The 113,476-nt window shown below is 65.8% G+C and carries 104 protein-coding genes, 1 tRNA gene and 1 pseudogene (2 of these 106 only partly in view); 60 read left to right on the top strand and 46 right to left on the bottom strand.

Features of this window, described 5'->3' with window-relative positions; translation table 11 throughout:
- The 3 genes in view from WIX41_RS04225 to WIX41_RS04215 are tightly spaced (at most 5 nt apart) and all read left to right on the top strand, a layout consistent with a single transcriptional unit that may run on beyond the window.
- A protein-coding gene (locus WIX41_RS04225) for a pentapeptide repeat-containing protein (protein ID WP_339445909.1) crosses the window boundary here: on the top strand, window positions 1–774 show its 3' portion. 123 nt of this gene lie to the left of the window's left edge; the window shows 774 of its 897 coding nt (coding positions 124–897); its start codon lies off the left edge, out of view; its stop codon occupies window positions 772–774.
- A gap of 5 nt (window positions 775–779) precedes the next feature.
- Window positions 780–1,397, top strand: coding sequence for a nucleotidyltransferase domain-containing protein (locus tag WIX41_RS04220; protein ID WP_409187320.1), 618 nt, complete (start codon window positions 780–782; stop codon window positions 1,395–1,397).
- The gene (locus tag WIX41_RS04215) at window positions 1,394–1,702 is read left to right on the top strand and encodes a hypothetical protein (RefSeq protein WP_339445908.1); all 309 of its coding nucleotides are present in this window, start codon (window positions 1,394–1,396) and stop codon (window positions 1,700–1,702) included. The genes WIX41_RS04220 and WIX41_RS04215 overlap by 4 nt, the downstream gene beginning before the upstream one ends.
- Before the next feature lie 43 nt (window positions 1,703–1,745).
- Here WIX41_RS04215 and WIX41_RS04210 read toward each other — a convergent pair whose 3' ends face one another.
- Both WIX41_RS04210 and WIX41_RS04205 read right to left on the bottom strand, forming a co-directional pair.
- Window positions 1,746–2,651 carry a hypothetical protein gene (locus tag WIX41_RS04210; RefSeq protein ID WP_339445907.1) on the bottom strand — a complete coding sequence of 302 codons (906 nt, stop codon included), beginning with the start codon at window positions 2,649–2,651 and terminating at the stop codon, window positions 1,746–1,748.
- Between the two features lie 976 nt (window positions 2,652–3,627).
- The gene (locus WIX41_RS04205) at window positions 3,628–4,959 is read right to left on the bottom strand and encodes an alpha/beta hydrolase family protein (RefSeq protein WP_339445906.1); all 1,332 of its coding nucleotides are present in this window, start codon (window positions 4,957–4,959) and stop codon (window positions 3,628–3,630) included.
- An 80-nt stretch (window positions 4,960–5,039) separates the two neighbouring features.
- On the opposite strand from WIX41_RS04205, the gene WIX41_RS04200 reads away from it, so the two are divergent.
- The 5 genes from WIX41_RS04200 to WIX41_RS04180 all read left to right on the top strand — a co-directional run bounded on the left by WIX41_RS04200 (window position 5,040) and on the right by WIX41_RS04180 (window position 9,630).
- Complete coding sequence (locus tag WIX41_RS04200; protein WP_339445905.1) at window positions 5,040–5,531, top strand: MarR family winged helix-turn-helix transcriptional regulator; 492 nt, start codon at window positions 5,040–5,042, stop codon at window positions 5,529–5,531.
- Between the two features lie 156 nt (window positions 5,532–5,687).
- The gene (locus WIX41_RS04195; RefSeq protein WP_339445904.1) at window positions 5,688–6,584 is read left to right on the top strand and encodes a hydroxypyruvate isomerase family protein; all 897 of its coding nucleotides are present in this window, start codon (window positions 5,688–5,690) and stop codon (window positions 6,582–6,584) included.
- 30 nt (window positions 6,585–6,614) lie between these two features.
- On the top strand, window positions 6,615–8,300 hold the full coding sequence (locus tag WIX41_RS04190; RefSeq protein WP_339445903.1) for a GMC family oxidoreductase: 1,686 nt from the start codon (window positions 6,615–6,617) through the stop codon (window positions 8,298–8,300).
- Window positions 8,300–8,875, top strand: a complete 576-nt coding sequence (locus WIX41_RS04185; protein ID WP_339445902.1) for a gluconate 2-dehydrogenase subunit 3 family protein — start codon at window positions 8,300–8,302, stop codon at window positions 8,873–8,875. The genes WIX41_RS04190 and WIX41_RS04185 overlap by 1 nt, the downstream gene beginning before the upstream one ends.
- Before the next feature lie 11 nt (window positions 8,876–8,886).
- The gene (locus tag WIX41_RS04180; RefSeq protein WP_339445901.1) at window positions 8,887–9,630 is read left to right on the top strand and encodes a 3-keto-disaccharide hydrolase; all 744 of its coding nucleotides are present in this window, start codon (window positions 8,887–8,889) and stop codon (window positions 9,628–9,630) included.
- Between the two features lie 56 nt (window positions 9,631–9,686).
- On the opposite strand, the gene WIX41_RS04175 is transcribed toward WIX41_RS04180, so the two are convergent.
- Genes WIX41_RS04175 through WIX41_RS04155 form a run of 5 tightly spaced genes read right to left on the bottom strand, consistent with a single transcriptional unit; the run spans window position 9,687 to window position 14,322 of the window.
- Window positions 9,687–9,983, bottom strand: a complete 297-nt coding sequence (locus WIX41_RS04175) for a c-type cytochrome (protein ID WP_339445900.1) — start codon at window positions 9,981–9,983, stop codon at window positions 9,687–9,689.
- A gap of 19 nt (window positions 9,984–10,002) precedes the next feature.
- Complete coding sequence (locus WIX41_RS04170) at window positions 10,003–10,869, bottom strand: sugar phosphate isomerase/epimerase family protein (protein WP_339445899.1); 867 nt, start codon at window positions 10,867–10,869, stop codon at window positions 10,003–10,005.
- A gap of 19 nt (window positions 10,870–10,888) precedes the next feature.
- Window positions 10,889–12,013, bottom strand: coding sequence for a Gfo/Idh/MocA family protein (locus tag WIX41_RS04165; RefSeq protein ID WP_339445898.1), 1,125 nt, complete (start codon window positions 12,011–12,013; stop codon window positions 10,889–10,891).
- A 12-nt stretch (window positions 12,014–12,025) separates the two neighbouring features.
- Window positions 12,026–13,243: a nucleoside permease gene (locus WIX41_RS04160; RefSeq protein ID WP_339445897.1), complete on the bottom strand. Its 1,218-nt coding sequence runs from the start codon at window positions 13,241–13,243 to the stop codon at window positions 12,026–12,028.
- Window positions 13,244–13,269: 26 nt separating this feature from the next.
- Window positions 13,270–14,322 (bottom strand): sugar phosphate isomerase/epimerase family protein, encoded by a 1,053-nt coding sequence (locus WIX41_RS04155; RefSeq protein ID WP_339449411.1) that lies wholly within the window; start codon window positions 14,320–14,322, stop codon window positions 13,270–13,272.
- 95 nt (window positions 14,323–14,417) lie between these two features.
- On the opposite strand from WIX41_RS04155, the gene WIX41_RS04150 reads away from it, so the two are divergent.
- Both WIX41_RS04150 and WIX41_RS04145 read left to right on the top strand, forming a co-directional pair.
- Window positions 14,418–15,434: a LacI family DNA-binding transcriptional regulator gene (locus WIX41_RS04150; protein ID WP_339445896.1), complete on the top strand. Its 1,017-nt coding sequence runs from the start codon at window positions 14,418–14,420 to the stop codon at window positions 15,432–15,434.
- A 62-nt stretch (window positions 15,435–15,496) separates the two neighbouring features.
- A complete protein-coding gene (locus WIX41_RS04145; RefSeq protein WP_339445895.1) occupies window positions 15,497–15,895 on the top strand; it encodes a hypothetical protein in 399 nt (132 codons plus the stop codon).
- A gap of 120 nt (window positions 15,896–16,015) precedes the next feature.
- On the opposite strand, the gene WIX41_RS04140 is transcribed toward WIX41_RS04145, so the two are convergent.
- Together WIX41_RS04140 and WIX41_RS04135 are read right to left on the bottom strand one after the other, a co-directional pair.
- A complete protein-coding gene (locus tag WIX41_RS04140; RefSeq protein WP_409187319.1) occupies window positions 16,016–17,131 on the bottom strand; it encodes an MBL fold metallo-hydrolase in 1,116 nt (371 codons plus the stop codon).
- A 52-nt stretch (window positions 17,132–17,183) separates the two neighbouring features.
- Window positions 17,184–17,753, bottom strand: coding sequence for a TetR/AcrR family transcriptional regulator (locus WIX41_RS04135; protein ID WP_339445893.1), 570 nt, complete (start codon window positions 17,751–17,753; stop codon window positions 17,184–17,186).
- A 166-nt stretch (window positions 17,754–17,919) separates the two neighbouring features.
- Between WIX41_RS04135 and WIX41_RS04130 the strand changes: the two genes are divergently transcribed.
- The 9 genes from WIX41_RS04130 (at window position 17,920) to WIX41_RS04090 (ending at window position 28,331) form a co-directional block, all read left to right on the top strand.
- Entirely contained in the window at window positions 17,920–18,390 is a 471-nt protein-coding gene (locus WIX41_RS04130) for a DUF1801 domain-containing protein (protein WP_409187318.1), read from the top strand.
- 13 nt (window positions 18,391–18,403) lie between these two features.
- The gene (locus WIX41_RS04125; protein WP_339445892.1) at window positions 18,404–18,541 is read left to right on the top strand and encodes a hypothetical protein; all 138 of its coding nucleotides are present in this window, start codon (window positions 18,404–18,406) and stop codon (window positions 18,539–18,541) included.
- 140 nt (window positions 18,542–18,681) lie between these two features.
- A complete protein-coding gene (locus WIX41_RS04120; RefSeq protein ID WP_339445891.1) occupies window positions 18,682–19,797 on the top strand; it encodes a metallophosphoesterase in 1,116 nt (371 codons plus the stop codon).
- Between the two features lie 153 nt (window positions 19,798–19,950).
- Complete coding sequence (locus WIX41_RS04115) at window positions 19,951–20,442, top strand: RNA polymerase sigma factor (RefSeq protein ID WP_339445890.1); 492 nt, start codon at window positions 19,951–19,953, stop codon at window positions 20,440–20,442.
- Window positions 20,439–21,494, top strand: a complete 1,056-nt coding sequence (locus tag WIX41_RS04110) for a FecR family protein (RefSeq protein ID WP_339445889.1) — start codon at window positions 20,439–20,441, stop codon at window positions 21,492–21,494. The genes WIX41_RS04115 and WIX41_RS04110 overlap by 4 nt, the downstream gene beginning before the upstream one ends.
- Before the next feature lie 71 nt (window positions 21,495–21,565).
- Complete coding sequence (locus WIX41_RS04105) at window positions 21,566–24,622, top strand: TonB-dependent receptor (RefSeq protein WP_339445888.1); 3,057 nt, start codon at window positions 21,566–21,568, stop codon at window positions 24,620–24,622.
- Window positions 24,623–24,703: 81 nt separating this feature from the next.
- Window positions 24,704–26,071: a hypothetical protein gene (locus WIX41_RS04100; protein WP_339445887.1), complete on the top strand. Its 1,368-nt coding sequence runs from the start codon at window positions 24,704–24,706 to the stop codon at window positions 26,069–26,071.
- Window positions 26,072–26,251: 180 nt separating this feature from the next.
- Entirely contained in the window at window positions 26,252–26,917 is a 666-nt protein-coding gene (locus tag WIX41_RS04095) for a class I SAM-dependent methyltransferase (RefSeq protein ID WP_339445886.1), read from the top strand.
- A 163-nt stretch (window positions 26,918–27,080) separates the two neighbouring features.
- Complete coding sequence (locus WIX41_RS04090) at window positions 27,081–28,331, top strand: MFS transporter (RefSeq protein ID WP_339445885.1); 1,251 nt, start codon at window positions 27,081–27,083, stop codon at window positions 28,329–28,331.
- Window positions 28,332–28,341: 10 nt separating this feature from the next.
- Here the strand turns inward: WIX41_RS04090 and WIX41_RS04085 are convergent, their stop codons facing one another.
- From WIX41_RS04085 to WIX41_RS04025, 13 genes are all read right to left on the bottom strand, one after another.
- Window positions 28,342–29,061, bottom strand: a complete 720-nt coding sequence (locus WIX41_RS04085; RefSeq protein WP_339445884.1) for a GntR family transcriptional regulator — start codon at window positions 29,059–29,061, stop codon at window positions 28,342–28,344.
- A gap of 124 nt (window positions 29,062–29,185) precedes the next feature.
- Window positions 29,186–30,541 (bottom strand): SLC13 family permease, encoded by a 1,356-nt coding sequence (locus WIX41_RS04080; RefSeq protein WP_339445883.1) that lies wholly within the window; start codon window positions 30,539–30,541, stop codon window positions 29,186–29,188.
- Between the two features lie 88 nt (window positions 30,542–30,629).
- On the bottom strand, window positions 30,630–31,550 hold the full coding sequence (gene mdcH, locus WIX41_RS04075; RefSeq protein WP_339445882.1) for a malonate decarboxylase subunit epsilon: 921 nt from the start codon (window positions 31,548–31,550) through the stop codon (window positions 30,630–30,632).
- Window positions 31,547–32,392: a triphosphoribosyl-dephospho-CoA synthase MdcB gene (mdcB, locus tag WIX41_RS04070; RefSeq protein WP_339445881.1), complete on the bottom strand. Its 846-nt coding sequence runs from the start codon at window positions 32,390–32,392 to the stop codon at window positions 31,547–31,549. Before mdcB ends, mdcH begins: the two co-directional genes overlap by 4 nt.
- On the bottom strand, window positions 32,389–33,060 hold the full coding sequence (gene mdcG, locus WIX41_RS04065) for a malonate decarboxylase holo-[acyl-carrier-protein] synthase (protein WP_339445880.1): 672 nt from the start codon (window positions 33,058–33,060) through the stop codon (window positions 32,389–32,391). Before mdcG ends, mdcB begins: the two co-directional genes overlap by 4 nt.
- Window positions 33,053–33,763 carry a biotin-independent malonate decarboxylase subunit gamma gene (mdcE, locus tag WIX41_RS04060; protein ID WP_339445879.1) on the bottom strand — a complete coding sequence of 237 codons (711 nt, stop codon included), beginning with the start codon at window positions 33,761–33,763 and terminating at the stop codon, window positions 33,053–33,055. Before mdcE ends, mdcG begins: the two co-directional genes overlap by 8 nt.
- Entirely contained in the window at window positions 33,760–34,668 is a 909-nt protein-coding gene (locus WIX41_RS04055) for a biotin-independent malonate decarboxylase subunit beta (RefSeq protein ID WP_339445878.1), read from the bottom strand. Before WIX41_RS04055 ends, mdcE begins: the two co-directional genes overlap by 4 nt.
- Complete coding sequence (gene mdcC / locus WIX41_RS04050; RefSeq protein ID WP_339445877.1) at window positions 34,665–34,985, bottom strand: malonate decarboxylase acyl carrier protein; 321 nt, start codon at window positions 34,983–34,985, stop codon at window positions 34,665–34,667. Before mdcC ends, WIX41_RS04055 begins: the two co-directional genes overlap by 4 nt.
- A gap of 11 nt (window positions 34,986–34,996) precedes the next feature.
- Complete coding sequence (gene mdcA, locus WIX41_RS04045) at window positions 34,997–36,640, bottom strand: malonate decarboxylase subunit alpha (RefSeq protein ID WP_339445876.1); 1,644 nt, start codon at window positions 36,638–36,640, stop codon at window positions 34,997–34,999.
- A gap of 153 nt (window positions 36,641–36,793) precedes the next feature.
- Window positions 36,794–38,965, bottom strand: a complete 2,172-nt coding sequence (locus tag WIX41_RS04040; RefSeq protein ID WP_339445875.1) for a TonB-dependent siderophore receptor — start codon at window positions 38,963–38,965, stop codon at window positions 36,794–36,796.
- A 323-nt stretch (window positions 38,966–39,288) separates the two neighbouring features.
- Window positions 39,289–40,974 (bottom strand): malate dehydrogenase (quinone), encoded by a 1,686-nt coding sequence (gene mqo, locus WIX41_RS04035; RefSeq protein WP_339445874.1) that lies wholly within the window; start codon window positions 40,972–40,974, stop codon window positions 39,289–39,291.
- 152 nt (window positions 40,975–41,126) lie between these two features.
- A complete protein-coding gene (locus WIX41_RS04030) occupies window positions 41,127–41,714 on the bottom strand; it encodes a hypothetical protein (protein WP_339445873.1) in 588 nt (195 codons plus the stop codon).
- A 126-nt stretch (window positions 41,715–41,840) separates the two neighbouring features.
- A complete protein-coding gene (locus WIX41_RS04025; RefSeq protein ID WP_339445872.1) occupies window positions 41,841–42,746 on the bottom strand; it encodes a LysR family transcriptional regulator ArgP in 906 nt (301 codons plus the stop codon).
- 131 nt (window positions 42,747–42,877) lie between these two features.
- Between WIX41_RS04025 and WIX41_RS04020 the strand changes: the two genes are divergently transcribed.
- A complete protein-coding gene (locus WIX41_RS04020; protein WP_339445871.1) occupies window positions 42,878–43,513 on the top strand; it encodes a LysE/ArgO family amino acid transporter in 636 nt (211 codons plus the stop codon).
- Window positions 43,514–43,678: 165 nt separating this feature from the next.
- On the top strand, window positions 43,679–45,670 hold the full coding sequence (locus tag WIX41_RS04015) for an alpha/beta hydrolase family protein (RefSeq protein WP_339445870.1): 1,992 nt from the start codon (window positions 43,679–43,681) through the stop codon (window positions 45,668–45,670).
- An 80-nt stretch (window positions 45,671–45,750) separates the two neighbouring features.
- Here WIX41_RS04015 and WIX41_RS04010 read toward each other — a convergent pair whose 3' ends face one another.
- Both WIX41_RS04010 and WIX41_RS04005 read right to left on the bottom strand, forming a co-directional pair.
- The gene (locus WIX41_RS04010) at window positions 45,751–48,429 is read right to left on the bottom strand and encodes an autotransporter outer membrane beta-barrel domain-containing protein (RefSeq protein WP_339445869.1); all 2,679 of its coding nucleotides are present in this window, start codon (window positions 48,427–48,429) and stop codon (window positions 45,751–45,753) included.
- 138 nt (window positions 48,430–48,567) lie between these two features.
- Entirely contained in the window at window positions 48,568–50,325 is a 1,758-nt protein-coding gene (locus WIX41_RS04005) for a peptide MFS transporter (protein ID WP_339445868.1), read from the bottom strand.
- 418 nt (window positions 50,326–50,743) lie between these two features.
- On the opposite strand from WIX41_RS04005, the gene WIX41_RS04000 reads away from it, so the two are divergent.
- From WIX41_RS04000 to WIX41_RS03990, 3 genes are all read left to right on the top strand, one after another.
- Window positions 50,744–52,714, top strand: coding sequence for an OPT family oligopeptide transporter (locus tag WIX41_RS04000; protein ID WP_339445867.1), 1,971 nt, complete (start codon window positions 50,744–50,746; stop codon window positions 52,712–52,714).
- Between the two features lie 183 nt (window positions 52,715–52,897).
- Entirely contained in the window at window positions 52,898–54,961 is a 2,064-nt protein-coding gene (locus tag WIX41_RS03995) for a S9 family peptidase (RefSeq protein ID WP_339445866.1), read from the top strand.
- A 197-nt stretch (window positions 54,962–55,158) separates the two neighbouring features.
- Window positions 55,159–56,394, top strand: a complete 1,236-nt coding sequence (locus WIX41_RS03990; protein ID WP_339445865.1) for a DUF819 domain-containing protein — start codon at window positions 55,159–55,161, stop codon at window positions 56,392–56,394.
- 531 nt (window positions 56,395–56,925) lie between these two features.
- Here the strand turns inward: WIX41_RS03990 and WIX41_RS03985 are convergent.
- Genes WIX41_RS03985 through WIX41_RS03965 form a run of 5 tightly spaced genes read right to left on the bottom strand, consistent with a single transcriptional unit; the run spans window position 56,926 to window position 59,943 of the window.
- The gene (locus tag WIX41_RS03985; protein WP_339445864.1) at window positions 56,926–57,408 is read right to left on the bottom strand and encodes a hypothetical protein; all 483 of its coding nucleotides are present in this window, start codon (window positions 57,406–57,408) and stop codon (window positions 56,926–56,928) included.
- Window positions 57,409–57,454: 46 nt separating this feature from the next.
- The gene (minE, locus tag WIX41_RS03980) at window positions 57,455–57,715 is read right to left on the bottom strand and encodes a cell division topological specificity factor MinE (RefSeq protein ID WP_068850125.1); all 261 of its coding nucleotides are present in this window, start codon (window positions 57,713–57,715) and stop codon (window positions 57,455–57,457) included.
- 2 nt (window positions 57,716–57,717) lie between these two features.
- Window positions 57,718–58,527, bottom strand: coding sequence for a septum site-determining protein MinD (minD, locus tag WIX41_RS03975; protein WP_339445863.1), 810 nt, complete (start codon window positions 58,525–58,527; stop codon window positions 57,718–57,720).
- Between the two features lie 35 nt (window positions 58,528–58,562).
- Window positions 58,563–59,333 carry a septum site-determining protein MinC gene (minC, locus tag WIX41_RS03970; protein WP_339445862.1) on the bottom strand — a complete coding sequence of 257 codons (771 nt, stop codon included), beginning with the start codon at window positions 59,331–59,333 and terminating at the stop codon, window positions 58,563–58,565.
- A 13-nt stretch (window positions 59,334–59,346) separates the two neighbouring features.
- On the bottom strand, window positions 59,347–59,943 hold the full coding sequence (locus WIX41_RS03965; protein ID WP_339445861.1) for a GNAT family N-acetyltransferase: 597 nt from the start codon (window positions 59,941–59,943) through the stop codon (window positions 59,347–59,349).
- A gap of 137 nt (window positions 59,944–60,080) precedes the next feature.
- On the opposite strand from WIX41_RS03965, the gene WIX41_RS03960 reads away from it, so the two are divergent.
- From WIX41_RS03960 to WIX41_RS03935, 6 genes are all read left to right on the top strand, one after another.
- Complete coding sequence (locus WIX41_RS03960; RefSeq protein WP_339445860.1) at window positions 60,081–61,274, top strand: sensor histidine kinase; 1,194 nt, start codon at window positions 60,081–60,083, stop codon at window positions 61,272–61,274.
- Window positions 61,274–61,915 carry a response regulator transcription factor gene (locus WIX41_RS03955; protein WP_339445859.1) on the top strand — a complete coding sequence of 214 codons (642 nt, stop codon included), beginning with the start codon at window positions 61,274–61,276 and terminating at the stop codon, window positions 61,913–61,915. The genes WIX41_RS03960 and WIX41_RS03955 overlap by 1 nt, the downstream gene beginning before the upstream one ends.
- A gap of 13 nt (window positions 61,916–61,928) precedes the next feature.
- Entirely contained in the window at window positions 61,929–62,123 is a 195-nt protein-coding gene (locus WIX41_RS03950) for a hypothetical protein (RefSeq protein ID WP_339445858.1), read from the top strand.
- 56 nt (window positions 62,124–62,179) lie between these two features.
- The gene (locus WIX41_RS03945; RefSeq protein WP_339445857.1) at window positions 62,180–63,259 is read left to right on the top strand and encodes an SRPBCC family protein; all 1,080 of its coding nucleotides are present in this window, start codon (window positions 62,180–62,182) and stop codon (window positions 63,257–63,259) included.
- Window positions 63,260–63,358: 99 nt separating this feature from the next.
- A complete protein-coding gene (locus WIX41_RS03940) occupies window positions 63,359–63,730 on the top strand; it encodes a DUF423 domain-containing protein (RefSeq protein WP_339445856.1) in 372 nt (123 codons plus the stop codon).
- A gap of 1 nt (window position 63,731) precedes the next feature.
- Window positions 63,732–64,406, top strand: a complete 675-nt coding sequence (locus WIX41_RS03935) for a DNA-3-methyladenine glycosylase family protein (protein ID WP_339445855.1) — start codon at window positions 63,732–63,734, stop codon at window positions 64,404–64,406.
- Between the two features lie 93 nt (window positions 64,407–64,499).
- Here WIX41_RS03935 and WIX41_RS03930 read toward each other — a convergent pair whose 3' ends face one another.
- Entirely contained in the window at window positions 64,500–65,303 is an 804-nt protein-coding gene (locus WIX41_RS03930) for a M15 family metallopeptidase (RefSeq protein WP_339445854.1), read from the bottom strand.
- A gap of 223 nt (window positions 65,304–65,526) precedes the next feature.
- Here WIX41_RS03930 and purT point away from each other — a divergent pair, with 223 nt between their 5' ends.
- On the top strand, window positions 65,527–66,714 hold the full coding sequence (gene purT, locus WIX41_RS03925) for a formate-dependent phosphoribosylglycinamide formyltransferase (RefSeq protein ID WP_339445853.1): 1,188 nt from the start codon (window positions 65,527–65,529) through the stop codon (window positions 66,712–66,714).
- A 116-nt stretch (window positions 66,715–66,830) separates the two neighbouring features.
- On the opposite strand, the gene WIX41_RS03920 is transcribed toward purT, so the two are convergent.
- Complete coding sequence (locus tag WIX41_RS03920) at window positions 66,831–68,036, bottom strand: endonuclease/exonuclease/phosphatase family protein (protein WP_339445852.1); 1,206 nt, start codon at window positions 68,034–68,036, stop codon at window positions 66,831–66,833.
- Between the two features lie 37 nt (window positions 68,037–68,073).
- Entirely contained in the window at window positions 68,074–68,829 is a 756-nt protein-coding gene (locus WIX41_RS03915; protein ID WP_339445851.1) for an arginyltransferase, read from the bottom strand.
- Between the two features lie 155 nt (window positions 68,830–68,984).
- Between WIX41_RS03915 and WIX41_RS03910 the strand changes: the two genes are divergently transcribed.
- Window positions 68,985–69,542, top strand: a complete 558-nt coding sequence (locus WIX41_RS03910; RefSeq protein ID WP_339445850.1) for an EF-hand domain-containing protein — start codon at window positions 68,985–68,987, stop codon at window positions 69,540–69,542.
- 376 nt (window positions 69,543–69,918) lie between these two features.
- Here the strand turns inward: WIX41_RS03910 and WIX41_RS03905 are convergent, their stop codons facing one another.
- The 4 genes from WIX41_RS03905 to WIX41_RS03890 form a co-directional block, all read right to left on the bottom strand.
- The gene (locus tag WIX41_RS03905; protein WP_339445849.1) at window positions 69,919–71,133 is read right to left on the bottom strand and encodes an RNA polymerase sigma factor; all 1,215 of its coding nucleotides are present in this window, start codon (window positions 71,131–71,133) and stop codon (window positions 69,919–69,921) included.
- A gap of 297 nt (window positions 71,134–71,430) precedes the next feature.
- Window positions 71,431–71,940 (bottom strand): putative signal transducing protein, encoded by a 510-nt coding sequence (locus WIX41_RS03900; RefSeq protein ID WP_339445848.1) that lies wholly within the window; start codon window positions 71,938–71,940, stop codon window positions 71,431–71,433.
- A gap of 6 nt (window positions 71,941–71,946) precedes the next feature.
- Window positions 71,947–72,855: an acyl-CoA thioesterase II gene (gene tesB, locus WIX41_RS03895; protein ID WP_339445847.1), complete on the bottom strand. Its 909-nt coding sequence runs from the start codon at window positions 72,853–72,855 to the stop codon at window positions 71,947–71,949.
- 323 nt (window positions 72,856–73,178) lie between these two features.
- Entirely contained in the window at window positions 73,179–73,958 is a 780-nt protein-coding gene (locus WIX41_RS03890; RefSeq protein WP_339445846.1) for an enoyl-CoA hydratase/isomerase family protein, read from the bottom strand.
- 34 nt (window positions 73,959–73,992) lie between these two features.
- Here WIX41_RS03890 and WIX41_RS03885 point away from each other — a divergent pair, with 34 nt between their 5' ends.
- On the top strand, window positions 73,993–74,424 hold the full coding sequence (locus WIX41_RS03885; protein WP_339445845.1) for a copper chaperone PCu(A)C: 432 nt from the start codon (window positions 73,993–73,995) through the stop codon (window positions 74,422–74,424).
- 166 nt (window positions 74,425–74,590) lie between these two features.
- On the opposite strand, the gene WIX41_RS03880 is transcribed toward WIX41_RS03885, so the two are convergent.
- Together WIX41_RS03880 and uvrA are read right to left on the bottom strand one after the other, a co-directional pair.
- Window positions 74,591–74,998 carry an acyl-CoA thioesterase gene (locus tag WIX41_RS03880; protein ID WP_339445844.1) on the bottom strand — a complete coding sequence of 136 codons (408 nt, stop codon included), beginning with the start codon at window positions 74,996–74,998 and terminating at the stop codon, window positions 74,591–74,593.
- A complete protein-coding gene (gene uvrA / locus WIX41_RS03875) occupies window positions 74,998–78,003 on the bottom strand; it encodes an excinuclease ABC subunit UvrA (RefSeq protein WP_409187317.1) in 3,006 nt (1,001 codons plus the stop codon). The genes WIX41_RS03880 and uvrA overlap by 1 nt, the downstream gene beginning before the upstream one ends.
- 266 nt (window positions 78,004–78,269) lie before the next feature.
- Between uvrA and rplU the strand changes: the two genes are divergently transcribed.
- From rplU to cgtA, 3 genes are all read left to right on the top strand, one after another.
- The gene (rplU, locus tag WIX41_RS03870) at window positions 78,270–78,587 is read left to right on the top strand and encodes a 50S ribosomal protein L21 (protein ID WP_339445843.1); all 318 of its coding nucleotides are present in this window, start codon (window positions 78,270–78,272) and stop codon (window positions 78,585–78,587) included.
- A gap of 15 nt (window positions 78,588–78,602) precedes the next feature.
- Entirely contained in the window at window positions 78,603–78,863 is a 261-nt protein-coding gene (gene rpmA, locus WIX41_RS03865; RefSeq protein WP_019184517.1) for a 50S ribosomal protein L27, read from the top strand.
- A 140-nt stretch (window positions 78,864–79,003) separates the two neighbouring features.
- Window positions 79,004–80,053 carry an Obg family GTPase CgtA gene (gene cgtA, locus WIX41_RS03860; RefSeq protein ID WP_339445842.1) on the top strand — a complete coding sequence of 350 codons (1,050 nt, stop codon included), beginning with the start codon at window positions 79,004–79,006 and terminating at the stop codon, window positions 80,051–80,053.
- Between the two features lie 385 nt (window positions 80,054–80,438).
- Here the strand turns inward: cgtA and rpsT are convergent, their stop codons facing one another.
- Entirely contained in the window at window positions 80,439–80,708 is a 270-nt protein-coding gene (gene rpsT, locus WIX41_RS03855; RefSeq protein WP_339445841.1) for a 30S ribosomal protein S20, read from the bottom strand.
- A gap of 116 nt (window positions 80,709–80,824) precedes the next feature.
- Between rpsT and murJ the strand changes: the two genes are divergently transcribed.
- From murJ to WIX41_RS03820, 7 genes are all read left to right on the top strand, one after another.
- Window positions 80,825–82,429 (top strand): murein biosynthesis integral membrane protein MurJ, encoded by a 1,605-nt coding sequence (murJ, locus tag WIX41_RS03850; protein ID WP_409187446.1) that lies wholly within the window; start codon window positions 80,825–80,827, stop codon window positions 82,427–82,429.
- Window positions 82,430–82,605: 176 nt separating this feature from the next.
- Complete coding sequence (locus WIX41_RS03845; protein WP_339445839.1) at window positions 82,606–83,553, top strand: bifunctional riboflavin kinase/FAD synthetase; 948 nt, start codon at window positions 82,606–82,608, stop codon at window positions 83,551–83,553.
- The gene (gene ileS / locus WIX41_RS03840) at window positions 83,550–86,381 is read left to right on the top strand and encodes an isoleucine--tRNA ligase (RefSeq protein WP_339445838.1); all 2,832 of its coding nucleotides are present in this window, start codon (window positions 83,550–83,552) and stop codon (window positions 86,379–86,381) included. Before WIX41_RS03845 ends, ileS begins: the two co-directional genes overlap by 4 nt.
- Complete coding sequence (lspA, locus tag WIX41_RS03835) at window positions 86,381–86,887, top strand: signal peptidase II (protein WP_339445837.1); 507 nt, start codon at window positions 86,381–86,383, stop codon at window positions 86,885–86,887. The genes ileS and lspA overlap by 1 nt, the downstream gene beginning before the upstream one ends.
- A gap of 53 nt (window positions 86,888–86,940) precedes the next feature.
- Window positions 86,941–87,891: a 4-hydroxy-3-methylbut-2-enyl diphosphate reductase gene (gene ispH, locus WIX41_RS03830; RefSeq protein ID WP_339445836.1), complete on the top strand. Its 951-nt coding sequence runs from the start codon at window positions 86,941–86,943 to the stop codon at window positions 87,889–87,891.
- Between the two features lie 465 nt (window positions 87,892–88,356).
- On the top strand, window positions 88,357–90,240 hold the full coding sequence (locus tag WIX41_RS03825) for a M61 family metallopeptidase (protein ID WP_339445835.1): 1,884 nt from the start codon (window positions 88,357–88,359) through the stop codon (window positions 90,238–90,240).
- A complete protein-coding gene (locus WIX41_RS03820) occupies window positions 90,237–90,923 on the top strand; it encodes a lysoplasmalogenase (protein ID WP_339445834.1) in 687 nt (228 codons plus the stop codon). The genes WIX41_RS03825 and WIX41_RS03820 overlap by 4 nt, the downstream gene beginning before the upstream one ends.
- A 106-nt stretch (window positions 90,924–91,029) precedes the next feature.
- On the opposite strand, the gene treA is transcribed toward WIX41_RS03820, so the two are convergent.
- Window positions 91,030–92,652: an alpha,alpha-trehalase TreA gene (gene treA / locus WIX41_RS03815; protein WP_339445833.1), complete on the bottom strand. Its 1,623-nt coding sequence runs from the start codon at window positions 92,650–92,652 to the stop codon at window positions 91,030–91,032.
- 145 nt (window positions 92,653–92,797) lie between these two features.
- On the opposite strand from treA, the gene WIX41_RS03810 reads away from it, so the two are divergent.
- The 4 genes from WIX41_RS03810 to WIX41_RS03795 all read left to right on the top strand — a co-directional run bounded on the left by WIX41_RS03810 (window position 92,798) and on the right by WIX41_RS03795 (window position 96,491).
- A tRNA-Thr gene (locus WIX41_RS03810) sits at window positions 92,798–92,873 on the top strand.
- Between the two features lie 361 nt (window positions 92,874–93,234).
- Window positions 93,235–94,101, top strand: a complete 867-nt coding sequence (locus WIX41_RS03805; protein ID WP_339445832.1) for an RHS repeat-associated core domain-containing protein — start codon at window positions 93,235–93,237, stop codon at window positions 94,099–94,101.
- Window positions 94,098–94,682: a hypothetical protein gene (locus WIX41_RS03800; RefSeq protein ID WP_339445831.1), complete on the top strand. Its 585-nt coding sequence runs from the start codon at window positions 94,098–94,100 to the stop codon at window positions 94,680–94,682. The genes WIX41_RS03805 and WIX41_RS03800 overlap by 4 nt, the downstream gene beginning before the upstream one ends.
- Window positions 94,683–95,321: 639 nt before the next feature.
- Entirely contained in the window at window positions 95,322–96,491 is a 1,170-nt protein-coding gene (locus tag WIX41_RS03795) for a serine hydrolase domain-containing protein (protein WP_409187445.1), read from the top strand.
- Between the two features lie 109 nt (window positions 96,492–96,600).
- Here the strand turns inward: WIX41_RS03795 and WIX41_RS03790 are convergent.
- From WIX41_RS03790 to WIX41_RS03780, 3 genes and pseudogenes are all read right to left on the bottom strand, one after another.
- A pseudogene (locus WIX41_RS03790) lies at window positions 96,601–96,708 on the bottom strand (IS5-like element IS1646 family transposase); the annotation flags it as partial.
- A gap of 54 nt (window positions 96,709–96,762) precedes the next feature.
- Window positions 96,763–97,713, bottom strand: coding sequence for a hypothetical protein (locus WIX41_RS03785; protein ID WP_339445829.1), 951 nt, complete (start codon window positions 97,711–97,713; stop codon window positions 96,763–96,765).
- A 242-nt stretch (window positions 97,714–97,955) separates the two neighbouring features.
- A complete protein-coding gene (locus WIX41_RS03780; RefSeq protein WP_339445828.1) occupies window positions 97,956–98,264 on the bottom strand; it encodes a hypothetical protein in 309 nt (102 codons plus the stop codon).
- A gap of 191 nt (window positions 98,265–98,455) precedes the next feature.
- Between WIX41_RS03780 and WIX41_RS03775 the strand changes: the two genes are divergently transcribed.
- Window positions 98,456–99,460, top strand: a complete 1,005-nt coding sequence (locus WIX41_RS03775) for a 2-hydroxyacid dehydrogenase (RefSeq protein WP_339445827.1) — start codon at window positions 98,456–98,458, stop codon at window positions 99,458–99,460.
- 12 nt (window positions 99,461–99,472) lie between these two features.
- Here WIX41_RS03775 and WIX41_RS03770 read toward each other — a convergent pair whose 3' ends face one another.
- Window positions 99,473–99,805, bottom strand: coding sequence for a SymE family type I addiction module toxin (locus WIX41_RS03770; protein WP_339445826.1), 333 nt, complete (start codon window positions 99,803–99,805; stop codon window positions 99,473–99,475).
- 836 nt (window positions 99,806–100,641) lie between these two features.
- On the opposite strand from WIX41_RS03770, the gene cyoA reads away from it, so the two are divergent.
- From cyoA to radA, 5 genes are all read left to right on the top strand, one after another.
- The gene (gene cyoA / locus WIX41_RS03765) at window positions 100,642–101,685 is read left to right on the top strand and encodes a ubiquinol oxidase subunit II (RefSeq protein WP_339445825.1); all 1,044 of its coding nucleotides are present in this window, start codon (window positions 100,642–100,644) and stop codon (window positions 101,683–101,685) included.
- 8 nt (window positions 101,686–101,693) lie between these two features.
- Window positions 101,694–103,691 (top strand): cytochrome o ubiquinol oxidase subunit I, encoded by a 1,998-nt coding sequence (gene cyoB, locus WIX41_RS03760; RefSeq protein WP_339449405.1) that lies wholly within the window; start codon window positions 101,694–101,696, stop codon window positions 103,689–103,691.
- Window positions 103,688–104,329 (top strand): cytochrome o ubiquinol oxidase subunit III, encoded by a 642-nt coding sequence (cyoC, locus tag WIX41_RS03755; RefSeq protein ID WP_339445824.1) that lies wholly within the window; start codon window positions 103,688–103,690, stop codon window positions 104,327–104,329. The genes cyoB and cyoC overlap by 4 nt, the downstream gene beginning before the upstream one ends.
- Entirely contained in the window at window positions 104,329–104,679 is a 351-nt protein-coding gene (gene cyoD / locus WIX41_RS03750; RefSeq protein WP_339445823.1) for a cytochrome o ubiquinol oxidase subunit IV, read from the top strand. Before cyoC ends, cyoD begins: the two co-directional genes overlap by 1 nt.
- 217 nt (window positions 104,680–104,896) lie before the next feature.
- Window positions 104,897–106,273, top strand: coding sequence for a DNA repair protein RadA (radA, locus tag WIX41_RS03745; protein WP_214900925.1), 1,377 nt, complete (start codon window positions 104,897–104,899; stop codon window positions 106,271–106,273).
- Between the two features lie 66 nt (window positions 106,274–106,339).
- Here radA and WIX41_RS03740 read toward each other — a convergent pair whose 3' ends face one another.
- The gene (locus tag WIX41_RS03740) at window positions 106,340–107,131 is read right to left on the bottom strand and encodes a cytochrome C assembly family protein (RefSeq protein WP_339445822.1); all 792 of its coding nucleotides are present in this window, start codon (window positions 107,129–107,131) and stop codon (window positions 106,340–106,342) included.
- A gap of 156 nt (window positions 107,132–107,287) precedes the next feature.
- Between WIX41_RS03740 and ffh the strand changes: the two genes are divergently transcribed.
- The 7 genes from ffh (at window position 107,288) to rplS (ending at window position 113,111) form a co-directional block, all read left to right on the top strand.
- A complete protein-coding gene (ffh, locus tag WIX41_RS03735) occupies window positions 107,288–108,667 on the top strand; it encodes a signal recognition particle protein (RefSeq protein ID WP_339445821.1) in 1,380 nt (459 codons plus the stop codon).
- A gap of 73 nt (window positions 108,668–108,740) precedes the next feature.
- A complete protein-coding gene (locus WIX41_RS03730) occupies window positions 108,741–109,817 on the top strand; it encodes an NAD(P)H-dependent flavin oxidoreductase (protein WP_339445820.1) in 1,077 nt (358 codons plus the stop codon).
- Window positions 109,814–110,602 carry an aminotransferase class IV family protein gene (locus WIX41_RS03725; RefSeq protein ID WP_339445819.1) on the top strand — a complete coding sequence of 263 codons (789 nt, stop codon included), beginning with the start codon at window positions 109,814–109,816 and terminating at the stop codon, window positions 110,600–110,602. The genes WIX41_RS03730 and WIX41_RS03725 overlap by 4 nt, the downstream gene beginning before the upstream one ends.
- Window positions 110,603–110,919: 317 nt before the next feature.
- On the top strand, window positions 110,920–111,180 hold the full coding sequence (gene rpsP / locus WIX41_RS03720; RefSeq protein ID WP_313343667.1) for a 30S ribosomal protein S16: 261 nt from the start codon (window positions 110,920–110,922) through the stop codon (window positions 111,178–111,180).
- Between the two features lie 42 nt (window positions 111,181–111,222).
- Window positions 111,223–111,735, top strand: a complete 513-nt coding sequence (gene rimM, locus WIX41_RS03715) for a ribosome maturation factor RimM (protein WP_339445818.1) — start codon at window positions 111,223–111,225, stop codon at window positions 111,733–111,735.
- A gap of 3 nt (window positions 111,736–111,738) precedes the next feature.
- Window positions 111,739–112,482: a tRNA (guanosine(37)-N1)-methyltransferase TrmD gene (trmD, locus tag WIX41_RS03710; protein WP_339445817.1), complete on the top strand. Its 744-nt coding sequence runs from the start codon at window positions 111,739–111,741 to the stop codon at window positions 112,480–112,482.
- A gap of 221 nt (window positions 112,483–112,703) precedes the next feature.
- Window positions 112,704–113,111: a 50S ribosomal protein L19 gene (gene rplS, locus WIX41_RS03705; protein ID WP_339445816.1), complete on the top strand. Its 408-nt coding sequence runs from the start codon at window positions 112,704–112,706 to the stop codon at window positions 113,109–113,111.
- Between the two features lie 356 nt (window positions 113,112–113,467).
- Here the strand turns inward: rplS and WIX41_RS03700 are convergent, their stop codons facing one another.
- Window positions 113,468–113,476, bottom strand: partial view of an MATE family efflux transporter gene (locus WIX41_RS03700; RefSeq protein ID WP_339445815.1) — the end only. Its footprint extends 1,485 nt past the window's final position; the window shows 9 of its 1,494 coding nt (coding positions 1,486–1,494); its start codon lies beyond the right edge, outside the window — the gene reads right to left on this strand; its stop codon occupies window positions 113,468–113,470.

Here is a 113,476-nt window from a genome sequence, read left to right as displayed (position 1 = left end):
TATATCGCCTTGGATGTTGCGGACTCAAAAGAGCTTGCTCTCAAAATTTATGTCCGTTTGACAGCGAAGATGATAAGGTTCAAAAATGTGTCGTTTCAGCATTGTGTCTTCGATAGCTGTTATTTGAACAAATGTGTTTTTGACTCGTGCGACTTTACCGGGTCGAGGTTCGTTGCATGCAATCTGCATCAGTCCTCGTTCTCTGGTTGCAACTTCGAGTATGTCACTTTCGAGCGTTGTCACATTGATGATGACATTTTGGAGAGTGAGGCGCCGAGCCGAGAGAATCTGAAGATGCGTTTCGCTCGCTCGCTTCGCATGAACTTTCAGCAAGTGGGCGATGCAAGGGCTGTGAACCGAGCAATTCGTTTGGAGCTTGAAGCTACGTCGGTATATTTAAAGAAATCTTGGTCATCGAGTGAGACTTATTTCTCTAAAAAGTATCCGGGATGGAAAAGGCTTCCGCAGTTCCTGAAATGGATCGAGTTTAAAATTCTGGATGCCGTGTGGGGGAATGGCGAGAGCACTTTCAAACTCTTGCGTGCGATCGTGGTGACGCATGTGGTGATAGCAATCTACAGTACCGTCGCCTTTGCCGATCCATGGGACATCCGCAGCTATCTCTCTAATCTAGCCTCAGCTCCAGGTGTTTTCTTTGGAATTGAAAATCCTTACGCCTACCCCGTGTGGATTTCCGGGCTGGTCTCTGCATGTAGGTTGCTAAGCTTTGCGTTTCTCACTGCGATACTCGTCAAACGGTTCGGTCGGCGGTGATTTGAATGCATATCTACGCTTTCGGATCTGTTTGTCGAGGGGAACTTGATCGGGGATCTGACGTCGATTTGCTTGCTTGTGTCGATTCAAGTAGTGATGCGCTTAATCCTGATAAGTTCTCTGTCTACACGAAAGATCGGATGAGAGAGGTGTGGATTCGGGGGAATCCATTTGCTTGGCATCTTCATCTCGAATCAAAACTAATATATTCATCAGACGGCGTGGATTTTATTTCTGCCTTGGGTAAACCCGCTCGTTACTCAAGCTTTGACGTGGACTCCAAAAGGTTTAAGGAGCTATTCCATGTATCAATGAGATCCTTGTCGTTGGCAGGAAATAGTCAGGTTTTTCACCTTTCATGCATTTTTTTGGCGCTTAGAAATATTGCCACGTGCTACTCGGTGGCGGTGGGAAGTCCCGTGTTTTCTAGATACTCCCCGCTCAGAGTGACTCCCTCGCTTGAGATTGATCCGGACGTGTTCTCGGTCCTCATGAGGTCCCGATTGCTTTCGACCCGGGGTTATGGAGAAGTGGTCTCGGAGAAAGAGATTGGGCTTTGCATTGAGTCATTGGCCGATGTGGATGATTGGATGGAGAGGTTAACAATGGGCGGTCTAAAGTGAGTGAGTTTAACAACAGGATTGACGCTCAGCGAAAAATTCTTGAGATCGTCAACTCGCACAGGTGGGCTGAAGAGTTGTTTGGTCTGTCGAGTGGCGCGCTTAAACGCTGGGCTGATATAAATGGCGTTTCTAGCGGAGCTCCGCTGTGCATCGCCCTTAACGAGGCTGCAGGTAAGCTGTTCTTCCTTGCAAATAAAAGCCAAGAGCAGGTCACTGATGAGTACCAGCTCCTTGCGGCTGAGGTTGAGGAGCTGACGGCAGCGATCGTGCTACTGCGTAATTCGTTGAAAACGACTCGCGTGTAATCTTCCGAGAGTCAATTGGTGTTTGCAGCCTATCGAGCTTTGACTAAATTCGCACCGGGATGTGATCTTTTCCTTTGAGGTTGGGGTTCGCATCACCGGCGCCAATCTGCAGGCCAGACGTTCTCCTTGCCAGTAAACCCTTGTCGGTTAGTTCTTTGAGAACGCAAGGATGTCCGATGGTTGGAATAGAATTGCCATCAACGAGTGCTACCAGATGCGAGAATAGGCTTTCGCCCAGTTCCTTCCCTCCCTCCCGCGCTGCATCATGACAGGCCTGAGTTGAAGCTTCCTGATTGGGAGTTCCAATCGTTACAACTTTGCCAGGCCCTATCTCTTCCATCCTTACGTCAGGGAAATAGCCAGGAGCGGGAAATGAGGGAATAAGGCAGTAGAGGTGGAAAGTGCCGGCCGTGGGGCATCGGATTCCAATGACAACCTGAGCGATTAGGTGTTCAATTTCATCTTCATTGAATTTGTAGCGCCGCCCAGACTGAACTGCGAGGTTGAAAGCGTGTTGTGCAACATTGGCAATGAAGCTCGCGGTTAGAAGACTTGTTGCGGAATGGAAATCTGGATATTCGTGCGGATGGAAATGAGTGCCAAAAGCCCTTCTTGAGTCGAAACTGCACTCCATGCTGAGTGTCGGATTTCCCGCGTCATCTTGGTAAGCAATGAGTCGACTAAGATGGTCCGAAATTTGATTTAGGATGTGATGGGCAGTGGTCAGGTTACCAGCGAATGCGACAGCTATAGCTTGCTCATAGATGACATTGTCGAACGCGGCAATGCTATGAACACGAAAATTTGGTGCGTTGACGCGCACAGCAACTTCGTAGATCTTCCTGTACTCGCAAAGAACTGGCCGTTCTCGCGAAATCATGCTGTCTGCTGCGAACCAGAGGCCAGGACGTTCGTTGGGTAAGCTGTGAGCCGCAATTACAAGAGTCATGTCCGGTCCATTCGATGGAAGATCATCAGAATACTTGAGGGATATTGCGGCGGATACCACTGCTTGCGGGGGCCATGCACTCTTGTCTTCGCCACAGAGCAAGCCGTAGTTCTGAAAGCCTGCCCTCTATCCTAGCCGCGCCGTAGGTGCGCATTCGACTCCATCAAGCGTACCCGTAGTGAGTATGCTAGCTCGCTTTTCGCCAGGCAAAAGGGGCGCCCCTCCGGTTCGGCGCGTCTCTCCGGAGGCAGCTGGCGCGGGACTGACCCGACCAAGCTTGACTTCGGGCGGCGCCAACTCGGTATTCCTCGGAATACCCGCGTATTTAGCAGTTTACCTTCGATGGCTTGCCAGTGCCCCGCTGTGTAATGACCCACCGGTTTCTGCTCAGGTCATATAGGGCCGCGTCCGGAGTCATCATCTTCGGCGCCTGATGAGGGGCGCTGGTGATTGTAGAAGGAAATCCAGTCGCCGGTCACGCGCAGGGCGTGGATTTGGCTCTCAAAGCGATGATCGATGCACGCACTACTCCTTGAGCGTCCGGATCACCGGTTCAACCATCCCATTCTGCTGTAGGCAATGCGGGGTGATGAACTCCTGTTTCAGACCGTAGCTGAGCACTAGGCGCGTGGAGTCACGGCTGGTGAGAACCATGCCATCGTCAGAGTGCAGTAGGAGCGGTTCCAGTACCCCGCCCAATGTTCCGAATCGGGTAATCAATGCCTGCTCCAAGGCGGCTGACGCGGTACTCGCCTTGCCGCCCATCCAGGCGACACCCAGTCCAGCCTCCCACTAACGGCATACAATCTAGTTTGGTCACGGCCGATCCCAGTTTGTAGTCTCGACAACCACAATCTAGCGGGTCGGCCGTGAGCCTCTCCCCTCAGTTGGGTGAAGACCCTTTTTTATTGTCAACGTTTTTCATCGGGGGCCGATTTCTCGTCTTGCCGATCAATCCCGGGGGGACGTCGAACCCTCACCGCGAGGCAGCACCAGGACCATTCCGACTCCAACCGGTTCCCTGTTTGATGAAGTTCACCATCATCTCCAGGTACCCCTTTGGCTGCCGTGTCGATACCCGCTCACCTTCCTTGTCAATTTCGAACTCGTACATGCCATGGTCGGCCTGCGGGAATACGGCCGTGGTGATGGGATGGCCCGCGCGTTTCAGCTCCTCCAGCCGACGCAGCGTCTCGAAGGGGGGCGCGTCGCGATCCTGTCCGCCGAGGATCCATAGTTGCGGCACGTCGAGGTTGGACAGCACGGGAATCGGATCGTAGTGCGCCGGCACGCCTTCCAGCAGCGACGGAAAGTCCCGGCGAGCCACCGCCTCGGGAGTGGAAAGCAGGTGCGAGGTGAAGTTTCCGCGGACGAACCGGAACCACGGCTCTTTCCCGTACTTCGCCTTCAGTGCATCGAGCCGGTCGAACCCTTCGGTGAAATTACTATCGATGATGGCAGCCGTCGCTTCGGCCACTTCGCCGGCCTTGCGCTGCACGTCTGCACCGAAGCCGGCGCGCGTCATGTCGAACGCGATCGCCTCGCGATCTTCCTCGATCGGCGACACGGCCAAGCCGAAGCTGACGATCACGAAGTCAACTGGCTCGATCTTCGCGGCCAAAGGCGCCACCCAGCCACCTTGGCTGCCGCCCTGGTATCCGATGCGTCCGGCGCGCTTGCCGGCGAGACGGCGGGCTTCGTGCATGGCGCCGATCGCGTCGGTCGCGAGAATGAGGTAGTTCTGCGTGTAACGGCCCTCCGAACGTCCGGTGCCCCGCTTGTCGTACGCGAAGACGCCGATGCCTTGGCCTGCCAGTTCGCGCTGCAGTGAATAGGTGTCCACCGCCGACGATCGTTCGGCACCGTGGATCAGCACGACGATCGGAACACGTGCTTCACCCGGCGGCAGCGTCAACCGCCCATTCAACAGGACTCCGCTCCCCTGGAAGCGCGTATCCATCTGCACGAGCGACTGTCGGTGCCCCTCCACGTCGTCAAAGCGGATCTCGCCGCGGTCGCAATCCATCACCGCCAATCGATGACCATCGGGGCGGTCGGTCCAGCCCAGGGTGCTGGTCCAGAGGTCACCACCCTGCGGCATGAGTGCTCCTGTTCGGCCATCGGGGCGTCGCCAGCGAAGTGCGCCCGGGGCGCCCGGGCCGATGTCGAGCATGCTCCCATCGGCCATACGGTAGCTGCCTGTGTGACAGGCCGGCGCGTGGGAACGCGGCGCGTCGGGACTGCCCGGGCTCGCCACCGCATGAAACGCGGACAGGGCAATAATCGTGGCAAGTAAACGGCTGCGCATGACCGCTCCAATTAGGTTATCATTTACGTAAATCCTGACGTAACAAGTCGGGTGCGTCAACCCTCAAGGGGACACATGAGATGAGCGATTTCATCCAGCAACAAGGCCCGGCCTTCCTCGCGCATCTGTTGCGGCGACTTGCCGACGAACTGGTACAAGGCGCGGCTGACTGGTATCCATCGGTGGGTGTGACCGCGCCGCCACGCACCATATCGACGCTCTTGGCGCTCGATGAACACGGTCCGCTTGGGGTGACAGAACTGGCAGGACTGTTGCGGCAATCCCACCCGCTTGTGATCGCCTGGATCAAGGAGCTGACGCGATTGTCGCTGGTGAAATCGAAGGACGACCCGGCGGACCGGCGACGAACCCTGGTGAGCCTGACGACGAAGGGACGACATGAGCTTGTGCGCGTGCGTAAGGCCCTGGTGACCATGGAGCGGGCCTCCACCGAACTGCTGCAGTTGGCCGGCACCGATTCCCTCCTGGTGCTGTGGGCGCTGGAACGCAATTGCCGGGAACTTCCGTTCCTGCAACGACTGCAGCAGAAGGCTTTGCACAACGAGGAGTAGAGGCGCTGCTGGAATGTGCGTGTCGGCGATTGTGCCTTGCAGCATGCATTTTCGTGCGCTGCGACTTGCATTGGATCGATTTACTACTCTATGGTGCAATCGATTGCATTGCGGTGAATCGTTGCGTTTGATACCGGTTGGGAGGCCGGAAGGTGGATGTCCATCCATTCGATCGGACCGGTCCCGACCCAGGGGCTCACGCGGAGAGAGGCGCTGCGCATTGCGGTCGCCGCGAGCCTTGGCATGGGCGCTGCGGGCGTACTGCCCGCGCTCGCCGCGACTGCGCCGCTCAAGGGCAACCTGAAGCATTCCGTAGCCCGCTGGACGTTCCCGCAGCAGTCGGTCGCCCAGCTCTGCCAGACCGTGAAGGGCATTGGTTTCGCCGCCATCGATCTGGTCGGTCCGGAGGACTGGCCCACGCTGAAGGCCCATGGTGTGTACAGCTCGATGTGCAACGGCGCGGAACTGGGCCTGACCAAAGGCTTTGCCGGCCGCCAGTTCCACGACCCGCTGGTGGAGCGCTACACCCGGCACATCGATCTGGTGGCCGACGCAGGCTATCGCAACCTCATCTGTTTTTCCGGCAACCGCAACGGCATGGACCCGCAGGAAGGCATGGCCCATGCCGAAGCAGGACTCAAGCGCATCCTCGGCCATGCCGAGAAGCGCGGCGTGGTGCTGGTGATGGAACTGCTGAACTCCAGGGTCGATCATCCCGACTACCTGTGCGACCACTCGGCCTGGGGCGTGGAGCTGTGCCAGCGGCTCGGCTCGGATCATTTCGGCCTGCTGTACGACATCTACCACATGCAGATCATGGAGGGCGACATCATCGCCACCATCGGCAGGCATCACGCGCATTTCAAGCATTACCACACTGCGGGCGTGCCTGGCCGGCACGAGATCGGAGACCAGCAGGAACTCCAGTATCCCGCCATCTGTCGCGCTATCCGCGACACCGGTTTCGATGGTTATCTGGCGCAGGAATTCATTCCAACCGCACCGGACCCCATCGGCTCGCTCCGCGAGGCAATCCGCCTCTGCGACGTCTGAAACGATATCCACCCAGGTGAAGTAGAACCCATGGCAGACAATCATTATGACGCGATCGTTGTTGGCTCCGGAATCAGTGGCGGTTGGGCCGCGAAGGAACTGACCGAGAAAGGCCTCAAGGTCCTGATGCTGGAACGCGGGCGCAACATCGAGCACGTCAAGGACTACGTCAACGCGATGAAGGAGTCGTGGGATTTCCCGCACCGCAACCGGCCCACCCAGGCGATGAAGGCCGACTTTCCGGTATTGATGCGGGACTACGGCCTGGCCGAGAACCTTGAGGGCATGTGGGCCGACGAAAAGGAATCGCCCTACACCGAGACCAAGCGATTCGACTGGTTCCGCGGCTACCACGTGGGCGGTCGCTCGCTGATGTGGGGCCGACAGAGCTATCGCCTGTCGGACCTGGATTTCCAGGCCAACCTCAAGGACGGCATCGCCACCGATTGGCCGATCCGTTACGCCGACATCGCGCCCTGGTACGACCACGTGGAGAAGTTCGCCGGCATCGCCGGCACGCGCGAGGGGCTGGACGTGTTGCCGGATGGCGAGTTCTTGCCGCCGATCCCGTTGAACATCGTCGAAAAGGACGTGGCCGCGCGGATCAAGAAGGCCTTCGGTGGCACACGGCACATGATCCATTCGCGCACCGCCAACATCACCCAGCCCAAGCCCGAGCAGGGCCGCGTCAACTGCCAGTACCGCAACAAGTGCATCCTGGGCTGTCCGTTCGGCGCGTACTTCTCGACCCAGTCGGCGACGCTGCCTGCTGCCATGAAGACCGGCAACCTCACCTTGCGGCCATTCTCGATCGTGAAGGAAGTGCTCTACGACAAGGACCGCAAGCGTGCGCGCGGCGTGGAGGTGATCGATGCCGAAACCGGGCAGACGTACACGTACACGGCCAAGGTCATCTTCCTCAACGCATCCTCCTTCAACTCGACCTGGCTGCTGATGAACTCAGCCACCGACGTGTGGGAAGGCGGGTTGGGTTCTTCGTCCGGCGAGTTGGGACACAACGTGATGGACCATCATTTCGGCGCCGGTGCCTCCGGCCGGGTCGAAGGCTACGACGACAAGTACTACTTCGGCCGGCGTCCCTGCGGCTTCTACATTCCGCGTTTCCGCAACGTCGCCGAGGAAAGGCGCGGCTACCTGCGCGGGTTCGGCTACCAGGGCGGCGCCAGCCGTAACGGGTGGTCGCGCGAGATCGCCGAGCTCAACATCGGCGCGGACCTGAAAGAGGCGCTGACCGTGCCGGGTGACTGGCGCATCGGCATGACCGGGTTCGGCGAGATGCTGCCCCACCACGATAATACGATCAGCCTGGACCCGGACCGCAAGGACAAATGGGGGCTGCCGGTGCTGGCGATGGACGTGTCCATGCGCGCGAACGAGAAGGCCATGCGCAAGGACATGGCCGCCGATGCCGCCGAGATGCTGGAGGCCGCCGGTGTCAAGGACGTGGAAATGCATGACAACGACTACGCGCCAGGCAAGGGCATCCACGAAATGGGAACCGCGCGCATGGGGCATGACCGGAAGAATTCCGTGCTGAACCAGCACAACCAGGTCTGGGATGCGCCCAACGTCTACGTGACCGACGGCGCCTGCATGACCTCCAGCGCCTGCGTGAATCCCTCGCTGACCTACATGGCGCTGACCGCACGCGCGGCCGACCATGCGGTGCGCGAGCTGAAAGCGGGGAACCTGTGATGGAACGCCGCGACCTCCTGAAAATGATCGTCGCCGCCACGGGCGCGGCCATGGTTGGCCTGCCCGCGCTCGTCAATGGCCAGGTGCCGGCTGCGGGGGCGAAGAGCATCTTCTCCGCCGCCGATGTCGGCACGCTGGACGAGATCGCCGACACCATCCTGCCGCGGACCACCACGCCGGGGGCGAAGGACGCCGGCGCCGGTGCGTTCATGGCGCGATTCGTCACCGACTGCTACACCGCCCAGCAGCAGGCGGCGTTCCGCACCGGCCTGGCCGACATCGACAAACGCGCCGGCGGCCGCTTTGTGTCGCTCACGCCCCAGGCCCGCACCGAACTGCTGCGCGTGCTGGATGCGGAAGCCAGGAAGCACGCCGTCGAAGTAAGCGAAACCGGCACCGCCGAAGCGGCGAAAGCGATGCCGCACTACTTCACGATGATCAAGCAGTTGGCCATCTTCGGTTTCTTCACCTCGAAGGTCGGCGCTACCGAAGTGCTGCAGTACGTCGCCGTGCCGGGTCGCTACGACGGCGACCTGGCCTATGTCCCCGGTACGCCCGCGTGGGGGACCAGCTGATGAGGAACACGATGATCAGACCCTTGCTGACGGCGGCCTGCGTGTTGGCCACGGCGCCCGCATTCGCACAAGCCAGCGACAACCCCGCGCGCGACCCGACGAAAACCGAGGTATGGAAGCCGGTGCCCGCGAGTGTTGCCACGCCCCCGGGCGGCGCGCCCTCTGATGCGATCGTGCTGTTCGATGGCAAGGATCTCTCCGCCTGGGAGTCGGAGCAGGGCGGGCGCGTGCCCTGGAGCATCGCCGACGGCGCGCTGACCGTGGTTCCGGGCAGCAAGGGCATCCGCACCAGACAGCGCTTCTGCGACATCCAGCTGCATGTCGAGTGGCGCATGCCCACCGCGACCAAGGGGTTCGACGGCCAGAACCGGGGCAACAGCGGCATCTTCCTGCAGGAACTGTATGAGCTGCAGGTGCTCGACAGTTACAACAACCCGACCTATGCCAACGGCCAGGCGGGCTCGCTCTACAAGCAGGCCATCCCGCTGGTGAACGCCTCGCGGGCGCCGGGCGAGTGGCAGGCGTACGACGTCATCTGGAAGGCCCCGCGCTTCTCGCAGGGGGGCGGGCTGCTGTCACCTGCCCGCATCACCGTGCTGCACAACGGCGTGCTGGTGCAGGACGACACCGTACTGTCGGGCAAAACCGAGTACATCGGTGCGCCTTCGTACGCGCCACACGGGTGCGCGCCGATCTCCCTGCAGGAGCACGATTCCAGCGTCAGCTACCGCAACATCTGGGTGCGCGAACTGTAGCGCCACGCCCTGCGTGGCTTCGTGGTGCCGACCCGCCTGGGGCCGGCACCGGCATCCTAGTTCGCCAGGTAGCTGGCAAGGTTGTCGATATCCTGTTCGGACAGCTGGGCAAAGGGCGGCATCAACCCGCCGCCCTTCCTGATCTTCTCCTTGATCTGCGCCGGCTGCAGCCGCTTGGCGACATCGGTGAGTGCAGGGAACGTTGGCGGAACGCCCGCCCGGCTCGCGCCGTGGCAGGCCGTGCAGTGGGTTGCGTAAAGCTGTGCGCCAGCCGCAGGGTCGTCCTTGGACCATGCCGCCGGTGCAAGCGTCGTTGCCAACAGCACAACGGCCAGTGTCTGGATGTTCTTCAAGTGGGGTCTCCTTTGCGGGCTAGCGCGGTGCGCTGGCGGGCAGGCTGACAGTCAGGTGTTCACGCAGGTAGTCCGCCCCGGTCTGGATGACCTTGGCCGGATCACGCGGCTGGTCGTGCTCGACGATGTACCACTGCACGCCGGCCGCCGCTGCGGCAGGCAGGATCGCGTTCCAGTCCAGCACGCCCTGGCCCACGGCAGCGAAGCCGCCCTCGTCTTCGGCCTGGCCTTTGGGTGCATTGTCCTTGGCGTGCACCGCGAACACGTGGCCGCGGAACTTACCCAGCATCACCACCGGGTCATGGCCCGCACGCGCCACCCAGGCCAGGTCCAGCTCGCTCCGCAGATCGGGCCCGGCCGCGGCGAACAGCAGTTCCAGGCCCGTTCTGCCATTGAAGTCGACCAGCTCGAAATCGTGGTTGTGGTAGGCCAGCTGCATGCCCTTGGTCCCCGCCCGCGTCGCCATCCGGCCCAGTTCCTGGCCCAATGCGGTCCAGCCTGCGGCATCGGTCGGCCGATCCTTCTTGTCCAGGTAAGGCACCACCAGCGTCGTGTTGCCGATCGACCGGTTGAAGGCCACTACGCCGTCCAGATCGTTGCGCAGATCGGCCAGTTGCACATGGGACGAAATCACCTTGATCGAATATCTGTCCAGCAGCTGCTTGAGTTCCGCGGCGCTGACGTCCTGCGTGCCGACCGTTTCCACCGCACCCACGCCCGCGTCGTGGACGATCTTCAACTGCTGGTCGAGCGAGCCGGCGTTGCGCAGTGTGTACATCTGCACCGCGATGGGCTTCTGCGGGCGGGCGGTTTCGCCTGCGAAGACGGGCAGGGCAACGAGGAGCATCAGTGCGAGGGTCGCGGTCCTGCATGTGGCGGTGTTCATCAAGATATCCTCCCGGGATTCAACCGATGGCGGTCCAGGCGCGCGTCCTGGCCGATGCGATGACACGATCGACGATCAGCGCCGAGCGCACGCCGTCTTCGAAGGTGGGCAGGCCCTGCGGCCGCTCGCCTTCGATGGCGCGATAGGTGTCGGCGACGAACGCCTCGAAGCAATGGCCGTAGCCCTGCGCGTGCCCGGCCGGCAACACCGACAAGCGGCGTTGTTCGGCACTGCCGGCGCCCGGCCCACGCACGAAGGTTTCCTCGCGCTGGTCGGGCAGGCCGATCCACAGCCGCTCGGCGTCTTCCTGGTTGAACGCCACGCTGGCCCTGGCGCCATCGATCTCGAACCAGAGCCGATTGTGGCGGCCCGCAGATACCTGGCTGACCGTCAATGAGGCCAACGTGCCCGCGGCGGTCCTGAACATCGCCGCGGCCACGTCCTCACTCGAAACCGCCTGCATCGCACCGCCCGCCGCCGGCGTGGTGAAGCTCTGCCCGCTGAGCGCGCCGCGCTCGGCGATCACGGTGGCGAACGCCGCGCTGACATCGACGAAGCGCTCGCCGCTGACCCATTCCACCAGGTCGCACCAGTGCGAGCCGATGTCGGCGAACACCCGCGACGCGCCGCCCAGCGCCGGGTCCACGCGCCAGTTGTTGCTGGCAGGGTCCAGCAGCCAGTCCTGCAGGTAGCTGCCGTGGATCAGGTGCAGCGGCCCCAGTTCGCCGTGCGCGATGCGTGCGCGCGCCTCGCGGACCACCGGGTGGTAGCGGTAGACGAAGGGAACCGTGGCGACCCGCCCGGTCGAGGCGGCCACTGCAGCCAAGGCCTGGGCGTCCTCCAGCGACGTGGCCAGCGGCTTCTCGCAGATCACGTGCTTGCCCGCTTCCAGCGCCGCCTGCGCCATCGGGCGGTGCAGATGGTTGGGCGTGCAGACGTGCACGATCTGCACCTGCGGATCGGCGACGACGTCCTCGATGTCGCGATAGCCGCGCGGGACATTCCACGACGCCGCCACCTCGCGTGCACGTTGCGGGGAAGAGGCGGCTACGCCGCGGACTTCGGCTCCGGCCAGCAGTGCCGCGCGGCGATGCACGGCACCGATCATGCCCGTACCGACGATGGCGATTCCAAGCTTGCGCATCGGGTGGGATCCTCAGGGCGTGGAAGGGGCGGCCGCGACCGCCGGCCGGTCGCGGAACAGCAACAGGAAGGCGATCAGCACGACCAGCGCGACGCCTGCCGGGAACAGCCAGATCCGCTGCCAGTCCGGCCCCGCCGCCGTGGTGTAGTGCTCCACCACCGCGCCGGACAGGAACGTGCCGATCAACATGCCCACGCCGTAGGTGGCCAGGGTGATGAAGCCCTGCGCGCTGCTGCGCGCGGCGGGGCCGGCATGCGCATCGGTGTAGATCTGGCCGGTGACGAAGAAGAAGTCGTAGCAGATGCCGTGCAGCACGATGCCGATCACCAGCAGGGAGAAGCCGCTGCCCGCATCGCCAAAGGCGAACATGACGTAGCGCACCACCCACGCGGCCATGCCCACCGCCAGCATCGTCTTGACCCCCAGCCGCACGAACAGGAACGGCATGGCCAGCATCAGCAGCACTTCGGACACCTGGCCCAGCGATTGCAGGCCGGCCGCACCGCGCACGCCCAGATCGTTGAGGTAGGGGTTGGTGAAGTTGTAGTAGAACGCCAGCGGGATGCAGATGGCGATGGAAGCCAGGAAGAACACCAGGTAGGAGCGCGACTTCAGCAGCCGCAGCGAGTCCAGTCCCAGCACCTTCTCCAGCCCGGCGTCGCGCTGTTGCGCCAGCGGCGGCGTGTGCGGCAGGGTGAAGGCATACAGGCCCAGGGCCAGCGACGCCAGCGATGCCGTCTGGAACGTCAGTTCGAGCCGATGCGCCTGTTCCCAGCCGAGCCAGCCGATCAGCACGCCGGCCACGATCCAGCCGACGCTGCCGGCAACGCGCACCGGTGGGAACTGTTTTTCAGGCGAGTGCATGTGCCGCATCGCCACGCTGTTGGCCAGCGCCAGGGTCGGCATGAACAGCAGCATGTAGCCCATGACGCAGGCGAAGAACGTGTTGAAGTCCGTCGCCGTGGACGCCAGCCACATGAGCACCGCGCCGGCCAGGTGCAGCACCCCGAGGATGCGCTGCGCCGCGAAGTAGCGGTCCGCGATCAGCCCGACCAGGAACGGCGCCACGATGGCGCCGATGGACTGGCTGAGGAAGGCGGTGGCCACCTGGCTCGCACTGGCCTGGAGCGGGCCCTGCACCAGGTACGTGCCCAGGGTCACGAACCAGGCGCCCCAGATGAAAAACTGCAGAAACATCATCGCGCCCAAGCGCGACATGGTGTGCGTCATGGCTTGCCCTCCCGGGCGGTAGTGGCTCAGATCCCCAGCATGCGGCGCAGTGATCCAGGATCAGCGCCGCCTTCCGCAAAGTCGTCGAAGGCACGGTCGGTCACGCGGATGATGTGGTCGCGGACGAAAGCGGCACCTTCCCGCGCGCCGTCTTCCGGGTGCTTCAGGCAGCACTCCCACTCCACGACCGCCCAGCCCGGAAAATCGTATTGGGCGAATTTTGAAAAGATCGCCTTGAAATCGATCTGGCCGTCCCCGAGCGAACGGAACCGTCCGGGACGATCGATCCAGTCCTGGTATCCGCCATAGACACCACTGCGCGCACTGGCGCGATACTCCGCATCCTTGACGTGGAAGATGCCGATGCGCTCATGGTACCGGTCGATGAAGCCCAGGTAGTCCATCTGCTGCAGCAGCAGGTGGCTGGGGTCGTACAGCATTTTGGCGCGCGGATGATGGTCCACCACCTCCAGGAAGCGCTCGAAGGTGGCGCCATCGTGCAGGTCTTCGCCCGGGTGGATCTCGAAGCACAGGTCCACGCCGCAGGCGTCGAAGGCATCGAGAATGGGGCGCCAGCGCCGGCCCAGTTCGGCGAAGGCTTCGTCCACCAGGCCCGGCGGGCGCTGTGGCCAGGGATAGAAGTAGGGCCAGGCCAGCGCGCCGGAGAACGTGGCGTGCGCGGTCAGTCCCAGCCGCTGGCTGGCCTTGGCGGCGTGCAACAGCTGTTCCACCGCCCAGGCCTGGCGGGCGGCCGGATCGTTGCGCTTGTCCGCTGGCGCGAAGCCGTCGAACAGGCTGTCGTAAGCAGGATGGACCGCAACCAGCTGGCCCTGCAGGTGGGTGGACAGCTCGGTGATCTGTACGCCATGGCCGGCAAGCATGCCGGTGATGTCGTCGCAGTACGCCTGGCTGCGCGCCGCCTCGGCCAGATCGAACAGGTGGGGCGCGCTGGTCGGCACTTGTACGCCAGAATACCCCAGGCCCGCAGCCCAGCTGGCCAGCGTGTCCAGCCGATCAAACGGAGGTGTGTCGCTGATGAACTGCGCCAGGAAAAGCGCCGGACCCTTGAGCGTCTTCAACGTGATTCGCCCCGATGCAATCGATTGCATTTATCCTAGCAGGGCCTCCGGCAAGACCTGTTGTGCACTGCACAGCGACACGAAGAACTGAAACCATGGCCACCATCTACGACATCGCAAAGCACGTGGGCGTCTCCGCAGGCACGGTGTCGCGTGCGCTTTCCCGGCCGGACAAAGTCCTGCCGGCCACGCGCACGCGCATCGAGCAGGCCGCCGCGGCGCTGGGCTATGTCCCCAACACGGTGGCCAGGACGCTCAAGACCCAGCGCAGCGGCAAGCTCCTGGTCACCGTGCCGGACATCGCCAATCCGTTCTTCGCCCAGATCCTGCAGGGCGCGGAGGAAGCGGCGCAGGCGGTGGGCTATGCCGTGCTGCTGGGCGATACCCAGCATCGCCCCGAGCGCGAAGAGCGCTACGCACAGATGCTCCGCCGCAACGAGGCCGACGGCCTGATCGTGCTGGGGCATCGCCTCCCGCCGACGGCGCGCGCGATCGTCCAGCAGCTGGGCAACGCTGCGCCGGTGGTCAATGGATGCGAATTCGACCCCGCGCTGGGTATCCCCAGCGTCCACATCGACAACGCGGCTGCCGCGCGCGCCGTGATGGAACACCTGTATGGACTGGGCCACGAGCGGATCGCCGTGGTGGGCGGGCCGCCTGACAATCCCCTGCACGAGCAACGGCTGGAAGGGGCCCGGGCCGTCGGCAAGGCGCGCGGTCGCCTGAGCCACCTGAGCGTCGTGCCGGGCGACTTCTCCGTGGAATCCGGTCATGCGGCCGCGATGGCGCTGTTGGCCCGCGCGCCCGTGCCGACCGCGATCTTCTGCTTCAGCGACCAGATGGCGCTGGGCGCCCTGGCGGCCTGCCGGGACAGGGGCATCCGCGTACCGGAGGACCTCTCCATCGTCGGCTTCGACGACCTGGCATCATCCCAGTACCTCACGCCGCCACTGACGACCATCAGGCAACCCATGCGCGAGATCGGTGAGCGCTCGGTCAACCTGCTGCTCGCCATCATCGAACGGGTCGATGTGCCGCTTCAGCAGACGCTGGAGTTCAGCTTGATGGTGCGGGGCTCGACCAGTGTGCCGACGGATGGGTACCGGCGGTAAGATGAGGCGAATGAAGCAGCCTTGGAGGCGCATTGCATGACATGCACGGAGACGCGGTCGCAATGAGAGAACCCAACCCCATACTGCGACACGTTGCGGCAATCGTGATCGTGCTGGCACTGGTGCTGGCAACCGGATACCTCTTCCATATCGGACCTTCGGTCAGAAGCCAGTCTGCGTTTACCTCCAGCGACATCCTCTGGTCCACGTGCGGAATGTGGTTTGCGCTCGTCGGCGGCCTGGTTTCCGGACGATATGGGTTCGCCATTGCCGCGGGGGCGCTCTACCTCGGGTTGACCTGCCTTGCTGCGCATTTCCTTCAGGCGCATATGCAGGTGGGTCTGCTGGAGCTGCTGCTGGAGAATGCGTTCGGCACTGCGGTGTCGGTCGTGGCCGGCATGGTTGGTGCCTGTGCCGGCGTCTTCATTCGGCGCCTGAACTCGCGTAGGCTTCCGGCGTAGGGGCCCATCAGGCGTGCCATCGCAGGCCGGCGGGTCGGCTGCACGCCAGCACGGATGCGCCTACGCGCACACCAGCACATGGTTGTAGTCGTTGGACATGCATTGCGCGTGGCCGCGATGTCAGCGCGTGCTGCCCGCCGCCACGCCGCTGCTTTCAGTCGCCGGCGCCGTCAGCGCACGCCACCACGGCGTACCCGCATGCGGCGCAGTCAGGTCCAGGCGTTCGCCCATCACCGGCGTGGACAGCGCGATGCCGCGTTCGGCCGCCAGCGCGCTGACCCGTTCGAACGGTTCTTCCCAGCGGTGCATGGCCAGGTCGAAGGTGCCGTTGTGGATCGGTACCAGCCAGTTGCCGCGCAGGTCCTGGTGCGCCTGCACGGTCTGCTCCGGCTGCATGTGCACGAACGGCCACTTGGCGTCGTAGGCACCGGTTTCAACGAAGGCGATATCGAACGGCCCGTAGCGTTCGCCGATGCGCTTGAAGCCGTTGAAGTAGCCGGTGTCGCCGCTGAAGAACACGCGCAGTTCGTCATCCAGGATCACCCACGACGCCCACAGCGTGCGGTTGCCATCGCGCAGGCCGCGGCCGGAGAAATGCTGGGCCGGGGTGGCCGCAAAGCGCACGCCGTCGATTTCAGTTTCGTCCCACCAGTCCAGCTGGCGCACGCGCGCCTGCGGCACGCCCCAGTCGATCAGCCGGTCGCCCACCCCCAGCGGGGCCAGGAACACCTCCGCGCGCGTGGCCAGGTATTTGATGGTGGCGCGGTCGAGGTGGTCGTAATGGTCATGCGAGAGCAGCACGCCACGGATCGGCGGCAGATCCTGCAGCGCGATCGGCGGGGCATGGAAGCGCTTGGGGCCCATCCACTGCACCGGCGAGGCGCGCTCGGAGAACACCGGGTCGGTCAGCCACCAGCCGCCGCGCAGTTTCATCAGCAGCGTCGAGTGGCCGAGCCGGTAGACGCTGCGGTCCGGGGCATCGGCAAGCACCTGGGCGGTGAGCGCGCGCACCGGCGGTGGCTCGGGCGGAGTGGTGCCGGCCGGGCGGTTGAACATGAAGTCCCAGAATAGTTTGAGCATGGTGGCCAGCGAGTCCTTGGGCTTGGGCGCGACGTTGGTGAACTGGTCGTCGGCGCGCTGCGGCGAGGTGTCGTAAGAGGCAATGGGCACGGTAAGGGTCATCCCGATGAGTACGGTTAGGAGGAAGACAGCAGCGAGAACGGGGAGGATGCGCATGTGTCTCCTGGTTGGTGAGTGTGTAGGCACTCATTTATTCGGATGAAAAACATCAACGTTGGATGCCCTTCCAGTACAGGTCGAATCCTGCCTGGGCCAGAGCCTCGCGTTGTTCGGGCTGGGCGGCCATCGCCTCCAGCGTCGTTTCCAGCAGGGTGATCAGCACCCGTCCCAGATAGAACGCAAGGCGGTCCGGATCGACATGGCGCGCCAGGCTGGCTTCCAGCGTGTGCAGCGTGGTGCCGAACAGGCCGGCACAGTGGCTGCGGGTGCAGTCGGTGATGCGCTCGGAGACCTTCAGCTGGCGTAGTGCCATGCGGTCGACCGGGTGCGCGGCACCCCACACCAGCAGGGCATTCCAGACATGCAGCAGCTGCTCGCGGACCTCGGCCCCGGCCGGGAAGCTGCCGCCCACCGCCAGCGCGAGCCGTTCCTCCAGCCGCACGAACAACGCGTTGAGCAGCACGTCCTTGGTCTCGAAGTAGGTGAACACCGTGCCTTCGGCGACCTTGGCCGCCTTGGCGATCTGCGCGGTCGACGCACCGACGCCCTGTGCTGCCACGGCCCGGGCGGCAGCATCGAGGATCGCGGTACGTTTTGCGTCGCTGAGTGGGCGGGCCATCGGAACCATTTAGATGAGTGATTGCTCATTTATATGCCCGCCATCGTTCCGGCGCAAGCGGCGGGAAGCGCACGGCGGGGTGTCGTTCAGCCAGCGGGCAGCGGCCGCCATTTGAAAACGCAGCCCAGCCGATCTATAAGGCGGGCAGGTCCCTCGGAGAATCATCTTGGCCACCGCCAACGCACCGCGCAGTGCCAGAACCACGGCAGGGAAACCATCGGCCGGCGACGCCGGGACGCCTCGTCTGCTGGCGGGCGGCAACCCGCAGATTCCCAAAGGCGAGGGCGATGCGCCGGTGCAGGCATGGATCGCGGCCATCCCGGACTGGAAGCAGGGGGCCGCAAGGCAGTTGGACGCGTTGATCGTCGCGGCGGTGCCGGGCGTGCGCAAGGCGGTCAAATGGAACTCGCCGTTGTACGCCGCTCGCGAGGATGGCTGGTTCCTGAGCATGCATTGCTATGCCCGCTACATCAAAGTGGCGTTCTTCCGCGGGCGCTCGCTCAGCCCGATCCCGCCGGAAGCCTCGAAGAGCCAGGACACCCGCTACCTGCACGTGTTCAAAGACGTGCCGTTGGACGAAAAGCAGTTCACCCGCTGGGTGAAACAGGCCAGCCGCCTTCCCGGTGAACGGATGTAGAGAGGACGCCACCATGTCCCGTGCCCCTGGCGCCAGCAAACCCATTGCCACCGCCGCCGACGGCGATGCCGCGCGGCAGATCGACGCGAAGGTCGCCGTGCTGGACATCAGCCGCGACGCCGATCCCGATAATGCCGCCAGGGCCCGATAACGGCTGCACGTTGTCCAGTACGGCCCCGCAACCCACCTTTCCACCGCCCTGCGGTGGCACCTGACCGCAACTTCGGCAAAGATGGTGCGCTGCACGATCGCCTCCCGTGGCCGTGTATCCCTCTGTAACTGGAATTGCCTGTGCTGAGTGTTGTTGGAGTGGTGCTTGCGTTGTATGTGGTCTGGCGGCTGATCTGGCCGCTGCGGATGCCGGTGTCGGTCCGTGGACCGTTGGGCCTGCTGGTGCTGGCGTTGGCGCTGCACCACCGGATCGTGGCGCGGTTTGCCGGCACGATGGCCTCGCCGGAGATTCCCAAGGCTGCACTCGTCGTGCTGGCCAGCGGCTTTACCGCGCTGCTGCTGGTGGCCGTGTTCCTGTTGCTGCTGGATGGGTTGCTGCTTGGCGCGCGCCTGCTGCGCGTTGCCGACGCACTGCGCAGCGGTTGGTTGCGGCCGGCGGCTGGTGGCCTGGCGCTGGTACTGGGCGTGTGGGGCGTACAGCAGGGCATCGCGGTGCCGCAGACCCGCCAGATCGAGGTGGCCATCGCCGGCCTTCCCGAGGCATTCGACGGCTACCGCGTGCTGCAGCTCACCGACATCCACGCCAGCCGCCTGCTCACCGGCGACTGGGTGGCCAAGGTGGTGGCCGAGAGCAATGCGCTGAAGCCGGACTTGGTGGTGATCACCGGTGACCTGGTCGATGGCAGTGTCAGCGCCCGTGCCAACGATGTGCGCACCCTTGGCCAGTTGCAGGCGCCGGACGGCGTCATCGCCATCACCGGCAACCACGAGTACTACGGCCAGTACGCACAGTGGATGCAGGCGTTCCGCGCGCTGGACATGCAGGTGCTGGAGAACAGCCATACCCAGGTAACGCGTAATGGGGCCGTGCTGACCATCGCGGGTGTTACCGACCCGGTAGCGGCGCGCTACGGCCTGGCGATGCCGGACCTGTCCGCCGCGCTGGCCGGTGCCGACCCGACCGCACCGGTGATCCTGCTCGACCACCGCCCACGCGAGGCGCAGGCCAATGCCGCCAGGGGCGTGAAGCTGCAGTTGTCCGGGCATACCCATGGCGGCCATATCGTCGGCATGGACCAGCTGGTCAAGCGCGCCAACGGCGGCTATGTGTCCGGGCGCTATGAAGTGGACGGCATGACGCTGTATGTCAGCAACGGCGCCGGATTGTGGCCGGGGTTTGCGGCCCGTATCGGCGTGCCGTCCGAAATCACCTTGATTACCTTGCACGCGCGGTGATGCGCCCGCAGTAACCGCCCCTCCGCTCCTCGCCAGGTGGCGGGTCCCGCCCGGCGGCGTCACCGCCCGGTAATACACAACGTTTACCTTGCGCCGCACTTCAGGGGTTGGGGCGGCACAGTGGCCGAGCAGGCAAGAGGGCGGCTGGCGCGGATGTTCGTGGAACACGCGCCGGTGCTTCGGGGCTTCTTCGTGCGCCGGGGGGCGCGACAGGACGCCGAAGACCTGGTGCAGGAGACGTATCTGCGTCTGCTGCGTGCGCATGCGGGGCCGGGCGAGTCCATCGCCAACCCCGAGGCGTATCTGTTCACCGTAGCGCTGAACCTGGCGCGTGAGCAGGCCAGCCGCAGGCGCTGGTCGACCCTGCCCATCGAGGACATCGAACAGCTGGGCCAGGGCCTGGCCAGCGGGGAATGCGTGGAAGATGCCGCCGAACGCGAACAACGCAGCCAGCGCCTGCAGGCGCTGCTGGCCACGCTGCCCGAACACACCCGCGCCGTGCTGGTGATGCAGTACCGCGATGGATTGAGCTACAAGCAGATCGCCGAGCGCCTGGGGGTGTCTTCGCACATGGTCAAGAAACACGTCGTGCGCGGCCTATCGGTGTGCCGCCGTGCGATGGCCGACCGCGAGGGGGCGCGATGAGCACGCCGTCGCTGCACCCGTCGGCGTTGACCCAGGCTGCGGCTCACTGGCACGCGCTGCAGCGCCAGGGCGATATGCCTCCCGCGCAGCAGCGCGCCTTCATGGACTGGCTGCTGGTCTCGCCCGAGCACCTGCGCGAATACCTGGCAATCAGCCAGACCGCAGGCGCGCTCGGTGAAGCGCTGCGCGCGATGCCGATCGACCTGGATGCGCTGCTGGCAGCACCGGCGCCGCGCGGCGTGGGCGACAACGTGGTGCGGCTGCCTGCGCGTCCAGCGCCTGCGCCCGTACCCGCACGACGGCGCCGCCTGCCGGGCATGGCAGTCGCCGCCGCGCTGCTGCTGGCCGTGGGGATCGGCACGCCGCTGGCGTGGCCGGACACCACGCACTACGTGGCAGGTCACGGTGCGCCCCGCCAGATAACGCTTTCCGACCACAGCGTGCTCCACCTCAATGCCGAGAGCGAAGTCTCGGTGCGGATGAGCCTGTTCGGGCGCCGCGTCGAACTGGAGCGCGGCCAGGCCAGCTTCGTGGTCGCGCCGGACCGGCGGCCGTTCGCGGTGCATGCCGGCGGCCTGCAGGTGACCGATATCGGCACCACCTTCGATGTCTCGCTGTTGCGCGAACAGGCAAGGATCGCGGTCAGCGAGGGCCGCGTGCAGGTGCATGGCGATGGCGGGCGCGGGCGCCTGCTGGCCGACCTGTCGGCCGGCAAGGTCGCGCAGGTCGACTACCGCGACCAGCGCGTACAGCTGCGCGATGAGGACGCAGCCAGCATGACCGCTTGGTGGCAGGGCCGGGTGGTATTCCGCGATGAGCCGCTGCGCGAGGTGGCCGACCGCTTCAACCGCACCAACGCGCTGCGCCTGCGCGTGAGCGACGAAGCCGGCGCGCTGCGGCTTACCGGCAACCTGCGTGCCGATGACCTCGGTTCGCTGCGTGCGTTCCTGGACCAGCAGCCGGCGCTGGCCACGCAGCAGCGTGCGGATGGCATCCACGTGCGCATGCGCGACGTGGCCGAGGACGCTGTCAAAAAAAATTCATCGAACTAGCGGTGCCCGATCCACGCGCTGGGTCCTCGTAGTAGGGGAACGCCACCGCCATTCCCTCACTGGATCCCACGATGCGCCGCACTCTGTTTCTTTCGATCGCCCTTGCCCTGCAGGTCACCGCGACGGCCACCGCTGCAGAACCGAGCCGCCTTGCCGCCGACGCCATTGCGTCGCAGCCGCTGGACATGGCGCTCAACGCACTGTCACGCCAGACCGGCCTGCAGTTCGTCTACAACGCGCAGATAGCGGGCAACCCGCGCACGCCGGCGGTGCCGGCCGGCCTCACGGCCGAGGCGGCACTCGACCGGCTGCTGGCCGGCACCGGGCTGCGCTACCGCTACCTCAATGCGGACACGGTGACCATTGAAACTGCGTCGGCGGGCAACGAGCCCACCTCCGGCGTGGTCGCCCCGATGGCCGTGGCAGATGCCGGGGCAGCGCCGCTGCAGGCCTCGGCCGGCGGCGTCGCATCCAGCACGCAGAACCTGGAAACGATCCAGGTGACCGGCAGCTACAGTCGCAGCCTGGAACAGGCGGTAGACCTCAAACGCGCCAACATCGGCTTCTCCGATTCGATCGTGGCCACCGACGTGGCCGACTTTCCCGAGCAGAACCTGGCCGAAGCCCTGCAGCGTGTTCCCGGTGTGACCATCGAGCGCAACAAGGGCCTGGGCACCAAGGTCAACGTGCGCGGGCTGCCGTCGGAATACACGCATGTGTCCATCAACGACCTGGCCACCGCCTCCGGCAGTGGCGGGCGTGATGTGGAATTTGACATGTTCGCTTCGGAGATCATCCAGCAGGTGACGGTGCAGAAGTCACCGACCGCCGCCGATGAGGAGGGCGGCATCGCCGGTTCGGTCAAGATCACCACCGCGCGCCCGTTCGACTACAAAGAGCGCAAGCTGGTGTTGTCGGCAGAAGGCGCGCACAACAGTATCTCCGAAGAAGTGGACCCGCGCTTTGCTTTCCTCGCCGCTGACACCTGGGGCGACTGGGGTGGCCTGGTGTCGTATTCGCAATCCAGGCGCACCAACCGTACCGACTCCACCTCGGGCATCAACTTCCGCCCGATGTCGCGGTTTCTGAGCGCCTCCGGCACGCGCGGGACCCAGGCCCAGGACGTGCTGGCCCGGGACGCCGGGGTGACCATCACCGACCGCAACGACACCGATGAAACCAACCTGGTGGTGTTCCAGGACAAGGTCGGTGACCGTGTGTACCTCAACGAGCAGGACAAGTGGGGCGCCACCGCCTCGCTGCAGTACAAGCCCAGCAGCACCTTCAGCCTGACCTTCGATGCGATGCTGGGTGGTTACGATTCGACCGAAGACGAGTACGATGCAGCCGCCTACTCGGCGTCCAGCCGCAGCACGCTCGATACCATCCACGAGTATGACGCGACGACGCTGTCCGAGTACGGCATGGTGGTGCTGCGCGATGTCTCCTACACCGCCACCCAGCACGAGATGCTGAGCAAGGAGCGGATCAACAGGACCGACTACAGCCAGTACAGCGTGGCGTTGGATTGGAAGGGCCAGGATTGGTACGTGGATGCGATGGCGGGCTACTCGGGCGCGGAGAAAACCTCGGACTTCTCCAACCTCAAGCACGTCGCCTACGCGCCGTCGCGTACGCGCTGGACCGGGCGCAGCGGTGAAACCATCCCCAGCACGCCGGGTGGCTTTGACATGTACAACGCTTCGGACAAGTACCTGTTCGAGGCCTACGAGACCACGCTGGAGAAGGTGGACGACGACAAGTACGCCGCGCAGGTGAACGTGACCCGCATGTTGGACCTGGCCTTCCTGCCGGCCCTGCGCGACGTGAAGTTCGGCGCGCGCTACACCGACCGCTCCAAGCAGCGCCAGTACGGCGAACTCAAGATCACCGGGCCGACCGCCGGCAGCAGTGCCTGGGTGAACACGCGCACCCTGGCCGACAGCCCGCTGCAGTCGATCGGCGACATCGTTCCCGGTGGCGACTACACCATCAAAGACCTGGACTGGCAGCAGGTGTCCAACGACTACGCCCGTCGCGCCTTCCGCTATGATGGCTTCTACACCCCGTTCGACGCCGGCCAGTTCTACCAGGTCGATGAGAAGGTGATGAGCCTGTATGCGATGACCGACTTCGCCTTCGATATAGGGCAGGTTCCGGTCAACATCAATGCCGGTGCGCGCTATGTCGATACCAGTGTTACCTCGTTCGGCTACCACCCGATCCAGCGCCCTGATGGCAGCACCGGCTACACCGACACTCCCGTGTCCAAGGACGGCAGCTACGATGACCTGCTACCCAGCTTCAACCTGACTGCCGAACTGGCGCAGGGGCTGCTGCTGCGCGCGGCCGCCGCCAAGACCATGATGCGCCCGGCGCTGACCGACATCGCCTACAAGCGCACCGCCAGCTGGAGTTCGTACCGCTTCACCGACGGCAACCCGGAACTCAAGCCCACCTACGCCAAGCAATGGGAAGTGGGGCTGGAGAAGTACCTGGACAACGGTGCGTTGTTCGCCGCGTCGTACTTCCGCAAGAACATCGACGGGGTGGTGATCAACTCGTTCACCGGTGTGGTCGAAGACGTGGCCGTGTACAACGCCAATGGCACGCTCAACGGCATCTTCGATTTCGATGTGTACCAGCCGGTGAATGCCAAGGGTTCCTACCAGGTGGACGGTGTGGAACTGGTGGCGCAGCTGCCGCTGGGCATGTTTCACCCGGTGCTGGAAGGGTTCGGCGTGAACGCCAACTACACCGTGCTGGACAGCTCGCTGGCCGGTGAATCCGACCTGGGCATCCGCACCCCGATGCCCGGCCTGGCCGAGAAGACCTGGAACCTCACCGCCTACTACGAGAACGACCGCTTCGATGCCCGGGTGTCCTACAACCACAAGGACGAGTACGTGGAATCGATCGGCTATGACATGTACCCGATCTGGCGCGATGCCTACGGCCAGATGGATGTGTCGATCGGCTACCGGATCACCGACAACATCAAGGTCAGCCTGAAGGGCATCAACCTCACCAACGAGATCACCAGCGGCTACACCATGGATCCGTCGTTCCCGACCATGTACGAAGCCTCGGGCCGCCGCATCAGCCTGGGCCTGCGCGCCGACTTCTGATCCCGCTGGCGGGCATGCCCGCCGGACCCTCCCGTGCCTGTCGCCGCTGGCGGCAGGCACGCGGACCTGCAAGGACTCCACATGTACAACCTTCTTCTGTTGGCGCTGCTTGCAGCGCCGGCTTCGTCATCCGCTGCCGATCCGGAGCGCGGTCGCGACTGGCAGCCCGGCGACCACCATGTGCACAGCGAGTGGAGCGTGGACTGGGACCGCAGCACCACGCCGCCAACCCCCATCCGCGGTGGTGACTCGTCGTATACCCGCAGCCACAACGCCGAACGGGCGCGGCATTTCGGGCTGCGCTGGATGGTGCACACCGACCACGGCGGGCCCGGTCATTCGGCGGTGACCCGCGACCATGCGTACCCGGCGCTGCTGCAGGCCCGGCAGGAGGTGCCCGAGGTCATCCAGTTCAATGGCATGGAGTTCGACGTGCCGGCGGGCGAGCATGCCTCGTTGATCATCGCGCCTGGCCCAGGGGAGGACGAGCAGCTGGTGACGATCGAACGCGATTACAGCCGCGGCGAGCCTCTGCAGGCGGGCAGCCGCGATACCCACCAGCACATGCTGGATGCGTTGGCGCACATGCGTGCGCTGCGCCCGCTGCCGTTGATGCTGATCAACCATCCGTCGCGTACTGCTACCGGGCCGGGGCAGTGGGGCGAGGTGGAACCGGCCGAGCTGCAGGCCTGGCATGCCGCTGCGCCGCAGGTGCTGGTGGGCATGGAAGGTGCCCCCGGGCACCAGGCGACGCGCAGCGAACGTGGCCTGTACCGCAACGTGGCGGCACCGACGTTCGGCGGCTTCGACCAGATGACCACGCAGGTCGGCGGCGTGTGGGACCAGATGCTGGCCGACGGCACGCGCTTCTGGATCACCGCCAGTTCCGATTCGCACGTGAACCAGCGCGATGGCGGCAGCGACTTCGATCCCGGCGAATACAGCAAGACGTACGTGTGGGCGCGTCCGGAGGCCGATGACATTCTCGGCGGCGTGCGCGCCGGCCGCATGTTCGTGGTCACCGGCGACCTGATCGATGCGCTGGAGCTGACCGTGCAGGCGGCCAATGGCACCGGCCGGGTAGGGCGCATGGGCGATGGCGTGGCGTTGGCGGCGGGTACACCGATGCAGGTTCAGCTGCGCGTGCGCAGGCCCGAAGGTGCCAATGCGATGGGCCAACACCCGGCGTTGCGGCAGCTGCAGTTGATCGTCGGCAGCGGAAGCGGGCAAGCACCGCAGATGCAGACCCGTCGCTTCACCGCAACGGAGTGGAAACGGGAGGGCGCCTGGTACCAGGTGACCTGGACGTTGCCGGCGCCGGCCGGCGGTGGTTTCGTTCGCGCCCGTGGCAGCAATGGTGATGAGCCGACGCCGCTGGCGGACATCAAGGACGAGGATCCCTGGCAGGACCTGTGGTTCCATTCCAACCCGGTATTCATCGGCCAGTGATGGTCCACCGGCATCGCCGATCGGCACGGGTGAAGGGCGGGTAGCGCCCGTCCTGTAGGATGGGCCCGTCCTACGCCGTTTCGCGCGTCCTGCGCGGCCACTCCCGGTCGCCCGCTTCGCTCCCCTTTCGAGCCGTCCGCCGCGTTGGTGGGCCGGTTCTCCGTGTTTCATGGAGCGCATATGCCGGGCTACACCACCCGCGTTCTCACCATTGCCGTGAATGGCCATGACTTCCGCATTCGTGCCCTGAGCGACCTGCAGCAGTTCGCCGACCCGACCGGGCGTGCCGAACGTGCGGGTATCCATTCCTCGCTGTGGAGCCTGTTCGGGCAGGTCTGGCCGGCCGGCCGGGTGCTGGCCGAGGCCATGAGCCGCTACGACGTGGCCGGCAAGCGCATCCTGGAGCTGGGCTGCGGACTGGGCCTGTCCAGCCTGGTGCTGGCCCATCGTGGCGCCGACGTGGTGGCCAGCGACCATCACCCGCTGGCCGAATCCTTCCTGGCCTACAACGCCGGGCTCAACGATCTGCCGGCAGTGCATTACCGCGACCTGCCCTGGGAAATGCCGGATACGTCCCTGGGACGTTTCGATCTGATCATCGGCAGCGACGTGTTGTACGAGCGTGGTCACGGCATGCAGATCGCTGCGATGATGGAACGTCACGCCAAACCCACGGCCGAGCTGCTGCTTACCGATCCCGGTCGCGGCAATCTGGGCGGGTTCTCGCGCGCCATGGCACTGCAGGGTTATGACGCGAGCGAAGAAGGCGGCTTCGGCGACGATGAAAGCACGTCGCCGGGGCGCGGACGCCTGTTGCGCTATGCGCGCCAGGCCGTGCAGGCGTAGAGCCACGCCCTGCGTGGCTGCGTGGTGCATGGATCCAGCCACGCAGGGCGTGGCTCTACGCGGCGACGACACCGCGTGCAGGTCGTCTGTCGTAGGCTTGGGAGCCATGACGAACCGAGCCCAGGCCGCGTGCACGCCCCAAGCAGATCCGACGGCGCGTGCCATGGCGGCCAGGCCAACCCGCTCGATGATCGTCGCCGGCCTGTCCACGGTGGTGGAATGGTATGACTTCACCCTGTACCTGTACCTGGCCACGGTGCTGTCGCGGGTGTTTTTCGGCGGTGGCGACAACGCACTGCTGGCCACCCTGGCCGGGTTTGCGGTGAGCTACCTGATGCGCCCACTGGGCGCGCTGTGCTTCGGTCACCTCGGCGACCGCTTCGGCCGGCGCTACATGCTGCTGGCGTCGATGGCACTGATGACCGTGGCGATGCTGGTCACCGCGCTCCTGCCCACCTTCGACAGCATCGGTACCAGCGCCGGCGTGCTGTTGCTGCTGTTGCGCTGTGTCATGGCGTTCTCGGTGGGCGGCGAATACACGGGTGTTGTGGCCTACCTGCTGGAAAGTGCACCGGTGCGTCGACGTGGGCTGGTGACCTCGCTGGCCTCTGCGGCAAGTGAGGTCGGCGCGTTGCTGGCGGTCGCGTTGTCGGCGCTGACCGTGGCGCTGCTGAGCAGTGCGCAGCTGGATGGTTGGGGCTGGCGCATTCCGTTCTTCATCGGCGCGGCCCTGGCCGGCGCCATCCTGCTGGCCCGTTCGACCATGCATGAATCGCCCGAGTTCGAGCGGCAGCTGGCCGCCGGCACGGTGCCGACCTCGCCGATCCGCGACACGTGGCGCTTCCATCGAGGCGCGGTGGCGCGCACCTTCGCCATCTCCGCGCTGGGTTCGATCACCTATTACGTGGGCATCACCTACGTGCCGGCATTCCTGGGCTCCAGCAGCGACGTAGGCGAATCAAAGGCGCTGTGGCTGTCCACCGTGGCTGCAGTGGCGGTGATCGGCGTGACGCCGCTGGCCGGTGCGTTGTCGGACAAGATCGGGCGCAGGCCGGTGCTGATCGGGCTGGCGCTGCTGTCGGCGCTGCTGCCGTTGAGCATGTTCGGGCTGATGGCAACGGGCAGCGCGGTACAGATCGCGCTGGCCGCCGTGGTACTGGCCTGTCTGGCCGGCGGCGTCAGCGCCGTGGCGGCGCCGGCCACCGCCGAACAGTTTCCCGGCGAAGGCCGGCTCAGCGGCCTGGCGCTGGGCGTGACCATGGCCACCGCCTTCTTCGGCGGCGCCACGCCGCTGCTGGCCGAACTGCTGGTGCGCCACACCGGTTGGGCGGCAGCCCCAGGCGCCATGATCGCCGCAGTAGCGCTGCTGGTATTGCCGGTGCTGTGGGGCCTGCGCGAAACCCGCCCAACGTAACGCGGCGCGGTTACGTACCGCCTTCCGTCGGCAACGGCGCTGGCACGTTCAACAGCCCACCGGCCGCCACATAGGCTGCCAATGCCTGGCCTTGGCTCAGCAGATGCCGCTCCATCGTGCGCTCTGCAGCCTCCGCATCGCGCCGGCGGAAGCACTCCATCAACTCGCGATGCTCGGCCAGCGACTGCGCCGTTCGCCCCGGCGTCAGCAACTGCCGGCCGCGGTGCATCTTCAGGATGCGGTGCAGATCATGGGTGATCCGGATCAGCCACGGATTACCGGCATAGTGCTGCACGGTTTCATGGATCAGGTAATTGTTGCGGTAGTAGTCGGCAATGTTGCCGTCCGCCGCCGCCGCCTCCATCGCCGCATGCAGGTCTTCCAGCTGCTGCACACCGGCATCGTCGATATGCTTTACCGCCTCATGCGCGCAACGGCCCTCCAGCATCGCCATCACCGGGAACAGCTGGTTGAGGTCTTCCAGGGTCAACCGGGTGACGCGTGCGCCACGCCCGGCATCGATCTGCACCAGGCCCTCGGCCGCCAGCAGCTTCAGCGCCTCGCGCAGCGGCGTACGGCTGATCCCCAGCTCCTCGCACAACGCCGGCTCGTCGATCCACTCACCGGGGGGCAAGCGGTAGTCATAGATGCGCTCGCGCACATGTTCGGCGACCTCTTCATAAAGAGGCGCGCGCTTCTTGGATGAACGCGGGGCAGGAGCAATGGCCATGTGGAAAGTGTAATGCTTCCCTACGCTGAACCTACACTACGCGATTCTGCTTTCTCACGTGGTATGGCGGGTGGAAAGCCCCCTGGGTCAGGGGGCGACAGCGCGCATGCGATGGCGTGTACCCTTACATCCAGCCGGGGACAACAAACAGCAGCCACGCCAGCAGTGGCCCGAACACCACCACCAGCCCGCTGTAGACCAGGAACCGGCGGAACAGCGATTCGCGCTCTTCCTTGGCCGCCGAGGCCACCACCAGCGCGCCGTTGGTCGAGAACGGACTGACATCCACAATCGTGGACGACACCGCCAGCGCGCAGATCACCCCGGCCGCGCCCAGGTGGCCCTGCAGCAGGAACGGTACCGCCAGCGGAATGGTCGCGCCCAGCACCGCGGCCGACGACGCAAACGCCGAAACGATGCCGCCCACATAGCAGACCAGCAGCGCACCCAGCAGCGGAATGCCGATGTTGGACACCCCATTGCCGATGAAGTCCACCGAACCGGCCTTCTCCAGCACGCCCACGTACGTGACCACGCCACAGATCAACAGCACCGTGGACCAGCTGATGCCATCCACCGCGCCCTTCTGGCTGGTCGGCGAGAGCAGCGCCAGCACCACGGCCACCGTGATCGAGACCAGGCCCACGTTGAGGTTGTAGATCAGCGCGGCCACGCCCAGCCCGATCAGCCCGACCAGGGTGAACAGCCGCTCGCGGGTGATCCCCACCGCCTCCAGTGCATCGGGATCGTTGGACAGCGTGCCGCCGCCGGCCGACACCAGCGCGCCGTGGCCTTCGATCGCGAACTGCCGCGACGACGCCTGCGGCCCACCGGCCAGCGCCAGTTCGCCGCCGCCCACCGCCACCGCACCGCGCCGCATCAATGCCACGCCGCCGAAGGCGAAGAAACAGATGATGGCCATCATGGAGTTGAAGCCGAGGCTGGTCAGGAACACCGCCATCTCGGTCACCTCCAGCCCGGCCTTCTGCACCACGCCATTGGTGATGCTGCCATACACGCTGATCGGCGAAAATCCGCCGGCCTGCGCGCCATGGATCACCAACAACCCCATCAGCAGCGGATTGATCCTGTACTGCTTGGCAAAGCGCAGCGCGACCGGCCCGATGATGGCCACGGCGGCAGGGCCCAACGCACCGAATGCCGTGAGCACCGCGGTCACCACGAACATCACCCACGGAATGGCCACGATCCGCCCGCGTACCGCGCGGACCGCCCAGTGCACCACCAGGTCGATGGTGCCGTTCTTCTGCGCGATGGCGAACAGGTAGGTGATGCCGACCAGGGTCAGGAACAGGTCGCCGGGGAACCCGCCGAGCACTTCCTTGCCTTCCATGCCGACGAAGATGCCGCCGATGATGAAGGCCAGCGCAAACGCGACCGCACCCATGTTGATCGGCAGGGCAGTGGCGATGATGAACATGATCACCAGACCGATGATCGTTGCAATTTGTGGACTCATGCGCCCTCCCAGACACGTGATTGGCATACCGCACGGATGGAAACCCGCCATCCCCGGGATGTGGCGTGTTGCAGGTGGAGCCGACCGCTCATTGCAGGCGGCCGAGTGCGTGTTGCACCCAGTCCGCCGCACCGTCCAGGTGCTGGAATTCTTCAACCGCGCGCACTTCGCAGCACGGGTAGGCGCTGGCCACCATGCGCGCCAGCGCGGTGCCCGGGCCCAGTTGCAGGAACACGCGCGCGCCGCGCTCGAACAGCTGGCGCATCAGCTGCGCCCATTCGATGGCCTGCGCCAGCTGTGCCGACAGGGTATGGACCATGGCGGCGCGGTCGCGCACCAGGCGCGCGTCGATGCCGGCCAGCACTGGCAGTTGCGGTCGTTGCCACTCCACCGCTTCCAGCGCAGCGGCGAACGGGTGAACCGCCGCCTGCAGCAATGGGGTGTGCGAGGGCACATGCACCGGCAAAGGGCGGATCTCGGCGCCTGCCGCGCGTGCCTGCCCGGCCAGCGCATGCAGGCCGGGCAGGGCACCGCCCAGAATGAAATGGTCATGGCCGTTGGCGATGGCGATGTGGGCCTCGTGTGCTGCGCACAACGCCTGCACCCGCGCGCGATCCAGTCCAAGCACGGCCTGCATGCCGGCCCCTGCAGGGCTGGCTGCATCCATGCATTGCGCGCGCTGCACCGACAGGGCCAGGCACGACGGCGTATCGAAACTGCCGGCAATGGCATGTGCCGCCAGCTCGCCGATGCTGTAGCCGGCCACCATGCCAGGCGTCGGCAGTTCAGTGCGCAGCGCGTGCCAGTGCGCCAGGCTGGCGGCGCACAGCAGCGGCTGCGCATGGGTGTTGTCGAAGCGCTCCTCCGCGCGTGCCGCAGCGAACACGTCCTGGCCCAGCACTTCGGTGGCGGCCGCGAGGACATCACCGGCGGCCGCGTTGTCGCGCACCCGGTCGAACATCGCCGGGTGCTGCGCGCCCTGGCCGGGGCAGAGCAGGGCAAGGCTCATGCGACCTCCTGCTGGAGCAGGAAGACGCTGCAGGCCAGCAGGTCGGCACTGCCGCCCGGGCTGAGCCGGCGCGCGACGAATGCACTGCCCAGCTGCTGCAGACGCAGGCGCCAGTCGGCGGCGAATGCGCCGCCGCCGGCAATGAAGGCTGCCGCCTGGTTGCGGGCCCAGTGCAGGCCCTCAGCGCCGCCCCGGTGCAGCAGATTGATGTCATCCAGTTCCGCCACCAGCGTCATCAGCGTGTGCGACAGGGCGGCTTCGCGCGGAAGGCCGGCCGACAGCGCAGTGCGCAGGGTCGGCAGCGCCAGCGTGCGCAGCACCGGGTAGCCGGCGGCCGCCTGTTCGCGCACACCGGCAATGCCATGCCGGGCACGTGCACGCTGGCCCGGGCTGTTTGTATCCAGTGGTGCCGACTGCAGGTCCGCCGACCAGTCCCGCACGGCCAGGCAGACCTGCTCGCCAGACACCGGCTGTCCTTTGCTCCGGCATCGCGCGGCGGCGGCCACCAGCAGGCCAAGACTGAAGATCGCCCCCCGGTGTGTATTGACCCCGCCGGTAGCGCGCAACATCGCCGCTTCGGCTTCAATGCCCAGCGTGCGCAACGTGGCGAAGGGCGCATCGTCGGCACCGGCCAGCGCGATATCGCGGAAGTAATGGCGCAACGCGAACAGGCTGCGCAGGAACGTGCCGGCATCCATGTCGTCATGGCTGCCCGGATCGAATGGCGTCACCAGCCCCGGCTTGGGCGCCACTGCCAGTTCCGCATGCAGGCAGCCTACCGCCAGCCGCCCCAACCGCGCCGAATCGACGCAAGGCAGGAAGGTCTGGAGGACCGCGTTCAAAGGGCGACCCCGTAGTGCCACGCCCTGCGTGGCAACCCGGCAACCCCAAACAGCGAAGCACGCAACGCCAACCCGGCTCCGTCCACCCGCTTCACCAACACCTGCCGCGACCCGCCGCCATACTCCCGCCAGTTCACCGCCCCACCATCGGGCAGGCACAGCTCACCATCCACGCGCCGCCCAAAGCGCAGCTCCCATCCGTGCAACCGGGCCACCAGCACATCGGCGTGCTGTGCGGTCTCCACCGCCCACAGCAGGTCGATATCCGACCGCGCGTGTACATAATCCAAGCCGGTCACTGCCTGCCAGGCGAACGCACCAAACACCCGCGCCGGCGCCAGCCGATCCAGCGCCTCCAGCGGAGCCTGCCAGTCCGCGGGTACGCCCGCGTGCAACCGCACTTCAGCCAGTTCGAGCGGCGCCTGCTGGCGCACGATGTCGCCCAGCGGTACACGCACGCCCAGCCGCTGCTTGCCCTCGGCGGGGGGGAGGGGAACACCGAGACGCATGCGGGGATCGGAATCATCGGCAGCGCGGCGCGCCACAACGGCTGGCCAGCCACGCGCGAACCACTGCGCCAGGCGTTCGTCGTGCGCGGCCACGTCGGCCCGCCAGTCGGCGTGCGCCGACAGCCAGACCAGCGTGTGGCGGGCGGGCCGTTCAGGCATTGCCGGCGGCCACCTGTGCGGCCACGCGCGCGGCCAGCGTTCGGCCGCCGCGTTCGGCACCGCGCTGCGCGCGGCGGTCGCCCTCGGCCGGCGTGCGCAGTGCGTCCATCAACGCCTGCGCCAGGTCGCCGTGCCACACCGACTGCACCGCGCCCATGGCGACGTAATTCTCCACGCCCGGCGCGAACACCGGCGAGCTCTGGCTGAGCGCCTGCAGTTTCTCCAGCGGCTGCTTGGTCACGCGCGCCATCGCGCGCAGGTCCATCACCCGCACCTGCGCATCGGGCAAGGCATGGATGTGGTCGGCCATCAGACCGAACGACAGGAAGCCACCGCTGACCGATTCGCCATACACCAGTGTGACCAGGGGCGCGCCACGGCGACGGGCCAGATCAAGGGTCTGCGCCAGGTGGGCGAAGTAACCGTTGATGCCCAGCAGTTCATCGCGACGCGCCAGCCGTTGGCCGGCGGTATCGACCAGCATCACGATTGGACGCAGCGGGTGCGTCGCGGTGCTGGCCAACACGGTCCCGGCCAGCACCAGCGCATGGTCCACGCCCACCTCGATCTTGTCGGTGGTGCCGATCACGGTCACCTGGCCATCGTCGGTCGTGGCTGTGCCGGTCAGCACCGAATCCTTGACGGTGATGGCATGCCCGCGCGGGAACAGCGCGTCGAGCAGGGGGGCAAGCGGCGCGGTCATGGCAGGCTCCGGTCAGACGTGGCGGCCAGGAAGTCGTCGGTATCGAGCAGCGGCAGCCGCTGCGGATCGTCGATGCCGAGCCGCGCCCAGATGTCCAACCCATCGCGGCAATCGCCCCATGCCTGTGCGCGCGCTTTGAGCGCTGCATGCCGAGCCTGCAGTGAAGCCAGTGCGATATCGGTGTCGGTGCTGGCGGCATCCGGCTGCAGGGCATCGAACGCGGCCTGTGCGAACGCCTCGATCGCATCGGGTACCAGCACCTGGGCCTGGTCGATCAGGTAGCGGTGCTTGCCACCGGTGACCCGCCAGACCAGCGCGCGGTCGCGCGCGTCGAACTCTTCCACGCCGCGCACCGTTTCGATCACCTCCGGGCCGGACAGTGACAGCCGGCCTTCCTCGGACATGATCACGGTGGTGCAGCAGCGCGCCACGATGCCCATGCCACCGAACGCGCCGTTGCCGCTGCCGATCAGGGCCAGCACCGGCACCCCTGCCGCGCGTGTGGCCAGCGCCGCGCGCATGATCTCGGAAATGGCGATCAGCCCGGCATTGGCTTCGTGCAGGCGCACGCCACCGGTATCGAGCAGCAGCAGCACGCCCTCGGGCCGGGTCTGCACGGCGCGCTGCAACAGTCCGGTGAGTTTGGCGCCGTGCACTTCACCCACGCCGCCGCCCATGAACTGGCCCTGCTGCGCAGCCACCAGCACGCGCCTGCCGCGCAGCTGGCCTTCGCCGACCACGATGCCATCGTCGAACGCGGCCGGCTGGTCCAGTTGGGCCAGGTGCGGGCTGATGGCGCGCTGCGCTGGCCCGAGCAGTTCCTTGAATGAGCCTGCATCGAGCAGGCCGGCGATGCGTTCGCGGGCGTCGGCTTCGTAGTAACTGTGGCGGTGGGCAACGCTCATGCGCTGTCTCCCGCACGCAGGGTTTCCACCGCCTGGTCCAGGCGCAGGCTGACCACGGCCGGAGTGGCACCGGCGTCGTTGATCGACACCTGCACATCGCGCAGCGGATGGCGGCGGGCGAAGTCGCTGATCACCGCTTCCCAGATCGTGCCGAAGCCGCGCGCGGCGGTGATGATGCGCACCGCCATCGCGCCGTCCAGCGCGGCCGGCTCCAGCAGGACTTCCAGGTTGCCCGAGGCCAGCACGCCGACCAGCACCGCATCGGTGGGGAAGCGCACGGGCTGGGTGCCGGTGAATCGATAGTCGAGGGTTTCCATGGCAGGTTCCCTTACCAGTTGCGGAAGCGCTTGGGTGGGTCGTACAGGCCACCGGACCAGCGGACGAGGTCTTTCACCGAACGCGCGGCGAGCAGGTCGCGGCTGGCATCGCGGAGGTGGATGCCCAGGTCGTCCGGGCGCTGGATCACGCCTCGGTCGCGCAGGTTCTCGACCATGGCGCGGTCGCGGCCCAGGCCCACGGCGGTGTAGCCGGCCACGCCGCGGATCGCCTGTTCGCGTTCCTCCGGGGTGCGGCACAGCAGCAGGTTGGCGATGCCCTCTTCGGTGAGCACGTGGCTGACGTCGTCGCCGTAGATCATCACAGGCGGCAGCGGCATGGCCGCGCGTTCGGCCAGTTCCCACGCATCCAGGCGATCGACGAAGGCCGGCGCCATGTGTTCGCGGAAGGTTTCCACCATCTGCACCACCAGCTTGCGCCCGCGTGGCATTTCGCCCGGGCGCGCCGCTTGCCGGCCTGCCTTGAGCCAGGCGTCGCTGGCATGGCGGCGGCCGCGTGCATCCGAGCCCATGTTGGGCGCGCCACCGAAGCCGGCGATGCGGTCGCGGGTGGCGGTGGAGCTGTTGCCCTGCAGGTCGATCTGGAGGGTGGAGCCGATGAACATGTCGCAGGCATACAGCCCGGCGGTCTGCGAGAAGGCGCGGTTGGAGCGCATCGAGCCGTTGGCACCGGTGAAGAACACATCGCCGCGCGCGGCGATGTACTTCTCCATGCCCAGCTCCGAGCCGAACGAGTGCACCGATTTGACGAAGCCCGATTCGATCGCGGGGATCAGCGCCGGGTGCGGATTGAGCGCCCAGTGCTGGCAGATTTTTCCCTTCAGCCCGAGCGATTCGGCATAGGTGGGCAGCAGCAGCTCAATGGCGGCGGTATCGAAGCCGATGCCGTGGTTGAGCCGGTTGACCCCGTATTCGGCGTAAATGCCTTTGATGGCCATCATCGCCATCAGCACCTGGATTTCGGAGATCTGCGCCGGGTCGCGGGTGAACAGGGGTTCGATGTGGTTCGGGCGCGGCGCCTGCACCACGAAGTTGACCCAGTCGGCGGGGATGTCGACGCGGGGCAGGGTGTCGACGATCTCGTTGACCTGGGCGATGACGATGCCACCGCCGAACGCGGTAGCCTCGACGATCACCGGGGTGTCTTCGGTGTTCGGGCCGGTGTAGAGGTTGCCATGGCGGTCGGCGGCCTGCGCGGCAACCAGCGCCACGCGCGGGGTGAGGTCGATGAAGTAGCGGCCGAACAGCTCCAGGTAGGTGTGGATGGCGCCGATCTGGATGCGCCCGTCGGCGACCAGGTTGGCCAGCCGCACCGACTGCGGGCCGGAGAAGGAGAAATCCAGTTTCGAGGCGATACCACGTTCGAACACATCCAGATGCGAGGGCAGCGACAGCACCGACTGGACCATGTGCAGGTCGTGGACCCGCGCCGGGTCGAGATCGGCCAGGCACTGGGCGAGGAAATCGGCCTGCTTCTGGTTGTTGCCTTCCAGGCAGACCTTGTCGCCAGGCTCCAGCAGCGCGTGCAGCAGATCGATCACGTCGGCAGCAGCCACCTCATGGCCGCGCGCCCAGGCAGCGGCGCGGTCCAGGCGGGCCTGGCGGCCAAGGGCTTTGGTATCCCAGCTGGGGGTCATGACGAGGCATCCCGGGGGTGTTGATGTAATTACGGCATAATTACAGCACCCTGTGCAACCCGCAATGCAGCAAAAGGGCAGGCTGCAAAAAAGGGCCCGCCAACGGCGGGCCCTTCGCGCCGGATATTGCCCGGCAAACCGCGGATCAACGAATCAATACCTCCAGCGCAGGCTCGCGGAAATGAAGCGCGGCTCGCCGTAGTTGTTGTAGTCCAGGTTGGCCCAATAGGTCTTGTCCAGCGCGTTGCGCACGCTCAGCGTGGCGGTCCAGCTGTCGCTGATGCGGTAGTTGGCGTGCAGGTTGACCAGCATGTAGGCCGGCTGGCGCACGGTGCGGGTGCCGCCCAGCGGGTAGGGAATGTTGTAACCCTCCACTTCGCTCTGCCAGGAGAACCCGCCGCCCACGGTCAGGCGGTCCAGCACACCGGGCAGGCGCACGCTGGTGTTGAGCTGCAGGAAATCCTCGGGGAGGTTGGCGTAGATCATGTCGGTGGCCGCGCGGGTCACCTTGACGTGGGTGTAGCCGGCATTGACGGTCCAGCCCGGGCGGATCTCGCCGTTGATGTCCATTTCCCAGCCGCGCGACTTGGTGCCGTTGACGCCGACGTAGGCCGAGCTGCCGTCGCTGAGCGAGCCATCGGGCAGGCTCATGTCGCGTACGGCGTAGTTGTCCTGCCTGGCTTCGAAGAGGGCGGCGTTGGCGGTCAGCTTGCCGTCGAACCACTGCGATTTGATGCCGGCTTCCAGGTTGGAACCTTCCACCGGGGCGAGCAGGTTCTCGTTGCGGTCCTTGTAGTTCTGCGGGTTGAAGATCTCGGTGTAGCTGGCGTACACCGAGAAATCCGGCACGATGTCGTAGACCAGCCCCACATAAGGGGTGACCTCGTCGGTCACTTTGTACTGGCCGCTGGTGCCGGTATAGGTGCCGGTGGCGTCATAGGCGCGGGTCAGGGTTTCCCAGCGGCTCAGACGCGCGCCGGCGATCAGCGACAGCGGGTCGGCCAGGCGCAGGCGGGTGGAGGCGTACACGCCGCTCTGCCGGGTGCTGGCGATGCGGCGGGCGCCGGTGCGGCTGGCGGTCAGTTCGGGAATGTCGCCGTTCCAGTTGCGGATGTCGGGGATGTCGTAGCGCCAGTTGGCCACCGGGGTAAGCGTCCAGGTGGTGGCTTCCAGGTCGGACCAGCTGCCGCCGACAACCACGTCGTGTTCGCGGCCGAAGGCGGGGAAGGTGCCGGACAGGAACAGGTCGGCGCCCTTGCGGGTGTCTTCGGCGTCGCCGGCACCGGCCAGCAGGTACGTGCCGGCGCCGGTGACCGGATCGGGGTAGCCGCTGCCGTAGACGCGCACGTTCTGGACATTGCCGCGGGTGTAGGCGGTGTTGAGTTTGAGCAGCCAGTTTTCGCCGAAGCGCTGTTCGAGGTTGGCGAAGGCGGTGCTGGTTTCGCGCTGCCAGTAGCTCCACTTGGGGGCCATGTTGGTTTCGCGCGGGAGGTGGGCGAAGGTGCCGTCGCTGTTGAAGAACGGCACGGTGCCCCAGGTGGAGCCGACCGGGTTGTTGTCCTGGCGCTGGTAGCCGACGGTGACGGTGGTGGAATCGGTCAGGTCGCCTTCGAGCACGGCCATGCCGGCCATCTTGTCTTCTTTGTAGCGGTCGTAATACAGCTCGCGATCGGTGTAGGCGGCGACGACGCGGCTGCGGAAGCGGCCGTCGCGGGTCAGCGGTGCGTTGACGTCGGCTTCCATGCGGCGGAAGTCCCAGCTGCCTGCGCTGATCGCGAACGAGGCATCGAACTCCTTGCCGGGGCGCTTGCGCAGCAGGTTGACGGTGGCCGAGGGAATGCCGGCGCCGCTGAGCAGGCCGTTGGCGCCGCGGATCACTTCGATGCGATCGTAGAAGGCGGTGTCGTATTCCTGGTTGGTGGAGCCGCTGTAGGTGGGCAGGCTGTCGACCTGGAAATCGGTGATGGTGAAGCCGCGCGCGTAGTACAGCGGGCGCTGGGTGTCGTAGAAGGACACGTTGACGCCGGTGATGTTGCGCATGACGTCGTTGATGGAGAACAGCGATTCGTCCTGCAGCCGGTCCAGGCCGATGACGCTGGTGGACTGCGGGGTTTCCTGCAGGGTGATCGGCAGGCGGGTGGTGCTGGATGGCGCGCGCTGGGTCCCGACGACGTTCACCTGGTCCAGGGTCTTGGCGTCGGCGTTGCCGCCGGCATCGAGGGTGTCAGCCAGGGCCAGGGGCGAGGCCAGCGACAGTACCGAGAGCAGGGCCAGGCCCAGCGGGGCGCGGCGGACGGAAGCGGGGGGCAGGGAACGGAAGGACATTTGCGGTCTCAGCGGCAGGTGGGGGTGCATAACGGAACGCAAATGTAAATCGTTCGCATTCTAATTACAAATATTTAACGTCAACCTCCGGTCATGGCGTTTCCTGTGCTACGAGCTGGGGGTGCGGGGCGGTAGGGGGTAGCGGGACACGCGTGAACCCATCCATGGGGCTTATCGCAGCATCCATGCTGCTCAAAGTCCCACTACCCCCTACCGCCCCGCGCCCCCTGATAAATTCCGTTGGCGGTCTGGAAAGCAAAAACCGGCCTTTCGGCCGGTTTTTGGTAGAGCGGGGCTCTGCCCCGCTGCTTTTCGCCGCAGGCCTACAACGCCTGTAATTCCTCATCCTTGTTGCGCTTCTCTACCGGCGCAGCCGGCGGCGGGGTCAGCATCACCGCCGGGCTGGTTTCCACCGGCACATCCAGGTACGGCAGGCGCAGGGTGTCGCTGGTCTGGCGGCGGATCTCGTTGGTCAGGGCCGGGCTGTCGTTGAGCTTGCGCCCGTAGGACGGCACGATCTGCGCCAGGCGGGCTTCCCAACCAGCGGCCATCTGCTCGGGGAAGGCCTTCTTCAGCAGGTCCAGCATGATCGGCGGGGAGGTCGAAGCACCCGGCGAGGCGCCGAGCAGGGCAGCCAGGGTGTGGTCCTTGTCGGTCACGATCTCGGTGCCGAACTGCAGCACGGCGCCCTTTTCCGGGTCGTGCTTGATGATCTGCACGCGCTGGCCGGCGGTGACCAGCTCCCAGTCTTCGCGCTTGGCGTTGGGGAAGTACTTGACCAGTTCGGCCTGGCGGTCGTCGTCGTTGAGGCGGGCCTGGCCCATCAGGTACTTCACCAGGTCCAGGTTCTCCACGCCCACGTCGAGCATGCCGGCCACGTTGTTGTGGTTGACCGAGGAGTACAGGTCGAACCACGAGCCATGCTTGAGGAACTTGGTGCTGTACAGGGCGAACGGCCCGAACAGGACCACCGGCTTGCCATCGAGCTTGCGTGAATCCAGATGCGGCACCGACATCGGCGGCGAGCCGGTTTCGGCCATGCCATAGGCCTTCACGCCGTGGCGGCTGGCGATGGTCGGTGACTTGAACGCCAGGAACTGGCCGCCGACCGGGAAGCCGGCGTAGTTCTTCGCTTCGGGAATGCTGGACAGCTGCAGCAGCTTGAGCGCGGCGCCACCGGCGCCGATGAAGACGAAGCGGGATTTGATCGTGGACTCGGTACCGGCGTTGAGGTCCTTGACCGTGACATTCCAGGTCCTGTCGTCGTTCTGGCGCAGCGCACGCACTTCGTGTTCCAGGTGCAGGCTGAAGTTGGGGTTGCGCTGCAGGCCGGCGGTGAGCTGGCGGGTGATGACGCCGAAGTTGACGTCGGTGCCCAGCGGCATCCAGGTGGCGGCCACCTTCTGGCTGGGGTCGCGGCCTTCCATCAGCAACGGGGCCCAGGCCTTGATCTGCGCGGGGTCCTCGGAGTACTGCATGCCGTAGAACAACGGGTTCTTCACCAATGCCTGCTGGCGCTTGTGCAGGTAGGCGATGTTGTCATCGCCCCACACGAAGCTCATGTGCGGGGTGGGGTTGATGAAATCGGACGGCTGGCTCAGCCGGCCTTCCTTGACCTGGTGCGACCAGAACTGGCGCGAGATCTCGAACTGCTCGGCGATGCTGACCGCGCGCTTGGTCTCGATGCTGCCGTCGGGCAGTTCGGGGGTGTAGTTCAGTTCGGCGAAGGCCGAATGCCCGGTGCCGGCGTTGTTCCAGCCATCGGAACTTTCCAGGGCCACGCCGTCCAGGCGTTCGAACACCTGGATGTTCCAGTCTGGCTGCAGTTCCTGCAGGAAGGTGGCCAGGGTGATGCTCATGATGCCGCCGCCGACCAGCACGACGTCGACCGGCTTGTCGTTGCCCGCAGCCGGAACCGAACGCTGGTGGAGGGGCCAGTACAGGAATACGGCCGCTGCGATCAGCAACAGCACGAGCAGGCCGAGGACGACCTTCGCTAACTTTTTCATGGAGATCTCATATGGGGAGATGAGGGCAGGATGACGACGCTTCGTGGAAGAAGCGTGAAGAAACAAGCTCTTGGCGCATCCAGGGCTCGATTTTATCCCGAAACGGTACGGATTTGATGCAACGCAGCATCGCATTGATCGTCCGGGGCCGATCAATCCGACCTCAACGTGAAATATTCCGCGAGGAAATAGCCGCACTGATACACCAGCGCCACGATTGCCAGCCCCAGGTGCACCCGCCTCGAACTGCTGGCAATGCCCACTCCGGCAATCACCAGCATGATTCCGGTATGCACCGGATACGCTTCGCCCAGCATCTGCCAGCGGCTGTGGCCCTTGATCGCGGTGTCGCCCAGGTCCAGCAGGGTCACCAGCGCCAGCATCCCGAAGAAGGCGGCACGCCGATCGAGCAGGTACTTCTCATAGCTTCCGTAATCGCGCAGGTCATCCGGCAGCAGCAGTACGCACAGCATGTACCAGCTGGCGCAATAGGCGATCACGAACAGGTACAGCCCGAACGTCCACTGCCGCACCCCGGCCAGCCGGAACTCCCACCACCAGAACGTCACCACCGACACCAGCGTCCACAACAGCCAGCACAGGTGGATGCCCGACCACCCGCCACGCCGGGCCGGGTGCTCGATGATCGACGCCAACCCCTTCACCAGCGTGGTGATGCTCAAGCCCAGGATGATGCTCAGCACCACCCGGATATGCAGATAGACCGGATCCGATTCCATCGCCGTTCCCCGCAGTGGATGCCTGATCCTGACGACCGAGCCGTCATCATGGCGTGGAGCCTGGCAATACCTGCTTTTCGTTGGCAGCCGACCAACCGCCGCCGCGTTGGCAGTTGGCCTTTGACGTTACCGCCGCTTGCGCACCAACGTAGCCGATGCCGCCAGCACCGCCCTGGTCAGCAGCGCCATCGTCTGCACATCGCCTTTCCAGTGCTGCCAGTACAGCGGCACGTCTTCCCAGGCACGCGGCTTCATCAGTACCAGCCGCCCGGCGTCCAGGTGGCGCTTGACCAGCGGCAGTGGATTCATCGTCCAGCCCAGCCCGCCGACGTTGGCCTGCACGAACGCCCGCGTTGACGGAATCCACCAGGTCGGTGCGGTCATCGGCAGGTCATCGCCTGCAAGCCGCCGCGCGAACCGCGCCTGCATGTCGTCCTTGCGGTTGAACACCAGTACCGGCGCCTGCGCCAGCGACTGTGCGTTCACCCCCTTGGAGAAATAGCGGTCGTGGAAAGCCTGGGTGCACGTGGCCGCATAGCGGATGCTGCCCAGCGCGTGGATCTGGCAGCCCTGCACGGGTTCGTCCAGCGTGGTCACCGCACCCAGCACCGCGCCCTGGCGCAGCAGCGCCACCGTGTGGTCCTGGTCTTCCGAGCGCAGGTCCAGCGTCGTCCCGGTCTGCCGCGCGAAACTCAGGGCCGCTTCCGGGAACCAGGTTTCCAGGCTGTCGTGGTTGACCGCCACCGGGATGCTCGCGTGCGGCAGGTCCTCATCGGCAATGCCCATCCGGTGCAGCGCGTCGTGCTCCAGCAGGGCCGTCTGTTCGGCCAGCTGCACCAGCACCTGGCCTTCCGGCGTGGCCACGGCGGGGGATGAGCGCTTGACCAGCAGGCGCCCGACGCGGTCCTCCAGCGCCTTGACCCGTTGCGACACCGCCGAAGCGGTCACGTTGAGCGATTGCGCGGCGCGGTCGAAACTGCCTTCGCGGATCACCGCCGCCAGGGCGCGGAGCTGGGCATGGTCGATACGCATCGTCTTAAGTTCCGCTAATGATGGTTAAGTAAGTTTAGCTCTACTTTTCCATGTTGCGGCGCGACAATACGCGCCATCCGGTGCTGTACGCCTTGGCGAGGCACCGCCCCCCGCAAGACAGGTGGTATCCCATGTTCTCCTTCATTTCCGGCGGCCCCGGTCTGGCCGCGTGGCTCAGTGGTGCCGCAGCCGGCATCGGCCTGTTCGCCGTGGTCGGGGCGCAGAGCGCCTTCATCCTGCGCCAGGGCATCCTGCGCAAGCACATCGTGCCGGTCGTGGCGACCTGCGCGGCGATCGACGCTGTTTTCATCTTCGCCAGCGTGGCCGGCCTGCGCACCCTGACCCAGGCGCTCCCGTGGCTGACCACCGTGGTGCTGTGGGGCGGCGTGGCCTTCCTCAGCTGGTATGCCTGGCAGTCGGCGCGGCGCGCGCTGGCCGGCGGCGGCGGCATGCAGGTGGACGATGGCGACAATACCTCGCGCCGCGCCGTGCTGACCGCAGCGGTCGGCTTTTCGCTGATCAACCCGCACTTCTGGCTGGACATGATGGTGATCGGCTCCATTGCCGAGAACTTCGGCAATGCGCGCATGGCCTTCGCCGCCGGCGTGGTCACCGCCAGCTGCCTGTGGCTGACCGCCCAGGGCCTCGGTGCCCGCCTGCTGGCCCCGTTGTTCACCAAACCCCGTACCTGGCGGATCCTCGACGGCACCATCGCCGTGATCCTGTCCCTCCTGGCCCTGAGCCTGGCGTTCCGCGGCATGCATTGATCTCTCTCTCTCTCTCCGTCAATGCACGTCTAAATGGCACCGTTCGCGGTGCCATTTTCTTTTTTCGTGGCGAATGCGACCCCTCCTGTCGCAAATGACATGAATCGGGTCAATCTGTCTAGAATCGGCGTTCACGGACAAGGTGTCCGGACTAGGGGGAAGGGGATGCGTTACTCGAAATGGGCGGCCCTGGCCGTCGTGGCAGCGCTGTGCGCGCCGGTGGGGCAGGTGGCAGCTGCCGGCCTGGATCTGGAGCACTACCTCAAGCGCGATACGTTCAACGACATCAAACTGTCGCCGGGCGGGCAGTACTACGCCGCCACGGTGCCGATGGAAGACCGCACCGCGTTGGCCATCCTCGATCGCAGGGAGGGCAAGGTGGTCGGATCGTTCGTGCCGCCGCGCAACAACCATGCCAGCAGTTTCTACTGGGTTACCGATGACCGCGTCCTGATCGGCCTGTCCGAGAAATTCGGTTCGCTCGACAAGCCGCAGCTCACCGGCGAGCTGTACGCCATGAGCGCCAAGAGCGGCCGCGGCGAGCTGCTGGTCGGCTACCGCGTGGAAGGCAACGGCCCCGGCACCCGGATCCAGCCGAAGAAAGTCGAGGCGGTGGCCGCCTTCCTGATCGATTCAATGCCGCAGGAAGAGCGCAATGTGCTGGTGTCGGTGTGGCCGTTCTCCAATGACCCGTTTACCCGGGTTGACCGTCTGGACGTCACCAGTGGCCGCCGCCAGACCGTGGCGCGCTCGCCGGTACGCAATGCCAGCTTCGTCAGCGACCCGAGCGGGCAGATCCGCTTTGCGCATGGCGCCGGCATCGACAACGTCAACAAGCTGTACTACCGCGAGGCCAGCGGCGACAACTGGAAGCTGGTCAACGACGAAGCCGTGTCCAAGCGCATCGAAACCGCGCTCGGTTTCTCCGAAGACGGCAAGACCGCCTACCTGAAGGTGCAGCAGGCCGATGGCCCGGACGCGATCGTGACCTGGGACCCGGCCACCGACAAGCGCACCACCCTGCTGCGCGATCCGGTGGTGGACCCCGCAGAGCTGCTGTACCGGCCGGGTACCCGCGTTCCGGTCGGCGCGCTGTACTTCGGTGACACGCCGCGCACCCGCTTCTTCGATGAGAACTCGGCCGACGCGCGCCTGTACCGCAGCCTGGAAGCGGCCTTCGCCGGTGAAGCGGTGCTCATCACCTCCAGCACCCGCGATGGCCGTGAGGTGCTGGTGCAGACCTGGTCGGGGCGCAACCCCGGCGATTTCTACATCTTCGATACCGTGGCCAAATCGGCCGACCACCTGATCAGCCGCAGCAGCTGGGTCGACCCGGAGCGCAACGCCAAGGTGCAGCCCTTCGCATTCAAGGCGCGCGACGGCATGGAGCTGCATGGCTACCTGACCGTACCCGCCGCCGCCGCCGCCGGGGCCAGGCCGCCGATGGTGGTGGTGCCGCATGGCGGCCCGTTCGGGGTGTTCGACGACGGCAGTTACGACACGGAAGCGCAGATGCTGGCCGATGCCGGCTATGCGGTGCTGCAGGTCAACTTCCGCGGTTCGGGCAACTTCGGCCGTGCCTACCGCAGCGCGGGCGCGCAGCAGTGGGGCGGCGCGATGCAGGATGACGTTACCGATGCCACCCGCTGGGCGATCGCCCAGGGCCACGCCGATGCCTCCCGGATCTGCATCTACGGGGCCAGTTACGGCGCGTACGCGGCCATGGTGGGGGCGGCCCGCGAGCCGGGCCTGTACAAATGCGCTGCCGGCTACGTTGGCGTGTACGACCTGCCGATGATGCATACCACGGGCGACGTGCAGCGCAGCGGCTCGGGCAGCACCTACCTCAAGGAGTGGCTGGGCAGCCCCGCCCAGGTGGCGGAAGTGTCGCCGGTCAACTTCGCCGAGCGCATCAAGGTGCCGGTGTTTCTGGCCGCAGGTGGTGAAGACGAGCGTGCCCCGATCCAGCACACCAAGCGCATGGAAGCGGCGCTGCTCAAGGCCGGAACGCCGGTCGAATCGCTGTATTACCCCAACGAGGGCCACGGGTTCTACACCGACCCGCACCGTCGCGAGTACTACGGCAAGCTGCTGGCGTTCCTGTCGCGCAGCCTGGGCGGGAAAGCCGCTTCTGCCTCGACCCCGGCACAACCGTAACCGAGACACCCCGGGGGGCGTTGCCCCCCGGGGTAGAGCCACGCCCTGCGCGGCTGCGCGCGGCTACGTCGCAGGCCGCATCAGAACGCCATGCGCACCTGCATCTGCGCCTGCACATCCCGCACCCCCATCAGCCGTTCGGCCATCACCGCGCCGCCAAAATCGGCACGCAGATAGCGATAATCGGCCCCCAGCATCACCCGGTAATCCAGGCCCGACGGCGCCAACCCCGGCACAGTGAACGCGTAGTCGCCTGCACCGTGCAGCGTCGCACTGCGCACGTTGGCGCGATACGCCACCGCCCCGAACATCGCCGCATCGCCACGCAGCGTCCAACCATTGCCCAGGCGACCGCTGAAGGCGGTGCCCAGCTCCAGCTGCACACCCCTGCGCGTCCCCGCGCCAACCGAAAGTCCCAACGCATCGGCGCCGTACTCATGGAAGGCACCTTCCTGCACGTGGTACGCCGTGGCGCCCAGTCGCGGCTGCCAGCGCAGTCCGGCGCCGGCCAGCTCCATGCTCAGCATGCTGCCCAGCCGGGTGCGCGACAGTGCGCGCTGGCTGTGCGCGCTCACCCGCGTGCTGCCCCAGTGCAGCTGGCGCTGGCCATCGGTCTGGTGCCACTCGTTGCCCAGCGTGTGCTGCAGGGTGAGCGCGCCCAGCGCCTGTGCCATGCCGACCCCGGCAAACTGCGACTGCGAGCGGGTCTGGCCGCCATCGGTGGAGAAATCCGAGCCCAGCAGGCCCGTGCTCAGCTGCAACTGCCGCCCGCCGCCCATTGCCAGCGCGACCTGCATGCCGGTGCCGGTGCCCTGCACGCCGGAGGCCGCGGCCGATCCCGGCCCGAAGGCCACCACGCGGGCGCCGTTGCCCGGCGTGGCGCGGGCCAGGCTCGACCAGAATGCGTCGCCGTTGGCGGTCAGGCGCATGCCCGCCGCCGCCAGGCCGCTGCCGGACAGCTGCTGCAGCGCGTGGTTGAACTCGGTGGCGCTGGCCACTTCCAGGCTGTGGTACAGCGCGTTGTTGGCATAGCCCGCTTCCAGCGCGGCGGCGACGGCCTGCGTGCCGGCATCGGCGATCTGACGATAGTCGCTGCGGGTCATCACCACGTCGATGTTGCCGGCCTCGTCGCGTTCGGCCTGCGCCTGCCATACCACCGTGGCGCTGGTGATGTTTCCATCGCCGCCTTCGGCGCCGACAAAGACGTCCTCGAGCCGGATCTGTGAATCGTCGGTGCCGCGGGTAAATCCGGTATCGACGCGGACATCGACCAGCTCACCGCCCTCATGCAGCACCATCTGCCCGGCGCTGCCGTCGGCGTTGGTGCCCACGGTGTAGCCCGACACGCCGCGTGGCGCCTGCCAACCCAGGTCCGGGGCGGGGCGATCGGCATCCTGGGTAGGCTGATCGGCGTGCATGCCGCTGCCATTGCCATGCACGTTGACCTGCCCGTTGTTGATCAGGCGGCCACCGCCACCGGCTCCCATCTGGAAGGCGTGCGAGTTGTCGGCATGGATGTTGATCACCCCGCCGCGGCGGTTGTTGAGCGTGGCCGAGCCATCGGACTGCATGGCCACCATGTTCTGGCCGTTGCTGCCGCCGGCTACCCCCAGGTTGATCACACCGTCATTGATGAGCGTGGCCCCGCGCGCGCCGGACATCGCCACCGCGCCATCACCGGTGACGGTCAGGGTGCCCTGGTTGATCAAGGTGGCCTGCGCGCCTTCGCCATGCAGGGCCGATTGCCGGTGGGCGTGGCTGATGATCTGCGCGCCGGCGCGGTTGATGCCCGCACTGGCATGGCTGTCGGCAATGAGGGTCAGCACGCGCGCATTGTCCTGCAGCGTGATCAGCCCATGGTTGTCGAAGGCTTCGATGACGTCGCGCTCGTTGCCGACCCGTGCGGTCACGGCATGCACCAGTGCACCCTGGTTGAGCGTGCCGCTGGCGTTGACGGTGCCGTGATTCTCGAACTCCGCCATGCCGCCCAGCGCGAAGCCGCCGCCGTGGATGCCGAGCGTTGCGTTGCGGCGGCGTTCGCCGTTGTCGAATTCGCTTTCACCGACGAGGGTGACCAGCGTATCGCGCAGCTGCATGTCGCCGAGGTTTTCGATGTCCGCATCGCCTTCCAGCTGGATCGTCGCGTTCTGCGCCAGCAGGGTGCCGTGGTTTTCCAGGCTGCCATCGCGGCGCAACTGCAGCCGGCCGTGAAGTTCGAGCGTGCCATGGTTGTCCAGGTCGCCATCGTTCTCCACCACCAGGTTGGCCGCCTGGCCGATGCGCAGGGTGCCGATGTTGCGCAGGTGACCCTCATTGCGCACGTTGAGCGTGCCGGCGTTGATGCGCAGGTTGCCTTCGTTGCGTGCCGCGCCGATCACGCGGGTTTCCACGTTGCGGTCCCAGCTGACCTCGCCGCCCGGGCCGGCCAGGAACTGGTTGCCGCCGTATTGGCCGCCTTCGGAGCCCGGCGGCAGACCGCCACCGCCACCGCCACCGCCGTGATCGTTGTTTCCGCCGCTACCGCTACCGCCGCCACCGGCTGCGGCGGCGGCCCCACCGGCGAGCGCGATACCGCCCAGCAGCCACGGCATCATGCTGGACGATGCATCGTCCTGGTCACTGCACGAGGCGTGGTCGGGATCGATCTCGCAGTCGATGGCATCGGCATCGGCTGCGTACGCGGGCAACGAAAGTGAAGTGCACAGCGCCAGTGCGATGAGCGTGGCCAGCGGCCGGTGGGTCGGGGTGGGATGGGGCACGGTTGAGTTCCATGTACGCAGGGAGCGCCATGGTGGTGAGCGATACAAATCCTGTATCTACAACTTGTTTCAACGCTGTCGAAGTGTGATGAGATCGAATGGTGTTAAGAAGTGTTTATGTGCATGCGTTGTAGCGACTTACTTGACGCCGTGCATCATCCGCTTCAACAACGGCGAGCCGGCGAACGCAACGGCGGCACAGCCCAGGCCGATCCACATCAGCAGCCAGAACAGATGTTCGTAACTGGCGGCGGCAGACGCGATGTTCATGGTTTCGCCTTCGGGCACTTCAATGGCGGCCAGCTTGCCGAACAGCGCGGCGAGGGTTTCGGAGAACGCGGTGGCCAGGAACCAGGTGCCCATCATCAGGCTGACCACGCGCGGCGCGGCCAGCTGGGTGACGGCAGAAAGGCCCACCGGGGAGAGGCACATTTCGCCGATTTCCAGCACCAGGTAGGCCAGCACCAGCCACCACACGCTGGCCATCTGGCCGGTAGCGCTGACCTGCTGGGCAGCCAGGGCGAGCGGGATGAAGGAAAGCGCGGCAAACACCAGGCCGAGCGAGGATTTGACCGGCTTGGACGGGTCCAGGCGGTGCTTGTCCAGCCATGCCCACAGCACGGCAAACAGCGGTGCGAGTACGACCAGAAACAAGCCGCCGAGGTACGTCAGGGAGCCGGCGGTCTGCGGAATCACCAGGCAGTCGCGGATCAGCAGCACCAGCATCAGTGCGACGATGGCGATGAACAGGTTGCGCGGCGCGGACGAATCGGGACGGCGCTCGGACAGGCGTGCAGCGACCACGAAACCGAGCGGCGCCAGCAGCAGGGAGGCAATCGACCACGGCAGCGGGGTGCCGCCCTGGATCACCAGCGACGGGACGAGATCCTTGGTGAGCATGCGGTCGGTGAACGTCACCCAGGAACCGTAGGTCTGCTCGTAAAGGGTAAAGAACACCAGGGCCATGAAGATCAGCGCCATCAGCGCGATCATCTGCTGGCGTTGCACCGGCGTGCAGCGGGTGCCGGTGAACCAGGCGAACCAGAGCAGGACGCCGCCGAGCACGACGATCATCAGCATCAGGGCCAGGCTGATTTCGCCGCCGAGGGCAAAGGCGCCGTTGGCGGCAGCCCACATCAGCGCGGCGACGGGAAGCACGCCGAGCACGGCGATGCCGTAGATCAGCCATTCGCGCGGAATGCCGGCAATGCGCTGGCGCAGGGCGACCACGTTGGTGGGTTCGGCGTGGCCCTGCAGGTACTTCTGGCCCCACAGGAACATGGCCAGGCCGATGACCATGCCGATGCCGGCGGCGCCGAAGCCGTACTTCCAGCCGTAGGCTTCGCCGAGGAAGCCGCAGACCAGCGAGGCGAACAGCGCGCCGAGATTGATGCCGGCATAGAACAGGGAGAAGCCGGAGTCGCGGCGCGGGTCGCCTTCGGGGTAGAGCTTGCCGACGATGGTGGAGATGTTGGGCTTGAGGAAGCCGACGCCCATGATGATCAGGGCAAGGGAGAGGTAGGTGATGCCGAGGGCGGCATCGTCGCGGACTACCTGGCCGTCGATGCGGGTGGCTGCGTGGCCTTCGAAGGCCATGCCCAGGTGGCCGAGCACGAGCAGGACGCCGCCGAACACCACGGCTTTGCGCATGCCCAGCCAGCGGTCGGCGAGCAGGCCGCCGAACACGGGAATGCAGTAGACCAGGCCGCCGTAGGCCCCGAGCAGGTCCAGGCCAGCCTTGTCGCCGAACAGGTGGTACTTGGTGAGGTACAGCAGCAGCAGCGCCTTCATGCCGTAGAACGAGAAGCGCTCCCACATCTCGGTGAAGAAGCAGACGTAAACGCCTTTGGGGTGGCCAAGGAAATCGTCGGAAGCGGGCAGGGCGGTGGCGGTCATCGAGTGATATGCGACAAAACAGGTCGCGATTATCACCCTTCAGGCGCGGGGACGGGCCTTGGGGTCACGGGCGCATCGGTGGTGGTGTGAGGTGATATAACATTGCAAAACGCGACGCAGTGGAGGGGCTCGGGTTTTGCCGATCGGGGCCGTTCGCGGGGCAGCGCGGGGCTCCCGGCGGGGCTGGCATCGCTTGGTCCGGCCAACGGCCGGGGCTACCCGTGGCGCCTTTGGCGCCACGCTCGCGAGGCGCCCGGCGGGGTTGGCATCGCTTGGTCCGGCCAACGGCCGGGGCTACCCGTGGCGCCTTTGGCGCCACGCTATCGCCGTTGGCGATAGCGCCGTGCCTTCGGCACGGCTTGCCTTACCTACGCATGACCGCTAGGTTTGACAGGATTTTTTGCCAGCAGGGGCTTCCATGAACAACGACGACGCTGCGCCCAGACAGCTCACTTTCCGCGCGGTGGTGCTTGCCATCGTGCTGGCGGTGATCCTGTCGGCGGCCAACGCCTACCTGGGTCTGTTCGCAGGCCTGACCATCGCCACGGCCATTCCGGCGGCGGTGATCTCCATGGGGGTGCTGCGCCTGCTCGGCGGCGGCACGATCCTGGAAAACAACATCGTGCAGACCGGCGCTTCGGCCGGCTCATCGATCGCCGCCGGTGTGATCTTCACCATCCCGGCGCTGGTGATCATGGGCTACTGGCCGGACTTCAAGTACTGGTGGGTGCTGGGCATCGCCGGCCTGGGTGGCCTGCTGGGCGTGCTGTTCTCGGTGCCGCTGCGGCGCTCGATGATCGTCGAAGACCCGCTTCCGTTCCCGGAAGGCAAGGCCGCCGCCGAAGTGCTCAAGGCCGGTGAGAACCCGGGTCCGGGCCTGAAGATCCTCGGCCTGTCGGCGGTGATCGGCGCGGTGGTGAAGCTGGCCGCTGAAAGCGGCATGCGCCTGATTCCCGATGCCTGGGCCACCTCGGCCTACGTGGGCAGCTCGAAGATCACCGCCTTCATCGGCACCAACCTGTCGCCGGCGCTGCTGGGCGTGGGCTACATCGTCGGCCTCAACGTCGGCATCGTGGTGGTGTCCGGCTCGATCCTCACCTGGCACATCGCCATTCCGCTGTACCAGGCGTTCTTCCTGAATTCCGATCCGGCCCTGGCCGCGTCGATCGCCACGGCCTCGTCCACCGAGGCGGCGTTCGCCATCTGGGGCGCGAAGATGCGTTACCTGGGCGTGGGCGCGATGCTGATCGGCGGTGTGTGGACCCTGATCTCGCTGCGCAAGTCGCTGCTCAACGGCGTCAAGAGCGGCTTTGCCGCCGCGCGCAAGAGCAGCGGCCCGGCGCTGGCGCACACCGAACGCGACCTGCCGATGAAGTGGATGCTGGTGGCGCTGGTGGCCTTCACCCTGCCGCTGCTGGCGCTGTACCAGGCCATCGTCGGCCAGTGGCACGTGTCGATCCCGATGACCCTCATCATGATCGTCGCCGGTTTCCTGTTCGTGTCGGTTTCGGCCTACCTGGCCGGCCTGATCGGCTCGTCCAACAACCCGGTCTCGGGCATCACCATTTCCACCATCCTGTTCGCTTCGGCGGTGCTGGTGGTGCTGCTGGGCAAGGACGGCCTGACCCCGGTCGGTGTCGGTGGCGCGCCGCTCGGTGCGGTGGCCGCAATCATGATCGGCGCGGTGGTGTGCTGTGCTGCCGCCGTGGGCGGTGACAACCTGCAGGACCTCAAGGCCGGCTACATTGTCGGTGCCACCCCGTGGAAGCAGCAGCTGATGCTGGGCATCGGTGCGTTCTCCTGTGCGCTGATCATGGCGCCGGTGCTGAACCTGCTGGCCACCGCGTATGGCATCGGCGTCAAGTCCGAACTGCACCCGAACGCGCTGGCTGCACCGCAGGCCAACCTGATGGCCTCGGTGGCCAAGGGCCTGTTCGGCGGCGAACTGCCGTGGACCTTCATCGGCATCGGTGCCGTGGTCGGTGCTGCGATCATCGCCCTCGACAGCTGGCTGAAGTCGCGCAACGCCCGCTTCCGCGTGCCGGTGCTGGCGGCCGCCATCGGTATCTACCTGCCGCTGGAACTGATGGTGCCGATCTTCCTCGGTGGCCTGATCGCCTACCTGGTGGAGCGTTTCCACAAGGTGCGCGCCGACGATGAAGAGGGCCGCGACCGCGTGCACAAGCCGGGCGTGCTGTTCGCCGCCGGCCTGATCACCGGTGAAGCGCTGATGGGCATCGCCATCGCCGTGCCGATCGTGGTCAGCAGCCGCGCCGACGTGCTGGCCGTACCGTTCCACCTGCCGGCCGCGCAGTGGATCGGGCTGGCGGTGCTGTTCGTGGTGGGCTGGTTGATCTATCGCACGGGCAAGAAAGCCACGGCGGTCTGATTTGATCCCGGTGTAACCCGAGAAACCCCGCCCCGGCGGGGTTTTTTTTAAAAGGTTGCCGGCCAACGGCCGGGGCTGCCCACCTCTCCGGTCGGGGAGCCGGACTGCCCATGACGTGTGGCCTTTGCGTGTTACGGGCCGGTGACACTACCATCGGCGTTTTGCCGTTCCGCGGAGATCCCGATGAAGCTTCGTTACGCCCTGTTGCCGTTGTGCCTGCTGACCGCGCTGCCGTCGTTGGCCGCCACGCGTGGCCTGGATGTGCGCGACATGATCGCGCTTGATCGGGTTTCGGCCCCACTGCTGACCGCCGATGGCGGCAACGTGGTGTTCGCCAAGCGGGTGATGGGCAGCGACAGCAAGGCCAGCACCGGCCTGTTCATCCGCAACCTGCGCACCCGCGACCTGGCCCCGCCCAAGCCGCTCACCCCGGCCGGCTGGAACGTCAACTCGGCCGCGCTGTCGGCCGATGGCCAGACCGTGTACTTCCTCAGCGCCAAGGGCGGCAGCCAGCAGCTGTACGCGATGCCGCTGGCCGGCGGCACCCCGCGCCAGCTGACCGATTTCGCGGTGGACGTGGACAGCTTCAAGCTCTCCCCGCAGGGCGACCGCGTGGCCTTCAGCGCCGGCGTGTTCCAGGACTGCGGCTCGGACCTGGCCTGCACCAGCAAAAAGCTGGAGGCGCACAAGGCGCGCAAGAACACCGGCGAGGTGTTCGACAGCCTGTTCGTGCGCCACTGGGATACCTGGAACGACGGCCGCCGCAACACCCTGTTCGTGGCCGCACTGCCGGCCGGCAAGGCTGCGGCGGTCAAGGGCGCCTCGGCAATCAGTGCCACGCTGGTCGGTGATGCGCCGTCCAAGCCGTTCGGCGGCAACGACGATTTCACCTGGGCACCGGATGGCAGGAGCGTGGTGGCCAGCATCCGCGTGGCTGGCCGCGAAGAAGCCTGGTCGACCAACTTCGATCTGTACCGCCTGGACGCCGACGGCAAGCAGGCGCCGGTCAACCTGACCGCCGCCAACCCGGCCTGGGATGCCGGCCCGGTGTTCAGCGCCGACGGCAGCACCCTGTACTACCGCGCGATGAAGCGCCCGGGTTTTGAGGCGGATCGTTTCGGCGTGATCGCGCTCGACCTGGCCTCGGGCAAGACCCGCGAAATCGCCCCGGATTGGGACCGTTCGGCCGGCGAAGTGGTGCTGTCGCAGGATGGCAGGAGCTTCTACACCGGCGCCGATGACCTGGGCGAACACCGCCTGTTCAACATCGACATCGCCACCGGCAAGGCCACGGTGGTTGCCGAGGGCGGCAGCATCGGCTCGCCGGTGATCGCTGGCGGTACGCTGGCCTATACGAAGAACAGCCTCAAGAGCGGCGACCAGATCGTGGTGGCCCAGGCCGACGGCAGCACCCCGCGCGAGATCACCCCGAGCGCCGGCCAGATGCTGCCTGACGTGGCCTTCGGTGATTACGAACAGTTCCAGTTCAAGGGCTGGAACAACGAAACCGTGCACGGTTATGTGGTCAAGCCGTACAACTACCAGGAAGGCAAGCGCTACCCGGTGGCGTTCCTGATCCACGGTGGCCCGCAGGGCAGCTTCGGCAACGGCTGGAGCTACCGCTGGAACCCGCAGACCTACGCGGGCCAGGGCTACGCGGTGGTGATGATCGATTTCCACGGCTCCACCGGCTACGGCCAGGCGTTCACCGACGCGATCAGCCAGCACTGGGGCGACCGCCCGCTGGAAGACCTGCAGAAGGGCTGGGCCGCAGCGCAGAAGCAGTACCCGTTCCTCAACGGCGACAAGGCCTGCGCGCTGGGCGCCAGCTACGGCGGCTTCATGGTCAACTGGATCGCCGGCAACTGGAACGAGCCGTGGAAGTGCCTGGTCAACCATGACGGCGTGTTCGACCAGCGCATGATGGGCTACGCCACCGAAGAGCTGTGGTTCACCGAGTGGGAGCAGGGCGGCACGCCGTTCGACAAGCCGCAGAACTACGAGAGGTTCAACCCGGTCAACCACGTGGCCGACTGGAAGAAGCCGATCCTGATCATCCATGGCCAGCTCGACTTCCGCATTCCGGTCGAACAGGGCCTGGGCGCGTTCACCGCCGCGCAGCGCCAGGGCATCGAGTCGAAGTTCCTGTACTTCCCGGACGAGAACCACTGGGTGCTCAAGCCGCAGAACAGCGTGCAGTGGCATGACACGGTGAATGGCTGGCTGAAGCAGCACATCGGCGAATGATGAAATGGACGCCGCCCTTTTCCGGGCGGCGTTCCTGCATTGCGTGGGCCGGCCAACGGCCGGCGCTACCGCGCCCCGGCGGCGATGACGTACCGCGGTGATGAACGCGTCGCCACGCGCCCGGTCATTAACCCGCCGATTCCTGGTAGCGCCGGCCGTTGGCCGGCCCTCGACCCACCCTAAACGGCCCTACTTCCATGCCCGCCCTGATCCAGAACGACATCGTCGTCTTCGGCCTGATTGCCGCCACCCTGGGGGCGGTGTTCTGGACCGCCTCGCGTGAGAAGGGGCTGTGGAAGCGCTTCTACACCTTCGTACCGGCGCTGCTGCTGTGCTACCTGATTCCCGGCATCTACAACACGGTTGGCCTGATCGACGGGCAGAACACCCGCCTGTACAACCCGATCGCCCGCGACATCCTGCTGCCCGCCGCGCTGGTGCTGCTGACGCTGGCGGTGGACATCAAGGGCATCCTGCGGCTGGGCCCGAAGCTGATCGTGATGTACCTGGGCGCTTCCTTCAGCATCATGATCGGCGCGGTGGTTGCCTTCATGCTGATGAAGTGGGCGCACCCGGAAACCGTGGCCGGTGATACCTGGGCCGGCATGGCAGCACTGGCGGGCAGCTGGATCGGTGGCGGCGCCAACATGCTCGCCATGCGCGAAGTGTTCGACGTCAATGCCACCACCTTCGGCCAGTTCGCGGTGATCGACGTGGGCGTGGGCTATGTGTGGATGGCGGTGCTGATCTTCATGGCCGGGCGCGCAGCCAAAATCGACGCACGCACCGGCGCCGATACGTCGGCGATCGATGAGCTCAAACTGCGCATCGAAAAATTCCAGGCCGAACACGAGCGCGTGGCCAGCCTGACCGACCTGATGTTGATCGTGGCGGTCGCCTTCGGCACGGTAGGCCTGTCGCACGCCATCGCCGGGCCGGTATCGGCCTGGTTCAAGGGCCACGTGGCCTGGGCCCCGCAGTTCAGCCTGGACGCGCCGTTCGTATGGGTAGTGGTGATCTCCACCACCTGCGGCCTGGCGCTGAGCTTCACCCGCGCGCGCAACCTGGAAGGCGCGGGCGCCTCGAAGCTGGGTTCGCTGCTGCTGTACTTCCTGATTGCCTGCATCGGCATGCAGATGGACCTGCTGGCGCTGCTGGAACGCCCATGGCTGTTCCTGCTCGGCCTGATCTGGATCGCGGTGCACATCGTGCTGCTGCTGGCGCTGGCGATGGCGCTCAAGGTGCCGTTCTTCTACTTCGCCATCGGCTCGCAATCCAACATCGGCGGGCCGGCTTCTGCTCCTGTGGTTGCGGCTGCGTTCCATCCGTCCCTTGCGCCTGTTGGCGTGCTGCTCGGGACCATGGGTTATGCGACTGGTACGTATCTCGCCTACATCGTGGGCATCACGTTGCGGGCTTTGGCAGGCGGCTGATTTCTCCTGCGTAGAAGCGCTGGCGTTTTCATTCTCTGCGCGCGGGGGCGCGGGGTGGGAGGGGGTAGCGGGGCACGCGTGAACCCATCCATGGGGCTTATCGCAGCTTGCTCGTGTGCGCTGTCCTGCGCACACGGCAAGACCGGGGTTGGGCTCCTGCCCAACCCGTCGGGCGTATACGCCCGACCCATGCTGCTCAAAGCCCCGCTACCCCCTCCCACCCCGCGCCCCCAGACGGTCATGCGTCGACGGACGGGAAGTCAAAGGCGGATGGCGTTAGGTCGATCGAATTGTTTCGCCGTAGAGCCACGCCATGCGTGGCTGAGCGGCAACCAGAATGTGCGGGCTCGCGCGATGCTTTTGATCTTGTATCCGGTCGTCGCAGAGAACTGAGGGGGCGAGGGCGGGGGTGCCCTGGCCGGACTTTGAGCAGCATGGATGCTGCGATAAGCCCCATGGATGGGTTCACGCGTGTCCGGCCAGGGCACCCCCGCCCTCGCCCCGCGCGGGAAGAACCGAACAGCCAGCGCTTTACGCGGCGAGGAGTCCGCGTTCGATCAACCAGGCCCGGGCATCTTCTGCGTCCTGCTCGAACCACGCCTGTGTTGAACCCAGTCGATAGGTATAGCCCCAGGCATCCATGTCGGCCATCAGCTGCGCGCTGCCCACGCCCGGCAACTGCCCGGCCAGGACGATCTGCAGGTAACAGGTGGCGTCTTCTTCGGGCACCGAATCGGTCGCGTCGGTGTGCACCAGCGCACGCCGCTCCGGCGGCAGCACGATCAGGTGGCAGGCTTCGTGCAGCATCGAATGTACCGGCGTGTCGTTGCGCACATAGACATCGCTGGCGATGATGCCTGCCTCGGGCTCGCCCCAGTAACTGCCTGGAATCGGCGCGCCGTCGGCTACCCGGTGCAGGCGCAGCGCATGCCCGGCCAGCAGCGTTGCGGCGGCGTCGAAATCGATGTCGCCCACGCGGGTGACCTGCGGTTCTGCTTCGGCGGTGGCGGTCATGGCGCGGGCGTCTTGCGCCCCTTCCCGAAGGAAGGGGCAGGGCGGGTCAGGGCTGCTGCGGGCCTTCCGGCAGCGCCACCGAAATGTCCAGCACGTCGTGCTCGCCGTCCTTGACCAGGTCTACCTTGACCGCGTCCGCGTCGATGTTCACGTACTTCTTGATCACTTCCAGCAGCTCGCGCTGCAGCAGCGGCAGGTAATCCGGGCCGCCACGGTGGCTGCGTTCCTGCGCGATGATGATCTGCAGGCGGTTCTTGGCCGTTTCGGCGGTGGTCTTCTTCGTCTTGAGAAAATCAAACAGGCCCATGCTTACCCTCCGAACAGCTTGCTGAAGAAGCCCTTCTTCTCAACAACAGTGAAGCGCATCGGGCGCTCTTCGCCGAGGATGCGCGCCACCGCATCGTCGTAGGCCTGGCCAGCAGCCGATTCCGGATCCAGGATCACCGGCTCGCCCTTGTTGGACGCGTTCAGCACATCCCCCGATTCCGGGATCACGCCGATCGCCTTCAGCCCCAGCACCTCTTCCACGTCGGTGATGCTGAGCATCTCGCCGGTTTCAACACGGGCAGGGCTGTAACGGGTCAGCAGCAGGAAAGCCGGCACGTTCTGGCCCGACTCGGCCTTGTGCGTCTTCGAATCCAGCAGGCCGATGATGCGGTCCGAGTCGCGTACCGACGACACTTCCGGGTTCACCACGACTACGGCGCGGTCGGCGAAGTACATCGCCAGGAACGCGCCCTTTTCGATACCCGCCGGCGAATCGCAGATGATGTACTCGAAGCCGTCCGCAGCCAGGTCCTTGAGCACCTTGCCCACGCCTTCCTGGGTCAGCGCATCCTTGTCGCGCGTCTGCGAAGCCGCCAGCACGTACAGGTTGTCGAACCGCTTGTCCTTGATCAGGGCCTGCTTGAGCGTGGCCTCGCCGTGCACGACATTCACGAAGTCGTACACCACGCGGCGCTCGCAGCCCATGATCAGGTCGAGGTTGCGCAGGCCGACGTCGAAGTCGATCACCGCCACCTTCTTGCCCTTGCGTGCAAGGCCGCAAGCCAGGCTTGCGCTGGAAGTGGTCTTGCCGACGCCGCCCTTGCCGGAAGTGACTACGATGATTTCAGCCAAAGGACTTCTCCTGATGATTCTGTTGGTGCGCTGGCTTAGTCCAGCGCAGCGATCTTGATCTGGTCCTGTTCCAGCCAGACCTGCACGGCCTTGCCGCGCAGGTTGTCCGGTACATCGTCCAGTACCTTGTAATGGCCGGCAATGGCGACCAGTTCAGCGTGGAAGTCACGGCAGAAAATGCGCGCCGTGGTGTTGCCCTGGGCACCTGCCAGGGCACGGCCCCGCAGCGTACCGTAAATATGGATGCTGCCATCGGCGATCACCTCGGCGCCCGCGCCGACGGTGGCCATGACCGTCAGGTCGCAGTTCTCGGCATACAGCTGCTGGCCCGAACGCACGTTGCTGGTCTGCATGCGGCCCGGCTTGGGTGCATGGCCCGCATCTACCGCCGCGGCCGGGGCCGGTGCGGCGGCGCGGGCGCGCCGCGCCGGCTCCGGCGCGGGCGCGACGGGAGCAGATGTCGGTTCAGCCTCGGCGCGCTCGTACTGCGCGCGGAACTTGGCCAGCAGCGGCAGCCCGAGCTGCTGCGAGAGCAGGTCGGTTTCGGTGGTGCCGTAAGCCAGCGCCACCGGCAGCACGCCAGCGCTGCGCAGGCCATCCAGCAGTGCCTGGGCCGTGGCCACGTCGGGCATCTGGCTCAGGCCGCCGAAATCCAGGATTACCGCCGCGCGGCCGAACAGCTTCGGCGCGCGCGCCACGCGGTCGTGCATTTCGCGGCTGAGGCGTTCCACATCCAGGGTGCGGATGCGCAGGTTGGCGATGCCTACCTGGCCGATCTTCAGTTCACCGGCCTGTTCAAAATCCATGTTCGCCGCCACCTCAGGTCCCCGTCGGTCGATGCGCACGCAGCGGCTCGCGACGATGGCCCACCCAGGGCACGTCCGGCAGCGCGTCGCCGTAGGTGTCGTGCACCCACTGGTAACTGCACAGGTCCTTGAGCAGCATGCTGGCGCGCACGTCCACGTGCGGCATGTTGTTCTGCCCGACCTCGCGGAAGCCGAAGCTGCCATGGAACAGCAGCGCCGCATCGGCACCGTGGTCCAGGAACACCTCGCAGGTCAGCTGCGGGTAGCGCAGTTCGGCATAGCTCTGGGCATCGGCATAGAACGCGCGGCCCACACCGCCACCACGGCGGCGGCTGGCCACCACGATGCGGTCGATGTAGAAGAATTTGCTGGTCAGGTGCTGCCTGAACCAGGCGAAGTTGCTGCTGTCGTGCTGGCTGTCGCTGCCGAAACCGATCAGGAAGCCGGCCAGGTTGCCGTCGCGCTCGGCGACGCGGAAATACTCAGCGGTTTCATAGAACAGGCGCAGGCGGGCGGCATCCAGGGGAAGGATGGCCAGGCCGGCGTTGTTGTTCAGGGCCAGGACGGAATCGAGCTCGTGCTCGCGCACGTCGCGGATGACAATCGACATTGTGACTCCGTGGGGTAACGCGGTTGGCCCGTAGAGGGGCCCTGGCGCCGATTATTGCATGGGTGGCCGGGCGGGGCACAGGCCGGCCATGACTTATGTCCGGGTGCAGCGGCGCAGGTTCAGCCTAAGATGCGTCCATGTTGGGATACCTCAGCCAAACCCGAGTACTGCGACTGGCCGGCCTGTTCACCTGGGTCATGCTTGGCTTGCCGCTGGTTTACTCCCAGTACGAAGCGGTCCGCCGCAGCGGCGGCATCGACGTGCCGCCGCTGCTGCTGTTCGTGTCCTACCTGGCCTTCGGCGGCGGCTATCTGTGGCTGACCCGCGGCCTGCGCAACGGTGGCCACTCTGCCTGGTACGACCGCGCCATCCTGGTGCTGTTGACCATCTCCGCCCTGGCGGTCAGCTTCCTGAGCGGTTCGGGCCTGGGCAGCATCCTGATGATGGTGGCCGCCGGGGTGATCCCGTGGATGCTGCCGGCGCGGGTCGGAGTGATCTGGCTGCTGGTCAGCCAGCTGGCAGTGGCCCCGGTCTACTACCTGTTCCTGCCGTTTTCACTGTTTGAAGCGGTGATGCAATCGCTGCTGTACGGCGGCTTTTCCATGTTCATCTTCGTGACCAGCCTGGTTGCCCGCCAGCAGACCGACGCCCGCGAGGAGCAGCGCCGGCTCAACACCGAGCTGCGCGCTACCCGCGTTCTGTTGGCTGAGAGCGCCCGGGTCAATGAGCGCACGCGGATCTCGCGCGAGCTGCACGACCTGCTCGGCCACCACCTGACCGCGCTGAGCCTGAACCTGGAAGTGGCCGGCCACATCACCGAGGGCCAGGCCCAGGAGCACGTGCACCAGGCCCATACCCTGGCCAAGCTGCTGCTCACCGACGTGCGCGAAGCGGTCAGCCAGCTGCGCGACAGTGGTGCCATCGACCTGGCTGCCGCGCTGCGCCCGCTGACCCAACAGGTGCCCTCGCTGGACATCCACCTGGATATCGAAGAGCCGCTGAGCGTGGAAGACCCGGAACAGGCCCACGTGTTGCTGCGCTGCACCCAGGAGATCATCACCAACGCCGTGCGCCATGCCCGCGCCCGCAACCTGTGGATCCAGGTGCGCCGGGAACCGCCGGGGCAGGTGGTGGTGCAGGCGCACGACGATGGCGTGGGTGCCGATGGCATCGTGATCGGCAACGGCTTGCGTGGCATGCGCGAACGCCTGCAACAATGCGGCGGTGAGCTGCAGATTGAAACCCACCGGGGACAGGGCTTCCGCCTGCGCGCCTCGGTCCCCGGCGTGCCAGTGCTGATGCTGGGTGCCATCCTGGAAGGAGTGCGTTGATGATTCGCGTCTGCCTGGTCGACGACCAAACCCTGGTGCGGCAGGGAATCCGCTCGCTGCTCGCCCTGGATGCCGGGATCGAAGTAGTGGCCGAGGCCGCCGATGGCCGCCAGGCTGTCGAAGTGGTGCCGCAGATCCGCCCCGACGTGGTGCTGATGGACATGCGCATGCCGGTGATGTCCGGCCTGGAGGCGCTCCAGATGCTCTCGCGGCTCAACCAGCTGCCGCCGACCATCATCCTGACCACCTTCGATGACGACCAGCTGGTGCTGGCCGGGCTCAAGGCCGGGGCCAAGGGCTACCTGCTCAAGGATGTGACCCTGGAACAGCTGGTCGGTGCCATCCGCACCGTGGCCGATGGCGGCTCGCTGGTGCAGCCGGCCGTCACCCAGCGCCTGCTGTCGGGGCTGGAGCACATGCGCAACGAGTTCGTGAGCCTGGATCGGCCCGATCCGCTCACCGACCGTGAAACCGAGATCCTGCGGCTGATGGCCAGCGGGTTCTCCAACAAGGAGATCGCCAATTCGCTCGGCGTGGCCGAAGGCACCATCAAGAACCACGTCTCCAACATTCTGTCCAAGCTGGGCGTGCGCGACCGCACCCGGGCCGTGCTCAAGGCATTCGAGCTGCAACTGGTATGAACATGAACGCCAGTTGAAAGCCTTGCGTGGCAAGGCCTGTGGCGGTCGCTACAGGCCTTCTTGCCGAAACCGGCAAATAAATATCGCCGACGGCCACATGCTGGCCCGCGCGATGCGCTATCTTTCCGCTCCTTGTCTATTCAAAACCGCTGCCGGTATGGAAACCGGTGCGCCAATCCTGATCAACAACACCCGCGAAGCCTGCTAGGATTGGCGCTTCGCTTCAATCAACCCGGCCGTGGGATCGGCCCCGGAGACTCCTGAATGACCCGTATTATCGAGTTCCTGATCGCCTTGGGGATCGTGGCTGGCCTGTTCGTCATCATTGGCGTTGTGCTGCCGGGCGAGCGTCACATTACCGAAAGCGTCGAGACCAACCGCAAGATGACGATCGTGTACGACACGGTCAACAGCCTGCGCCGCTTCAAGGACTGGAACCCGCTCGTGCTGCGCGATCCCGCCGTTGAACTGAAGCACTCCGGCCCCGCCTCCGGCGTGGGTGCCCGCCTGGACTATTCCTCCAAGGATTCGTCGCTGGGCCAGGGCAGCTGGGAGATCACCGAGTCCGAGCCGAACAAGCGCGTGGCCATCGCCATCGAGGACCCGACCAAGGGCCACGACAAGAAGACCAGCTTCACCCTCGAGCCGACCGGCAAGGGTGGCCGCAACGTGAAGATCACGCAGGACTACAGCATCAAGTACGGCTGGAACCTGTTTGGTCGCTACGCGGGCCTGTACGTCAGCCGTCACGTGGGTGACGACCTGAAGCTGGGCCTGTCGCGCATGGCCAACATGCTGGCCACCGTGCCGAACATCGACTACCGCACCGCCGAAGCCCCGCTGACCGACCTGGCCATCATCGATGCCCCGGCCGAAGACCTGCTGGTCGTCACCGCCGGCAACGTCGATCGCGGCGAAGCGACCATCACCAAGTCCATCAAGGACAACCAGGAGTGGATCAAGCGCGTGATGGAGGCCAATGACCTCGAAGCCGCTGGCCCGTTCCGCATCATCACCACTGACTTCGGTCAGGAGAAGTACGCCTTCGACGTGGCCCAGCCGGTCAGGAAGAAGGGTACCGAAGGCGCTTCGGGTGAAGCCCTGACGGTGAAGATCGACGGTGGCGCTCCGGTCAAGTACGTGCACGTCGCACCGCACCGTACCGCCCACGCCAAGTACACCGGCCACATGGCTGGCCTGGACATCGCCCGCAACGCGCTGCGCGCCTGGGCGGTGACTGCCGGCAACGAAGTCATCGATCGTCCGTATGAGTCCTGGAACGCAGGCGTGGATAAGTCCTTCACGCCGGAAGCGACCTACGACATCTACTGGGCCGTCAAGTAATCCGACGGTTGCCGTGATGTAACGCAGAACAGAAAACGCGCCGCCTCCTGCGGCGCGTTTTTTTTGCTCCTGCCGGAGCACATGCAGAAGGATGCAGTCATGCTCAACCTGGAACGACGCACGCGTAAACCTTCGCTGCTGGCCTGCCTTGGCGGCCTGCTGGCCGCCACCGCGGTGGGCCTGTCGGCCTATGCCTCGCACGGCATCGCCGAACCCCTGGCGCAGTCGCATGTGAATACCGCGGCGCTGTTCGCGTTCGGCCACGGTGCGGCGCTGGCAGTGCTGGGCCCAACCCAGCAGAACAGCGTGGGCAAGCTGGCGCTGTACGTGCTGTTGCTGGGTACGCTGTTGTTTTCGGGCAGCCTGGTGGCCGGTGCGCTGTGGCGGTTCAGCACCGGGCTGGCCCCGGTCGGCGGTACCGCGCTGATGATCGGCTGGGCGGTTTACGGGCTCAATGCCCTGAGGCGCTGACATGCCCCGTTTCCGCCGCGGCTTCGATGTGCAGGAAGCGCACGACTGGCTGTCGCGGCACGATCGACGGCTGGGTACTTGGATGAAGCGGCTCGGGCCGGTCGAGGCGCCGCCCGGCTGGGCGCGCAGCTTCGATCCGGTGGATGCGCTGGCCCGTGCGATCCTGTTCCAGCAGCTCAGCGGCAAGGCCGCCTCGACGATTGTTGGACGGGTGGAAGCCGCCATCGGCAGCACCCGCCTGCATGCGGACACGCTGGCGCGGATCGACGATCCGGGGCTGCGCACCTGCGGCGTATCCGGTAACAAGGCGCTGGCCCTGCGTGACCTGGCGCGGCGCGAAGCGGCCGGCGAGATTCCCGACCTGCGGCGCATGTCGGTGATGCCGCACGACGCGATCATCGAAGCGCTGGTGCCGATCCGTGGCATCGGCCGCTGGACCGTGGAAATGATGTTGATGTTCCGTCTGGGCCGCCCCGACATCCTGCCGATCGACGATCTGGGCGTGCGCAAGGGGGCCCAGCGCGTGGACAAGGCCGAGGTCATGCCCACCCCGAAGGAGCTGGCCGCGCGCGGCGAGAAGTGGGGCCCGTTCCGGACCTACGCCAGCCTGTACCTGTGGCGCATCGCCGATTTCAGCCAGACCCCGAAGACGGCCACCAACCGCTCGCAGGATTGAACCCTCGCGTATTGTGGTGATTCATTGCGGTAGAGCCACGCCCTGCGTGGCTGCGCGGTGCCAGACCCAAGCGAAGCCACGCCCTGTGCGGCTTTACGAGCCGTGCCAGCACCAGTGCCACGGCTCGTAGACGATCCCGTGCGGGTTGTCGCGCGGGTAGCTCAGCTGGAAGCCGTGGGTGCCGGCATGCTTCAACAGCCACGCAAAGGCGGGCGTTGCCTCGAAGCTCTCTTCGGCCGGCGGCTCGCCCGGGCTGCTGATATCCAGTGCCCGCCCGCTGTGGTGTTCGCTGTATCCCGGCGCGGCGTTGACCTGCAGGATCGCTTCGACCGCCAGCCCGCGCGTGCGTTTGCGCGCAAAGATGCCCAGCTGGTAGTCGTGGCTGCGGTAGCCGGAGATGGCCTCCAGCACGATGCCTTCGCGCGCGGCCTGCCGCCGCATGCGCTGCCAGGCGCGTGCTGCGCCCTGCTGCAGCCACAGTGGCCGGCGGTACCGGTCGAAGCCGGCCAGCGCGAGCCGCGCCGGTTCGGCCTCCAGTGAAAGTGCCGTGTCCTGTTCGTAGCGCGCCGCATCGATGCCGAGCTGTTCCAGCCGGCGCTGCAGTCCGCTGAGCGGCAGCAGCGCGTCGGCGGCGTGCGCGCGCTGCGTGCCATGCAGCGCCAGGTCCAGGGCGTCGAGCGCTTCCTCGATCCCCGGTTCGCGCATCAGGTGCGGTACCAGCGGCAGCAGGCCGTGCGCGGTCGCCGCGGCCAGGTACTGCCCATCGCGTTTGCGCCGCAGCACCCAGCGGGCGCGGGCCAGTGCCCGCGCATCGGCATTGCTGCGCGCACGCAGCAGGCCGCCGGGCCACAGCTCGATGTCGGCGGTGTTGATCAGCAGGGCAGGGGAGCGGCGCATACGCACAGCTTAGCGTGTGGCCTGCGGGTTCGCGCAACGGCAGGTACAGCACGCGATAGAGCCGGCCGCCATGTCCGATCTCCAGCGCCCGCGCACTCCTTGCTCGCCGGATCAGGTGCGGGTCTGGGAGGATGCATCGCCCGTTGCGGGCGGGTTGCCCTTCGCAGCCACCCAGGGGGTGGCTCTACAATGTCTGCCCCGCTCTGATGTCCGGAATATCGCCATGATTACGCTCGGTACGCCGCTGTCCCCCTCCGCCACCCGTGTACTGCTGCTGGGCTCGGGTGAACTGGGCAAGGAGGTCGCCATCGAGCTGCAGCGGCTGGGGGTGGAGGTGATCGCCGCCGACCGCTACGCCAACGCCCCGGCCATGCAGGTGGCGCACCGTTCGCACGTGATCGACATGCTTGATGCGATGGCGCTGCGCGCGCTGATCGCCGAGGAAAAGCCGCACCTGATCGTGCCCGAGATCGAGGCCATCCACACCGAAACCCTGGTCCAGCTGGAGCAGGAAACCGGCCAGCGGGTGGTGCCGACCGCGCGCGCGGCGCGCCTGACCATGGACCGCGAGGGTATCCGCCGCCTGGCTGCTGAAACCCTGGGCCTGCCCACCTCGCCGTACCGCTTCGTCGACACCGAGGCCGAGTACCGCGCTGCGGTGGCCGCGATCGGCCTGCCGTGCGTGGTCAAGCCGGTGATGTCCTCCTCGGGCAAGGGCCAGAGCACGCTGCGCAGTGATGACGACATCGCGCCGGCCTGGGAGTACGCGCAGACCGGCGGCCGTGCCGGTGCCGGCCGCTGCATCGTGGAAGGCTTCATCGACTTCGATTACGAGATCACCCTGCTGACCGTGCGCCACGCAGGCGGCACCTCGTTCTGCGCGCCGATCGGGCATTGGCAGAAGGACGGCGACTACCGCGAAAGCTGGCAACCGCAGCCGATGTCGCCGGCCGCGCTGGCGCGTGCCGAGGCGATATCGAAGGCGATCACCGATGACCTGGGCGGCTGGGGCCTGTTCGGGGTGGAGTTGTTCGTGAAGGGCGATGAGGTGTGGTTCAGCGAAGTCTCGCCGCGCCCGCACGACACCGGCCTGGTCACGCTGGCTTCGCAGGAACTGAGCGAATTCGCACTGCATGCGCGGGCCATCCTGGGCCTGCCGATCCCGCTGATCCGGCAGAGCGGTCCGTCGGCGTCGTGCGCGATGCTGGCGCACGGCGAAGGCGTGCCCGTGTTCACCAACATTGAAGCCGCGCTGGTGCATCCGGATACGGCGCTGCGCCTGTTCGGCAAGCCCAGCGTGCACGGCCACCGCCGCGTTGGCGTCACTCTGGCGCGCGGCGAAGACATCGACCAGGCGCGCAAAATCGCGCGTGAGGCCGCGGAAGCGATCAAGGTCGAACTACGCCAGTAGATCGACCTTGATCGCGGGTAGCGCCGGCCGTTGGCCGGCCCTCGGCGATCCAGCACCGCGCGGGCCGGCCAACGGCCGGCGCTACCGGATCGCATCGTCGTCCGGTTCCCTGCGTGTTACCTCACATCCACCCACACCAGGTGGTGGTCGCTGCCGTCGGCGATCTTCGCTTCCGGGCTCTCGTTGGCCGGCCAGAACACGCCGCTGCCGATGTAGTTGAAGCCAACCGAGGGCAGCACGTAATCCAGGCGCATCGTGCCGGATTTCGGGCCGAAATCGCCGGTGGCGTGGAACGGTGCGCCGCGGCGCACGATGCCCTTTTCGGCATAGGCCAGGCTGGTCTGTTCGGCACCCACGCTGCGTGGGGTCGGGTAGCGCAGCACGCGGGCGTTTTCGATCAGCTCCACGATCGCGTCGTGGCGGCCGTCGCCGTCCACCGGGTCGTTGTTGAGGTCGCCCAGGATCACGAAGCGCGCGTCCTGTGCCAGGCCGCCGCATGTGCCCTGGTCATCGCACAGCCACGGCTTGTCGCCGGCCGACAGGTATTCCTGCCACAACCGCAGTTCGTCGTGGTTGCGCGCCGCGTTGCGCTTTTCCGGGCCGTCGAATACCGGCGGGGTGGGGTGCGAGACGAGTGCATGCACCACGCCGTTGGGCGTCTTGACCGGCACGTCCCAATGCGACTTGGACGACAGGCGCAGCTGCGACCACACGTGGTCGTTGTAGAACGATTTGCCGCTGCGCGGGTCGATCGGGCGCAGTGCGCCGGGCAGGGTGCTCCACTTCAGCAGCTGGAAGCTGCGCACCTTGGCTTCGTCGATCGGGTAACGCGACAACACCAGCATGCCGTACTGGCCCGGGTGCAGACCATAGCCCCAGGCATCGTTGCCGCGGTTGCGGCCGTCGCCCCCGATCTGGCCGTTGTTGTCCAGGTCCAGCCCGCTCTGCACGCCGGTGTTGACCGGGGCCAGGTAGCGGTAGGCGAAGTGCAGCGGCTCGCCGCCGCCCGGCTGGGCTACTTCCAGGTAGCGCTGCTGGAACAGGTCGGCGGCGCGGTGGGCATCGTCGTAGTCGAATTCGTTGAGCAGCACCAGGTCCGGGCGGACCTGCTGCAGCACCGCGGCGATCTTGCGTGCATGCGCGCTGTTGCCTTCCAGTTCGGCGATCAGCCCACCGCTCTCGTCGCTGTACAGCGAGGTGTTGTAGGTGGCGATCCGCAGCGGCGCGGAAGCGGAATCCGGCATGGCGGCGGTCTTGGTCGGGGTTTGGGCGCAGGCGCCGCAAAGCAGGGCCAGGGCAAGGATCAGGGGATGAGCTTTCATGCCGCTATTCTGCACGGACACGCATTGCAATGGCGGGTCAGATGCCGTCCAGGGCGTCGTCGAACTCGTGCCAGCGGCGGCCGTCGTAGGCCTCCAGTGGCCGGAAGCGACGCTTGTAGTCCATCTTGCGGTGGTCGCGGATCCAGTAGCCCAGGTACAGGTGTGGCAGCTGCTCGCGCCGTGCCCAGGCGATCTGCTGCAGGATCGCGAAGGTGCCCAGCCCGCGGTGGGCGTGGTTCGGGTCGAAGAAGGTGTACACCGCCGACAGCCCCTGCGGGGTGACGTCGGTGACCGCCACCGCGAGCAGGGGGCCACGATGGCCATCCACGGAGGGCCCGCGGATTTCCAGGAAGCGGCCCTGCGACCACTGGCCGATCAGGAACTGGTCGAATTCATGCGGGCCGTGTTCGTCCATGCCGCCCTGGGCGTGGCGATGGGTGAGGTAGCGGTGGTACAGCGCGAACTGCTCGTCGGTCTGTTCGGCGGCCACGATGCGCACTTCCAGGTCGTCGTTGCGCGCCAGGCAGCGGCGCTGGCTGCGGTCCGGTGCGAAACGCGCCACCGGCACGCGCACCGACACGCAGGCATGGCAGTTGGCGCAGTGCGGGCGGTAGACCAGGTCGCCGGAGCGGCGGAAGCCCCAGCTCAGCGCCATCGGGTACAGGGTGCCCAGCCGCTGGTCATGCGGGTCGAGCACCAGATCGCGTGCAGCCCGGTCCGGCCAGTAGCCGCAGGGATGGTCCCCGGTCTGGAACAGGCGCAGCTCGTCGTCGCGGTCGGTGTGGATCGCCATGTCCACAGCATAGCGCCGGGGCGTCGCAGGCGCCGCGACTGTCTGGCGAATGAACACGGCCGCCGGTGCTGTCAACGCCGGCGGCGCCCGCGCGTTTTCTTTCCCGTGGGTGCCAACGCACCGCACGACGCATCCCCCAAGAACCGGAGTGACCCATGCGCAACCGCAAACCCCTTCTGCTGCTGGCCCTGCTGATGACCACCGGCGCTGCCGGCCTGGCGGTGGCCGCCGATACCCCGGCCACGCCCGACAAGCCGGCCCGCGCGACCCTGGACACCAATGGCGACGGTTTCGTCGACCGTGCAGAGGCGGCCAAGGCGCCGCGCCTGGCAGAAAAGTTCGACAGCCTGGACACCAACAAGGACGGCAAGCTGTCCCGCGAGGAAATGCCACGCTGGCACGGCAAGCGCCACGGGCGTGGCCCGGGCGGCGGGCATGAGCGCCTGGAAAAGCTGGACGCGAACAAGGACGGCCGGATCAGCCGCGACGAAGCCAAGGCCGATCCGCGCCTGGCCGCGCGGTTCGACCAGATGGACCTCAACAAGGACGGCTACCTGGACAAGGCCGACCGCGAGCTGGGCATGAAGCAGCACCGCGACGCGTGGTTCGCTGCGGCCGATACCAACAAGGACGGGCAGCTGAGCAAGGCGGAGTTCGATGCCGCCAAGGGCCCGTTCGGTGGCCTGCGCGGCGGGAAACCTGCTGCGAAATGATGTGCGGGTGCTCTCCGTTCGGGCGTCATGCACGCCTGACGGAGGGCTTCGTTTCGTCTAAACGCGGGTTGGATGATCGCAACCGGCATCATTCCGGCTTCGGACGCTTGGGCCGCGCTGCGCGCGGTGTCCGGCCAACGTTATGCCCGCCGTCCTGGCGGGCACCCTTCGGGCCATCGCTGCGCGATGTTGAGAACGGCTCCTGCCGTTCTCTTTGGGGCTACGAATTTTTACGTGGCCATCGGGATTGGGAGCAATCAACCAACGGCCACGAACATTTCCGGTCGTTCAACCACCGGGATGGGTCGGTAGCGCCGGCCGTTGGCCGGCCCACGCGGCCTGTGATGGGCCACGAATGGATCGACACCCTTCCTCCTCAGAACATCCCGCGCGCGCGCGCCATGGCGATTACCACGCCGATCACCACCAGGTTGGTCACCACCAATGCGGGACGCCCGTACATGGACTGATATTTCCAGTTCGGTCCGCTGCGTCCTTTGCGTGCGGCATCGCGCGCGATCATCGGGGCCATGATCCGTTGCAGTGGCACCAGACACTGGTAGTTCACCAGGCCGGTGCCCAGCACCATCGCGGTCAGCGACGCGTAAACCGGTGCCTGCAGGGTCGTCAGCGCGAGCACGGTCACGCAGACCAGCATCGCGGTGAACGTGCTGTAGTGCACGAAGCGTTGCACTGCGGCGCGCTCGGTCGGCGTTTCGGTGTAGCAGAGCAGGTAGCGGCCGCCGAGGTAGCTGCCGATGACGCCGCCGGCCATCGCGCCGATGGCGATGCTCCAGTTGAACTCCGGGCCGAGCAGGTGGCTCTGGCTGGCCGCCGCGCCCAGCGATCCCATCGCCGCACCACCGGACAGGCTGGCACCGCCGAGACCGATCTTGCTGCTGCCCACGCCGACGCTGGTGCCCAGCAGGATCGCGGCGCTCGCCGTGCCCGGTGCGGCCACCATCACCATGGAAACAACGGCGGTCGCGAAGGCCGCGCTCGGCGCGCTGCCGCGCGCGAACTCGCCGAAGCGGCGCATCATTTCCTCGCGCACGCTGGCGCGCGCCCGTGACAGGCGCTTGCGCACGGCGGCGTCGCTCAGGCCAAGCAGGTTGGCCACCTGCTGCGAGCTCTGGCCTTCGCGGTAATAAAGCAGCAGGGTTTCGCGGCTGTCTTCGGGCAGGGCGGAAATGATCTCTTCGGCGGCCAGCTCTTCCTCCACCCGCTGCAGGTATTCCGGCGCGGAGGGGCTCGGGTCGGCGGCCATGCTGATCGCGATCTCGGCGGCCTCGCCGGACAGTGGCCGGCCGCAGTTGGCACGCAGCCAGTCGCGGGCCAGGTTTCGGGTGATCTGGCGCAGCCAGGGCAGGAAGCTGGCGTGGTTGTGCAGCTGGTTGAGCTGCTGCCAGCCCTTGATGAAGGCTTCCTGCGCGATGTCCTCGCTGGCCTGCACGTCGCGGGTGATCGCCAGCGCGATCGCGGTCACGGTGTTCTGGCAGGCCAGCACGATGCGCCCGTACGACTGCTGGCAGCCGCCGGCAGCGGCAGGCAGTTCGCGGTCCAGCGTATCGAGCAGCGGCAGCGTGGTCATGGCGTCGGTCCCGGTGGGTGGTGACATCATGACGCCGGGGCAGGAGAAATGTGACCGGCAGGTGGGAACCGGGACCCGTGCGGGGCGCCGTAGAGCCACGCCCTGCGTGGCTGCTCTCCGTTCAGCGCTCATGAACGCCTGAAAGAGGGCTTCGGATCCTCTAAACGCCGGACAGGTATTCGACGCGGTGGGTTGGCGTCTTCGGACGCTTGTGCCGCGCTGGCGCGCGGTTGCCGACTAACAGTCGGCACTACGAATTGTTACGTGCGCGGGGAGATCCGGATACGTCCTGTCGGCTTACGGTTGTTTGGTCGGCGGGGTGATCCGCACGCGGACCTCCTCCTCTTCCGGTGCCGGTTGGGTTGCCGGTGCCTGCGGTTGTGCCTGTTGCACTGGTGCCGGCGCCACCGTCGGCGTGGCGCGGTGGCGCATGACCACCACCATCGCCACGGCGGCGATGATCAGCAGCAGGCCGATGCGGATGCGCCAGGCCCAGTTGCGGCGGGGCGCGACCGTGTCCGCTTCGTCGCGGAACGCGAACTGGGCGGTGGGGTGGTCGCGCCGGGTGGTTTCCAGCAAGCGCGCGTCGCGCAGGATTTCGCGCGCGCGCGGCTGGTCGTTGGCGTGCACCACCCACAGGGTGGGGTGGGTGGTGGCCTTGCTGGTGTCCAGGTAGCTGAACTGGCTGCCGCGCTTGCTGTGGTACGAACGCCCATTGGTGATGCGCACCTCGATGCCGGCATCGCGCAGCAGTTTGGCCACGCCTTCCACGGTTTCCACGCGCTGACTGTTGAAGATCTGACGCATATCGAGTTATTCCCTGGCCGGTACGGCGGCGGCCGCGGCACTGTCATCCACCACGCGGATCAAGCCTTCCTGCGCGGTGCTGGCAACGAGTAGGCCGTTGCGGGTGAAGAACTGGCCGCGCGCCAAACCACGCGAATCCTGTGCGCTGGGGCTGTCCAGCGAATACAGCAGCCAGTCGTCGGCGCGGAACGGGCGATGGAACCAGATCGCGTGGTCCAGCGAGGCCATCTGCACGTGCGGCTGGTAGTAGCTGATGCCGTGCGGGAAGGTCGCGGTGCCAAGCAGGTGGAAGTCCGAGGCATAGGCCAGCAGTGCCTGGTGCAGTTCGGGCGCATCGCCGACGGTTTCATTCAGGCGCAACCACACCTGGTGGTAGGGCGGGCGCTTGGGCGGGTGCAGTTCATCGCGCGGGTACACGTGGCGGAACTCGAACGGACCGCCGCGCGACAGCCAGCGCTGCACCTTGATCGGCAGGCGCTCCAGTACTTCCTGCGGCAGCGGGCGGTTGGGTTCGATGTCTTCCGGCTGCGGCACTTCGGGCATTTTGTGCTGGTGCTCGGCCCCGCTTTCGGCCTGCTGGAACGAGGCCGCGCAGAAGAAGATCACCTTGCCGTGCTGGATCGCGGTGACCCGGCGCACGGAGAAGCTGCCGCCATCGCGGGTACGGTCCACGTCGTACACGATCGGGTGGTCGATGTTGCCGGCGCGCAGGAAGTAAGCGTGCAGCGAATGCACGTGGCGGCCGTTCTCAACCGTGGCCTGTGCCGCTGACAGCGCCTGGCCCAGCACCTGGCCGCCGAACACGTACTTGGTGCCGATATCGCGGCTCTGGCCGCGGAACAGGTTGTCTTCCAGGCGCTCGAGCGTGAGCAGGTCGATCAGCTCGGAAACGACGGGTTCTTGCGGCTGGGACAAGGCGGCGGCCTGGCAGGAGCGGAATGCGATTATAGCGGGGTCGGTTGATTGCGACTCCGCGTGACCGGGGATCGCGTGGGCCGGCCAACGGCCGGCGCTACCGGGACGATACCGTGCGCGATCGGCGGGGGGTACCGGGTTGCGACCGTGCGCGATCGGCCGGGGGTACCGGGTTGCGACCGTGCGCGATCGGCGGGGGGTACCGGGTTGCGACCGTGCGCGATTGGCCGAAGGTACCGGGTTGCGACCGCCTGTGATCGGTCGGGGTCACCGGGGCGCGCGCCGGTAGCGCCGGCCGTTGGCCGGCCCTCGGGGAAGCTGGTTCAGGCTTTCCCCAACCGCGCCACCAGCGTGTGCAGCGCCTGCTGCGCATCGGGCGCATACCAGGCTTCCACGAAGCGGTCGAGCCGGATCAGGTCGGCGTGCAGGGCTTCATGCAGGTCTTCGCGGGCGATGGCGCGGGTGAGCAGCATCGGCTGGCGCGGCAGCTTCAGCAGGCGCGCCAGCCAGGCCACTGCGCGCGGCACCACCTCGGCCGGGGCGGCCAGCTCATCCACCAGCCCGATCTCCAGGGCGCGTTCGGCCGGCACCATCTCGCCGCCGATCAGCAGCTGCGAGGCGCGGTGGTGGCCGACCACCCGGCGCATCAGCCGCTGGATGCCTTCCGGCGCCACCAGCCCCACCTGGACCTCGTTCAGGCCGATCACCGTGGGCTGGCTCGGATCCGGGCTGCGCGCCAGGATCCGGTAGTCGCAGCACAACGCCAGCACGCAGCCGCCGGCCGGGGCATGGCCGGTCAGCGCCGCCACCACCGGCACGCGGCTTTCGGCCAGGGTGCGCACCGCGCCGAAGAACGCCTGCCAGCTGTCCAGCAGCTTGTGCCTGTCATCGCCATGGCTGAGCAGGTGCGGCACGTCCATGCCGGCGCTGAAGATGCGCTCGCTGCCTGACAGCACGATGCCGTGTACGTCATCGGCCATGGCCTGGTTGATCGCCTGGATCAGGTGACGGCACAACTCGGTGTCCAGCGCATTGACCGGCGGGCGGGCCAGCCGCAGCTCGCGGATGGGGCCATGGTTGATCACCTCGATAAGCGTCGTCATGCTGCGATCTCGTTGCGGGCAGGGAACTGAGGCGATGATAACCAAACCATTCGTGTGCGTATTGTTGGGGCTGTATGCGGCCGCAGCATCGGCCGGGGCGGCCGAGCCGTCGTGTGTGACCGTGCGCGAGGGTTGGGTGCGACTACCGCCGCCGGGCGTGCCTATGGCGGCCGGCTATGGCGAGATCCGCAACGGCTGCATTGCCGCAGTGACCGTGGTGGCGGCGGGCAGCAAGGCGTTCGGTGATGTATCGCTGCATGAAACCACGCTGGTCGACGGCATGAGCCGGATGCGCGCGGTAGAGCGCCTGCCGATTCCACCAGGTGCCAGCGTGGTGCTCAAGCCCGGCGGCCTGCACCTGATGCTGATGCAGCCGGAAGTGCCGCTCGCGAAGGGCAAGCAGCTGCCGCTGCGTTTGAGCCTGGAGGATGGCCGCAAAGTGGACGGCGTTCTCAACGTCCGGTAGCGCCGGCCCACGTCGGCTCTCGATACCTGCCCTGACAGATATCGAACAGATAAGGGGCGCTCCCCAGACCACCGCACAGGGTGTGTCCCCGGGCGGTAGGGCATGACCTTGAACGAAACAGGCCGCCCTTGGGCGGCCTGTTCGACGGTGCAACAGCGGTTGGTGATCAGCTCGATGCACTGCGGATCGCGTCCGGCAGCGGGGCGCTCTTGCCGGTCTGCGTATCCATCCACACCACCACCACGTTGCCGTCCGAATACAGCGTGCTGTCGTTCTTCTGGTCCACGATGCGGTGGCCGATGGTCACGCTGCTGTTGCCCAGGCGCTCGACGAACAACTCCACCACGATGTCGTTGGGCCACACGATCGGCAGGCGGTAGTTGACGTTGGTGGCGGCCACGACCGGGGCGATGCGGTCGCTCATGGCCACGCCTTCCACGCCCAGCATCCAGCGCACGCGCGCCTCTTCCAGGTAGGAAATGTACTTGGCGTTGTTGACGTGGCCCATGCTGTCCATGTCGCGCCAGCGCACGCTGATCGGTACGCGGGCCAGGATCTTGTGTTCGGTGCTCATTACTTCTTCTTCGCCTTCGTGGTCTTGGCAGGGCTGGTCTTGGTGGGCGTTGCCGCGCGCTTGGCGGCCACCGCCTTCTTGGTGACCTTGGCCGGCTTTTCCGGCTTGGCCTTGCGCGGCGGGCGGGCATCGGGCTTGTTGGCCACCGCCGCCGGGCGTTCCGGGCGCGCGCTGACCGACGGCAGCATCTTGGCCAGGAACTGCCCGGTATACGACGCCGGGTGCGCGGCCACGTCTTCGGGCGTGCCGGTGACCAGGATGGTGCCGCCACGGTGACCGCCTTCCGGCCCCAGGTCGACGACCCAGTCCGCGGTCTTGATCACGTCCAGGTTGTGTTCGATCACCACCACCGTGTTGCCCTCGTCGCGCAGCTTGTGCAGCACCCCGAGCAGCGCTTCGATGTCGTGGAAGTGCAGGCCGGTGGTCGGCTCGTCCAGGATGTACAGCGTGCGCCCGGTATCGCGGCGCGACAGTTCCTTGGACAGCTTCACGCGCTGGGCTTCACCGCCGGACAGCGTGGTCGCGCTCTGGCCCAGCTTGATATAGCTCAGGCCCACGTCCACCAGCGTTTCCAGCTTGCGCGCGATGCTCGGCACCGGTTCGAACAGCCTCAGCGCATCCTCGACGGTCATCTGCAGCACGTCGTTGATGTTGTAGCCCTTGTACAGGATCTCCAGCGTCTCGCGGTTGTAGCGCTTGCCGTGGCACACATCGCACGGCACGTACACGTCCGGCAGGAAGTGCATTTCCACCTTGATCAGGCCATCGCCCTGGCAGGCTTCGCAGCGGCCGCCGCGCACGTTGAAGCTGAAACGGCCCGGCGAATAGCCGCGCGCACGCGCTTCGGGAACCTGCGCATACAATTCGCGCAGCGGGGTGAACAGGCCGGTGTAGGTGGCCGGGTTCGAACGCGGGGTGCGGCCGATCGGCGACTGGTCGATGTCCACCACCTTGTCGAACAGGTCCAGCCCTTCCACTTCCCTGTACGGCGCGATCGGGTGCGAGGAACCGTTGATCTCGTTGGCGGCCAGCGAGAACAGCGTGTCGTTGATCAGGGTCGACTTGCCCGAACCGGACACGCCGGTGATGCAGGTCAGCAGGCCCGACGGAATGTCCAGGTCCACGCCCTTGAGGTTGTTGCCGCTGGCACCGCGCAGGTGCAGCGTCATCTTCGGGTTGGGGGTGTGCCGGCGTGCGGGGATCTCGATCGCACGCTTGCCCGACAGGTACTGGCCGGTGAGCGAACGCGGTGCATCCAGGATGTCCTGCAGGGTGCCCTGGCCGACGATTTCGCCGCCGTGGACGCCCGCGCCCGGGCCGATGTCCAGCACGTAATCGGCCAGCCGGATCGCGTCTTCGTCATGCTCGACCACGATCACCGTGTTGCCCAGGTCGCGCAGGCGGGTGAGGGTGCCGAGCAGGCGCTCGTTGTCGCGCTGGTGCAGGCCGATGGACGGCTCGTCGAGCACGTACATCACCCCGACCAGGCCGGCGCCGATCTGGCTGGCCAGGCGGATGCGCTGCGCTTCGCCACCGGACAGGGTGTCGGCCTTGCGCTCCAGGGTGAGGTAATCCAGGCCCACGTCGACCAGGAAGCCCAGGCGCTCGCCGATTTCCTTGACGATCTTGCCGGCGATCTCGCCGCGCCAGCCGGGCAGGGTCATGCCGCTGAAGAACTTCAGCGCTTCGTCGATCGGCAGCACCACCAGTTCCGGCAGCGCACGGTCGGCCACGAACACGTTGCGCGCGGCCTTGTTCAGGCGCTGGCCCTGGCACTCGGGGCAGTTGCGTTCGCTGATGTACTTGGCCAGCTCTTCGCGCACCGCCGCCGATTCGGTTTCCTTGTAGCGGCGTTCGAGGTTGGGAATGATGCCCTCGAAGCGGTGCTTGCGCTGGGTGCGGCCACCGGCTTCGGTGAAGTAGGTGAAGGTGATGGTTTCATCGCCGCTGCCGTACAGCACCGCCTGGCGCACGCTTTCGGAGAGGCTCTGCCACGGCGCATCGGTGTCGAACTTGTAGTGCTTGGCCAGCGAGGCGATCAGCTGGAAGTAGTACGCGTTGCGGCGGTCCCAGCCGCGCACGGCACCGGCCGACAGCGACAGCTCCGGGTGCACCACCACGCGCGAGGGGTCGAAGAATTCGGCCATGCCCAGCCCATCGCAGCCCGGGCAGGCGCCGACCGGCGAATTGAACGAGAACAGGCGCGGTTCCAGCTCCGGCAGCGAGTAATCGCAGACCGGGCAGCTGTACTTGGACGAGAACAGGTGGGCCGGGGCGTCCTCGACATCCAGCGACTGCACCGAGACCATGCCATCGCCCAGCTTCAGCGCGGTTTCAAAGCTTTCGGCCAGGCGCTGCTTGATGTCCTCGCGCGGGCGGAAGCGGTCGATCACCGCTTCAATGGTGTGCTTCTGGCGCAGCGCCAACGGCGGCACCGCGTCGATTTCATGCAGCGCACCGTCCACCCGCACGCGCACGAAACCCTGCGCGCGCAGCTGGTCGAACACCTGGGCGTGCTCGCCCTTGCGCTCGCGGATCACCGGCGCCAGCAGCATGTAGCGCTGCTCCGGGTCCAGGGTCAGCACGTGGTCCACCATCTGGCTCACGGTCTGCGCTTCCAGCGGGTAGCCGTGGTCGGGGCAGCGCGGGCTGCCCACGCGGGCGTACAGCAGGCGCAGGTAATCGTAGATCTCGGTGATGGTGCCCACGGTCGAACGCGGGTTGTGCGAGGTCGACTTCTGCTCGATGGAGATCGCCGGCGACAGGCCTTCGATATGGTCCAGGTCCGGCTTTTCCATCACGCTCAGGAACTGCCGGGCATAGGCCGACAGCGACTCCACGTAACGGCGCTGGCCTTCGGCGTAGATCGTGTCGAAGGCCAGCGAGGACTTGCCCGAACCGGACAGGCCGGTGATGACAATCAACTTGTCGCGGGGCAGGTCGAGATCGATGTTCTTGAGATTGTGCGTCCGCGCGCCGCGGATGCGGATGAAATCCATCGCCATGGGGGATCCGTTGAAAGTGGGGCAAGCGGAGACGGCAATCGGTCAGCCTACCGAGCTTGGGATTTGGGGGCAATCGGCGACATTGCCAGCCCCTTGTCTCATCTACTGAGACCAGCAGGGTCCGAACCTGAACGGGGTTCAGGGGATTGCCGCCCAGGGCAGGGGGTGGGTTGACCCGGGCCGGGGTGAGTCATTAAAATCCCGCTTCTGTCCGCCCTCGATGGCGGCAGTCCATAGACCACAATAACTACAGAGGAAGTCTGGTCATGTACGCAGTACTGGTAACCGGCGGTAAGCAATACCGCGTGGCGCAGGGCGAAACGCTCCGCGTTGAAAAGCTCGAAGTCGAAGTCGGCAACGAGATCAAGTTCGACAACATCCTGCTGCTGGGCGACAGCGACGGCATCAAGCTGGGCGACGCGCTGAGCGGCGCTTCGGTCACTGCCAAGGTCGTGTCCCAGGGTCGTGCCGACAAGGTCCGGATCATCAAGTTCCGTCGCCGCAAGCACCACATGAAGCGCCAGGGTCACCGTCAGTACTACACCGAAATCGAGATCACCGGCATCGCCGGTGGCAGCAAGTAATAAGGAGAAGCAGTCATGGCACACAAGAAGGGCGTAGGCTCATCGCGCAACGGTCGCGACTCCAACCCGAAGTACCTCGGCGTCAAGATCTTCGGTGGCCAGGCCATCGATGCTGGCAACATCATCGTGCGTCAGCGCGGCACCCAGTTCCATCCGGGTACCGGCGTCGGCCTCGGCCGTGACCACACCCTGTTCGCGCTGGTCGACGGCAAGGTGGAGTTCTCGGTGAAGGGCCCGAAGAAGCGTCGTACCGTCAGCGTCGTCGCCGAAGCCTGAGCTTCGCGGCACGCAGGCGCCCCCGCCCCGGCGTGGGGCCGCTGACGAAAGCCCCGCTTCGGCGGGGTTTTTGTTTTTCACGTTAGACTCTGCGGTCGGGCGCACCCGTTGCCCACCGCCTCCAGTTGGCATCCAGAATCATGAAACTTGTAGACGAAGCAGAAATCCAGGTTACCGCCGGCAATGGCGGCAACGGCTGCGTCGGTTTCCGTCGCGAGAAGTTCATTCCGCTGGGCGGCCCGGACGGCGGCGATGGCGGCAATGGCGGCAGCGTGTACATTCGCGCCGACGAAAACCTCAACACCCTGGTCGATTTCCGCCATGAGCGCATCTTCAAAGCGCAGCGCGGCGAGAACGGCATGGGCCGCCAGGCCTATGGCAAGGGCGGCGAAGACCTGATCATCACCGTGCCGGTCGGTACCGTGGTGATGAACGTGGCGACCGACGAAGTGATCGGTGACCTCACCCAGCACGACGACATCCTGCTGGTGGCCAAGGGCGGCAAGGGCGGCCTGGGCAACATGCACTTCAAGAGCTCCACCAACCGTTCGCCGCGCCAGTCGCTGCCGGGCGAGGAGGGCGAGGAGCGCCTGCTCAAGCTGGAGCTGAAGCTGCTGGCCGACGTCGGCCTGCTGGGCTTCCCCAATGCCGGCAAGAGCACCCTGATCCGCGCCGTGTCCGCTGCCACCCCCAAGGTGGCCGATTACCCGTTCACCACCCTCTACCCCAACCTGGGCGTGGTGCGCGTGGAGAACTACCGCAGCTTCGTGATCGCCGACATTCCCGGCCTGATCGAAGGTGCCGCCGATGGCGCCGGCCTGGGCGCGCAGTTCCTGCGCCACCTGCAACGCACCCGCCTGCTGCTGCACCTGGTGGACATCTCCCCCATGGAAGGTGGTGTGGAAATCTCGCCGATCGAGCAGGTCCGTGCGATCGAGCGCGAATTGGCCAAGCACGACCCCGAGCTGCTGGAAAAGCCGCGCTGGCTGGTGCTGAACAAGGCCGACCTGATGTTCGAGGACGAGGCCAAGGCCGCCGCCGGGAAGATCATCGCCGAGCTGGGCTGGACCCAGCCGTGGTACCTGGTGTCGGCGCTGGGCCGTGAAGGCACCTGGCCGATCATGACCAACATCATGGCCTTCTTCGACCGCCAGAAGGAAGACGAAGCGGATGCGCGCAACGCGCTCTGACGCTGTCCGGTCTTCAAAGGGGAACCCGGCTTCGGCCGGGTTTTTCCGTTTTGCCGTAGAGCCACGCCCTGCGTGGCTGCCGTCGGCGCAGGGTCCTGGATCGCAGGCAGCCAGCCACGCAGGGCGTGGCTCTACGCGGGGTGCTTTCTGCATTTGGTCGGCCAACGCAAAAAACGGCCTGGAGCCGTTTTTGACATCGCTTGCCGATGGCCCGAAGGGCGCCCGCCATGGATGGACGGGCGCAAAAAACGGCCTGGAGCCGTTTTTGACATCGCTTGCCGATGGCCCGACGGGCGCCCGCCATGGATGGACGGGCGCAAAAAACCCGGCCGGGGCCGGGTTCTTTTCCTGCACGCCGCGCGTGGCGCGGCGTCGCAGTGCCGTATCAGGCGACCTTGAGGGCCTTGATGCGCGCGGTCAGGCGGCTCTTGTGGCGAGCGGCCTTGTTCTTGTGGATCAGACCACGCGAGCTGAAACGGTCGAGGATCGGCTGGGCGACGGCAAAGGCTGCCTCGGCGCCGGCGGCATCGTTGGCGTCGAGCGCCTTGATCACCTTCTTGACAGCGGTGCGCAGCATCGAACGCTGAGCCGTATTGCGCGCGTTGCGCACGACGGTCTGCTTGGCGCGCTTCTTGGCGGACTTGATATTGGCCACAGTGGTGGTTTCCTGAAAAATCGGTGTAATGGGAACAGCAAGCTGGAAAGTATGATGGCTCGGAAAATGTACGTCAAGTCAATTGTCAAGAGGAAACACGGGTGAGTTCACCAAGGATGTTGCGCGGGCTGCTGTCTTTCAGCAGCATGACCATGATTTCGCGGGTGCTGGGGCTGGTCCGCGACCTGGCCATCACCACCACGTTCGGCACCAACGCGGTGACCGACGCCTTCTGGGTCGCCTTCCGGGTGCCCAACTTCCTGCGCCGCCTGTTCGCGGAGGGCTCGTTCGCCACCGCCTTCGTGCCGGTGTTCACGGAGGTGAAGGAAACCCGCTCGCATGAGGAACTGCGCGAGCTGATGTCGCGGGTGGCCGGCACGTTGGGCGCGGTGCTGCTGCTGGTGACCGCGCTGGCGCTGATCTTCGCCCCGCAGCTGGCCACCCTGTTCTCCAGCGGGGTCGACACCGACCCGGCCAAACACGGCCTGCTGGTGGACCTGTTCCGGCTGACCTTCCCGTTCCTGCTGTTCGTCTCGCTCACCGCCCTGGCGGGCGGGGCCCTGAACAGCTTCCAGCGCTTCGCGATGCCTGCGTTGACGCCGGTGATCCTCAACCTGTGCATGATCGCCGGCGCGCTGTGGCTGGCCCCCCGGCTGGGCGGTACCCCCGAAAAGCAGATCCTGGCCCTGGGCTGGGCGGTGCTGGCGGCCGGCGTGCTGCAGCTGCTGTTCCAGCTGCCTTCGCTGAAGGGCATCAACCTGCTGACCCTGCCGCGCTGGGGCTGGAGCCATCCCGGCGTGCGCAAGGTGCTGACCCTGATGGTGCCGACCCTGTTCGGCTCCTCCGTGGCCCAGATCAACCTGCTGCTGGACACCGTGATCGCCGCCAAGCTGATCGACGGTTCGCAGTCCTGGCTGTCGCTGGCCGACCGCTTCCTGGAGCTGCCGCTGGGCGTGTTCGGGGTGGCGCTGGGTACGGTGATCCTGCCCGCGCTGGCCCGCCACCATGTCAGTACCGACAAGGCCGGCTTCTCCAGCGCGCTGGACTGGGGCCTGCGCACCACGCTGCTGATCGCCGTGCCGGCCATGCTTGGCCTGCTGCTGCTGGCTGAGCCGCTGATCGCCACGATCTTCCAGCATGGCCAGTTCACCCCGTTCGATACCCGCATGACGGCGTTGTCGGTGTATGGCCTGAGCCTGGCCCTGCCAGCCTTCGCCCTGCTCAAGGTGGTGCTGCCGGCGTTCTATGCCCGCCAGGACACCCGCACCCCGGTGCGTGCCGGCCTGGTCGCGCTGGTGGCCAACATGGTCTTCAACTTCATCCTGCTGGCCGCGCTGTACCACGTGATGGTGCCCGAGGCGCTCAAGGCGCAGGGTGTCTGGGTGGCGCTGGGCAGGCAGCCGGGCCTGCACCTGGCGCTGGGCATTGCCAGCGCGCTGTCCAGTTACCTGAATCTTGGCCTGCTCTGGTACTGGCTGGGCAAGACCGACGTCTACCAGCCCAAGCCGGGCTGGGCCGGCTACGTGACCCGGCTGGGGCTGGCCTGCGCGGCCATGGTGGCGGTGCTGCTGGGCCTGCTGCAGCTGATGACCGACTTCACCGACATGGATAAATGGCACCGCATCGGCAACCTGGCGCTGCTGGTCGGCGGCGGCGGCCTGACCTACCTGCTGGCCCTGGTCGCGATGGGCTTCCGCCCGCATCACCTGCGCGAGCATTGATCCATGCCCACCCCGTCCCAATCTGTCTGTTCATCCCCGGCGTGGCTCGGCACCGCATTCCCGGCATGGCAGGGCACCGGTAGAGCCGCGCCCTGCGTGGCTGGGCTGGACACCCAGCTATACTTGCCGGTCATGCATTGCAACAGATTGGCCCGGGTGGGCCGGATTCCCATCAGATGAGCAGGTTGTTCAGAAGCATCGAAGGCGGGCGTTTGTTCCCGCACGGAAGCGTGGTCTGCATCGGCGCATTCGACGGCCTGCACCTGGGTCATCGTGCGCTGGTGCGGCATGCGGCGGCGCGCGCCCGCGCGCTGGGCGTGCCCGCCGTGGCGGTGGCCTTCGAGCCGTTGCCGCGAGAATACTTCGCCCAGGGCGAGCCGCCGCCGCGGCTGACCCTGGCCCGCGACAAGGTCACGATCCTGCGCGACTTCGGCGTGGACGCGGTCGGCCTGCTGCGCTTCGATGCCGCCATGGTGGCCATGCCGGCCGAAGCCTTCGTCGAACAGCTGCTGGTCAACCGGCTGGGCGCGCGCGAAGTGTGGATCGGGCCGGAGTTCTGCTTCGGCAACCGCCGTCGCGGCGACCTGGCGCTGCTGCAGGCCATGGGCGCCGAACGCGGTTTCACCGCCGGCGAGATCGAAGCGGTGGACCTGCACGGCGAGCGCATTTCCGCCACCCGCATCCGCCAGCTGCTGCGCGAGGGCGATTTCACCCAGGCCGCCGACCTGCTCGGCCGCCCGTATTCGATCGGGGGCAGGGTAGTGCGCGGGCGCCAGCTCGGCCGCACTCTCGGCTTCCCCACGGCCAACCTGCGCTTCCCGAAGACCCCGGCGCTGGCCGGCATCTATGCCACCTGGGTGCACGGCGTGTTCGACCAGCCGTGGCCATCGGTGTCCAGCTTTGGTACCCGGCCAACCGTGGACGGGGTGGAGCCGCTGCTGGAAGCGCACCTGTTCGATTTCCAGGGCGACCTGTACGGTCGGCATATCCAGGTCGAATTCGTCGCCAAGCTGCGCAACGAAGAAAAGTTCCATGATCTGGCGACATTGACCGACCAGATGCACCGTGACGCCGATCAGGCCCGTCACATCCTTTCCGAACACAGATTGCGAGCCACTGCGTGAGCCAGGACTACAAAGCCACCCTTCATCTGCCGGCAACCGAATTCCCGATGCGCGGCGACCTGCCCAAGCGCGAGCCGGGCATTCTGTCGCGCTGGGAAGACGAGGGCCTGTACGCCCGCCTGCGCGCCAACGCGCAGGGTCGCCCGCTGTTCGTGCTGCACGACGGCCCGCCGTACGCCAATGGCCAGATCCACCTCGGCCATGCGGTCAACAAGATCCTCAAGGACATCATCGTCAAGTCGCGCTACCTGGCCGGCTTCGACGCGCCCTACGTGCCGGGCTGGGATTGCCACGGCCTGCCGATCGAAATCGCGGTCGAAAAGAAGTGGGGCAAGGTCGGCGTCAAGCTCGACGCCGTCGAGTTCCGCCAGAAGTGCCGCGAGTACGCCGAAGAGCAGATCGAGCTGCAGCGCCGCGACTTCAAGCGCCTGGGCGTGATCGGCGATTGGGACAACCCGTACAAGACGCTGAGCTTCGATTTCGAAGCCAATGAAATCCGCGCGCTGTCCAAGATCTTCGCCAACGGCCACATCGTGCGCGGCGCCAAGCCGGTGCACTGGTGCTTCGACTGCGGCTCGGCGCTGGCCGAAGCGGAAATCGAGTACCAGGACAAGACCTCGCCGGCCATCGACGTGGCCTACGTGGCGCGCGATTCGGCGCAGCTGGCTGCGCGCTTCGGCGTGAGCCTGCCGGCCGATGTCGAAGTCGCCGTGCCGATCTGGACCACCACTCCGTGGACGCTGCCGGCCTCGCTGGCGGTGTCGCTGGGCGCGGACATCCAGTACGCGCTGGTCGAAGGTCCGGCCCACGCCGGCAAGCGCCGCTGGCTGGTGATCGCCGCCAGCCTGGCCGAGCGCGCGCTGCGCCGCTACGGCGTGGAAGACGTGGTGGCGCATGGCCATGCCGCCGGTGCCGCGCTGGAAAACCTGCTGCTGGCCCATCCGTTCTACCCGCAGCGCGACATCCCGCTGCTCAACGGCGCGCACGTGTCCGATGAAGACGGTACCGGTGCGGTGCATACCGCCCCCGGCCACGGCCAGGAAGATTTCGTGGTCAGCCAGCAGTACGGGCTGATGGACCACTACACCGCCGGCCAGATCAATCCGGTCGACGGCCGTGGCGTGTACCTGCCCTCGACCCCGCCGGCCGGCGAGGTGGTGCTGGCCGGCGTGCACCTGTGGAAGGCGCAGCCGCTGATCGTGGACGTACTGCGCGATTCGGGCGCGCTGCTGGCCTTCGTCGAGATCGTGCACAGCTACCCGCACTGCTGGCGCCACAAGACCCCGGTGGTGTTCCGCGCCACCCCGCAGTGGTTCATTTCGATGGACAAGGCCAACCTGCGCAGCGATGCGATGGCCGCCATCGACAACGTGGGCTGGTTCCCGAACTGGGGCAAGGCACGCATCGGCAGCATGGTCGATGGCCGCCCGGACTGGTGCATCAGCCGCCAGCGCACCTGGGGCGTGCCGATCGCGCTGTTCACCCACCGCGAAACCGGCGAGCCGCATCCGCGCACCGTTGAACTGATGCAGCAGGTGGCCGACCGTGTGCAGGCCGGCGGCATCGACGTCTGGTACGCGCTGGACGCGGCCGAACTGCTGGGTGATGAAGCGGCGCACTACGAGAAGGTCACCGACATCCTCGATGTCTGGTTCGACTCGGGCGTCACCCACGAAGGCGTGCTGCTGGAGCGTGGCTTCGGCAAGCCGGCCGACCTGTACCTGGAAGGCTCCGACCAGCACCGCGGCTGGTTCCAGTCCTCGCTGCTCACCGGCGTGGCCATCGACAAACATGCGCCCTACAAGCAGTGCCTCACCCACGGCTTCACCGTGGACGAGAAGGGCCGCAAGATGTCCAAGTCGCTGGGCAACGGCATCGAGCCGCAGGACATCATGAAGACCCTGGGCGCGGACATCCTGCGCCTGTGGATCGCCTCGGCCGACTACAGCAACGAAATGTCGCTGTCGCAGGAAATCCTCAAGCGCAACGCCGATGCCTACCGGCGCCTGCGCAACACCGCGCGCTTCCTGCTCGGCAACCTGGATGGCTTCGACCCGGCCCAGCACCGGGTGGCCCCGGCCGACATGGTCGCGCTGGACCGCTGGATCGTGCATCGCGCCTGGGAAGTGCAGGAGAAGATCAAGGCGGCGTACACCGGCTACAACATGGCCGAGATCGTGCAGCTGCTGCTGAACTTCTGCAGCGTGGACCTGGGCTCGCTGTACCTGGACGTGACCAAGGACCGGCTGTACACCATGCCGACCGACTCGCGCGGCCGCCGTTCGGCGCAGAGCGCGATGTACCACATCGCCGAAGCGTTCACCCGCTGGATCGCACCGATCCTGAGCTTCACCGCCGATGAGCTGTGGGGCTACCTGCCGGGCGCGCGCAAGCAGAACGTGCTGTTCGCCACCTGGTATGACGGCCTGGTGCCGCTGCCGGCCGATGCCGCGATCAACGCCGCCGACTTCGACCAGCTGCTGGCCCTGCGCGAGCAGGTGGCCAAGGTGCTCGAACCGATGCGTGCCAACGGTGCCATCGGTGCCGCGCTGGAAGCGGAGATCACCGTTGCCGCCAGCGAGGAAACCGCTGCGCGCTGGCAGCCGCTGGCCGAGGAACTGCGCTTCCTGTTCATCAGTGGCGATGTCAGCGTGCGCCCTGCGACCACCGACGAGGTGTTCGTCAGCGCCCAGCCGACCACCAAGCAGAAGTGCGTGCGCTGCTGGCACTACCGTGCCGACATCGGCAGCGTGGCCGCCCACCCCGAATTGTGCGGTCGTTGCGCAAGCAACGTCGACGGTGCCGGCGAAGACAGGAAGTGGTTCTGATGGCCGCCCCGCGTCCGCGTCCCAACGCGCTGGTCTGGCTGCTGCTGTCGGCCGCCATCATCGGCCTGGACCAGTGGAGCAAGGCCTGGGTTCTTTCCAGCCTGCCCGAGTACCAGCCGGTGACGGTCATCGACGGCTTCTGGAACTGGTACCGCACCTACAACACCGGTGCGGCGTTCAGTTTCCTGAGCGACGCCGGTGGCTGGCAGCTGTGGTTCTTCACCGCGCTGGCGGTGGGCATCAGCGGCCTGATGGCCTTCTGGCTGTCGCGCACCCCGCGTGCCCACTGGCGCAGCGCCGTGCCGTACGCCCTGGTGATCGGCGGAGCCATCGGCAACGTCATCGACCGCCAGGTGCACGGCCACGTGGTCGATTTCATCCAGTGGTACGTGGGTGAGCACTACTGGCCGGCGTTCAACATCGCCGATGCGGCCATCGTGGTGGGCGCGGTGGGTATTGCGGTGTTCGGCCTGTTCGACGGCAAGGCCGAGAAAAAAGCGGGATAATTCCCTCCAGTTCCCTGTATCAACCGGCCCCGGCCGGCCGGAGTATCTGACCGATGGATGTGTTGCTCGCCAATCCGCGTGGTTTCTGTGCCGGTGTCGATCGTGCGATCGAGATCGTCAAGCGCGCGATCGAGACCCTGGGTGCGCCGATCTACGTGCGCCACGAGGTCGTGCACAACCGTTTCGTGGTCGATGACCTCAAGCGCCGGGGCGCCATCTTCGTCGAAGAGCTCGACGAAGTGCCCGATGGCAACACGGTGATCTTCAGCGCCCATGGCGTCTCCCAGGCGGTACGCCAGGAAGCCGAGCGGCGCGGGCTGAAAGTGTTCGACGCCACCTGCCCGCTGGTGACCAAGGTCCACCTGGAAGTGGCGCGGCACTGCCGTGCCGGCCGCGACGTGGTGCTGATCGGCCACGCCGGGCACCCGGAAGTGGAGGGCACCATGGGCCAGTGGAGCCGCGAGCGCGGCGCCGGCAAGATCTACCTGGTGGAAGACGTGGACGACGTCGCCACCCTGGTGCTGGACCAGCCGGAGAACTTCGCCTACACCACCCAGACCACGCTGTCGGTGGATGACACGCGCGGCATCATCGAAGCGCTGCGTGTGCGCTTCCCGGCCATGCAGGGGCCGAAGAACGACGACATCTGCTATGCCACCCAGAACCGCCAGGACGCCGTGCGCGACCTGGCCAAGCGCTGCGACCTGGTGCTGGTGGTGGGCTCGCCGAACAGCTCCAACTCCAATCGCCTCAGCGAACTGGCGCGCCGCGATGGCGTGGAGAGTTACCTGATCGACGGCGCCGACGAGATCGACCCGGCCTGGGTGCTGGGCAAGAAGCACATCGGCCTCACCGCCGGCGCCTCTGCGCCGCAGGTGCTGGTGGATGGCGTGATCGAGCGGCTGAAGGAGCTGGGCGCCACCGGCATCGGCGAACTCGAAGGCGAACCCGAATCGATGGTGTTTGCGTTGCCGAAGGAACTGAGGCTGCGCCTCATCTCCTGACGGTAGCGCCGGCCGTTGGCCGGCTGCCTTTCGATCCGGGGTCATGAACGCCTGCCGGATGTCTTCGGCCGGTTAAACGTCGGAACAATCGCGACAACCGATGCGCAGCGGATTCGGACGCTTGTGCCGCGCTGCGCGCGGTGTCCGGCCAACGTTATGCCCGCCGTCCTGGCGGGCACCCTTCGGGCCGTCGCTGCGCAACGTTGAGAACGGCTCCTGCCGTTCTCTTCGGACCTACGAATTGTTACGTGCCCATCGGCATCGGGATCAATCAACCGAAGACCATTCGCATTACCACGCATGCATCCCGATCAATGGCATGAATATCGACCCTCGCCGGTACGGTCGCATCCCGATCGACTGCCGATAACAACGCCCCACGCGACGAAGGCATGACCTTTGGCCATGGGGCTGTGCGCCATCGAGGTCTAGCATCGATCAATTCGAATGCCGGAATCCCCCTCGATGAAACTGCGTGCCGCCGTCCTCTCCGTGCTTCTCGCCGCCACCACCACCGGTGCCCACGCGCAGACGCCGCCACCGCAGGACATCGCCTTCCCCGGCCTGCTGCGCATCGATGTGGACGCCCGCGACATCGGCCGCCGCATCTTCAAGGTCAAGGCCACCGTGCCGGCCCAGCCGGGCCCGCTGACCCTGCTGTACCCGCAGTGGCTGCCCGGCGCGCATTCCCCCAGCGGCCCCATCGACAAACTCGCCGGCCTGGTGGTCACCGCCAACGGCAAACCGCTGGCGTGGAAGCGCGACCCGTACAACGTCTACGCCTTCACCGTGGACGTACCGCAGGGCGCCAGTGAGGTCGTAGCCGAGTTCAAGTTCCTCTCCTCGCAGGGTGCAGGACAGGGCCGTGTGGTCATGACCCCGGAAATGCTCAACCTGCAGTGGAACGCCAACTCCCTGTACCCGGCCGGTGTGATCACCCGCAACATCCAGACCCAGGCGAGCGTGACCTTGCCGCCAAACTGGGCCTACGCCACCGCGTTGGACACCGAGCGCCGCGACGGCGACACCGTGGTGTTCAAGCCGATCAGCTACGACCACCTGGTGGACTCGCCGCTGTTCGCCGGCCGCCACTACCAGCAGTTCGACCTCGACCCCGGCGCCAAGGTGCCCGTGCACCTCAACGTGTTCGCCGACGACGCCAAATCGCTGGTCACCAAGCCCGAACAGCTGCAGGCGCACCGCGCGCTGGTCCAGCAGATGTACAAGCTTTACGGCGCCCGCCACTTCGACCGCTACGAATTCCTGCTTGCACTTACCAGCAAGCTCGGCGGCATCGGCCTGGAACACCAGCGCTCCAGCGAAAACAGCGGCGACACCGGCTACTTCACCGACTGGGACAAGACCTGGCTCGGCCGTGACCTGCTGCCGCACGAATTCAACCATTCCTGGAACGGCAAGTACCGCCGTGGTGCCGACCTGACCACCGCCAACTTCAACGTGCCCATGGGTGACAGCCTGCTGTGGCTGTACGAAGGCCAGACCCAGTTCTGGGGCCACGTGCTGGCCGCACGCTCGGGGCTGTGGAGTACCGACCAGACCCGCGACATGCTGGCGAATGTGGCTGCCACCTATGACCGCGGCCGCCCGGGCCTGGCCTGGCGCAACCTGCAGGACACCACCAACGACCCCACCATCGCCCAGCGCCGCGCCCTGGCGTTCCGCAATTACCAGATGAGCGAGGACTACTACTCCGGCGGCCAGATGGTGTGGCTGGACGTGGAAGGCAAGCTGCGCGCCTTGACCGGCAACAAGCGCAGCATCGATGATTTCGCCAAGGCCTTCTTCGGCATGCACGACGGCGACTGGAACGTGAACCCGTATACGTTCGATGAAGTGGTCAGCACCTTGAACGGCATTGCCCCGTTCGATTGGGCCAGTTTCCTGCGCGAGCGCCTGGACGGCCACGGCCCGCTCACCGGCGGGCTGGAAGCGGCGGGTTGGAAGCTGGTCTACACCGACACCCCGAACGACGCCTTCAAGGCGCAGGAAACCCGCGCCAAGAACACCAACCTGTTGTACTCGGTGGGCGTGGCGGTGACCGAAGCGGGTGCCATCACCGACGTACTGTGGGACAGCCCGGCCTTCAACGCCGGCCTGGCCCCGGGCATGAACGTGCTCGCGCTCAACGGCCGCGTATTCAAGGGCGAAGACCTGAAGGACGCCGTGGCCGCCGCCAAGACCGACAAGGCGCCGCTCACCCTGCTGGTGCGCAACTTCGACCGCATCGACACGGTCAAGCTCGATTACCACGGCGGCCTGCAGTACCCCTCGCTGCAGCGCATTGCCGGCAAGCCCGACCGCCTGGCCGAGTTGTGGAAAGCGCGATGAGCCTGCGCCGCGACGTGCCGATCGTGCTGGCGGCGGTGGCCGCCATCATCGGCGCGTCGCTGGACGGCGACGGGCGCTGGCTGCATTGGATCGCCAAGCCGCTGGCCACGTTGTTGATTGCCAGCATGGTCCTACGTAGTGCCGGCCTTTGGCCGGCAACCGACGCACCCTCCGCCAACCGCACCTACGCCCGCGCGATCCTGCTCGGCATGGCGTTCTCCTGCATCGGCGACATCGCCCTGATGCTCCCGTTCGACGCGTTCGTCCCGGGACTTATCGCCTTCCTCCTCGCCCATCTCTGCTACATCGTCGCCTTCCGCGCCGGCTTCGGGGCAGGGCGCGGGTTGATATTGGCCGGCGTGCTGCTGGCCCTGTTCGCTGGCACCAACCTCGCAGGACTATGGCCGCTGTTGCCCAACGCGCTGCGCATTCCCGTGGTGGTGTACGTAGTGGTGCTTGCCTTGATGGCAACACTCGCTTTGGCACGCGCGTGGTCGCGCAGCCCCATCGGCGCAACGCAAGGCACACGCTGGGCCGCCATCGGCGCAGTGCTCTTCGTCATCAGCGACTCCGTCCTGGCCTGGGACCGCTTCGGTGGCGGCCTGCCAGCCGCATCGCTATGCATACTGGCCACGTACTACGCAGCACAATACTGCATAGCCCGTTCGGCGGAATCGGCCTGATCTGCCTGATCGGCTGGCCTGGTGGGTTCGGTTCCCAAACGAACGCCGACCCTGCCAATCCCTGCTGTAACGCATTACCCCAAAACGGAACCGCGCTCTTACCCGGTCATTCCTCGACATCCCCGGCGTCATCGCACCGCTTCTGCTCCGCACACAACCGATCCAACAACGCCAACGCCACCCCGTTGCTCCAGCCAAACCCATCCTGCAACGGGTACTCGCCGCCACCGCCGCCACCCGCAGACCCATCCACCACATACTTCTCCACCAACTTCCCATCGCGGTCGTAAACGGTCTGCACCGTGCGCAGGAACCGAACCCCCACCTGTCGCGCCAACGCATCCTGCCGGTACCGCTGCAACCCATCAACAGCAACCCACTGCAACGGCGCCCACCCATTCGGCGCATCCCACTGCTGCCCGGTGTTCTCCGTGGTGGTCAACAACCCGCCTTCGTGCAGCAACTGCACCTCCACCGCCTCAGCCGTGCGCTGCGCCTGCACCGGGCTCGCCACCTGCAACCACAGCGGAAAAAGCGCAGCAGCCGTTAGGGCAGGGCGGGGCGTACCACGCTCCAGATCCCGATCCGCATACCACCCCTGCCGCTCATCCCACAGCAGCGTATTGATCGCCTCCTGCCGCCGTTTGGCCTGCCGTTCGAAATCCCGCGCTGCCGCACGATCCCCCGCAATTCGGCTGGCACGCGCCAACGTGCCCTCCAAGTGGAACAGCAGACTGTTCAAATCCACCGGCACGATCTCGGTGGTATGGATGCTGCCCAGCTCCGCCGGATGCACCAGCCACCGCGAGCTGAAATCCCACCCGGACTCGGCCCCCGCCCGCAGATCGCGATACACCTGCGAAGGCGCACGGTCCGGCGCGGTGGCCGCCGTCGCCAGATCATCCGTCCAGGACTCCGTACGCGGCACCGCCCGTGCATCCCAGTACCGGTTGAGCAGGCTGCCATCGTTCATCCGTACCACCCGCTCGCTGGCCGCGCCTGGCGCCAGCCCTTCCGCACCCCGCATCCAGAACGCATGCTCGGTGCGCAACTGCGGCAGATACCGGCGATACGCGTCATCGCCCTCGTGAGTGGCGAGCAGATCCACCATCAAGCTGAAGAACGGCGGCTGCGAGCGGCTCAGGTAGTAGCTGCGGTTGCCATTGGGGATATGTCCGTACTGGTTCAGCTGCCAGGCAAAGTTGTCCACCATGTCGCGGACCTGCTGCCAGCGCCCGCTGGAGGCCAGGCCGAGCAGAGTGAAGTAGCTGTCCCAGTAATACACCTCGCGGAAGCGCCCGCCCGGCACGACATAAGGGTGAGGCAGCGGCAGCAGCGAACCGCGCGGGTCCACCGTCGCCGTGGTGCGGGTCAGCACCGGCCACAGGCCTTCGATATGGGCGCGCAGGGTCTCACCAGTAGGCGGCACGTAGGCGGCGGCCTCAACCGGCGCCGTGAAGTTCGCGGCCACGAACGCCTCCAGCGAGAAGCTCCGCTGCGCGCGCTGCTGCTGCCACTGGGCCAGGATCACTTCGGGGTCGGCCATTGGAATCGCATCCGCGAAGGTCTTTTGATCCTTGAACAGGTGCGCACCCTGGACCTGCTGGAACAGCGGCTGCCACTGCTGGTCCGGCGGTGAGGGCGCCTGGGCGGGGGATTCGGCCGCAGCTGGGGCGGTACACAGCAGGGAGGCAAGCAGCAGGCCGGCCAAGCGGGTGTAAGGGCGCATGGAGCTCTCCAGAGGGCAACAGGCCCACTGTAGGGCCGGGCGCGTCAACGCCCGGTGCCCCGAACGCCAGGCAGGCCGGGCGTTGCCGGGGCAGGGGCGCCCACAATTGACCACCTGCGCCGCGCACCTTAGAATTGCCTGCTCAGCCGGAATAGCTCAGTTGGTAGAGCGGCGCATTCGTAATGCGTAGGTCGTAGGTTCGATTCCTATTTCCGGCACCAGTTGTAATGAAGAGCCCCGGCCCTGGTCGGGGCTTTTTTGTGTTCTGGTGGCGCCGGGCCATGCCCGGCGGAACGCGAGTCCCCCAGTAGTGCCAGCCCATGGCTGGCAGCCCAGGATTTCCGAACCTCGCGTCCTACTCGCCCCGCCGGCTTCCCAGGCGCTTAGCTTTTCACGATTCCTGACCTGGAAACCGTAGTCGACCATTCCTGTGCTATGAATACCCAGCCTTGCTTCAAGGCTCTTTCAGGGATTGGAAGGATGCGCAGGTTCGGGGGAGCTGCAAGCGGTGTGTTGACCCGCTTCAGGGGATTAGAAGTTCGAATTCGGAAATCGGGAGCATTAGGCGCCTGGCTGTGCTGCGTGCTGCTGGTTGGTCTCGGCTCGTCTCCATCCGCAATTGCCCAGACGACGGTCACCTACATCCACACGGACGCCCTGGGCTCGGTTGTGGCTGAGAGCGATGCCAACGGCAACGTAATCAAGCGCTATGACTATGAGCCCTACGGGGCCGTGGTGGACGGTCAGGTCGCAGATGGGCCGGGATATACCGGGCATGTGAGTGACTCGGCCACCGAGCTGAGCTACATGCAGCAGCGGTACATGGATCCGCAGCTGGGGATGTTCCTGTCGGTTGATCCGGTGACGGCGTATGAGCAGCCTCTGGGTCAGTTCAATCGGTATCGGTATGGGAACGGGAATCCGTACAAGTTCACGGATCCGGATGGGAGACAGGCAGTCCATGACCAGCCGCTTGTCTTCTACCAGACAACTACTCGTACGACGAGCGACAGTGGGGCAGTCGATGTCGCCAGGACGAATGTTTCGAACTATGGAGTCGTCCATGGAACGCGGACGGAAGCCCGTGGGACCGTCACCCTTCTGCCCCAGAAGTCACTGGGAGGCAAGCCGGCCAATCCCGGGCCTGAAGTGACAATCAAATTGCTCAACTTCAGTGATAAATCCGGTCAGAATATCGAAGTGACCAGTGGCCAAAGAACGGTGGAGCAAAACCGAACGGTGGGCGGCGCGAGTCGGAGCCAGCATCTACAGGACAACGCGGCAGACATACGGATCAATGGGAACACGGCTAAGCAAACCGCTGATGCGGCCCATGGCTCCGGCGAATTCAACCGGGTCAATCAATACACTGATGGCCGTGGCGTGCATGTAGATCTTAAGCAGGATGGAACGCAGGGACGCTTCACTGACTGGAAACCCAAAAAATGAAGATCATTTCCGGCGGAGCTTGGGTCCTGATGCTAGTGGCATGCAGCCCTGCTCCCTCCGACGTACTGGATGTGGCGAAGCATGCGCCCACTGAAGCTGTCCCCTTGTTCGCGGGCATTGACGCCAGTAGTGGCTCCCTTGGGGGCCTGCGTACTGGAATGACCAAGGACCAGCTTTTCGCAACCGGGCATCCCCTCATTGAACGCTCGGTTATGCAGGAAGGAGACGAGTACGTGGTCATGGACGTCTCACTACCTGGCGGTTTGGTTGTCGAATGCTGGTTTGATGACGGCAGGATTGAGCGGCTGCGGACTATCGCGGAGGAGTTTGAAGATGAGAAGGGAATTGGCGTTGGCTCCACACTGGCTGCTCTGAAAGCTGCCTACCCGGACGGTCGTTTAGTCACGGGAAGTGAAGACGGCAAGCACTATGCCAACTTCGTCAACCGCTCCAAAGTAGTCTTCGAGATGGACATGGCTGCGCTTCCGCAAGCGTGCTTCCATGACGAAAGCACAGGATGCGACGCGCGCCCGGACTTGCGTGTGCATGGCGTTGTCGTGCATTCCGGTCCAAGCTCGTAGGGCGGGCCCTAAGGATGTTCTGAACAACCATCTTTGGGCCTTGAATTCTCGGGTCAGGCTCGATCTGCGACCGACTGACATCTCAGATTGATAATGTTCTGCTGCTTTGGAGGTGCCAGCGGGAACCTGCAGGCTGCCATTGTCTCTCAGGTTTCTGGCCAGCGGCTGGCACTATCGGAGCATTTGTTCAGAGCATCCCGAGGGATGCTCTGAACAACTCTGCAGGAAATCTGATGGTAGCGTCGGCCGTTGGCCTGGCCGGCAAGCTTGGCGGCCATCAGGCTCAACTCGAGGAACCCTCCATACAGCTGTCATTCGGTGATGCCGGGAGGTTGAGCCGGCGCAAGCAGGCGCGCCGAGAGCTGTGGGTCATTACAGCTTTTCACTCTGGCAATGGCTGATTCTCCTGACCGTGCTGGCAATCCCGGTCGCAACGGGCGCGGCGATCCTCCTCTTCGTAACCTTCCGTCGTCGCCAAGACAAGGGCAAGTGATGCAGTGCATGCGCTGCACCGGCTGAGCAGCTTCGTCAGCCACGCGTGACTTACGGCACTACAGGGTGCCTATGCGTGTAGCCATGCTGCAGCAGCATTCATTGGAAGAAGTGCTCATGACCGCAGTCCGCGTATTGTTCTTCGCCATGACTCTGGCGCTGGTCGTCCCCGGCATGGCTGGCGCGACCACAACCTCCGAAGCGGTCGCCAACATCGAGCGCAATGCCCGCGCGGCGCATTCTGATGCCGTGCTCCTGAGGCGAGACGGAAAGACACTGCTTGAGCTCAAGCCGGCCGCAGGACAGGAGCGGGTCCACCTGATGTCGGCGACCAAATCTGTGCTGGCACTCGCCATCGTCCTGCTGCTGGACGATGGAAAACTTGCCTCCATCGACGAACCGGTCAGCAATCTTTACCCCGAGTGGAAACAGGGGCGGAAGAAGGACATCACGGTACGCATGTTGCTTGACCATACCTCCGGCCTGCAGAACGTGGCAAACGCCGGGCAGGAGCTGGAAGATGCGCCGGACCTGGTCAAGCTGGCGCTTGCCGCGGAACTGAGCGGCGAGCCGGGTGCTGTGTTTTCTTACAACAACAAAGCCACCAACCTGCTGCCTGGCATCGTCCAGCATCTGGCAGGGCAGCCGGTGGATGCCTACCTGGCATCAAGGCTGTTCGAGCCATTGGGCATCACGCAGTACGAGTGGATGAAGGACGACGCCGGCACGCCCCTGGGCATGGCAGGCTTGTCACTGAGCGCGCCGGATCTGGCAGCGATCGGACAGCTGCTGCTCGACCGTGGTGTAACCCCGCTCGGGATACGCGTGCTCAGCGAACAATCGGTTGCGTTGCTCATGGCAGAAAGCGCGCGCTCGGCGGACGTGGGACTGTTGTGGTGGCGCATACCCGCCTCGGAGCGATACCAGGCGAACGAGCGGATGAGCGACCTGCTTGCCCAGCACGGTGTCAGCGCCCCGGTCCAGCAGGCACTGCTGGCTACCCAAGGCAGGGTATTCGACAGCAAGGCCGCGTTGATCGCCTTCCTTGCCGAGCGCCTGGGTCCCGACTGGCCGCAGCAGTACGGCAGCGAAATCACCGCTCGCGGGCTCAAACTCGGCGACCTGTTCGATATACAACGTGGCCCGACCGTTGCCTACGCCGCCAACGGCTACCTCGGGCAGTACCTGGTGATCGTTCCGGACAAGCGATTGGTGGCGGTGCGCCTGATCCATCGGCGCGACAGCCACACGGCGCCGACGGACGATTACGCGTCGTTTACTGCAGACGTTCTAAAGGTCGCCAATACCCTGCAATAAACCGCGCCATCAAATCTCCCAGGGAATGTCGGCCTCGAGCCATAGGTTTTACCTCAGGTTGATAATGTTTCGCTGCTTTGGAGGTGCCAGCGGGCACCTCCAGGCGGATTTACCCTTGGGCCGGCATCAGCTGCCGGCGCGTCATCCACAAATTGGACAACGCGAACAGCGTCAGCACTTGGGCAGTGTTCTTGGCCAGCCTGCGGTAACGCACCTTGGCGTTGTGTCCGCCATGTCTGCGGCCGGGCTGCTTCGCGCACGTCTGGTTGGATCATTTACGAAAGAGGTTCAACAGATCCTTGACGCTTTTGATATCGGGAGCGTCTTGCCGGGGAGCTGATCGTCTTCCCGCATCCATGCCCGGGCGAGCAGCCCTGCTTTCATTGAGCGTTGCGTACATCACGGCCTGCTCATCCGTGCGCTTGCCGCCGGCGTTGTTGTACCAATGCGTCCATTGCCTGGTCGGTGCATTGGCTTGAGGGAACATGATTGGTTTGGCGGAGATGGCGGTGAGGGTATGTCGAGACGGGCTGACGGTCAGTTCCATCTCCACGATGCTGGCAACGGGCGTGCCGGCTGCCGTCAAGGCGGGGCTGAAGGTCATCCGGGAGGGCGCGATGCATACCTCCGAATCGGTGAGCTCGGACCTGAAATCCGGATTGCAGTAATTCGTGCTGTCGTTCTTCTGGGCGACCTCCAGGTATGTCCGGGGGTCGATAAGGGCGCGATTGGGATTCACCGAATTGTGGTACACCTCGCCCGTTTCCGTCAGGTTGATGAAGAACTTGACCGAATAGGGCTTGCCCTGCGTGACATCGAGCGAATCAAGGAATGCGCCTTGCAGGCGCGAACTCCACAGCATCGTGCCGGCCGTCACTGAGGGGAGTATGGCGACCTGGCTTTCGGCCTCGCGCTGGAGATAGGCAGCCTTTCGCGTTGCGATCGATTTCTCTTCCGCAATCTGACGCTGCTCGTCCTCGACGCGTTGCCTTGCAGCTGCGGCCCGGGCCCGCTGCTCAGCTTCTGCCTTTTCGCGGGCGCGGATAGGCTCCATTGCGCGCTCGTAGGCAAGGTGATCACGCATGAACTGGTTGCACTGTTCCTGGCTGGCGCCTCCACCGCACTCGGTTCGAACGTTGCGGGTTGCCGTCACCGGGTCCACGGGCCTGCTTTGTGACTGGGCTACGGCGGGCATGACCAGGGTGCACAACGAAAACAGCAAGCCGACAGTTCTGATCAAGGGACACCTTCGAAGTGGATTCAAGGGAGTTGGATTATCGTGGAACACTGGATTCGGGCAGGTGCGGCACGTCCAATCAAAACATAGCGGCACCGACTGCCAATGGTTGAGGGGGCAGGTGTCCCTGCCGGACGGGGTGGGGTGCCTGCCGCCAGTCAGCCGAATCCGCCTCTGCGGCAGGTTCGACTCCTGCGCAGGGCCAGATTGTCCCTTTCGCTGCAGGACTAGTGCTTCCGGGTGATGACCACGGCTCCCAACTGCTGCCAGGGAACCAACTGCCGCAGGTAGCCGCCCATGAAGCCCGCAACCATCGCTCCTCCCGCAAGCCCAGCCATGCGCAGTGGCCCCGCTGCACGCGCGCGCAGCCAAGGCAGCACCGCAACCAGCTGCGCCCCCAGCAGCAGCGCCAGTACGTCCAGCCCGATCGCGTCCAGTACCGGCGCCAGCGGCAGGAGGTCGGGATTGCAGGCGACCACCAGGATCAGCACTGTGGTGGCGGCAGCCAGCAGTTTGGCTCTCGAAGTCTTCGGCATCGGCGGCTTACCAGGCAGGGTATGGTTGCTGATAGTCGGCTTCGGAGTCGGGCTGCGCAAGTCGCCGCTGCGGAGCGCATCGGCTGTTGATCGCGATAATGTGGCGAGCTACCGGGTGTCGCGTCTTCCGGGCGTTTGATGGTTCGCCCGCCATCGGGTTACTGTCTGAACGCACCCGCAGAGGCTCCTTCATGAAAACCGCCGTCTTCAGCGCACGCCCCTATGATCGCCGGTTCCTGGATGAGGCCAATGCACGCGACCACGCGGGGCGGGGTTTCGGACTGGCCTACTTCGACGTGGCGCTGGACGCCTCGACCACCGGGCTGGCCCAGGGCTTCGATGCGGTCTGCGTGTTCGTCAACGACCGCCTGGACGCGCCTGTGCTGCAGGCCCTGCACGCGCTGGGGGTGCGTGCCATCCTGCTGCGCTGTGCCGGCTTCAACAACGTGGATATTGCCGCTGCCGGGAAGCTTGGCCTGTTTGTCGCCCGCGTGCCGGCCTACTCTCCGGAAGCGGTGGCCGAGCACGCGCTGGCACTGATCATGACCCTCAACCGGCAAACCCACCGCGCGTACAACCGGGTGCGCGAGGGCAACTTCATGCTGGATGGGCTGCTGGGCCGCACGCTGCATGGCAAGACGGCGGGAATCGTGGGTACCGGCAAGATCGGCCTGGCAACGGCACGCATTCTTGAAGGCATGGGCTGCACGGTGCTGGGCTTCGATCCGTACCCGTCGCCGGAATTCGCAGTGGTAGGTGAGGCTGTGACGCTGGATGAACTGTTGACCCGCTCGGACATCGTCTCCCTGCATTGCCCGCTCACGCCCGACACCCATCACCTGATCAACGAGGAATCGCTGGCGCGGATGAAGCCTGGCGCGATGCTGGTGAATACTTCGCGCGGTGGGCTGGTCAACACCGATGCGGTGGTTCGTGCATTGAAGTCTCGTCACCTGGGCCATCTGGCCATCGACGTGTACGAACAGGAAAGCGCGTTGTTCTTCCAGGACCTGTCCGGCGAGATCATCGATGATGATCTCTTCCAGCGCCTGATGACCTTCCCGAACGCCCTGGTTACCGGGCACCAAGGTTTCTTCACTGTTGAAGCGCTGCAGGAAATCTGCAGCATCACCCTGCGCAATCTGTGCGATTTCGCCAGCGGGGCGGAATGTCAGAACACGGTGGTTGCTACCTAACCTGGTGGCTGGCTACCGATCTTCCACTTCGACATAGCGCACGACGGGCTTCTTGGCATTCTCGCGGACGGGCGGATCGTCGTTCCACAGGGGGCGCAGGAGGATCTGGCCGGGTGTGGCTTCGATTTTTACGTGCACGCCCACTTCGAAGCCGAACGTGCGCAGCCAGGCCCCGCGCAGGGTGACCATGGGGTAGGGGCCGAAGTGGTCGCGGTCGTGCTCGCCCAGCTGGGGCACGGCGCGTACGTTGTGGTGGTAGCTGGGGGTGTAGCGGGGTGTGCAGCGGGGTAGCAGCAGAACTACTTCTTCTTCGTCTTCGGGCCACTGGACGGGTTTGGGTTTCATCTTCGCTCCTCCAACAGGGAATGGCCCTCGCCGGTGAGGGCGAGGGCGTCGGGAGGTCAAAACCGTGAACAACCAAACGGCGGGCGTATTCCCCCGTGAAGGGTCTTGTATTGGCCACCCTCCCGACATGGGACATCCACTATTTTTGGTTATTCGGAGTTTTGAGCTCCGTGGACAACCTTGCCCACCAACGACGAAGAAGCGAAATCGATTGTGTCTGTTGAGTTTTCGAATTCAGTAGATGACATCTACTGGTTGTCGGGTCTGACGCGTAAAGGCGCAAAATGCGGCGGTTGCGTGTGAGCTCGCCCACAGATTTCGGTCGGGGTCGACGTGCATCATTCTGTCTGGAAGATGCTTCGGCCCGTCGCAATCAGTCTGTCGGTGGACCGTAGGCGGGCAGGTCAACGGAGTTCAAGCGTCGTTTCGTTGTTTTCCCTGCGTTACCGGGCGTGGACGATGCAATGGCAGTCGTTTGGGAACCGACTCTACCGCGCCGGCTGGGGTGGCCGGCAAGCCGGGCAGGGCCCGGCTCTACCTGCGCCCCCGGCCGGGACGGTGCCCGGGGGCCCCGTTTGAACGATTCATGTCTATACATGACTGCCCGGCTGTGCCGAATCCGGCCATCCACGCGGTGTGCGACAACGTGTCGCAGCCATTTGCAGGCCTTTCCTGCGCCAGATCATTGTCAATGCCTTTCTTAAATGGTGCGTGACGGCATAAAATTAGGGGGCTGACATGAACGTCCTCCGTGCCGCCCCCCTGGGACCGGTACACCCGGCTTTGGCTGGCGGGGCGCGCTTGAGAAGGCATTCCCTACGCAATTGGATCGACCGATGATTCCGTTGAAATCCCTTGGGCGCTGGCTGCGCCCGGGCCTGCTGTTCGCGTTGTCCGTGTTCATGACGGGCTGCAGCTCGGCCATTCTGGCCCCGAAGGGCCAGGTCGGCCACGATCAGAAGACCCTTCTGATCACGGCCACCGTGCTGATGCTGCTGGTCGTGGTACCGGTCATCTTCATGACCCTTGCCTTCGCCTGGAAGTACCGTGCCTCCAACACCAAGGCCCGTTACGAGCCGAAGTGGTCGCATTCCACCGCGATCGAAGTGGTCGTCTGGTCGATCCCGTGCATGATCGTACTGGTGCTGGCGGTGCTGACCTGGCGCTCGTCGCACTCGCTGGATCCGTACCGTCCGCTCGAGTCCGAGGCCAAGCCGGTGGTGATTGAAGCCATTTCGCTGGACTGGAAGTGGTTGTTCATCTACCCGGAAGAGAACATCGCGACGGTCAACGAAATCACCTTCCCGGTGAATACCCCGCTGAACTTCAAGATCACGTCCGATACGGTGATGAATGCCTTCTTCATCCCGCACCTGGGCAGCATGATCTACTCGATGACCGGGATGGAGACCAAGCTCCACCTGATTGCCAACGAGACCGGCACCTTCCCGGGCATGTCCTCGCACTACAGCGGCGCGGGCTTCAGCAAGATGCATTTCGACGCCAACTCGGTGACTGAAGCCGAATACCAGGCGTGGCTGGCCAAGGTGCGTGCGCAGAGCACCCCGCTGGACCAAGCCGCCTTTGGCACGCTGGCGGCCGACAAGAACCACGACTGGCATCCGGTGACCTACTTCGGTAGCACCGAAACCGGTCTGTTCGACTGGGTCGTTGCCCGCCACATGGGTGACAACCAGCACTACGGCATGGACCACAAGGCCATGAACCACAAGGGGATGTCGCACGGTGCCGCTGGCGAAAGCCACGAAGGCCACGAGATGCCGGCCGGTGCCCATGACATGCCGGCCGACCATGCCGAACACACTGCAGACGAGCACGCCGCCGCCGGTCACGCCGGCCACGCAGGCTCGGGAGAATAAGCATGAATCTGTTGGGTAAACTGACATTTGCCGACATCCCGCACGACCCGATCATCATCACCACGCTGATCGGCGCGGGGATCGGTGGCCTGCTCGTGCTGGCCCTGATCACCAAGTTCAAGCTGTGGGGCTATCTCTGGAAAGAGTGGTTCACCTCGGTCGACCACAAGAAGATCGGCGCGATGTACCTCATCGTCGCTTTCGTCATGCTGCTGCGCGGCTTCGCCGACGCCATCATGATGCGTGTCCAGCAGGCCACCGCCGCCGGCGGTGCCGAAGGCTTCCTGCCGCCGCACCACTACGACCAGATCTTCACCGCCCACGGCGTGATCATGATCTTCTTCGTGGCGATGCCGCTGATCACCGGCCTGATGAACGTGGTGGTGCCGCTGCAGATCGGCGCGCGCGACGTGGCCTTCCCGTTCGTCAACTCGCTCAGCTTCTGGCTGTTCGTGGCGGGCGCGGGTCTGGTGATGATCTCGCTGGGCGTGGGTGAATTCGCGCAGACCGGTTGGCTGGCCTTCCCGCCGTTGTCGGGCAAGGAGTTCAGTCCAGGGGTAGGTGTCGATTACTACATCTGGGGCCTGCAGGTAGCAGGCCTGGGTACCACGTTGAGCGGTATCAACTTCTTCATCACCATCTTGAAGATGCGTACCCCGGGCATGAAGCTGATGCACATGCCGGTGTTCACCTGGACCGCGCTGGTCACCAACGTGCTGATCATCGCCGCCTTCCCGGTGCTGACCGTCACCCTGGTGCTGCTGACCCTGGACCGTTACCTGGGCACGCACTTCTTCACCAATGACGGTGGCGGCAACGCCATGCTGTACATCAACCTGATCTGGATCTGGGGTCACCCGGAAGTCTATATCCTGGTGCTGCCGGCCTTCGGCGTGTTCTCCGAAGTGATCGCCACGTTCTCGCGCAAGGCGCTGTTCGGCTACAAGGGCATGGTCTACGCCACGGCCACCATCGGCGTGCTGTCGTTCATCGTGTGGCTGCACCACTTCTTCACCATGGGTTCGGGTGCCAACGTCAATGCCTTCTTCGGCATCACGACGATGATCATCTCCATTCCCACCGGCGTGAAGATCTTCAACTGGCTGTTCACCATGTTCCGCGGCCGCGTGCAGTTCACCAGCCCGGTGCTGTGGACGATCGGCTTCATGGTCACCTTCACCATCGGCGGCATGACCGGCGTGATGCTGGCCATTCCGGCCATCGACTTCGTGCTGCACAACAGCCTGTTCCTGATCGCCCACTTCCATAACGTCATCATCGGCGGCGTGGTGTTCGGCATGTTCGCCGGCATTACCTACTGGTGGCCGAAGATGTTCGGCTTCCGCCTCAACGAGTTCTGGGGCAAGGCCGCGTTCTGGTGCTGGTTCATCGGCTTCTACGTGGCCTTCATGCCGCTGTACATCCTGGGCTTCATGGGCATGACCCGCCGCATGCAGAGCTACCCGAACCCGGAATACCAGCCGCTGCTGGTCATTGCGATGCTCGGTGCGTTCATCATCGGTGCCGGCATCCTGTGCCAGATCATCCAGGTGGCCGTGTCCATCCGCGACCGCAAGAAGACCGCCGACCTGACCGGCGACCCGTGGGATGCGCGTACGCTGGAGTGGGAAACCTCTTCGCCGCCGTCGTTCTACAACTTCGGTTCGCTGCCCAAGGTCACCGAGCTGGACGATTTCTGGGAGCGCAAACAGCGTGGTGAGGCGTGGGAACGCCCGGTCAAGTACACCGACATCCACATGCCGCGCAACACCGGTACCGGTGTGGTGATTGGTGCCTTCAGCCTGGTCTTCGGCTTCGCGATGATCTGGCACATCTGGTGGCTGGCCATCGTTGGCCTGGTCGGCATGATCGGCACCTTCATCTGGCGCACCTTCGACAAGGACGTGGATTACTACGTGCCGGCTGCCGAAGTGGAGCGGATTGAAAATGAGCACCGCCGTCACCTGCAGGCGCAGGGTCTGGTGAAATCGGAGTTGCAGGCATGAGCAGCACTATCGCCAACACCGTGAACCACGGGCACGCCGCGCATGCGGCGGCCCATGGCCATGACGACCACGAGCACCACGACACCGGCGAGAACACCGTCTTCGGTTTCTGGGTGTACCTGATGAGCGACTGCCTCATCTTCGCCAGCCTGTTCGCGACCTACATCGTGCTGGCCGGCGGCACCAACGGTGGCCCGGGTCCGAAGGACCTGTTCGACCTGAGCTTCGTAGCGTGGGAAACCACGCTGTTGCTGGTGTCCTCGCTGACCTTCGGCCTGGGCATGATCGCCCTGCACAAGCACAAGGTTGGCCAGATGTACCTGTGGCTGGGCCTGACCTGGCTGCTGGGCTTCGGCTTCATGGTGATGGAAGTGTGGGAGTTCAACCACCTCATCCATGAGGGTTTCGGTCCTGACCACAGTGCGTTCCTGTCGGCGTTCTTCGCGCTGGTGGGCACCCACGGCCTGCACGTGAGCGCCGGCCTGCTGTGGCTGCTGATCATGTTCATCCAGATCAAGCAGAACGGCCTGACCCCGACCAACAAGACCCGCATGGCGTGCCTGAGCCTGTTCTGGCACTTCCTGGACCTGATCTGGATCGGCGTGTTCTCCGTCGTCTACCTGAAGGGAGCGCTGTAATGGCCGCACATGACAATCACGCACACGACCACGGTCATGGCGCCGCTGGCGAGAGCCACGGCAGCGTCAAGTCCTACCTGGTCGGTTTCCTGTTGGCCGCGGTGCTCACCATCATCCCGTTCTGGGCGGTGATGAAGGGCAACCTGCCAACCTTCACCACGGGCGTCATCATCGTGGTGGCGGCCGTGCTGCAGATCTTCGTGCACCTGGTGTTCTTCCTGCACCTGAACCGCTCGTCGGAACAGCGCTGGAACGTCAGCGCGGCGGCCTTCACCGTGGTGGTGATCGGCATCATCGTCGCCGGCACGCTGTGGGTGATGCACAACATGAACGTGCACATGATGCATTGAGGTCGCATGACCGCATGCATGCAGAAAGGCCGCCCCCAGGGGGCGGCCTTTTTGTTGGGTGGTGCGTGGCGGCGCCGGCGTTTGGGGTAAGGTCGGTTATCCCGTCCCGCAGCCCAGTGCGTTGGAACAGGCTGGTGCGGCATGGGGAAGGGGGAGTCTCGGTTGTTGCGACGCGGCTCGGCTATCCTGCCGCATAGACGATGACGTGGAAGTAGACATGGCCAAGCGGCTTACCGCCTACGTGTGCAGCGAATGCGGCGCGGAATACAGCAAATGGCAGGGGCAGTGCACCGAGTGCGGCGCCTGGAACGTGCTGAGCGAGATCACGCTGGAAAGCGCGACAGCCGCCAAGTCACCGGCGGCGCGCCGCTCGGGCTGGGCCGGCAAGGTCGATGCACCGAAGATCATGGCGCTCAAGGACGTGCAGCAGACCGAGCACCTGCGGGTGAGCACCGGCATCGGCGAGTTCGACCGCGTGCTCGGTGGCGGCCTGGTCGAAGGCGCGGTGGTGCTGGTGGGCGGCGACCCGGGCATCGGCAAATCGACCCTGCTGCTGCAGGCGGTGGCGAAGATGGCAGCCACCCTGCCGGTGCTGTACATCACTGGCGAGGAATCGCTGTCGCAGGTGGCTGGCCGTGCGGTGCGGCTGGACCTGCCGCTGGACAACGTCAACGCGCTGGCCGAAACCCAGGTCGAGGCGATCCTGCAGCACGCCAGCGCGGCGCGGCCGAAGCTGATCGTGGCCGATTCGGTGCAGACGCTGTGGACCGAATCGCTGACGGCCGCGCCCGGCTCGGTGAGCCAGGTGCGCGAGAGCGCGGCGCGGCTGGTGCGCTTTGCCAAGGAAACCGGCACGGCCGTGTTCCTGGTCGGGCACGTGACCAAGGAAGGCGGCATTGCCGGCCCGCGCGTGCTCGAGCACATGGTGGATGCGGTGCTGTATTTCGAAGGCGAAAGCGGCAGCCGCTTCCGCCTGCTGCGCGCGTTCAAGAACCGCTTTGGGGCGGTGAACGAACTGGGTGTATTCGCGATGGGCGAGAAGGGGTTGAAGGAAGTCTCCAACCCCTCGGCGATCTTCCTGTCCGGCGGCAGCACCCGCCAGCCGGGCAGCTGCGTGATGGTCACCCGCGAAGGCACCCGCCCGCTGCTGGTGGAAGTGCAGGCGCTGGTGGATGCCTCGCCGCTGTCCAACCCGCGCCGGGTCGCGGTGGGCCTGGAGCAGAACCGCCTGGCGATGCTGCTGGCGGTGCTGCACCGTCATGGCGGCGTGCTGGTGGGCGACCAGGACGTGTTCGTGAACGTGGTGGGCGGCATTCGTGTGCAGGAGACCGCGGTGGACCTGCCGGTGCTGCTGGCGGTGCTGTCGTCGCTGCAGGACCGGCCGCTGGCCGAAAAGACCATTGCCTTCGGCGAAGTCGGCCTGTCCGGAGAAATCCGTCCGGTGCCCAACGGCGAGGATCGCCTGCGCGAGGCAGCCACGCATGGCTTCAAGCGCGCTATCGTGCCGAAGGCAAACGCGCCCAAGACCGGCAGCGTGAAGGGGATGGAGGTGATCGCAGTAGAGCGCCTCTCGGAAGCGATCGACGCCATCTGACGCGTAGAGCCACGCCCTGCGTGGCTGCGTAATGATCGGCACCGCGCAGCCACGCAGGGCGTGGCTCTACCTGCGATTGAACACCAGTTCGATCGCAAACTGGCTGCCAAAAAACGCCAGCAGCAGCAATGCCATCGCGGTCAACGTCCAATGCACCGCCTTGGCACCACGCCAACCATACCGGCGGCGGCCGATCAGCAGCGTGCCGAACACGATCCACGACAGCACGCTCAGCACCGTCTTGTGCACCAGCTTCTGCGCCAGCAGGTCGTCCACAAACAGTACGCCGGTGAGCAAGGTCAGGGTCAACAGCGCAAAGCCCACCGCGATCACCCGGAACAGCAGCGATTCCAGATCCGCCAGCGGCGGCAGCGCACGCAGCCACGGGCGGAAATCGCGGCGGCGCAGGGCGCGTTCCTGCAGCCACAGCATGATCGCCAGCAGCGCGGCCACGCTCAGCGTGGCGTAGGCCAGCAGCGCCATCCAGGCGTGCGTTGCCAGTTGCCAGCCCAGCGGCCGGCTCGGCTCATGCCCGTAGCCGTGATAGATGCACAGCACCGCCGCCGCCATCGGGAACACCAGTACGCCCAACGCGGCCATGCGCCCGCGCGCGGCCACCAGCGAGGTCAGCCAGGCCATGCCCAGCCCGACCAGCGACAGCGCGGCGAAGAAATGCATGTCCGGCCCGCCACTGGTGCGCATGGCCACCAGCGCGTGGTAGCCGCCATGCAGCACCATCGCCGGCACCGCCGGCCACAGCCATGTCGGCGCGCGGGCGGCGTCATCGCGCACCACTGCGCGCACCAGCAGGGCGGTGGCGGTCAGGTAGAGCAGGGTGGCGATGAGAACGATTGTCATCGTGTCAGTTTCTCATACCCCCGGGGCGGTAGCGATGGCTGCGGCGCGCGCCCGCGCTGCCGGGCAGGCCCGGGGCGATCCAGCGGCCTCTGGGGAGTGCGGCGGACCCGCTATACTGTGCGTCTCATTGTCTTTCGTTCTGAACAGGTTGCCTCCATGTTCGAGTCCCTGACCCAGCGCCTCTCCGGCACCATCGAGCGGCTGCGTGGCCGCGGTCGCCTCACCGAGGAAAACATCCGCGAGGCCACCCGCGAAGTCCGCATCGCGCTGCTGGAGGCCGATGTCGCCCTGCCGGTCGTGCAGGCGCTGGTCGAGCGCATCAAGGTGCGCGCTGTCGGCCAGGAAGTGCTCAAGTCGCTGACCCCGGGCCAGGCGCTGATCAAGGTCGTTCGCGACGAGCTCACCGCCGTGATGGGCTCGGCTGCGTCCGACCTGAACCTCAACGTGCCGGCCCCCGCCATCATCCTGATGGCCGGTCTGCAGGGTGCGGGCAAGACCACCACGGTGGGCAAGCTGGCCAGGCACCTGAAGGAAAAGCGCAAGAAGAAGGTGATGGTGGTGTCGGCCGACGTCTACCGTCCGGCCGCAATCGAGCAGCTCAGGACCCTGGCCGACCAGGCCGGCGTGCTGTTCTTCCCGTCCAGCGCCGACCAGAAGCCCGAAGCCATCGTGCGCGCGGCCATTGATGACGCGCGCAGGTCGTTCGTGGACGTGCTGCTGGTCGATACCGCCGGCCGCCTGGCCATCGACGAAGCGATGATGGCCGAGATCAAGGCCCTGCACGCGGCGGTCAATCCGGCCGAAACGCTGTTCGTGGTCGATGCCATGACCGGCCAGGACGCGGCCAATACCGCCAAGGCCTTCGGCGAAGCGCTGCCGCTGACCGGCGTGGTGCTGACCAAGACCGACGGCGACGCCCGTGGCGGTGCTGCGCTGAGCGTGCGCTACATCACCGGCAAGCCGATCAAGTTCGTCGGCGTCAGCGAAAAGCTCGACGGCCTGGACGTGTTCCACCCGGACCGTATTGCCAGCCGCATCCTGGACATGGGCGACGTGCTGTCGCTGGTGGAACAGGTCGAGCAGCAGGTCGACAAGGACAAGGCGCAGAAGCTGGCCGAGAAGGTCGCCAAGGGCAAGAAGTTCGACCTGAACGACATGCGCGACCAGCTGGAGCAGATGCAGAACATGGGCGGTATCGGCGGCCTGATGGACAAGCTGCCGGGCCTGGGCCAGATCCCCGAGCACCTCAAGCAGCAGGTCAGCCAGGGTAAGGAAGTGCCGCGCATGATCGCCATCATCAACTCGATGACCAGGAAGGAACGCCGCAACCCGGGCCTGCTCAACGGTTCGCGCCGTGCCCGCATCGCGCGCGGTTCCGGCCTGACCCCGGCCGACGTCAACAAGCTGATGAAGCAGTACCAGCAGATGGAAAAGATGATGAGCAAGATGGCCGGCGGCGGCATGAAGGGCATGATGCGCAGCATGAAAGGCATGATGGGTGCCATGGGCGGCCGCGGCGGCATGCCGTTCCGCTAAGGCCGTAGTGACACGCCATGCGTGTCAACGCCGGGCGTATGCTGTAGCCCGTCGCCCCCCAGGTACCAGACGCATGACTCACCCGCAGATCCTGGAACGCGCCGACAATTTCTGTCGGCGTTTTTCATTGCAGGCCCCGATCCTGCTGGCGCCGATGGCCGGGGCCTGCCCGGTGCCGTTGTCGGCGGCGCTGGCCAACCACGGCAGCATGGGCGCGATGGGCGCGGTGCTGTCGCAGCCGCAGGACATCGTGGCGTGGATGGACGCGTTCCGCGCCCAGTCCAGTGGTCCGGCGCAGGTCAATGTGTGGATTCCAGACCCTGCGCCCGTGCGCGATGCCGCCGCTGAAGCGGCCAGCCGCGCGTTCCTCGCGCAGTGGGGGCCGGAGGTGCCGGCGGATGCCGCCGATGCCGGCCCGGCCGATTTCGATGCCCAGTTCGATGCGCTGATCGCCGCGCGCCCGGCGGTGGCCTCAACCATCATGGGCGTGTTCACCGCCGCGCAGGTACAGCGCCTGAAAGACACCGGCATCGCCTGGTTCGCGTGCGCCACTACCTTGGCCGAAGCGCTGGCGGCCGAAGCGGCCGGTGCGGACGCGGTGGTCGCGCAGGGCTTCGAGGCCGGTGGCCATCGGGGTGCGTTCGATCCGGCTGCCGCCGAACGCCAGCTGGTTGGCCTGTTCGCACTGGTGCCACGCCTGGCCGACCGCCTGCAGGTGCCGGTGATCGCAGCGGGCGGCATCGCGGACGGGCGTGGCATCGCTGCCGCGCTGATGCTCGGTGCCAGCGCGGTGCAGATCGGCACTGCTTTTCTGCGCACGCCCGAGTGCGCGATTGATCCGGCGTGGTCGCAGGCACTGGCGGCCGCCGAACCGGAAGACACCTGGCCGACGCGCGCCTTCAGCGGGCGGCTCGGTCGTGGTTTGGCCACGGCCTACGTGCGCGCTGCCGCCGGTCCGGCTGCGCCGTCGCCGCGCCCCTATCCGGTGCAGCGCGGCCTGACCGCGCCGATGCGCGCCCAGGCCAACCGCGAGCACCGGATTGATGCGATGCAGGCATGGGCGGGGCAATCGGCGTGGATGGCGCCGGACAAGCCGGCCGCCGACGTGCTGCAGGCGCTGTGGTCCGACGCGCGCGGGTTGCTGGGATGAGCGTGTACTGCAACGGCCACCGCGCCAGCGCCGATGAGTTGGCGGCCGCGCTGGTGAACTACGGTCATTTCACCTCGCTGCAGGTGCGTGGCGGTGCAGTGCAGGGACTCGACCTGCACCTGCGGCGGCTGCGCCAAGGCACCGAAGAACTGTTCGGCAGCCGCCTGGAGGGCACCCAGGTGCAGGCCTGGATGCAGGCGGCGCTGCAGGCCGAAGGCGTCAATGACGCATCGCTGCGGGTGACGGTGTTTTCCCGCGCGTTCGATTTCCGCCAACCGTTGCAGGCCCTGCCGGTGGATGTGCTGGTGACGGTGGCGCCACCGGCCTCCACGTCGGTCGTGCCGCGACGCGTTTGCAGCGTGCGTTACCAGCGTGAACTGCCACACCTGAAGCACGTGGGCACCTTCGCGCTGTTCCAGCACCGTCGTCAGGCGCTGCAGGCCGGTTTCGACGATGCGCTGTTCGTGGATGCGCAGGGGGAGGTCAGCGAAGGCACCACCTGGAACGTGGCGTTTGCGCGCGACGGCGAGGTGGTCTGGCCGCAGGCACCGGCACTTCGCGGCACCCATGAGCGGCTGCTGCAGGCGGGGTGGGGCGGCGAGCTGCAGCTGGCGCCGGTGCGGTTGGTTGATCTGGCGGGGTTTGATGCGGCCATTGCCTGCAATGCAGCAGGGGTGTGGCCGATCGGAAGGATCGATGGGGCGGTGCTGCCGGCGTCGGAGGCGTTGTGCCAACGGGCAAAGGCGGTGTTGATGCAGGTGCCTTGGGATTCCGTGGCGGTTTGAGACCGCTTGGGCCGGCCAGCGGCCGGCGCTACCGGCATTCCGGCATTCCGGCAGATCGGCAGATCGGCAGATCGGCAGATCGGCAGGCGGCAGGCGGCAGGCGGCAGGCGGCAGGCGGCAGGCGGCAGGCGGCAGGGCGTCCCTCGGTAGCGCCGGCCGTTGGCCGGCCCGGGCGATGCCCGCGACCACGTCAACGCGGGCCAAGCAGCCCATTCAGGTTCATCCACCCCGCTAGGCTTGGAATGGCCCGGCCCCGCCGCTATAATCGCCGGCTTACCGCGCCATCCTGGCGACTGGGCAATAGAGGAAGCAACACCATGGTCAAGATTCGACTGACCCGCGGCGGCGCCAAGAAGCGTCCGTTCTACCACATCATCGTGACCGACTCGCGCAGCGCGCGCGACGGCCGCAACATCGAGCGCGTGGGTTACTACAACCCGGTTGCCCAGGGCGCCGAAGCCCGCATCGTGCTGGATATCCCGAAGGTCGACGCATGGGTTGCCAACGGCGCCCAGCTGACCGACAAGGTTCGCAACCTGTACAAGGAAGCGACCAAGGCCCAGGCCTCCGCGGCCTGATCCTGAAGGGCCGCGCCTGGCGCGGCCCGTCGGCATATACAGATGAAAGATACCGAGCGCCGCATCCTGCTGGGCAGGATTGTCGGCGCTTTTGGTGTGCGAGGCGAGATCAAGCTCGAGTCCTGGACCGAGCCGCGTACCGCCATCTTCAACTATCAGCCCTGGATCCTGCGCACACCCGCCGGCCAGGAGAGCACCCTCACCGGCGCGCGCGGACGTCAGTCCGGCAAGCACCTGGTAGCGGTGTTTCCCGATGTCACCGACCGCGATGTGGTCGAGTCGATGTACGGGACCGAAGTCCATGTAGCACGCAGCGCGCTGCCGCCGCCGAAGGCCGACGAGTATTACTGGGTCGACCTGGAAGGGTTGCAGGTGCGTACCGTTGATGGCGTCGAACTGGGGCGGGTTTCGCACCTGTTCTCGACCGGCTCCAACGACGTGGTGGTGGTGCAGGGCGACCGCGAGCGGATGATCCCGTTCGTGCAGCCGGACTTCGTGAAGTCGGTGGATTTCGAGGCCAACCTGGTCATCGTCGATTGGGACCCGGAGTTCTGACCGGTGCGCATTGACGTCATCACCTTGTTCCCGGAATTCATGGCGCAGTCGGCCGCGCTGGGCGTGGTCGGTCGTGCGGCCGAACGCGGCCTGCTCGACCTGCATGGCTGGAACCCGCGCGACTACGCCGAGGGCAACTATCGCCGGGTGGACGACCGTCCATTCGGCGGTGGCCCCGGCATGGTGATGCTGATCGAACCGCTGCGTGCCTGCCTGGCGGCGGCCAAGGCGGCCGATCCGGCCCCGGCACCGGTGATCTACCTCAGCCCGCAGGGGCGGCCACTGACCCAGGCCAAGGTCCGGGAACTGGCCGTACTGCCGCGCATGATCCTGCTATGCGGGCGCTATGAAGGCGTGGACGAGCGCTTCCTGGCAGCCGAAGTCACCGAGGAAATATCGATTGGCGATTACGTCCTGTCCGGCGGTGAGCTGGGTGCGGCGGTGATCGTTGATGCGGTCACCCGGCTGCAGGAAGGCGCCTTGAATGACGCTGAATCGGCCGCCCAGGACAGTTTCGAGGGCCCGCAGGGGCTGCTGGACTGCCCGCATTTCAGCCAGCCGGCGCAACATGAATGGGGCGATGTCCCAGACGTGCTGCGCTCGGGCAACCACGCGGCCATCGCCCGCTGGCGCCGCCAGCAGTCGCTGCTGCGGACCTGGCTGCGTCGCCCGGACCTGTTGGACGAGGCCAGCCTGTCCAAGGCAGACCGGATTCTGCTGGACCAGGCCAGGTCTGAACTCCTGTAACGCCGGCCGTGGCCGGCCCACGGATCGCCTGGGCCGGCCAACGGCCGGCGCTACCGGGGTGGTATCCGTCCCGAAGAATGGTTAGAATTGCCGATTCCCATCGGGCCTTTCACGCCTGACGGTGGAAACCCTACAAAAAACGTGCAGCACAGTCCGGTGACTGCATGAGCCTACGTTGTCGAAACGACACGCCCACCCGAACGAACACAATCGGTGCACCCATGAGCAAGCTGAACAAATCCATCCTCTCGGACTTCGAATCCGCCCAGATCACCCGCGAGCTGCCGAAGTTCAGCCAGGGCGACACCATTGTCGTGAACGTGAAGGTGAAGGAAGGCAACCGTGAGCGCGTCCAGGCGTACGAAGGCGTCGTGATCGGCACCAAGAACGCCGGCCTGAACTCCGCGTTCACCGTCCGCAAGATCTCGCACGGCTACGGCGTCGAGCGCGTCTTCCAGACCCACAGCGCCATCATCGACTCGGTCGAAGTGAAGCGTCGTGGCAAGGTCCGCGCCGGCAAGCTGTACTACCTGCGTGGCCTGGAAGGCAAGGCTGCCCGCATCAAGGAAGATCTGGCTGCCGCTGCGCAGGCCAAGGTTGCCCGCCTGGCTGCCAAGGCTGCCCAGTAATTCCGGCGTGGTGTACCGACCAGCGGTCGGTACCTGCCCAGCAAACGGCCACCTTCGGGTGGCCGTTTGCGTTTTGGGCGTGGGTCATGAGCGCCTGATCTGTGGCTTCGGCCCGCTCTAAACGTCGGAACCATGGCGGCAACCGTTGCCGCGTTGGTTTCGGATGCTTGGGCCGCGCTGCGCGCGGTGTCCGGCCAACGTTATGCCCGCCGTCCTGGCGGGCACCCTTCGGGCCGTCGCTGCGCGACGTTGAGAACGGCTCCTGCCGTTCTCTTCGGGGCTACGAATTGTTACGGGCCCATTGGGATCGGGATCAATCGACCAACGGGATTTCCGCAGGCCCATTGGGATCGGGATCAATCGAT

It is taken from the genome of Stenotrophomonas sp. AB1(2024), assembly GCF_037482345.1.
In the GTDB taxonomy this organism is placed as follows: domain Bacteria; phylum Pseudomonadota; class Gammaproteobacteria; order Xanthomonadales; family Xanthomonadaceae; genus Stenotrophomonas.
The sequence above is the reverse complement of the archived record's forward strand: the minus strand, read 5'-3'. Positions and strand labels throughout refer to the sequence as shown.

Excerpts from the sequence above, each read along its gene's own strand:
- WIX41_RS04220 (WP_409187320.1), top strand. The coding sequence starts at position 780 with ATGCATATCTACGCTTTCGGATCTGTTTGTCGAGGGGAACTTGATCGG.
- WIX41_RS04210 (WP_339445907.1), bottom strand. The coding sequence starts at position 2,651 with ATGACTCTTGTAATTGCGGCTCACAGCTTACCCAACGAACGTCCTGGC.
- WIX41_RS04205 (WP_339445906.1), bottom strand. The coding sequence starts at position 4,959 with ATGCGCAGCCGTTTACTTGCCACGATTATTGCCCTGTCCGCGTTTCAT.
- WIX41_RS04200 (WP_339445905.1), top strand. The coding sequence starts at position 5,040 with ATGAGCGATTTCATCCAGCAACAAGGCCCGGCCTTCCTCGCGCATCTG.
- WIX41_RS04195 (WP_339445904.1), top strand. The coding sequence starts at position 5,688 with ATGTCCATCCATTCGATCGGACCGGTCCCGACCCAGGGGCTCACGCGG.
- WIX41_RS04190 (WP_339445903.1), top strand. The coding sequence starts at position 6,615 with ATGGCAGACAATCATTATGACGCGATCGTTGTTGGCTCCGGAATCAGT.
- WIX41_RS04185 (WP_339445902.1), top strand. The coding sequence starts at position 8,300 with ATGGAACGCCGCGACCTCCTGAAAATGATCGTCGCCGCCACGGGCGCG.
- WIX41_RS04180 (WP_339445901.1), top strand. The coding sequence starts at position 8,887 with ATGATCAGACCCTTGCTGACGGCGGCCTGCGTGTTGGCCACGGCGCCC.
- WIX41_RS04170 (WP_339445899.1), bottom strand. The coding sequence starts at position 10,869 with ATGAACACCGCCACATGCAGGACCGCGACCCTCGCACTGATGCTCCTC.
- WIX41_RS04165 (WP_339445898.1), bottom strand. The coding sequence starts at position 12,013 with ATGCGCAAGCTTGGAATCGCCATCGTCGGTACGGGCATGATCGGTGCC.
- WIX41_RS04160 (WP_339445897.1), bottom strand. The coding sequence starts at position 13,243 with ATGACGCACACCATGTCGCGCTTGGGCGCGATGATGTTTCTGCAGTTT.
- WIX41_RS04150 (WP_339445896.1), top strand. The coding sequence starts at position 14,418 with ATGGCCACCATCTACGACATCGCAAAGCACGTGGGCGTCTCCGCAGGC.
- WIX41_RS04145 (WP_339445895.1), top strand. The coding sequence starts at position 15,497 with ATGAGAGAACCCAACCCCATACTGCGACACGTTGCGGCAATCGTGATC.
- WIX41_RS04140 (WP_409187319.1), bottom strand. The coding sequence starts at position 17,131 with ATGCGCATCCTCCCCGTTCTCGCTGCTGTCTTCCTCCTAACCGTACTC.
- WIX41_RS04135 (WP_339445893.1), bottom strand. The coding sequence starts at position 17,753 with ATGGCCCGCCCACTCAGCGACGCAAAACGTACCGCGATCCTCGATGCT.
- WIX41_RS04125 (WP_339445892.1), top strand. The coding sequence starts at position 18,404 with ATGTCCCGTGCCCCTGGCGCCAGCAAACCCATTGCCACCGCCGCCGAC.
- WIX41_RS04115 (WP_339445890.1), top strand. The coding sequence starts at position 19,951 with ATGTTCGTGGAACACGCGCCGGTGCTTCGGGGCTTCTTCGTGCGCCGG.
- WIX41_RS04110 (WP_339445889.1), top strand. The coding sequence starts at position 20,439 with ATGAGCACGCCGTCGCTGCACCCGTCGGCGTTGACCCAGGCTGCGGCT.
- WIX41_RS04105 (WP_339445888.1), top strand. The coding sequence starts at position 21,566 with ATGCGCCGCACTCTGTTTCTTTCGATCGCCCTTGCCCTGCAGGTCACC.
- WIX41_RS04100 (WP_339445887.1), top strand. The coding sequence starts at position 24,704 with ATGTACAACCTTCTTCTGTTGGCGCTGCTTGCAGCGCCGGCTTCGTCA.
- WIX41_RS04095 (WP_339445886.1), top strand. The coding sequence starts at position 26,252 with ATGCCGGGCTACACCACCCGCGTTCTCACCATTGCCGTGAATGGCCAT.
- WIX41_RS04090 (WP_339445885.1), top strand. The coding sequence starts at position 27,081 with ATGGCGGCCAGGCCAACCCGCTCGATGATCGTCGCCGGCCTGTCCACG.
- WIX41_RS04085 (WP_339445884.1), bottom strand. The coding sequence starts at position 29,061 with ATGGCCATTGCTCCTGCCCCGCGTTCATCCAAGAAGCGCGCGCCTCTT.
- WIX41_RS04080 (WP_339445883.1), bottom strand. The coding sequence starts at position 30,541 with ATGAGTCCACAAATTGCAACGATCATCGGTCTGGTGATCATGTTCATC.
- mdcH (WP_339445882.1), bottom strand. The coding sequence starts at position 31,550 with ATGAGCCTTGCCCTGCTCTGCCCCGGCCAGGGCGCGCAGCACCCGGCG.
- mdcG (WP_339445880.1), bottom strand. The coding sequence starts at position 33,060 with ATGCCTGAACGGCCCGCCCGCCACACGCTGGTCTGGCTGTCGGCGCAC.
- mdcE (WP_339445879.1), bottom strand. The coding sequence starts at position 33,763 with ATGACCGCGCCGCTTGCCCCCCTGCTCGACGCGCTGTTCCCGCGCGGG.
- WIX41_RS04055 (WP_339445878.1), bottom strand. The coding sequence starts at position 34,668 with ATGAGCGTTGCCCACCGCCACAGTTACTACGAAGCCGACGCCCGCGAA.
- mdcC (WP_339445877.1), bottom strand. The coding sequence starts at position 34,985 with ATGGAAACCCTCGACTATCGATTCACCGGCACCCAGCCCGTGCGCTTC.
- mdcA (WP_339445876.1), bottom strand. The coding sequence starts at position 36,640 with ATGACCCCCAGCTGGGATACCAAAGCCCTTGGCCGCCAGGCCCGCCTG.
- WIX41_RS04040 (WP_339445875.1), bottom strand. The coding sequence starts at position 38,965 with ATGTCCTTCCGTTCCCTGCCCCCCGCTTCCGTCCGCCGCGCCCCGCTG.
- mqo (WP_339445874.1), bottom strand. The coding sequence starts at position 40,974 with ATGAAAAAGTTAGCGAAGGTCGTCCTCGGCCTGCTCGTGCTGTTGCTG.
- WIX41_RS04030 (WP_339445873.1), bottom strand. The coding sequence starts at position 41,714 with ATGGAATCGGATCCGGTCTATCTGCATATCCGGGTGGTGCTGAGCATC.
- WIX41_RS04025 (WP_339445872.1), bottom strand. The coding sequence starts at position 42,746 with ATGCGTATCGACCATGCCCAGCTCCGCGCCCTGGCGGCGGTGATCCGC.
- WIX41_RS04020 (WP_339445871.1), top strand. The coding sequence starts at position 42,878 with ATGTTCTCCTTCATTTCCGGCGGCCCCGGTCTGGCCGCGTGGCTCAGT.
- WIX41_RS04015 (WP_339445870.1), top strand. The coding sequence starts at position 43,679 with ATGCGTTACTCGAAATGGGCGGCCCTGGCCGTCGTGGCAGCGCTGTGC.
- WIX41_RS04005 (WP_339445868.1), bottom strand. The coding sequence starts at position 50,325 with ATGACCGCCACCGCCCTGCCCGCTTCCGACGATTTCCTTGGCCACCCC.
- WIX41_RS04000 (WP_339445867.1), top strand. The coding sequence starts at position 50,744 with ATGAACAACGACGACGCTGCGCCCAGACAGCTCACTTTCCGCGCGGTG.
- WIX41_RS03995 (WP_339445866.1), top strand. The coding sequence starts at position 52,898 with ATGAAGCTTCGTTACGCCCTGTTGCCGTTGTGCCTGCTGACCGCGCTG.
- WIX41_RS03990 (WP_339445865.1), top strand. The coding sequence starts at position 55,159 with ATGCCCGCCCTGATCCAGAACGACATCGTCGTCTTCGGCCTGATTGCC.
- WIX41_RS03985 (WP_339445864.1), bottom strand. The coding sequence starts at position 57,408 with ATGACCGCCACCGCCGAAGCAGAACCGCAGGTCACCCGCGTGGGCGAC.
- minE (WP_068850125.1), bottom strand. The coding sequence starts at position 57,715 with ATGGGCCTGTTTGATTTTCTCAAGACGAAGAAGACCACCGCCGAAACG.
- minC (WP_339445862.1), bottom strand. The coding sequence starts at position 59,333 with ATGGATTTTGAACAGGCCGGTGAACTGAAGATCGGCCAGGTAGGCATC.
- WIX41_RS03965 (WP_339445861.1), bottom strand. The coding sequence starts at position 59,943 with ATGTCGATTGTCATCCGCGACGTGCGCGAGCACGAGCTCGATTCCGTC.
- WIX41_RS03960 (WP_339445860.1), top strand. The coding sequence starts at position 60,081 with ATGTTGGGATACCTCAGCCAAACCCGAGTACTGCGACTGGCCGGCCTG.
- WIX41_RS03955 (WP_339445859.1), top strand. The coding sequence starts at position 61,274 with ATGATTCGCGTCTGCCTGGTCGACGACCAAACCCTGGTGCGGCAGGGA.
- WIX41_RS03945 (WP_339445857.1), top strand. The coding sequence starts at position 62,180 with ATGACCCGTATTATCGAGTTCCTGATCGCCTTGGGGATCGTGGCTGGC.
- WIX41_RS03940 (WP_339445856.1), top strand. The coding sequence starts at position 63,359 with ATGCTCAACCTGGAACGACGCACGCGTAAACCTTCGCTGCTGGCCTGC.
- WIX41_RS03935 (WP_339445855.1), top strand. The coding sequence starts at position 63,732 with ATGCCCCGTTTCCGCCGCGGCTTCGATGTGCAGGAAGCGCACGACTGG.
- WIX41_RS03930 (WP_339445854.1), bottom strand. The coding sequence starts at position 65,303 with ATGCGCCGCTCCCCTGCCCTGCTGATCAACACCGCCGACATCGAGCTG.
- purT (WP_339445853.1), top strand. The coding sequence starts at position 65,527 with ATGATTACGCTCGGTACGCCGCTGTCCCCCTCCGCCACCCGTGTACTG.
- WIX41_RS03920 (WP_339445852.1), bottom strand. The coding sequence starts at position 68,036 with ATGAAAGCTCATCCCCTGATCCTTGCCCTGGCCCTGCTTTGCGGCGCC.
- WIX41_RS03915 (WP_339445851.1), bottom strand. The coding sequence starts at position 68,829 with ATGGCGATCCACACCGACCGCGACGACGAGCTGCGCCTGTTCCAGACC.
- WIX41_RS03910 (WP_339445850.1), top strand. The coding sequence starts at position 68,985 with ATGCGCAACCGCAAACCCCTTCTGCTGCTGGCCCTGCTGATGACCACC.
- WIX41_RS03905 (WP_339445849.1), bottom strand. The coding sequence starts at position 71,133 with ATGACCACGCTGCCGCTGCTCGATACGCTGGACCGCGAACTGCCTGCC.
- WIX41_RS03900 (WP_339445848.1), bottom strand. The coding sequence starts at position 71,940 with ATGCGTCAGATCTTCAACAGTCAGCGCGTGGAAACCGTGGAAGGCGTG.
- WIX41_RS03890 (WP_339445846.1), bottom strand. The coding sequence starts at position 73,958 with ATGACGACGCTTATCGAGGTGATCAACCATGGCCCCATCCGCGAGCTG.
- WIX41_RS03885 (WP_339445845.1), top strand. The coding sequence starts at position 73,993 with ATGATAACCAAACCATTCGTGTGCGTATTGTTGGGGCTGTATGCGGCC.
- WIX41_RS03880 (WP_339445844.1), bottom strand. The coding sequence starts at position 74,998 with ATGAGCACCGAACACAAGATCCTGGCCCGCGTACCGATCAGCGTGCGC.
- uvrA (WP_409187317.1), bottom strand. The coding sequence starts at position 78,003 with ATGGCGATGGATTTCATCCGCATCCGCGGCGCGCGGACGCACAATCTC.
- rplU (WP_339445843.1), top strand. The coding sequence starts at position 78,270 with ATGTACGCAGTACTGGTAACCGGCGGTAAGCAATACCGCGTGGCGCAG.
- rpmA (WP_019184517.1), top strand. The coding sequence starts at position 78,603 with ATGGCACACAAGAAGGGCGTAGGCTCATCGCGCAACGGTCGCGACTCC.
- cgtA (WP_339445842.1), top strand. The coding sequence starts at position 79,004 with ATGAAACTTGTAGACGAAGCAGAAATCCAGGTTACCGCCGGCAATGGC.
- murJ (WP_409187446.1), top strand. The coding sequence starts at position 80,825 with ATGTTGCGCGGGCTGCTGTCTTTCAGCAGCATGACCATGATTTCGCGG.
- WIX41_RS03845 (WP_339445839.1), top strand. The coding sequence starts at position 82,606 with ATGAGCAGGTTGTTCAGAAGCATCGAAGGCGGGCGTTTGTTCCCGCAC.
- lspA (WP_339445837.1), top strand. The coding sequence starts at position 86,381 with ATGGCCGCCCCGCGTCCGCGTCCCAACGCGCTGGTCTGGCTGCTGCTG.
- ispH (WP_339445836.1), top strand. The coding sequence starts at position 86,941 with ATGGATGTGTTGCTCGCCAATCCGCGTGGTTTCTGTGCCGGTGTCGAT.
- WIX41_RS03825 (WP_339445835.1), top strand. The coding sequence starts at position 88,357 with ATGAAACTGCGTGCCGCCGTCCTCTCCGTGCTTCTCGCCGCCACCACC.
- WIX41_RS03820 (WP_339445834.1), top strand. The coding sequence starts at position 90,237 with ATGAGCCTGCGCCGCGACGTGCCGATCGTGCTGGCGGCGGTGGCCGCC.
- treA (WP_339445833.1), bottom strand. The coding sequence starts at position 92,652 with ATGCGCCCTTACACCCGCTTGGCCGGCCTGCTGCTTGCCTCCCTGCTG.
- WIX41_RS03800 (WP_339445831.1), top strand. The coding sequence starts at position 94,098 with ATGAAGATCATTTCCGGCGGAGCTTGGGTCCTGATGCTAGTGGCATGC.
- WIX41_RS03795 (WP_409187445.1), top strand. The coding sequence starts at position 95,322 with ATGACTCTGGCGCTGGTCGTCCCCGGCATGGCTGGCGCGACCACAACC.
- WIX41_RS03780 (WP_339445828.1), bottom strand. The coding sequence starts at position 98,264 with ATGCCGAAGACTTCGAGAGCCAAACTGCTGGCTGCCGCCACCACAGTG.
- WIX41_RS03775 (WP_339445827.1), top strand. The coding sequence starts at position 98,456 with ATGAAAACCGCCGTCTTCAGCGCACGCCCCTATGATCGCCGGTTCCTG.
- WIX41_RS03770 (WP_339445826.1), bottom strand. The coding sequence starts at position 99,805 with ATGAAACCCAAACCCGTCCAGTGGCCCGAAGACGAAGAAGAAGTAGTT.
- cyoA (WP_339445825.1), top strand. The coding sequence starts at position 100,642 with ATGATTCCGTTGAAATCCCTTGGGCGCTGGCTGCGCCCGGGCCTGCTG.
- cyoC (WP_339445824.1), top strand. The coding sequence starts at position 103,688 with ATGAGCAGCACTATCGCCAACACCGTGAACCACGGGCACGCCGCGCAT.
- cyoD (WP_339445823.1), top strand. The coding sequence starts at position 104,329 with ATGGCCGCACATGACAATCACGCACACGACCACGGTCATGGCGCCGCT.
- radA (WP_214900925.1), top strand. The coding sequence starts at position 104,897 with ATGGCCAAGCGGCTTACCGCCTACGTGTGCAGCGAATGCGGCGCGGAA.
- WIX41_RS03740 (WP_339445822.1), bottom strand. The coding sequence starts at position 107,131 with ATGACAATCGTTCTCATCGCCACCCTGCTCTACCTGACCGCCACCGCC.
- ffh (WP_339445821.1), top strand. The coding sequence starts at position 107,288 with ATGTTCGAGTCCCTGACCCAGCGCCTCTCCGGCACCATCGAGCGGCTG.
- WIX41_RS03730 (WP_339445820.1), top strand. The coding sequence starts at position 108,741 with ATGACTCACCCGCAGATCCTGGAACGCGCCGACAATTTCTGTCGGCGT.
- WIX41_RS03725 (WP_339445819.1), top strand. The coding sequence starts at position 109,814 with ATGAGCGTGTACTGCAACGGCCACCGCGCCAGCGCCGATGAGTTGGCG.
- rpsP (WP_313343667.1), top strand. The coding sequence starts at position 110,920 with ATGGTCAAGATTCGACTGACCCGCGGCGGCGCCAAGAAGCGTCCGTTC.
- rimM (WP_339445818.1), top strand. The coding sequence starts at position 111,223 with ATGAAAGATACCGAGCGCCGCATCCTGCTGGGCAGGATTGTCGGCGCT.
- rplS (WP_339445816.1), top strand. The coding sequence starts at position 112,704 with ATGAGCAAGCTGAACAAATCCATCCTCTCGGACTTCGAATCCGCCCAG.